104 protein-coding genes and 3 pseudogenes (1 of these 107 cut by a window edge) are annotated in these 114,761 nt (G+C 62.6%); 50 read left to right on the forward strand and 57 right to left on the reverse strand.

Annotated elements, in window-relative coordinates; translation table 11 throughout:
• Positions 1-424, reverse strand: the start of a protein-coding gene (locus tag PM2_RS04920) for a catalase family peroxidase (RefSeq protein ID WP_028698772.1). 629 nt of this gene lie to the left of the window's left edge; 424 of the gene's 1,053 nt are visible here — the first part of the coding sequence; its start codon is at positions 422-424; its stop codon lies beyond the left edge, outside the window.
• Positions 425-548: 124 nt separating this feature from the next.
• Between PM2_RS04920 and PM2_RS04925 the strand changes: the two genes are divergently transcribed.
• Together PM2_RS04925 and PM2_RS04930 are read left to right on the forward strand one after the other, a co-directional pair.
• Positions 549-1,070, forward strand: a complete 522-nt coding sequence (locus tag PM2_RS04925) for a sigma-70 family RNA polymerase sigma factor (protein ID WP_016714120.1) — start codon at positions 549-551, stop codon at positions 1,068-1,070.
• Complete coding sequence (locus tag PM2_RS04930) at positions 1,067-1,819, forward strand: anti-sigma factor family protein (RefSeq protein ID WP_028698773.1); 753 nt, start codon at positions 1,067-1,069, stop codon at positions 1,817-1,819. The genes PM2_RS04925 and PM2_RS04930 overlap by 4 nt, the downstream gene beginning before the upstream one ends.
• A gap of 109 nt (positions 1,820-1,928) precedes the next feature.
• Here the strand turns inward: PM2_RS04930 and xthA are convergent, their stop codons facing one another.
• A complete protein-coding gene (gene xthA / locus PM2_RS04935; RefSeq protein ID WP_028698774.1) occupies positions 1,929-2,741 on the reverse strand; it encodes an exodeoxyribonuclease III in 813 nt (270 codons plus the stop codon).
• Positions 2,742-2,903: 162 nt separating this feature from the next.
• Here xthA and PM2_RS04940 point away from each other — a divergent pair, with 162 nt between their 5' ends.
• The 3 genes from PM2_RS04940 to PM2_RS04950 are packed head-to-tail and all read left to right on the forward strand — an operon-like array spanning position 2,904 to position 9,020.
• Positions 2,904-3,554 (forward strand): GNAT family N-acetyltransferase, encoded by a 651-nt coding sequence (locus tag PM2_RS04940; protein ID WP_016714117.1) that lies wholly within the window; start codon positions 2,904-2,906, stop codon positions 3,552-3,554.
• 52 nt (positions 3,555-3,606) lie between these two features.
• Positions 3,607-5,349: an autotransporter assembly complex protein TamA gene (locus PM2_RS04945; protein ID WP_016714116.1), complete on the forward strand. Its 1,743-nt coding sequence runs from the start codon at positions 3,607-3,609 to the stop codon at positions 5,347-5,349.
• On the forward strand, positions 5,346-9,020 hold the full coding sequence (locus PM2_RS04950) for a translocation/assembly module TamB domain-containing protein (protein ID WP_028698775.1): 3,675 nt from the start codon (positions 5,346-5,348) through the stop codon (positions 9,018-9,020). The genes PM2_RS04945 and PM2_RS04950 overlap by 4 nt, the downstream gene beginning before the upstream one ends.
• 19 nt (positions 9,021-9,039) lie before the next feature.
• On the opposite strand, the gene PM2_RS04955 is transcribed toward PM2_RS04950, so the two are convergent.
• The 4 genes from PM2_RS04955 to PM2_RS04970 form a co-directional block, all read right to left on the reverse strand.
• Complete coding sequence (locus PM2_RS04955; protein WP_016714114.1) at positions 9,040-9,594, reverse strand: DUF2589 domain-containing protein; 555 nt, start codon at positions 9,592-9,594, stop codon at positions 9,040-9,042.
• Positions 9,595-9,668: 74 nt separating this feature from the next.
• Positions 9,669-10,313, reverse strand: coding sequence for a DUF2589 domain-containing protein (locus PM2_RS04960; protein ID WP_028698776.1), 645 nt, complete (start codon positions 10,311-10,313; stop codon positions 9,669-9,671).
• 61 nt (positions 10,314-10,374) lie between these two features.
• A complete protein-coding gene (locus PM2_RS04965) occupies positions 10,375-10,755 on the reverse strand; it encodes a Mor transcription activator family protein (RefSeq protein WP_016714112.1) in 381 nt (126 codons plus the stop codon).
• 251 nt (positions 10,756-11,006) lie between these two features.
• Positions 11,007-11,465, reverse strand: a complete 459-nt coding sequence (locus PM2_RS04970; protein WP_016714111.1) for a hypothetical protein — start codon at positions 11,463-11,465, stop codon at positions 11,007-11,009.
• A 151-nt stretch (positions 11,466-11,616) separates the two neighbouring features.
• On the opposite strand from PM2_RS04970, the gene PM2_RS04975 reads away from it, so the two are divergent.
• Positions 11,617-11,805, forward strand: a complete 189-nt coding sequence (locus PM2_RS04975; RefSeq protein ID WP_003248064.1) for a hypothetical protein — start codon at positions 11,617-11,619, stop codon at positions 11,803-11,805.
• A gap of 36 nt (positions 11,806-11,841) precedes the next feature.
• On the opposite strand, the gene PM2_RS04980 is transcribed toward PM2_RS04975, so the two are convergent.
• Positions 11,842-12,216: a fe2+ zn2+ uptake regulation protein gene (locus tag PM2_RS04980; protein WP_016714110.1), complete on the reverse strand. Its 375-nt coding sequence runs from the start codon at positions 12,214-12,216 to the stop codon at positions 11,842-11,844.
• A 196-nt stretch (positions 12,217-12,412) separates the two neighbouring features.
• Here PM2_RS04980 and pvdQ point away from each other — a divergent pair, with 196 nt between their 5' ends.
• Entirely contained in the window at positions 12,413-14,719 is a 2,307-nt protein-coding gene (gene pvdQ / locus PM2_RS04985; RefSeq protein WP_028698777.1) for a bifunctional acylase PvdQ, read from the forward strand.
• 61 nt (positions 14,720-14,780) lie between these two features.
• On the opposite strand, the gene PM2_RS04990 is transcribed toward pvdQ, so the two are convergent.
• On the reverse strand, positions 14,781-15,503 hold the full coding sequence (locus tag PM2_RS04990; RefSeq protein WP_028698778.1) for a UDP-2,3-diacylglucosamine diphosphatase: 723 nt from the start codon (positions 15,501-15,503) through the stop codon (positions 14,781-14,783).
• Positions 15,500-16,000: a peptidylprolyl isomerase gene (locus PM2_RS04995; RefSeq protein ID WP_016714107.1), complete on the reverse strand. Its 501-nt coding sequence runs from the start codon at positions 15,998-16,000 to the stop codon at positions 15,500-15,502. The genes PM2_RS04990 and PM2_RS04995 overlap by 4 nt, the downstream gene beginning before the upstream one ends.
• 248 nt (positions 16,001-16,248) lie before the next feature.
• On the opposite strand from PM2_RS04995, the gene PM2_RS05000 reads away from it, so the two are divergent.
• A complete protein-coding gene (locus PM2_RS05000; RefSeq protein WP_028698779.1) occupies positions 16,249-17,952 on the forward strand; it encodes a glutamine--tRNA ligase/YqeY domain fusion protein in 1,704 nt (567 codons plus the stop codon).
• 9 nt (positions 17,953-17,961) lie between these two features.
• Entirely contained in the window at positions 17,962-19,344 is a 1,383-nt protein-coding gene (cysS, locus tag PM2_RS05005) for a cysteine--tRNA ligase (RefSeq protein ID WP_016714105.1), read from the forward strand.
• A gap of 38 nt (positions 19,345-19,382) precedes the next feature.
• On the opposite strand, the gene PM2_RS05010 is transcribed toward cysS, so the two are convergent.
• The 3 genes from PM2_RS05010 to csiR form a co-directional block, all read right to left on the reverse strand.
• The gene (locus PM2_RS05010; RefSeq protein WP_028698780.1) at positions 19,383-20,774 is read right to left on the reverse strand and encodes a sensor histidine kinase; all 1,392 of its coding nucleotides are present in this window, start codon (positions 20,772-20,774) and stop codon (positions 19,383-19,385) included.
• A complete protein-coding gene (locus PM2_RS05015; RefSeq protein WP_016714103.1) occupies positions 20,752-21,432 on the reverse strand; it encodes a response regulator transcription factor in 681 nt (226 codons plus the stop codon). The genes PM2_RS05010 and PM2_RS05015 overlap by 23 nt, the downstream gene beginning before the upstream one ends.
• Positions 21,433-21,506: 74 nt before the next feature.
• Positions 21,507-22,202, reverse strand: coding sequence for a DNA-binding transcriptional regulator CsiR (csiR, locus tag PM2_RS05020; RefSeq protein WP_012272506.1), 696 nt, complete (start codon positions 22,200-22,202; stop codon positions 21,507-21,509).
• Positions 22,203-22,396: 194 nt separating this feature from the next.
• Between csiR and glaH the strand changes: the two genes are divergently transcribed.
• From glaH to proP, 6 genes are all read left to right on the forward strand, one after another.
• The gene (glaH, locus tag PM2_RS05025) at positions 22,397-23,374 is read left to right on the forward strand and encodes a glutarate dioxygenase GlaH (RefSeq protein ID WP_016714102.1); all 978 of its coding nucleotides are present in this window, start codon (positions 22,397-22,399) and stop codon (positions 23,372-23,374) included.
• Positions 23,375-23,488: 114 nt separating this feature from the next.
• Complete coding sequence (lhgD, locus tag PM2_RS05030; protein WP_016714101.1) at positions 23,489-24,739, forward strand: L-2-hydroxyglutarate dehydrogenase; 1,251 nt, start codon at positions 23,489-23,491, stop codon at positions 24,737-24,739.
• 152 nt (positions 24,740-24,891) lie between these two features.
• Positions 24,892-26,283, forward strand: a complete 1,392-nt coding sequence (gene gabP / locus PM2_RS05035; protein WP_016714100.1) for a GABA permease — start codon at positions 24,892-24,894, stop codon at positions 26,281-26,283.
• Positions 26,284-26,370: 87 nt separating this feature from the next.
• Positions 26,371-27,264, forward strand: coding sequence for a PA4780 family RIO1-like protein kinase (locus PM2_RS05040; RefSeq protein ID WP_028698781.1), 894 nt, complete (start codon positions 26,371-26,373; stop codon positions 27,262-27,264).
• Between the two features lie 174 nt (positions 27,265-27,438).
• Positions 27,439-28,413 carry a porphobilinogen synthase gene (hemB, locus tag PM2_RS05045; RefSeq protein ID WP_013972900.1) on the forward strand — a complete coding sequence of 325 codons (975 nt, stop codon included), beginning with the start codon at positions 27,439-27,441 and terminating at the stop codon, positions 28,411-28,413.
• Between the two features lie 186 nt (positions 28,414-28,599).
• Positions 28,600-30,102: a glycine betaine/L-proline transporter ProP gene (gene proP, locus PM2_RS05050; protein ID WP_019097039.1), complete on the forward strand. Its 1,503-nt coding sequence runs from the start codon at positions 28,600-28,602 to the stop codon at positions 30,100-30,102.
• On the opposite strand, the gene PM2_RS05055 is transcribed toward proP, so the two are convergent.
• From PM2_RS05055 to PM2_RS05070, 4 genes are all read right to left on the reverse strand, one after another.
• Positions 30,103-30,804, reverse strand: coding sequence for a YoaK family protein (locus tag PM2_RS05055; RefSeq protein ID WP_016714097.1), 702 nt, complete (start codon positions 30,802-30,804; stop codon positions 30,103-30,105).
• 9 nt (positions 30,805-30,813) lie between these two features.
• Positions 30,814-31,443: a riboflavin synthase gene (locus PM2_RS05060; protein ID WP_016714096.1), complete on the reverse strand. Its 630-nt coding sequence runs from the start codon at positions 31,441-31,443 to the stop codon at positions 30,814-30,816.
• Positions 31,444-31,526: 83 nt separating this feature from the next.
• The gene (gene treS, locus PM2_RS05065; RefSeq protein WP_028698782.1) at positions 31,527-33,593 is read right to left on the reverse strand and encodes a maltose alpha-D-glucosyltransferase; all 2,067 of its coding nucleotides are present in this window, start codon (positions 33,591-33,593) and stop codon (positions 31,527-31,529) included.
• Between the two features lie 100 nt (positions 33,594-33,693).
• Positions 33,694-34,611, reverse strand: a complete 918-nt coding sequence (locus tag PM2_RS05070) for a LysR family transcriptional regulator (RefSeq protein ID WP_028698783.1) — start codon at positions 34,609-34,611, stop codon at positions 33,694-33,696.
• Between the two features lie 120 nt (positions 34,612-34,731).
• Between PM2_RS05070 and PM2_RS05075 the strand changes: the two genes are divergently transcribed.
• From PM2_RS05075 to PM2_RS05115, 9 genes and pseudogenes are all read left to right on the forward strand, one after another.
• Positions 34,732-35,490 carry a 5-oxoprolinase subunit PxpA gene (locus PM2_RS05075; RefSeq protein ID WP_016714093.1) on the forward strand — a complete coding sequence of 253 codons (759 nt, stop codon included), beginning with the start codon at positions 34,732-34,734 and terminating at the stop codon, positions 35,488-35,490.
• Positions 35,491-35,579: 89 nt separating this feature from the next.
• Entirely contained in the window at positions 35,580-36,467 is an 888-nt protein-coding gene (locus tag PM2_RS05080; protein ID WP_016714092.1) for a 5-oxoprolinase subunit B family protein, read from the forward strand.
• On the forward strand, positions 36,464-37,441 hold the full coding sequence (locus PM2_RS05085; protein ID WP_019097135.1) for a 5-oxoprolinase subunit C family protein: 978 nt from the start codon (positions 36,464-36,466) through the stop codon (positions 37,439-37,441). The genes PM2_RS05080 and PM2_RS05085 overlap by 4 nt, the downstream gene beginning before the upstream one ends.
• Before the next feature lie 113 nt (positions 37,442-37,554).
• Positions 37,555-37,831 (forward strand): annotated as a pseudogene (locus PM2_RS32000) (DotU family type IV/VI secretion system protein); the annotation flags it as partial.
• 2 nt (positions 37,832-37,833) lie between these two features.
• Positions 37,834-39,846, forward strand: a complete 2,013-nt coding sequence (locus tag PM2_RS05100) for a type VI secretion system Vgr family protein (protein WP_080693995.1) — start codon at positions 37,834-37,836, stop codon at positions 39,844-39,846.
• Positions 39,843-40,256, forward strand: coding sequence for a hypothetical protein (locus tag PM2_RS05105; protein WP_232866138.1), 414 nt, complete (start codon positions 39,843-39,845; stop codon positions 40,254-40,256). The genes PM2_RS05100 and PM2_RS05105 overlap by 4 nt, the downstream gene beginning before the upstream one ends.
• Positions 40,257-40,376: 120 nt before the next feature.
• Positions 40,377-40,814 (forward strand): hypothetical protein, encoded by a 438-nt coding sequence (locus PM2_RS30660; RefSeq protein ID WP_174442271.1) that lies wholly within the window; start codon positions 40,377-40,379, stop codon positions 40,812-40,814.
• Entirely contained in the window at positions 40,811-41,626 is an 816-nt protein-coding gene (locus PM2_RS31480) for a DUF6708 domain-containing protein (protein WP_230852990.1), read from the forward strand. Before PM2_RS30660 ends, PM2_RS31480 begins: the two co-directional genes overlap by 4 nt.
• Positions 41,623-41,877 carry a PAAR domain-containing protein gene (locus PM2_RS05115; protein WP_016715649.1) on the forward strand — a complete coding sequence of 85 codons (255 nt, stop codon included), beginning with the start codon at positions 41,623-41,625 and terminating at the stop codon, positions 41,875-41,877. Before PM2_RS31480 ends, PM2_RS05115 begins: the two co-directional genes overlap by 4 nt.
• On the opposite strand, the gene PM2_RS05120 is transcribed toward PM2_RS05115, so the two are convergent.
• Both PM2_RS05120 and PM2_RS05125 read right to left on the reverse strand, forming a co-directional pair.
• Complete coding sequence (locus PM2_RS05120) at positions 41,832-42,719, reverse strand: TIGR03915 family putative DNA repair protein (protein WP_016715648.1); 888 nt, start codon at positions 42,717-42,719, stop codon at positions 41,832-41,834. The genes PM2_RS05115 and PM2_RS05120 overlap by 46 nt on opposite strands.
• The gene (locus PM2_RS05125) at positions 42,710-43,930 is read right to left on the reverse strand and encodes a putative DNA modification/repair radical SAM protein (RefSeq protein ID WP_016715647.1); all 1,221 of its coding nucleotides are present in this window, start codon (positions 43,928-43,930) and stop codon (positions 42,710-42,712) included. Before PM2_RS05125 ends, PM2_RS05120 begins: the two co-directional genes overlap by 10 nt.
• Before the next feature lie 151 nt (positions 43,931-44,081).
• On the opposite strand from PM2_RS05125, the gene mqo reads away from it, so the two are divergent.
• Positions 44,082-45,659, forward strand: a complete 1,578-nt coding sequence (mqo, locus tag PM2_RS05130) for a malate dehydrogenase (quinone) (protein ID WP_016715646.1) — start codon at positions 44,082-44,084, stop codon at positions 45,657-45,659.
• Between the two features lie 39 nt (positions 45,660-45,698).
• On the opposite strand, the gene PM2_RS05135 is transcribed toward mqo, so the two are convergent.
• Entirely contained in the window at positions 45,699-47,036 is a 1,338-nt protein-coding gene (locus PM2_RS05135) for a UDP-glucose dehydrogenase family protein (RefSeq protein ID WP_028698787.1), read from the reverse strand.
• 48 nt (positions 47,037-47,084) lie between these two features.
• Entirely contained in the window at positions 47,085-48,020 is a 936-nt protein-coding gene (locus PM2_RS05140) for a LysR family transcriptional regulator (RefSeq protein WP_019096775.1), read from the reverse strand.
• A gap of 109 nt (positions 48,021-48,129) precedes the next feature.
• Between PM2_RS05140 and PM2_RS05145 the strand changes: the two genes are divergently transcribed.
• Together PM2_RS05145 and PM2_RS05150 are read left to right on the forward strand one after the other, a co-directional pair.
• Complete coding sequence (locus PM2_RS05145) at positions 48,130-48,993, forward strand: type 1 glutamine amidotransferase domain-containing protein (protein ID WP_028698788.1); 864 nt, start codon at positions 48,130-48,132, stop codon at positions 48,991-48,993.
• Positions 48,994-49,112: 119 nt separating this feature from the next.
• Complete coding sequence (locus tag PM2_RS05150) at positions 49,113-50,159, forward strand: class I SAM-dependent methyltransferase (RefSeq protein ID WP_028698789.1); 1,047 nt, start codon at positions 49,113-49,115, stop codon at positions 50,157-50,159.
• Between the two features lie 56 nt (positions 50,160-50,215).
• On the opposite strand, the gene PM2_RS05155 is transcribed toward PM2_RS05150, so the two are convergent.
• The 6 genes from PM2_RS05155 to yghU form a co-directional block, all read right to left on the reverse strand.
• Positions 50,216-51,460 (reverse strand): saccharopine dehydrogenase family protein, encoded by a 1,245-nt coding sequence (locus tag PM2_RS05155; protein ID WP_016394970.1) that lies wholly within the window; start codon positions 51,458-51,460, stop codon positions 50,216-50,218.
• A 33-nt stretch (positions 51,461-51,493) separates the two neighbouring features.
• Complete coding sequence (gene nspC / locus PM2_RS05160; RefSeq protein WP_016715639.1) at positions 51,494-52,591, reverse strand: carboxynorspermidine decarboxylase; 1,098 nt, start codon at positions 52,589-52,591, stop codon at positions 51,494-51,496.
• 187 nt (positions 52,592-52,778) lie between these two features.
• A complete protein-coding gene (locus PM2_RS05165; RefSeq protein WP_028698790.1) occupies positions 52,779-53,696 on the reverse strand; it encodes a pyridoxal-phosphate dependent enzyme in 918 nt (305 codons plus the stop codon).
• Positions 53,693-54,367: a helix-turn-helix transcriptional regulator gene (locus PM2_RS05170; RefSeq protein ID WP_016715637.1), complete on the reverse strand. Its 675-nt coding sequence runs from the start codon at positions 54,365-54,367 to the stop codon at positions 53,693-53,695. The genes PM2_RS05165 and PM2_RS05170 overlap by 4 nt, the downstream gene beginning before the upstream one ends.
• Positions 54,368-54,451: 84 nt before the next feature.
• Entirely contained in the window at positions 54,452-56,155 is a 1,704-nt protein-coding gene (locus tag PM2_RS05175) for an amidase (RefSeq protein ID WP_016715636.1), read from the reverse strand.
• 140 nt (positions 56,156-56,295) lie between these two features.
• Positions 56,296-57,135 carry a glutathione-dependent disulfide-bond oxidoreductase gene (yghU, locus tag PM2_RS05180; RefSeq protein WP_016715635.1) on the reverse strand — a complete coding sequence of 280 codons (840 nt, stop codon included), beginning with the start codon at positions 57,133-57,135 and terminating at the stop codon, positions 56,296-56,298.
• A gap of 201 nt (positions 57,136-57,336) precedes the next feature.
• Here yghU and PM2_RS05185 point away from each other — a divergent pair, with 201 nt between their 5' ends.
• Positions 57,337-58,383, forward strand: coding sequence for an alpha/beta hydrolase family protein (locus tag PM2_RS05185; RefSeq protein WP_028698791.1), 1,047 nt, complete (start codon positions 57,337-57,339; stop codon positions 58,381-58,383).
• Here the strand turns inward: PM2_RS05185 and PM2_RS05190 are convergent.
• The 3 genes and pseudogenes from PM2_RS05190 to PM2_RS31485 form a co-directional block, all read right to left on the reverse strand.
• Positions 58,345-59,538, reverse strand: a complete 1,194-nt coding sequence (locus PM2_RS05190; protein ID WP_016715633.1) for an MFS transporter — start codon at positions 59,536-59,538, stop codon at positions 58,345-58,347. The genes PM2_RS05185 and PM2_RS05190 overlap by 39 nt on opposite strands.
• Positions 59,539-59,782: 244 nt before the next feature.
• A complete protein-coding gene (locus PM2_RS05195; protein WP_016715632.1) occupies positions 59,783-61,369 on the reverse strand; it encodes an ABC-F family ATPase in 1,587 nt (528 codons plus the stop codon).
• Between the two features lie 20 nt (positions 61,370-61,389).
• Positions 61,390-61,795: pseudogene (locus tag PM2_RS31485) on the reverse strand (site-specific integrase); the annotation flags it as partial.
• 524 nt (positions 61,796-62,319) lie between these two features.
• On the opposite strand from PM2_RS31485, the gene PM2_RS31125 reads away from it, so the two are divergent.
• Positions 62,320-62,460 carry a hypothetical protein gene (locus PM2_RS31125; protein ID WP_162998267.1) on the forward strand — a complete coding sequence of 47 codons (141 nt, stop codon included), beginning with the start codon at positions 62,320-62,322 and terminating at the stop codon, positions 62,458-62,460.
• A 254-nt stretch (positions 62,461-62,714) separates the two neighbouring features.
• Positions 62,715-63,023, forward strand: a complete 309-nt coding sequence (locus PM2_RS05200; protein ID WP_016715630.1) for a hypothetical protein — start codon at positions 62,715-62,717, stop codon at positions 63,021-63,023.
• Between the two features lie 282 nt (positions 63,024-63,305).
• On the opposite strand, the gene PM2_RS05205 is transcribed toward PM2_RS05200, so the two are convergent.
• Together PM2_RS05205 and PM2_RS05210 are read right to left on the reverse strand one after the other, a co-directional pair.
• Positions 63,306-63,524, reverse strand: a complete 219-nt coding sequence (locus tag PM2_RS05205) for a hypothetical protein (protein ID WP_019097552.1) — start codon at positions 63,522-63,524, stop codon at positions 63,306-63,308.
• Positions 63,525-63,681: 157 nt separating this feature from the next.
• Complete coding sequence (locus tag PM2_RS05210; RefSeq protein ID WP_016715627.1) at positions 63,682-63,882, reverse strand: hypothetical protein; 201 nt, start codon at positions 63,880-63,882, stop codon at positions 63,682-63,684.
• Between the two features lie 169 nt (positions 63,883-64,051).
• Here PM2_RS05210 and PM2_RS05215 point away from each other — a divergent pair, with 169 nt between their 5' ends.
• Positions 64,052-64,411 carry a hypothetical protein gene (locus PM2_RS05215; protein ID WP_016715626.1) on the forward strand — a complete coding sequence of 120 codons (360 nt, stop codon included), beginning with the start codon at positions 64,052-64,054 and terminating at the stop codon, positions 64,409-64,411.
• A gap of 104 nt (positions 64,412-64,515) precedes the next feature.
• On the opposite strand, the gene PM2_RS05220 is transcribed toward PM2_RS05215, so the two are convergent.
• Complete coding sequence (locus PM2_RS05220; protein WP_020371287.1) at positions 64,516-64,722, reverse strand: hypothetical protein; 207 nt, start codon at positions 64,720-64,722, stop codon at positions 64,516-64,518.
• Positions 64,723-64,949: 227 nt separating this feature from the next.
• Here PM2_RS05220 and PM2_RS05225 point away from each other — a divergent pair, with 227 nt between their 5' ends.
• The 6 genes from PM2_RS05225 to PM2_RS05250 all read left to right on the forward strand — a co-directional run bounded on the left by PM2_RS05225 (position 64,950) and on the right by PM2_RS05250 (position 70,281).
• On the forward strand, positions 64,950-65,930 hold the full coding sequence (locus PM2_RS05225; protein ID WP_016715624.1) for a quinone oxidoreductase family protein: 981 nt from the start codon (positions 64,950-64,952) through the stop codon (positions 65,928-65,930).
• A gap of 13 nt (positions 65,931-65,943) precedes the next feature.
• Positions 65,944-66,792 (forward strand): TauD/TfdA dioxygenase family protein, encoded by an 849-nt coding sequence (locus PM2_RS05230; protein WP_016715623.1) that lies wholly within the window; start codon positions 65,944-65,946, stop codon positions 66,790-66,792.
• Positions 66,793-66,846: 54 nt separating this feature from the next.
• Positions 66,847-67,899 carry a beta-keto acid cleavage family enzyme gene (locus PM2_RS05235; protein WP_016715622.1) on the forward strand — a complete coding sequence of 351 codons (1,053 nt, stop codon included), beginning with the start codon at positions 66,847-66,849 and terminating at the stop codon, positions 67,897-67,899.
• A gap of 120 nt (positions 67,900-68,019) precedes the next feature.
• The gene (locus PM2_RS05240) at positions 68,020-69,300 is read left to right on the forward strand and encodes an MFS transporter (protein WP_028698793.1); all 1,281 of its coding nucleotides are present in this window, start codon (positions 68,020-68,022) and stop codon (positions 69,298-69,300) included.
• Positions 69,301-69,304: 4 nt separating this feature from the next.
• Entirely contained in the window at positions 69,305-69,958 is a 654-nt protein-coding gene (locus tag PM2_RS05245; protein ID WP_016715620.1) for a DsbA family oxidoreductase, read from the forward strand.
• Positions 69,955-70,281, forward strand: coding sequence for a Rieske (2Fe-2S) protein (locus PM2_RS05250; protein ID WP_026020371.1), 327 nt, complete (start codon positions 69,955-69,957; stop codon positions 70,279-70,281). Before PM2_RS05245 ends, PM2_RS05250 begins: the two co-directional genes overlap by 4 nt.
• Here the strand turns inward: PM2_RS05250 and PM2_RS05255 are convergent.
• Positions 70,278-71,288, reverse strand: coding sequence for an AraC family transcriptional regulator (locus tag PM2_RS05255; protein ID WP_016715618.1), 1,011 nt, complete (start codon positions 71,286-71,288; stop codon positions 70,278-70,280). The two genes, PM2_RS05250 and PM2_RS05255, sit on opposite strands and share 4 nt — an antisense overlap.
• Positions 71,289-71,482: 194 nt before the next feature.
• Between PM2_RS05255 and PM2_RS05260 the strand changes: the two genes are divergently transcribed.
• The 9 genes from PM2_RS05260 (at position 71,483) to PM2_RS05300 (ending at position 83,946) form a co-directional block, all read left to right on the forward strand.
• Entirely contained in the window at positions 71,483-72,061 is a 579-nt protein-coding gene (locus tag PM2_RS05260) for an RBBP9/YdeN family alpha/beta hydrolase (protein ID WP_016715617.1), read from the forward strand.
• A gap of 74 nt (positions 72,062-72,135) precedes the next feature.
• Positions 72,136-74,091 (forward strand): DUF1302 domain-containing protein, encoded by a 1,956-nt coding sequence (locus PM2_RS05265; RefSeq protein ID WP_025754179.1) that lies wholly within the window; start codon positions 72,136-72,138, stop codon positions 74,089-74,091.
• A gap of 38 nt (positions 74,092-74,129) precedes the next feature.
• Positions 74,130-75,488: a DUF1329 domain-containing protein gene (locus PM2_RS05270; protein WP_016715615.1), complete on the forward strand. Its 1,359-nt coding sequence runs from the start codon at positions 74,130-74,132 to the stop codon at positions 75,486-75,488.
• Between the two features lie 22 nt (positions 75,489-75,510).
• Positions 75,511-76,506: a WD40/YVTN/BNR-like repeat-containing protein gene (locus tag PM2_RS05275; RefSeq protein ID WP_028698794.1), complete on the forward strand. Its 996-nt coding sequence runs from the start codon at positions 75,511-75,513 to the stop codon at positions 76,504-76,506.
• 15 nt (positions 76,507-76,521) lie between these two features.
• Entirely contained in the window at positions 76,522-78,987 is a 2,466-nt protein-coding gene (locus tag PM2_RS05280; protein ID WP_016715613.1) for an efflux RND transporter permease subunit, read from the forward strand.
• A complete protein-coding gene (locus tag PM2_RS05285) occupies positions 78,980-80,758 on the forward strand; it encodes an acyl-CoA dehydrogenase C-terminal domain-containing protein (protein WP_016715612.1) in 1,779 nt (592 codons plus the stop codon). Before PM2_RS05280 ends, PM2_RS05285 begins: the two co-directional genes overlap by 8 nt.
• A gap of 11 nt (positions 80,759-80,769) precedes the next feature.
• The gene (locus PM2_RS05290; protein ID WP_028698795.1) at positions 80,770-82,410 is read left to right on the forward strand and encodes a fatty acid--CoA ligase; all 1,641 of its coding nucleotides are present in this window, start codon (positions 80,770-80,772) and stop codon (positions 82,408-82,410) included.
• Positions 82,411-82,572: 162 nt separating this feature from the next.
• Positions 82,573-83,373 carry a WaaZ-like lipopolysaccharide core biosynthesis protein gene (locus tag PM2_RS05295; RefSeq protein ID WP_016715611.1) on the forward strand — a complete coding sequence of 267 codons (801 nt, stop codon included), beginning with the start codon at positions 82,573-82,575 and terminating at the stop codon, positions 83,371-83,373.
• 72 nt (positions 83,374-83,445) lie between these two features.
• On the forward strand, positions 83,446-83,946 hold the full coding sequence (locus PM2_RS05300) for a methylated-DNA--[protein]-cysteine S-methyltransferase (protein ID WP_016715610.1): 501 nt from the start codon (positions 83,446-83,448) through the stop codon (positions 83,944-83,946).
• Between the two features lie 4 nt (positions 83,947-83,950).
• Here the strand turns inward: PM2_RS05300 and PM2_RS05305 are convergent, their stop codons facing one another.
• The 3 genes from PM2_RS05305 to PM2_RS05315 form a co-directional block, all read right to left on the reverse strand.
• A complete protein-coding gene (locus tag PM2_RS05305; RefSeq protein ID WP_019097539.1) occupies positions 83,951-84,193 on the reverse strand; it encodes a hypothetical protein in 243 nt (80 codons plus the stop codon).
• Positions 84,190-84,933, reverse strand: coding sequence for a carbon-nitrogen hydrolase family protein (locus PM2_RS05310; protein ID WP_028698796.1), 744 nt, complete (start codon positions 84,931-84,933; stop codon positions 84,190-84,192). Before PM2_RS05310 ends, PM2_RS05305 begins: the two co-directional genes overlap by 4 nt.
• Positions 84,934-85,008: 75 nt before the next feature.
• Positions 85,009-85,524 (reverse strand): DUF3016 domain-containing protein, encoded by a 516-nt coding sequence (locus tag PM2_RS05315; protein ID WP_028698797.1) that lies wholly within the window; start codon positions 85,522-85,524, stop codon positions 85,009-85,011.
• A 75-nt stretch (positions 85,525-85,599) separates the two neighbouring features.
• Between PM2_RS05315 and PM2_RS05320 the strand changes: the two genes are divergently transcribed.
• Positions 85,600-86,331: a metallophosphoesterase gene (locus tag PM2_RS05320; protein WP_016715606.1), complete on the forward strand. Its 732-nt coding sequence runs from the start codon at positions 85,600-85,602 to the stop codon at positions 86,329-86,331.
• Here PM2_RS05320 and PM2_RS05325 read toward each other — a convergent pair.
• Both PM2_RS05325 and PM2_RS05330 read right to left on the reverse strand, forming a co-directional pair.
• On the reverse strand, positions 86,279-86,893 hold the full coding sequence (locus PM2_RS05325; protein ID WP_016715605.1) for a LysE family translocator: 615 nt from the start codon (positions 86,891-86,893) through the stop codon (positions 86,279-86,281). The genes PM2_RS05320 and PM2_RS05325 overlap by 53 nt on opposite strands.
• Before the next feature lie 87 nt (positions 86,894-86,980).
• On the reverse strand, positions 86,981-87,790 hold the full coding sequence (locus PM2_RS05330; protein ID WP_028698798.1) for a helix-turn-helix transcriptional regulator: 810 nt from the start codon (positions 87,788-87,790) through the stop codon (positions 86,981-86,983).
• Positions 87,791-87,921: 131 nt separating this feature from the next.
• On the opposite strand from PM2_RS05330, the gene PM2_RS05335 reads away from it, so the two are divergent.
• The gene (locus PM2_RS05335) at positions 87,922-88,545 is read left to right on the forward strand and encodes a LysE family translocator (RefSeq protein WP_028698799.1); all 624 of its coding nucleotides are present in this window, start codon (positions 87,922-87,924) and stop codon (positions 88,543-88,545) included.
• On the opposite strand, the gene PM2_RS05340 is transcribed toward PM2_RS05335, so the two are convergent.
• From PM2_RS05340 to PM2_RS05425, 19 genes and pseudogenes are all read right to left on the reverse strand, one after another.
• Positions 88,542-90,941 carry an autotransporter family protein gene (locus PM2_RS05340; RefSeq protein ID WP_028698800.1) on the reverse strand — a complete coding sequence of 800 codons (2,400 nt, stop codon included), beginning with the start codon at positions 90,939-90,941 and terminating at the stop codon, positions 88,542-88,544. The genes PM2_RS05335 and PM2_RS05340 overlap by 4 nt on opposite strands.
• Before the next feature lie 121 nt (positions 90,942-91,062).
• On the reverse strand, positions 91,063-91,338 hold the full coding sequence (locus PM2_RS05345; protein ID WP_016715601.1) for a peptidylprolyl isomerase: 276 nt from the start codon (positions 91,336-91,338) through the stop codon (positions 91,063-91,065).
• A gap of 32 nt (positions 91,339-91,370) precedes the next feature.
• Positions 91,371-93,329 (reverse strand): acetoacetate--CoA ligase, encoded by a 1,959-nt coding sequence (locus tag PM2_RS05350; RefSeq protein ID WP_028698801.1) that lies wholly within the window; start codon positions 93,327-93,329, stop codon positions 91,371-91,373.
• Between the two features lie 103 nt (positions 93,330-93,432).
• On the reverse strand, positions 93,433-93,912 hold the full coding sequence (gene eco, locus PM2_RS05355) for a serine protease inhibitor ecotin (protein WP_028698802.1): 480 nt from the start codon (positions 93,910-93,912) through the stop codon (positions 93,433-93,435).
• 55 nt (positions 93,913-93,967) lie between these two features.
• Positions 93,968-94,738: a 3-hydroxybutyrate dehydrogenase gene (gene hbdH, locus PM2_RS05360; protein WP_028698803.1), complete on the reverse strand. Its 771-nt coding sequence runs from the start codon at positions 94,736-94,738 to the stop codon at positions 93,968-93,970.
• A 10-nt stretch (positions 94,739-94,748) separates the two neighbouring features.
• On the reverse strand, positions 94,749-96,140 hold the full coding sequence (locus PM2_RS05365; RefSeq protein ID WP_016715597.1) for a GntP family permease: 1,392 nt from the start codon (positions 96,138-96,140) through the stop codon (positions 94,749-94,751).
• Between the two features lie 211 nt (positions 96,141-96,351).
• Positions 96,352-97,734, reverse strand: coding sequence for a sigma-54 interaction domain-containing protein (locus PM2_RS05370; protein ID WP_028698804.1), 1,383 nt, complete (start codon positions 97,732-97,734; stop codon positions 96,352-96,354).
• A 41-nt stretch (positions 97,735-97,775) separates the two neighbouring features.
• Positions 97,776-98,792 (reverse strand): ABC transporter permease, encoded by a 1,017-nt coding sequence (locus tag PM2_RS05375; protein WP_016715595.1) that lies wholly within the window; start codon positions 98,790-98,792, stop codon positions 97,776-97,778.
• A complete protein-coding gene (locus tag PM2_RS05380) occupies positions 98,792-99,850 on the reverse strand; it encodes a microcin C ABC transporter permease YejB (protein WP_016715594.1) in 1,059 nt (352 codons plus the stop codon). The genes PM2_RS05375 and PM2_RS05380 overlap by 1 nt, the downstream gene beginning before the upstream one ends.
• Entirely contained in the window at positions 99,847-101,772 is a 1,926-nt protein-coding gene (locus PM2_RS05385) for an extracellular solute-binding protein (protein WP_016715593.1), read from the reverse strand. Before PM2_RS05385 ends, PM2_RS05380 begins: the two co-directional genes overlap by 4 nt.
• Positions 101,773-101,785: 13 nt before the next feature.
• On the reverse strand, positions 101,786-102,067 hold the full coding sequence (locus tag PM2_RS05390) for a peptidylprolyl isomerase (RefSeq protein WP_016715592.1): 282 nt from the start codon (positions 102,065-102,067) through the stop codon (positions 101,786-101,788).
• A 79-nt stretch (positions 102,068-102,146) separates the two neighbouring features.
• Entirely contained in the window at positions 102,147-103,208 is a 1,062-nt protein-coding gene (locus PM2_RS05395) for a 3-deoxy-7-phosphoheptulonate synthase (RefSeq protein WP_028698805.1), read from the reverse strand.
• 575 nt (positions 103,209-103,783) lie between these two features.
• On the reverse strand, positions 103,784-104,104 hold the full coding sequence (locus PM2_RS05400) for a hypothetical protein (protein WP_016715589.1): 321 nt from the start codon (positions 104,102-104,104) through the stop codon (positions 103,784-103,786).
• Positions 104,105-104,214: 110 nt separating this feature from the next.
• A complete protein-coding gene (locus PM2_RS05405) occupies positions 104,215-105,513 on the reverse strand; it encodes an MFS transporter (RefSeq protein WP_016715588.1) in 1,299 nt (432 codons plus the stop codon).
• 368 nt (positions 105,514-105,881) lie between these two features.
• Positions 105,882-106,475, reverse strand: coding sequence for an SEN1982 family lipoprotein (locus tag PM2_RS05410; protein ID WP_016715587.1), 594 nt, complete (start codon positions 106,473-106,475; stop codon positions 105,882-105,884).
• A 92-nt stretch (positions 106,476-106,567) separates the two neighbouring features.
• Positions 106,568-107,701, reverse strand: a complete 1,134-nt coding sequence (locus tag PM2_RS05415) for an HlyD family secretion protein (protein WP_028698806.1) — start codon at positions 107,699-107,701, stop codon at positions 106,568-106,570.
• A complete protein-coding gene (locus PM2_RS05420; protein ID WP_016715586.1) occupies positions 107,698-109,347 on the reverse strand; it encodes an MFS transporter in 1,650 nt (549 codons plus the stop codon). Before PM2_RS05420 ends, PM2_RS05415 begins: the two co-directional genes overlap by 4 nt.
• 71 nt (positions 109,348-109,418) lie before the next feature.
• Positions 109,419-109,686, reverse strand: a pseudogene (locus tag PM2_RS31490) (hypothetical protein); the annotation flags it as partial.
• 179 nt (positions 109,687-109,865) lie between these two features.
• Positions 109,866-112,382, reverse strand: a complete 2,517-nt coding sequence (locus PM2_RS05425) for an excinuclease ABC subunit UvrA (protein WP_016715585.1) — start codon at positions 112,380-112,382, stop codon at positions 109,866-109,868.
• A gap of 160 nt (positions 112,383-112,542) precedes the next feature.
• Here PM2_RS05425 and PM2_RS29780 point away from each other — a divergent pair, with 160 nt between their 5' ends.
• Both PM2_RS29780 and PM2_RS05440 read left to right on the forward strand, forming a co-directional pair.
• Positions 112,543-113,355: an RHS repeat-associated core domain-containing protein gene (locus PM2_RS29780; protein ID WP_016715584.1), complete on the forward strand. Its 813-nt coding sequence runs from the start codon at positions 112,543-112,545 to the stop codon at positions 113,353-113,355.
• A gap of 182 nt (positions 113,356-113,537) precedes the next feature.
• The gene (locus PM2_RS05440; protein ID WP_028698807.1) at positions 113,538-114,713 is read left to right on the forward strand and encodes a M20 aminoacylase family protein; all 1,176 of its coding nucleotides are present in this window, start codon (positions 113,538-113,540) and stop codon (positions 114,711-114,713) included.
• The last annotated feature ends 48 nt before the right edge of the window (positions 114,714-114,761 follow it).

The raw sequence follows: 114,761 nt of genomic DNA on the forward strand, positions 1-114,761 counted from the left end.
GCACTGGCGGGTTGTTCATGCCGGTGCGCCAGACTTGGCCGTCGTCGGTGCTCAGCTGAATCGCCAGGCTGCGTACCGGAATGCCGGTGTCCGGGGCAAACGGGTTGGCACCGCCGATGGCGAAACGGCCGATCACCGGCACCCGGGACTGGCTGAATGCTCGCGCCGTGGACAGCTTGGCGGCCTGCCCGCTGGCCTGGAAGTAGCCGCTGACGCACAGGCCTTTGGCGTGGTTCTTGCGGTAGCCCGGGTAATGCCCGGCCTGGGCTTCGAAGGTGTCGATGATGCGCTGCGGCGTCAGCCGGCTTTCGCCGAGCCAGCCGGCGGCATAGGCAAAGCCGGCGCCTGCGGCCAGCATCACGGCGCCGATGGCAGCCAGGCGCAACGCTTTGGCCGGGCCGTGCAAGGGTGAGTTCATGGTCATCGTCCGGTTGGGGGAATGTGCCGGTACGACGGCTCAGGGAAAAACTTATTCCATCGGCGGGAATAGAATTTGCTGCCAGGCGTCTGCCTTTTACACTGACAACTTCAAAGGCCGGGACTTTGCCATGCACGATCTGGACGACCACCAGTGGCGCGAGCTGCTGGCCCGCCTGCGCCGCTTTGCCGTGTGGCTGACCCGCGAGCCGGGCAGCGCCGACGACCTGGTGCAGGCCACGGTCGAGCGGGCCTTGAGCCGGCGTGACCAGCAACGCGATGCTGATGCGCTGCGCGCCTGGCTGTTCACCATTCTTTATCGGCAGTTTCTCGACGGTAAGCGCCGCGAGCGCCTGCATGCGCGCTGGTTGTCCTGGTTCGGCCGCGCCGAGCGCGACGACGAGCCGGTTGGCGACAACCTCGAAGCCATTGTCCTGGCCCAGGCCGACCTGCAGGCGTTTGCCCGGCTGTCGGCAGAGCAGCGCGCCCTGATGTTGCTGGTCAGCATCGAAGGTTTGAGTTACAAGGAGGCCGCCCAGGCCTTGGGTATCCCCATCGGCACTGTGATGTCGCGCCTGTCGCGCGCGCGCAATGCCTTGCGCGAACTGACCGAGGGCAACCCGCAGCCCCCGGCCTTGCGGAGACTGAAATGACGCGCCTGATCCCCAGCGAAGACGAATTGCACGCTTACGTCGATGAGCGCCTTGGGCCTGTGCGCCGGGCCGAGGTGCAGGCCTGGCTGGCGGCCAACCCACAGGCTGCGGAGCGGGTGGAAGGCTGGCGTGCCGATGCCCGCCGGTTGCGTACCGCGTTGGCCGGGTTTGGCGAAATGCCCGGGGCCGCGCAGTTGGACCTTGGGCAGTTGCGGCGGCAATTGCGCCAGCGTCGTCAGCGACGCTGGGCGACGGCGGCGGTGGTGATGCTGGCATTGGGTGTGGGAGGGCTGGGCGGCTGGCAAGTGCGCGATGCCACCCTGGCGCGGGTCGACCTGCCCATGGCCGATGCCGTCCAGGCACACCGCTTGTTTGCCGGCAGTCAGGCGCTGGATATCCAGGCCAGCGACCCGGGGCAGTTGCGCGACTGGCTGGGTCGGCACTTCAGCCGCGTGGGTCATTTGCCGGATTTGGCGGGCTATGGCTTCAAACCGGTAGGCGCTCGCTTGCTCAGCAACGAGCAAGGGCCGGCGGCACTGCTGGTGTTTGAAGATGGCAAAGGCCAGCGCATCAGCCTGTTCCTGCGTTCACCGGGCGAGCTTTATCGGCGCATGCCGGACGGGCAGCGGGTCGATGGCCAGCTGGAGGCAAGGTATTGGTCGCATGGGGCTTACAACTTTGCCTTGGTCAGCGCGGCGGACGATGTGCGCGGGGCGGGGGTGGGAGAGGCGTTGCGGTTGGGGTTGTGAGTGGTGAGAACTGGATCTTGTAGTGCTTGTGATATCGAGCGCCGCCCGCGCGGCGCTCGATATCGCAAGCACCGCAAACCTCAAGGCAAGCTCACAATTGTCCCGACGATCAGCCCAGCTCCAACCAGATCGGCGCATGGTCCGACGGCTTTTCCATCCCGCGCAGTTCATAGTCCACGCCCGCTGCCTTGATCCGTGGCACCAGCTGCTGCGAAGCCATGATCAGGTCGATGCGCAGCCCACGCTTGGGATCGTCCTCGAAACCACGGCTGCGGTAGTCGAACCAGCTGAAGCGGTCGGTGACATCCGGGTAAAGGTGACGGAAGCTGTCGACCAGCCCCCAGCCTTTCAACCGCTCCATCCACTCACGCTCTTCCGGCAGGAAGCTGCACTTGCCGGTCTTCAGCCAGCGCTTGGCGTTGTCCGGGCCGATGCCGATATCGCAGTCCTGCGGCGAAATGTTCATGTCGCCCATCACCAGCAGTGGCTGGTCGTTGCGGAACTGGCCCTCCAGCAGTGCCTGCAGGTCGCTGTAGAAGCGCTGTTTGGCCGGGAACTTGGTGGGGTGGTCGCGGCTTTCGCCCTGGGGGAAATAGCCATTCATGATGGTGATCGGGTTGCCATCGGCATCGCTGAAGGTGCCCCAGATAAAGCGGCGTTGGGCGTCTTCTTCATCGGTTGCAAAGCCTTTTTGCACGCTAAGCGGTGCCTGGCGCGACAGCAGGGCCACGCCGTAGTGGCCTTTCTGGCCATGGTAGTGCACGTGGTAACCCATTGCCTGCACGTCGGCCAGCGGGAACTGATCGTCGCTGACCTTGGTTTCCTGCAGGCCGATCACGTCCGGCTGGTGCTTTTCGATCAGCGCCGCCAGCTGGTGCGGGCGGGCCCGCAGGCCGTTGATGTTGAAACAGACGATCTTCATGGAAAGATAATCCCGGTAAAAGGCGCGATGCTAGCCGACATCGCCCGTCATCACCAGCGTGGCGGCCGGGCGAACCTGCTGCTAACGTGCTGTTGGGGGTGAACGAAGCGCGCAGGGGCACCTCCAAGGCACTGTATGCTCATTCCAGGAGGTCTGCCCGCAATGCCCGATACCAACGCCGCCCCGGCCCGTGTCTGCTTGCTCGATGATGGTTACAGCCGCGAGGCGCGTTCGCTGCTGTACAACGCCTACCGCCATGAACCCACCTTTGCCTATATTTTCGAGGCCCAGCGCCCAGGGTATGAGCGGCGTCTTCGGGTGATGGTGCGCGAATGGGTGCGCCAGCATTTCTACCTGCAACTGCCTGCCATCGGCCTGCTGGTGGAGGACCGCCTGATCGCCCTGGCACTGATCGTGCCGCCGCTGCGCCGGCTGGGCGTGGCCGACAGCTGGGCCTGGCGCCTGCGCATGATCCTGGGTACGGGCCCGCGCTGCACGCGGCGCTACATGGACTATCAGGCCGCGCTGGCTACCTGCCTGCCCACTGACCAGGTGCATGTACTGCCGTTGTTGGGCGTACACCCGCAGTTCCAGGGCAAGCACTACGGTGAGCAATTATTACAAGCTGTGCATGACTGGTGCGCGGACGACCCTAGCACCCAGGGTGTAGTGCTGGACACCGGCAACGAGCATTACCTGGCCTTTTACCAGCGTCAGGGTTATGAGGAAATTGGCGAGGTGGCTGTAGGACCCATCCGGGAAAGGGTGTTCTTCCATCCGAATCCTGTCTCTTCAAATTCCGCTTTTGCCTGAACAGGCTGCCAGGCGGCTCCCTTGAGCGCCTGGCTCTGGTAGCATTCGCCGCATGACGTATTCAGGAAGATTGACCTGGGGCCTGGTTTTCTGGGCCGCCAGTTTCGCAGCATGGGGCCAGAGCGAGTTGCTGGTGAAGGTAAAACCGGCCAACAAGGCGCTCAAGGCCAATGTCGAAGGCTATATAGGCACTTTGGGTGACCGCGATGAAGAAGCACTTTTACGCTTCAGTCGCGGGGCAGAGGAGCAGGCGCGCAAAGCGGCGCAGGCACTTGGCTACTATCAGGCGCAAATCGATACCGAGGTCAAGCCCGCCAGTGACGCTGACCATTCCCCACAACTGATCATCCGCATTAACCCCGGCGAGCCGATTCGCCTGCGTAACGTGACCGTGCGCATCGACGGCCCTGCCAGCGAAATGAAGGCCTTCCGCGTTCCCGACAGCAAGGCGTTGCGTGCCGGGGAACAACTCAACCATGGCCATTACGAGGATGCCAAGCGCCTGATCCAGAACCAGGCATCACGCTACGGCTTCTTCAGCGGCCGCTTTACCCGCCAGCGCCTGGCGGTCGACCCGCAGGCTGGCGTGGCCGATATCGAACTGGTCTACCAAAGTGGCCCGCGTTATCGTCTGGGTGCCGTCACCTTCGGTGGCGACACGCCACTGGACGACGACCTGCTGCACCGCATGGTGTCGTTCAAACCGGGGACTCCCTACGATTCTGAACTGATCGCCGAACTGAACAATGACTTGCAGTCGAGCGGCTATTTTGAAGGTGTGCGCGTGGATGCAGCGCCCACCGCCGCTGTGGGCGAAGAAGTCCCTGTGGATGTGCGCCTGGAAACCCGCAAACCCCGCACCATGGGCCTGGGGTTGGGCTTCTCGACCGACGTCGGGCCACGCGGCAAGGCCAACTGGACTCGCCACTGGGTTAACCCACAGGGCCATAGCTACGGCTGGGAAACCGAGCTGTCGGCGCCGCGGCAGAACGTCGGCCTGTGGTACGACATTCCCCTCGACCCGCCGCTGACCGACAAGCTGCGCTTCGCGGGTGGCTACCAGAACGAGGAACTTGCCGGTACCGACACCCTCAGCAAACTGTTGACGGTCGGCCCCGAGTGGCACAGCAAGCTGCCCAGTGGCTGGCAGCGGGTGATATCGCTCAAGTACCAGCGCGAGGAGTATCGCCTGGGTGACGACTCCGGGCTGAGCAACTTGCTGATGCCGGGCGTCAGCTATTCCTTCCTGCGCAGTGACAACCGTATCGACCCGCATAACGGCTACCGCCTGCAGTTTGATGTACAGGCGGCCAAGGAAGGGCTGGTTTCCGATACCAACCTGTTGCACGGCAATGTGCTGCTCAAGGGCCTGACCACGCTCGGCCACAACCACCGCTTGCTCGGTCGCGTGCAGTTCGGTGGCAGTGCGACCAATGGCTTCAAGAACAACATCCCGCCGTCGTTGCGCTTCTTCGCCGGTGGTGACCAGAGCGTGCGTGGCTACGACTACCAGACCCTGTCGCCCAAGAACAGCGACGGTGACCGTATTGGCGGGCGCTACTTGGTGGCCGGCAGTGTCGAGTACCAGTATTCGCTGACCGAGAAGTGGCGGCTTGCAACGTTCGTTGACCAAGGCAACTCGTTCAACAACCTGGAGCTGCCCAGCCTCAAGACCGGTGTGGGCTTTGGTGTGCGCTGGGTGTCGCCGGTCGGGCCGCTGCGCCTGGACCTGGCCAAGGCGCTGGATGACGAAGGGGGCATTCGCTTGCACTTTTCCATGGGGCCTGAGCTTTGAAACGTGTGATCAAATACATTCTGCTGGGCCTGTTCGGGGTCGTCGCGAGCCTGGGCCTGGCACTGGCCCTGCTGGTGGGTACCGAGGCTGGCAGCCGCTGGGCACTGGGCAAGGTGCCCGGGCTTGAAGTGACCGATTTTCAGGGGCGCCTGGCGGGCAGTTGGCAGGCCAGCAGGCTGCGCTGGGCCGATGGTGGCAGCACAGTAGAGGTGCAGGCACCGCTGCTGGCCTGGTCGCCTGCGTGCCTGATGCGTTCCACCTTGTGCATTGACCAGTTGCAGGCGCAGCGTATCGACATGGCCTTTGCACCCAGTGCCGAGCCGGCCGACAGCGGCCCGCTGCAGCTGCCTGCGCTGCGCTTGCCGTTGGCCATCGAACTGGGTGAGGTCAAGGTCGGCCAACTGCGGCTGGACGGCAGTGACCTGCTGGGCGACTTGCAACTGGCGGCGCACTGGACCAGCACCGGCATGCGCATCGACAGCCTGCACCTGCAGCGCGATGACCTGAAACTGACCGTGCAGGGTGACCTGCAGCCCGAGGGTGACTGGCCGCTGCAACTGCAGGCTCAACTGCAATTACCGGCCGTAGAGGGCAAACCCTGGCAGCTGGCGCTGACCGCCACGGGTGATTTGCAGAAGACCCTGAAGCTGGCAGGCACCAGCAGCGGTTACCTCGACGCCACGTTGAACGGGCAGTTGCAGGCGTTGGCCGAGCACCTGCCAGCGACCTTGCAGATCCGTTCCGAGGCATTCAAACCAGCGGGCGCGTTGCCTGACACTTTGCAGTTGAACCAGCTCAAGCTTGATGCAAAAGGCGACTTGCTCAAGGGGTATCTGCTGTCGGGTACGGCCAGCCTGCCGGCTGAACAGTCACCGATCGCCTTGGCCTTGTCCGGCCTGGTCGACAGTAAAGGTGCCAGGCTCGATGCACTGGACCTGACCGCCAGCGACACCCAACGGCTCAAGCTGCAAGCCACGGCCGACTGGCAGCAAGGTTTGAGCGCCGATGCGCAACTGGACTGGCAGGACTTCCCGTGGTTGCGCCTGTATCCATTGGAGACGCCGCCCCAGGTTACCCTCAAAGCCTTCAATACCCAGGTGCATTATCGCGATGGCATCTATCAGGGTACCTTCAAGGGCGATCTTGACGGCCCAGCGGGTGCATTCAGCGTGGCCAGCCCGTTCGAGGGCGACCTGAGCCAGGTGAAGTTGCCGCAGCTGGCGCTGACCGCCGGGCAGGGCAAGGCTGCCGGGCGTGTTGCCGTGCGTTTTGCCGACACACTGGCCTGGGATGTCGACTTGCAGCTTTCGGCGCTCGACCCTGCTTATTGGCTGGCCGAACTGCCGGGCACGCTGGCAGGGCCGCTGCGCAGCAAAGGCGAGCTGAAAGGCGAGGCGCTCACCCTTGACGCGCAACTTGACCTGAAAGGCCGTCTGCGTGGCCAGCCAGCAGTGCTCAAGGCCGAGGCGCAGGGGGCAGGGCAGAGTTGGACGCTCGGTGTACTGGCTATCCAGCTGGGTGACAACCGCATCAATGGCAGTGGCAGCCTGCAGCAGCGCCTGGCCGGGCGAATTGACCTCGATTTGCCGCGCCTGGGCCAGTTGTGGCCAAGGCTGCAAGGCCAGGTCAAGGGCCGGCTGGACCTCGCCGGCACCTTGCAGGCCCCGCAAGGTACGCTGACCCTGCAGGGCCAACGGTTGGCCCAGGCCGAAAACCGCCTGCAACAGCTGGGCCTGGAGGCCCGGCTGGACAACGCCCAGCGCGGTGTAATCGAACTCAAGGCCACAGGCATCCAGCTTGGCGATACCGCCTTGGGCACGCTTCAGGCCAACGGCAAAGGTGACATTCGCCAGCAAGCCTTGACCCTGGCGCTGGACGGCCCGCAACTCAAGCTCGACCTTGGGCTGGATGGCCAGTTGAGCAAGGGTGACTGGCGAGGGCGCCTGGCCAGTGGGCGTATTCAGGCCGGTGGCCAGGACTGGCAGTTGCAGGCGCCGGCACGGCTTCAGCGCCTGGCCAGTGGGCAGCTGGATTTCGGTGCCCATTGCTGGCGCTCCGGCCAGGCCAGCCTGTGTGGTGATGACCAGCGCCTGGCCCCCGACCCGCGGCTGCGCTACCACCTCAAGCAGTTCCCGCTGGACAGCCTGGCCCAATGGCTGCCGAAGGACTTCGCCTGGCAAGGCCTGCTCAATGCTGATATCAACCTGGACATCCCGGCCAGTGGCCCCAAGGGTACGGTCGTGGTCGATGCCAGTGGCGGCACACTGCGTGTGAAGGATAAAGATCGCTGGATCGACTTCCCTTACCAGGCCCTGCGCCTGGACAGCACACTGGCACCGCGGCGCATCGATACGCGCCTGGCGTTTCGCGGCGAGCGCCTGGGTGAGTTGAACGTCACGGCCCGGCTCGACCCGCTGGGCAAGAACAAGCCGTTGTCGGGTGATTTCCGCCTGGCCGGGCTGGACCTGTCGGTAGCCCGTCCGTTCGTGCCGATGGTCGAGCGGCTGGCCGGGCAGCTCAATGGCAGTGGTCGGCTTTCCGGTACGTTGCTGGCGCCGCAGGTCAACGGCAACCTGATGCTCAGTGGTGGCGAAGTCAGCGGCGCTGAACTGCCGGCCAGCCTTCAGGACCTGTCATTGCAGGCGCTGATTGCCGGCGAGCGCGTGCAGCTTGACGGCAACTGGCGCAGTGGCGAGGCAGGGCGTGGCCAGTTGAGCGGCAACCTCACTTGGGGCCAGGCACTGGGCATGGACGTGCGCTTGCAAGGCCAGCAACTGCCGGTCACGGTCGAGCCTTATGCCACGCTGGAAGTTGCCCCAGACCTGACCCTGCGCCTGATCGACGACAAGCTGGCGGTTACCGGCAAGGTACAGGTGCCCAAGGGCAAGATCACTGTTCGCGAGTTACCCCCGTCTACCGTCAAAGTGTCGGATGACACAGTCATCGTCGGCCACCAGACAGAAGAGGGTAAACCGCCCATGGCGATGGCCATGGACATTGACGTCGAAGTGGGTCGCGACAAACTGTCGTTCAGCGGCTTTGGCCTCACCGCCAACCTGCTTGGCCATGTACACATCGGCGATAACCTCGACACCCGTGGTGAACTGAGCCTGGCAGACGGACGCTACCGTGCCTACGGCCAGCGCTTGACCATCCGCCGGGCGCGGCTGTTGTTCGCTGGCCCGATTGACCAGCCGTATCTGGATATCGAAGCCATCCGCAAGGTTGACGATGTCATTGCCGGTATCCGCCTGAGCGGCAGTGCCGAGCAGCCGACCACCAAAGTGTTCTCGGAACCGGCCATGAGCCAGGAGCAAGCGTTGTCGTACCTGGTGTTGGGGCGGCCGTTGGGCACGTCCGGCGAAGACAACAACATGCTCGCCGAAGCGGCCTTGGGCTTGGGCTTGGCCGGTAGCGCCGGCATTACCGGCAGCCTGGCTTCGAGCCTTGGGATTGACGATTTCCAGCTGGATACCGAGGGTTCTGGCAACACAACCAGCGTGGTTGCCAGCGGCAATCTGACCGAGAAGTTGAGCCTGCGTTACGGCGTGGGCGTGTTCGAGCCTGCCAACACCATTGCGTTGCGCTACAAACTGAGCAAAAAGGTGTACCTGGAAGCTGCCAGCGGGTTGGCCAGCTCTTTGGACATCTTCTACAAACGCGACTTCTGAAGGGGGGGCGGGGCGGCCGTCAACGGACGGTGGCTGCCTCGATGAACTCATTGGTGTCGGGCGAGGGCGGGGCAGCGGGAGCACGTACCGGGATAATCAGGCTGGTGTATTCCTCGATCAGCCGGTTCAGGGCTTCGGGTGGTTCGCTGGCCTGGAACTGCATGCGTATCTGCACTTCGTCAGGGTCACGGCTGTCGCCCTGACGGCCCTGGCCGCCGATGGTGACCTTGAAGCTGGCGGCCTTGTTCTCGCCTGCCGTCAGCAGGGCCTGCTGCGCTTCAGTACCTTTGACCCGCACCGACAAGTCGACCTGCATGCGCTCCAGGGCCAGGCCTTTGGGCGACACCAAAGCAAACAGGGGAACGCGCATGATGTGCTGGCCGTCCATTGCCACTTCGACCATCTTGGCCTTCATAGGGGCGCCCAACGCCTCGGTGTCGCACTCGAAAAATTGATCGAACAGGTTGATGTACTGTTGTGCAATCAAGCTGTTGGTGGCGCTGGCGGCTTCTTGCAGACCACGGGTGATTTCGCGCAGGTCGATGGAGGTCATGGGGGCGGGGGGCTTTTGCAACGATTCGACTCCTCAAGCCAGTTGGTGCCCCTCCCGTTGCGGGCAGGAGGGGTTGATGGGGGCACTCAAGCGTCTCACGGCGCCGGTGGGCCTTCGGGTTTTGGCCCTTTCAGGGTATCTGCCTGAGAAATCTCGTCCGGGCTTTCCAATGCGACGGTTCTGACAACGGTTGGCTTGGTCGCGGCGTCCGTCAGGAACTCGATCACCCTCATCATCGCTTCGGGCGGCTCCTGGCGCTTTAGGGTGGTGTTGAAGGCATAGCGGGCGCGTGTATCCGTCTTGCGGGTTTGCGTGGACTTGTGGCTGACGCTGCCTTTCACGTTCAGCTTGAACGGCCCCCAGCCCAGTGAGCCGGTCGCTTCTGCGTTCATGTCCTTGCTGGATGTATCCTCCGACATCTGGTTGATCACCAGTTCGAACTCTACGTTGCCCTCTTCAATCGAGATGTTCGGGTGCGTAATGGCAGCCAGCAGCGGCACTTTCATGGTCTTGCTGACCACGCCTTTGTATTCGCCCTGTTCATCGACGATGGTTTCGTCGTAGTCGAACTGGATGGCGACCGCCTTGCCATCCTGGACGCACACCTGCATCAGGAAGTCGGCGTACGATTTGCTGGCGGTTACCTGCGCCTGGACCATGGCCTGCAGGGGGCCGGCGATCATGCGGTCCATCGGCAGGGCGTTGATGACCGAGCCAATAAGGCTGTTGTCTATCGACATATCGGGATGCTCTTTCTAGTGGGGTAAGGAAGCCGCCAATGGCGGCCACGGGGCAGTGGCGTCAGCGAGGGCAAGGCTCCTGGCGCCGAATGTTGCCGATCTGGCGCAGGCTCAGGCCGTACTTGTTGGCCAACAGGCTGCGGGACAAGCCGTTGGCGCTTTCCTTCTGGATCTGCTGGTTGCGCAGCTGGCGCAGGAAGTGGTCAGCCTTGGGGATCTCCAGGGCGACCCCGGCAAAGCGCTTGATCAGCGCATCGAGCGCATCGGCCGGCAGCACGTCGGCAAGCTTGGTACGCTCGCGGTGCTTGGGGATGTACTTGGGCCTGCCACCAAAGGCGCAGGTCAGCTGGTAGGCGTTTTCGATGCCGATGCAGTCGATCAGGGCCTGTAGCGAGTGGGGCAGTTGGCTGATATCGATCTGGCTCAAGTCTGGCGTTTGCATATGGCGCTCCTTCGGGATGGGTGGGATGTGCGACCCGATCACCCGCGGCGGTATGTCGAAGGTGTGAGCAAATTCTGTGCGACTGCCAAGGCGCGTCGCTAGGCGGCATATGGGTTGGGAGTTGTAGCTTCGGTGAACAGGTTTTGCAGGCAGCGATATCCGGTGCTGTAGGAAATGGCATCGACATTTGGCGGGGACTGGCGATTTCTCATCTGATCATGCCAATGGTTGTGGGATGGGGCCGGTAACCTTCACTCGCACGGATAGCTGCTCAGCAAGCTGGCGCTACTCAGGTAGGCTTGAGGGGTGGCGCGCATGCCCTGGGGCAATGTGCGCCAGTCAACCAGCAGGCACAGCGCATGCAGGGGCTGGCCGTTGCGCTGGCCGATGACCTGGCCCGCAAAGTGGCGGCGGTACAGGGCCTGGGTCTGGCGCTGAGCCTGTACCTGATCGGCCTGGGCCAGGGTTTGCCGGGCCAGGTCGGGTAGCCGGGCCGCAGGCACGCTGAAATGGACCTGCGCCGCATTGGCCTGCAGGTACCCGGCCTGGCGCACGCGTTGCCACAGTTGTTGCCATTGGCTGCTGCCGGCATGGGCAGCCAGCTCGCGCCCCAGTTCGAGCAGGTGCTCGGCGGGTGTCTGCCGGGTGTCTAACGCATGAAGGGAAAAGGGGGTCAGAAACAGCGAAGTGAACAGCAGGGGTTTGTACATGGTGACTCCGGCTTGGGTGCTTGGGAGCCTCATGCTTTCAGGCTGACCCCGCCCCACCCAGCAGGAAATGCAGCGCCGGGGACGGTGGCCGTTGTATCATTGCCGCGGCTCGTTGCGAGCCTTTTGCCCCTGATGTTGCAAGGAACCTTCGATGACACACGTGCAGCGCCTGAAATATTCCCTTTTGATCATCCTGGTTGTACTGGGCCTGATGCTGGGCCTGTCCCACCTGCAGAAGCAGGGCACGATCAGTGAGCAGACCTTCCAGATGCTGGCCATTGCCATTGCGGTGGTGGTCGTGGTGATCAATGGCATCCTGCGGCGCAAGGTCAAGCCCTGACCTGTGCGGGCCGGCCAGGTCTGGCCGGCCATACGCTCAGCGCAGCGGTGTTTGCTCCAGCACGGCGCGGGCCTGAGGGTTCAGGCTGTAGCACTTGTCGCTGCCCAGCTGAATGACGCCTTCGGCGCACAGGCGTTTGAGCACTTCGCGCACGCTGAGAAACGACAGCGGGATATCCAGCTGTTCCAGTTGGGCATGCACTCCGCGCACGCCAATGCTGCGGCCGTTGCGGTCGGCGGCGTGCAAGGCGTCGATCACCTTGAGGCGAATCAGGCTGGTACGCAGGCCAAAGGTGCGCAGCAGTTCGCGGATCTGTTCGTTGCCGGTGCGTTCCTCAGCAAAAATGCCCTGTCCCTTGGGCGCTTTGCCTGGGACACGCCCAGCCTGGATCGAGGGTTGCGGGTTGTACATGTGAATGCTCCTTTTCGTGGACGAACCCGAAATGTGGTTGCCTCACTTACTAGGACGAATGAGAACGCAAAAACTGCAACCCACTCGTGAAAAAAATGCCGCTTTCTCATCAAGACGTTCCATCGCCTTGTAATACGTAAAATTTTCATCTGGCCATTCGTCTGATCGGGATGACCCCCGAACCCGAGGAGTGCCCGTGTTTCCACTTTCCCGCCCCATGACTTGCGCTGGCCTGGCCGCCGCGCTGGTGGCCTTCAGCGTTACCGTTCAGGCGCAGCCCGACCTTGATACCAGTGCGCAGATCCGACGTACCAGTTACGGGGTGCCGCATATCGTGGCCAAGGATGAGCGTGGTCTGGGCTATGGTGTCGGCTACGCCTACGCGCAGGACAACTTGTGCCTGCTGGCCAACGAGGTACTGACCGTAAGCGGCGAGCGGTCACGCCATTTCGGTGCCGAAGGCAAGACCCTGGAACAGCGTGACAACCTGGCCAGTGACCTGTTCTTCACCTGGCTCAACAGCCCGGCGGCGGTCCGCGCGTACTTGCAGGCGCAGCCCGCGCCGGTGAAAGCACTGCTGGAGGGCTATGCCACCGGCTACAACCGGGCGTTGGCTGAGCGCCGCAGGCAAGGCTTGCCTGCCGAGTGCGGCAATGGCGAGTGGGTGAGGCCCATCAGTAGCGAGGACCTGGTCAAGTTGACCCGCCGGCTGCTGGCCGAAGGCGGTGTCGGGCAGTTCGTCGAGGCGCTGGCGGGGGCGCAACCTCCAGCACAGACCAGCCAGCAGGCACCGGCTGGCTTCGGCGCCGCACTGGCGAGGCAAGAGCGCTTTGCCACGGAGCGCGGCAGCAACGCGGTGGCTGTAGGGGCGCAGCGTTCGGCCAATGGCCGTGGCTTGCTGTTGGCCAACCCGCACTTCCCTTGGATGGGCGGCATGCGCTTTTACCAGATGCAACTGACCATCCCCGGCCAGCTTGATGTCATGGGGGCCGCATTGCCTGGCCTGCCGGTAGTCAACATCGGGTTCAACCGGCACCTGGCCTGGACGCACACCGTCGATACGTCGAATCACTTCACCTTGTACCGTTTGCAGCTCGATCCCAAGGACCCGACCCGGTACCTGCTGGATGGCAAATCGCTGCCACTGGCGAGACAAACCATCAGCGTTGCGGTCAAGGCCGAGGATGGCAGCCTGAGCCAGGTAGAGCGGCAGGTCTACAGCTCGCAATTCGGCCCGGTGGTGCAGTGGCCTGGGCGCCTGGATTGGGATGCACAGGCGGCCTACAGCTTGCGTGATGCCAATCTGGACAACACCCGGGTGCTGCAGCAGTGGTACCAGATCAACCGTGCCGACAGCCTGGCCGCGTTGAAAGGCTCGGTCGAGCAACTGCAGGGCATCCCATGGGTCAATACCCTGGCGGTGGACCAAGGCGGCCGTGCGTTGTACCTGAACCAGTCGGTGGTGCCATACGTGGATCAGCCACTGCTGGACGCCTGCAGTAACCCGAAAGGGCAGGGACGCCTGGTGGTGCTGGATGGTTCGCGCAGCGCATGCCAGTGGAAGGTCGATGCGCAGGCCGCGCAACCGGGTATTTTCCCGGCGCGACTGCTGCCGAGCCTTGAGCGCGAGGACTTCGTGCAGAACTCCAACGACCCGGCCTGGATGGCCAACCCGGCCCAGCCGTTGACCGGTTATTCACCGTTGGTCAGCCGCAATGACCAGCCGTTGGGCATGCGCGGGCGCTTTGCCCTGCAACGCCTGCAGGGCACGGCAAAGCTGGGCGTGAATGACCTGCAGCGCATGGTGACCGACGACGAGGTTTACCTGGCCAGCCTGGTGCTGCCAGACCTGCTGCAGTGGTGCAAGGGCGCAGCCGTGGATGTGCAAGCCGTCTGCAGCAGCCTGGCGGCCTGGAATGGGAAGGCTGACCTGGACAGCGGCATTGGCCTGGTGCACTTCCAGAACCTGTTCAATGCCTTGGCCGAACACCCGGAAAGCTGGCGGGTGGCCTTCAACCCGGCCGATCCGCAGCACACCCCGCGAGGCTTGGCAGTAGAGCAAGCGGCCGTGAGCAGGCTGGTGCATGAGGCTGCGCTGGCTTCGCTCAAGGAGGTGAATGAAAGCGGCGTGGCGGCTGAGGCGCGTTGGGGGCAAGTACAGCAGGCGCTCGATGGCACGCCGGTGCCGGGTGGCCCGCAGGCGCTGGGCGTGTACAACGCGATGTACAGTGTGCCGCACGGGCAGGGCAAGCGGCTGGTGGTGAGTGGTACCAGCTACCTGCAACTGGTCAGCTTCACCGACAAAGGGCCAGAGGCCCGTGGGATATTGGCATTTTCGCAGTCGAGCGAAGCGGCTTCAGCGCATGCCAGCGACCAGACCAAGGCGTTTGCGGCCAAGCAGCTGGCAGTGATTCCGTTTACCGAAGAGCAGATCAAGGCTGACCCAGAGTATCGGGAAGTGGTGATCAGTGAGCGAGACAAGGGGGCAGTGGCTCAGCAGTAAGCCATTCCGGCCCTTTCGCGGGCAAGCCCGCGAAAGGGGCAGTGCGGGCAACCCTGCACTCTCAGGAAAACTCGAAAGGCGCCAGCTGAAACCCTTGCTCGTCCACCTGCAAGGCCCAGCCCCGGCGGTCCCAGTCCCCCAGCACGATACGCCGTGCCGGCTCCCCATCGACCACCAGCTTGTGTATCGCCGGCCGGTGGGTATGGCCATGCACCAGCGTGCGCACGCCATGTTCCGCCATCACCTTGGGCACTTCCTCCGGCGTGACGTCGACAATCTCGGTAGACTTCATCCGCGTTTGCGTGCGGCTTTCGCTGCGCAGCTTGCGCGCCAGCTTGTAGCGGGTCGACAGCGGCAGGTGACGCAAGATCCACAAACTCAGCGGATTGCGCAGTAACCGGCGCATCTTCATGTAGCCCAGGTCGCGGGTGCACAGGGTGTCGCCATGCATCAGCAGCACCTGTTCGCCGCCCAGTTCGATCACGCTGGGGTCACTCAACAGCGTGCAGCCAGCAGCGTCGCAAAAGGCCTGGCCAATCAGGAAGTCACGATTGCCGTGCATCAGGTAGATGGCCGTGCCGCTGTCGCTCAGCCGGCGCATGGCCTGGCAGATCGACTGCTGGAAGGGCGTCATGGCATCGTCGCCAATCCACGCTTCGAAAAAATCACCCAGGATGTACAGCGCCTTGGCGTGGCGGGCGCGGCCATCGAGCAGATCAAGAAACGCCCGGGAAATATCCGGGCGTTCTTCTTGCAAATGCAGATCGGAGATCAGCAGGATCACTCAATGATCTCGGCTTTCTCGATGATCACGTCGTCTTTCGGAACGTCCTGGTGGCCAGCTTTGGAGCCGGTGGCGACCTTTTCGATGGCGTCGACGATTTCACGGCCTTCGATCACTTCGCCGAACACGGCGTAGCCCCAGCCCTGCACGTTCTTGCCGCTGTGGTTGAGGAAGTCGTTGTCGGACGAGTTGATGAAGAACTGCGCCGAGGCGGAGTGCGGCTCCATGGTACGGGCCATGGCGATGCTGTACTTCTTGTTCTTCAGGCCGTTGTCGGCTTCGTTCTGGATGGTGGCGCGGGTTTTCTTCTGGCTCATGTTGGTGTCGAAGCCGCCACCCTGGATCATGAAGCCCTTGATCACGCGGTGGAACACGGTGCCATTGTAGTGGCCGTCCTTGACGTACTGAACGAAGTTTTCGGTGGTCTGCGGCGCTTTCTCGGCGTCCAGTTGCAGGACGATGTCGCCGTGGTTGGTGCTCAGTTTGACTTTGGACATGCTGAAACTCGCTTTTTCAAGGCAATCAGAAATTAGGGTGCGCAGGGCGCGGGTTATTACCTGACGCAGGATCAGGTGATCGCGACACATGGCGCGCACTGGCCATTTTGCCAGGCTGCGGCAAAAAGCCGTGATAAATCACGCCAGTTTGTCCGGGCCCGACTGTCAGCAGCTTGACTGCTTCGGCTATGATAGGCCCTTTGATTCAATCGGCCTACCCAGGCCGGACACGTGCATTCAAGGATCCTATGAGCAAGCCCACTGCCGACAACGCGCCCAACGCCGCTGCCAAAGGCGCCCCCGCTGTCCCTGCGAACTTCCTGCGGCCGATCATCCAGGCCGACCTGGACTCGGGCAAGCACAGCAGCATCGTCACCCGTTTCCCGCCGGAGCCTAACGGCTACCTGCACATCGGCCACGCCAAGTCGATTTGTGTCAACTTCGGCCTGGCCAAGGAATTCGGCGGTGTCTGTCACCTGCGCTTCGACGACACCAACCCGGCCAAGGAAGACCAGGAGTACATCGACGCCATCCAGAGCGATGTGAAGTGGCTGGGCTTCGATTGGGCGGGCGACGTGCGCTACGCCTCTGACTACTTCGACCAGTTGCACGACTGGGCAGTCGAGCTGATCAAGCAGGGCAAGGCTTACGTTTGCGACCTTACCCCCGAGCAAGCCAAGGAGTACCGTGGCAACCTCAAGGAGCCGGGCAAGAACAGCCCGTTCCGCGAGCGCAGCGTGGAAGACAACCTCGACCTGTTCGCCCGCATGAAGGCTGGCGAGTTCAAGGACGGTGAGCGCGTGTTGCGGGCCAAGATCGACATGGCCTCGCCAAACATGAACCTGCGCGACCCGATCCTGTACCGCATTCGCCATGCCCACCACCACCAGACCGGTGACAAGTGGTGCATCTACCCCAACTACGACTTTACCCACGGCCAGTCGGATGCCATCGAGGGCATTACCCACTCGATCTGCACCCTGGAGTTCGAAGGGCATCGTCCGCTGTACGACTGGTTCCTCGACAACCTGCCGGTGCCGGCGCACCCGCGTCAGTACGAATTCAGCCGCCTGAACCTGAACTACACCATCACGTCCAAGCGCAAGCTGAAGCAGCTGGTTGACGAGAAGCACGTCGACGCCTGGGACGACCCGCGCATGTCGACCCTGTCCGGCTTCCGTCGCCGTGGCTACACCCCGGCTTCGATCCGCAACTTCTGCGAAATGATCGGCACCAACCGTTCCGACGGCGTGGTCGACATGTCGATGCTCGAATTCAGCATCCGTGACGACCTCGACCGCACCGCGCCGCGCGCCATGTGCGTGCTGCGCCCACTGAAAGTGGTCATCACCAACTACCCGGAAGGCCAGGTGGAGCAGCTTGAACTGCCGCGCCACCCGAAAGAAGACATGGGCGTGCGCGTGCTGCCGTTCTCCCGTGAGCTGTACATCGACCGCGACGACTTCATGGAAGAGCCGCCGAAGGGCTACAAGCGCCTGGAACCGGCCGGCGAAGTGCGCCTGCGTGGCAGCTACGTGATCCGCGCCGACGAGGCCATCAAGGACGCCGACGGCAACATCGTCGAGCTGCGCTGCTCGTACGACCCCGACACCCTGGGCAAAAACCCAGAAGGCCGCAAGGTCAAGGGCGTGATCCACTGGGTACCGGCCGAAGGCAGCGTCGAGTGTGAAGTGCGCCTGTACGACCGTCTGTTCCGCTCGCCGAACCCGGAAAAGACCGAGGAGGGCGGCAGCTTCCTGGACAACATCAACCCGGATTCGCTGCAAGTGCTCAGCGGCTGCCGTGCCGAGCCTTCGCTGGCCCAGGCCCAGCCCGAGGACCGCTTCCAGTTCGAGCGCGAAGGCTACTTCTGTGCCGACCTGAAAGACAGCCAGCCGGGCCGCCCGGTGTTCAACCGCACTGTCACCCTGCGTGACTCCTGGGGCAGCTGAGGAAACGCCGTGCTTACCATCTACAACACCCTGAGCAAAGCGAAGGAAACCTTCAAGCCGCTGGATGGCAACAAGGTGCGCATGTACGTGTGCGGCATGACCGTGTACGACTACTGCCACCTGGGCCATGGCCGCAGCATGGTGGCCTTCGACCTGGTCACCCGCTGGCTGCGCAAGAGCGGCTACGACCTGACCTACGTGCGCAACATCACCGACATCGATGACAAGATCATCAACCGGGCCAACGAGAACGGTGAAACCTTCGACGCCTTGACCGCCCGCATGATCGATGCGATGCACGAAGACGAGCGCCGCCTGAACATCCTGCCGCCAGACCAGGAACCGCGTGCCACCGACCACATCGCCGGCATGCACGCGATGATCCAGACCCTGATCGACAAGGGTTACGCCTACGCCCCGGGCAATGGCGACGTGTACTACCGCGTCGGCAAGTTCGTCGGTTACGGCAAACTGTCGCGCAAGAAGATCGAAGACTTGCGCATCGGCGCGCGCATCGAGGTCGACGAAGCCAAGCAGGACCCGCTGGACTTCGTGCTGTGGAAGGGTGTGAAGCCGGGCGAGCCGAGCTGGGAGTCGCCATGGGGCCCGGGCCGTCCGGGCTGGCACATCGAGTGCTCGGTGATGTCCACCTGCTGCCTGGGCGAGAGCTTCGACATTCACGGCGGTGGCAGCGACCTGGAGTTTCCGCACCACGAGAACGAGATTGCCCAGAGCGAAGCGGCCACTGGCAAGCAGTACGCCAACGCCTGGATGCATTGCGGCATGATCCGTATCAATGGCGAGAAGATGTCCAAGTCGTTGAACAACTTCTTCACCATCCGTGACGTGCTGGAAAAGTACCACCCGGAAGTGGTGCGTTACCTGCTGGTGGCCAGCCACTACCGCAGCGCGATCAACTACTCCGAAGACAGCCTGCGTGACGCCAAGGGCGCGCTGGAGCGCTTCTACCACGCCCTGCGCGGCTTGCCACGCGTGGCAGCCAAGGGTGGCGAAGCGTTCGTCGAGCGCTTCAGCGTGGCGATGAACGACGACTTCGGTACCCCTGAAGCGTGCGCCGTGCTGTTCGACCTGGTGCGTGAGATCAACCGCCTGCGCGACAGCGACCCGCAGGCCGCTGCCGGCCTGGCGGGTCGCCTGCGCGAGCTGGGTGATGTGCTGGGTGTGCTGCAGCTGGAAGCCGATGACTTCCTGCGAGCGGGCGCCGAAGGCAAGGTCGATGCGGCCGAGGTTGAAAGCCTGATTCAGGCGCGCCTGCAGGCACGCGCGGACAAGAACTGGGCTGAGTCGGACCGGATTCGCGACCAGTTGACCGCCATGGGTGTGGTGCTGGAAGACAGCAAGGGTACCACTACCTGGCGTCTGGCTGACTGATCGGCTTGATGATTGGGGCCGCTCTGCGGCCCCAATGGTTACTTGGTTAGCCCCGCCAGCGGGCAATGCAGCACTAACTTCGCCCCACCCAACTCGCTCTCTCCAATCTCCAGCCCGAACCCATGCAGGTCGACGATCGCCGCAACGATCGATAACCCCAGCCCGAACCCGGCATGGCGATGGCCTTCATCGCTGCGATAGAACCGCTTCAACACCGCAGCACGCTCTTGCTCGGGAATACCCGGCCCGCTGTCCTCGATGGCCAGGTGCACGCCGTTATCGTCCTGTGTCGCGCAAATCCGCACTTGCCCACTCTCGGGCGTGAACTTGATAGCATTGCCCACCAGGTTGGCCAGTGCCTCGAACAGCAGTTCGCGGTCACCGTGCAGAGTCGACAGCTGCGCGGGCTGGTGCAATTCCAGATGAATACCACCATCTTCGGCCAACGGTAGATAAAAGTCGTGCAGTTCGACCAGCAAATCATGCGGGTCCAGCTGAACGAAGCCGGCGCGGCGCTGGCGGTCTTCCAGTTCGCTGATGCGTAACAACCCGCGAAAACGTGCCATCAGGGTGTCGGTTTCGCCAATGGCCTGGTCCAGCGCCTCGGCTTGAGCAGAGTCGACATCGCTCTGCTGGCGAATGCGGTACAGCTGGGCGCGCAGGCGAGTCAGAGGGGTGCGCAGGTCATGGGCAATGTTGTCGCACACACCCTTCACCTCATGCATCAACCGCTCGATACGGTCGAGCATGGCGTTGACGATGGCGGCCAGCATGTCCAGTTCGTCGCGCCTGGCCGACAAGGGCAGGCGGTGAGTCAGGTCACCCGCGACGATAAGCTCGGCCTGGGCCTGGATCGCGCGGATACGCTTTAGCGGCCGACGGCGCAACAAATACCAGCCTGCAAAGCCTGGAATCAGCGTCAAGGAGATACCCCAGAGCAGGGCATCGAGAATGATCCGGGTCACCACGAAGAGTGAGCCGTTATCGCGGAACAGTACCAGCCAGCGGCCATCTTGCACTTTGATCGCCACCGCATCGCAGCTGTCGCGGGGCAGGTGTGGGTCGTCGGCATCCAGGCAGCGTTTCAACTCATGGATCTTGCCGTCCAGCCTGAGCTCGGGGGGCAGGGTACGCACACTGCCGCCCATCGGGTTGAGCTGGGCGTCAAACAGGCCGTAGGCGTCGAAGCTGCGTTCTTCGAAGGCCTGGCTGGCGATCAGGGCGTCATCCAGCTGCTTGCCGCTCATGTGCGCGAACAGGTGTTGGCGTTGCAGCATGGAGTGGCGGGTGAGTTTGTTCAGGTAGCTGGACACCTCGAAATACAGCACCCCCATGAGGATGCTGCTCCAGGCCACGAACAAAAAGCTGTACAGCGCCAGCAGGCGGCTGGTCGAAGAGCTCCAGCCTTTAGACGGGTTCAGCAATGGCATAGCCGGAGCCCCGCACCGTACGGATCAGCGGCGACTGGCCGGGGGAGTCGATTTTCTTGCGCAGACGGCCGATGTGCACGTCGATCAGGTTAGTGCCCGGGTCGAAGTGGTAGCCCCAGACTTCCTCGAAAATCATCATCCGTGTGATTACCTGGCCGCTGTGGCGCATCAGGTACTCCAGCAGCTTGTACTCGGTGGGCAGCAGGTTGAGGGTGTTGTCTCCACGGCGCGCCTCGTGGCTGATCAGGTCCAGCTGCAGGTCGGCGACCTGCAGGCGGGTCTGGGTCATGGGCACGCTGTTGCGGCGCAGCAATACCTCGACCCGCGCAGCCATCTCGTCGGAGGCAAACGGCTTGGTCAGGTAGTCGTCACCGCCGGCACGCAGGCCGCGCACCCGCTCATCGACGTCGGAGAGGGCGCTGATCATCAGGATCGGCGTGGCGATCTTGAGGCTGCGCAGGGTGGTAACGATGGTCAGGCCGTCGACCTCGGGCAGCATGCGGTCGAGGGTGATCAGGTCATAGCCGCCGGCAATGGCTTTGGCCAGGCCTTCACGGCCATTGTCGGCCCAATCCACGTCCAGGCCGTGGCTGGTAAGTTCGGCGACGATTTCCTGGCCGGTGACGGCGTCGTCTTCGATGGTCAGTACGCGAGGCATGCTGGTTCCTGGGCATCTAATAGAGATTTGATTGTGCCAAAGAATAGACAACCGGCGATTTAAGAAAAATTCATCTAGCGTGCGCCGATACCCTCGGCATGCATGATCTGCGCAATGATCGGCACCGGAGTCATCAGGTGCGAGCGCATCATGGCGCTGGCGCGCTTGGCGTCGCGGGCGAGAATCACCTCCACCAGTGCCGCATGCTCCTGGCGCTTGAGCTCCAGCGCCTGTTCGGAAAACACCGTCTGCGTCAGCCACAGGTGGCGATAACGCTCGGCCTGGTCGAACAGGTAGGTGCGCGCCTGCAGCAGGTGCTTGGAACCGCAACCCGAGGCAATGGCAGTGTGAAACGCCTTGTGCCGTTCGTCCCACACATCCAGGCGCTGTTCGCGGGTTTTTACTTCCACGACCTTGGCCAGTGTATGCGAGTGGGCCAGCACTGACGCCTCCCAGGCGTCATCACCGCGCTCGATGGCCAAGGCAATGATCATCGCCTCCAGGTTGGCGCGGGCATCGTAGATGTCGTTCATCTCGTCCAGCGACATGGGCGCCACCCGGTAGCCTTTCTGGCTGATGGCGTTGACCAGGTGTTCGGCCACCAGTTGCGAAAGCGCTTCGCGCAGCGGGCCCACGCCCAGGTCGTAGCGTTCCTTCAGGGCGCTCATCAACAGTTTTTCACCGGGCTTGAATACACCACGGATGATGTCCTTCTTGAGCCTCTCATACCCGCTGAATGCTGAGTTTTGTCGGGGGGCGAGCGCTTCCAAGATCCTGTTCCTCAAAACGTTTTGGCGATCATACCGAAACCGTCTGCGGACGAAAAACAATGGACAATAACGACTAATAGCTATGAAAAATAAAAATATAGACATTTTGATTGAGTGGCGATATTTTTAGCTCGCCCGCACTGATCCAGGTCATCACTGGATAGCGCCAACCACCTTTTTGCCAGGACACTGCCATGAACGCCTTTACGCAGATCGACGAACTTGTGATGCCGCTGCCGCTCGAACCGCGTGGTTACACCATCGCTCCCTCGAAACAGTCGCCGCGCCTGCTGGAACTGACCTTTGCCCGAGAAACCGTCGAAGCGTTCGTCCAGGCCGTCGCCCAATGGCCGGTGCAGGCGCTGGAGTACAAGTCGTTCCTGCGCTTCCGGGTAGGTGAAATTCTTGATGAGCTGTGCCAGGGCACCTTGCGCCCCGTGCTGCTCAACACCATCCTCGACCGCACGACCGGCGGCATGCTGATTACCCCGATCGGCCTGGATGACGTGAGCCAGGCCGAGGACATGGTCAAGTTCACCACCGCCTGTGCACACCTGATCGGCCGTTCCAACTACGACGCCATGAGTGGGCAGTTCTATGCGCGCTTCGTGGTGGTCAACAGCGACAACTCTGACAGCTACCTGCGCCAGCCGCACCGGGTCATGGAGCTGCACAACGACGGCACCTTCGTGAACCAGATCACCGACTACGTGCTGATGCTGAAAATCGACGAAAAGAACATGGAAGGTGGCAACTCGCTGCTGCTGCACCTTGACGACTGGGAGCAGTGCGAGGAATTCTTCCGCCACCCCATGGCACGCCGCGAAATGCGCTGGACCGCGCCACCCAGCAAAAAGGTTGCCGAGGATGTGTTCCACTCGGTGTTCGACACCGATGGCGAAGGCCGCCCGACCATGCGCTACATTGACCAGTTCGTGCAGCCGGAAAACTACGAGGAAGGTATCTGGCTGAACGCCTTGTCCGACTCGCTGGAAGGCAGCGAGAAGAAGGTGTCGGTACCGGTAGGTGTAGGCAGCTTCCTGCTGATCAACAACCTGTTCTGGCTGCATGGCCGCGACCGCTTCACCCCGCACGAGGGCCTGCGCCGTGAACTGATGCGTCAGCGTGGTTACGTCGCCTTCCCAAAACCGCTGTACCAGCGCGGGCAATAATCAAGGGTGCCGGGCGGGCGCCCGCCCACGCGCTTTTGCAAAAAAACGATGCCACCAAGGCCCGTGCGGGCCTTGGTGAGCCAGCCAGGCAATGCCTGCGTGTGAGGTAAGGCTGTGTACGATTTCATCATTATTGGCGGTGGCATTGTGGGCATGTCCACGGCCATGCACCTGATCAAGGTCTACCCGGACGCGAAGATTCTCCTGCTGGAGAAGGAGTCCGGCCCGGCCCGCCATCAGACCGGCCACAACAGCGGTGTGATTCATGCCGGCGTGTATTACACCCCCGGCAGCCTCAAGGCGCGTTTCTGCCTGGAAGGCAACAAGGCCACCAAGGCCTTCTGCACCCAGCACGGCATCCGCTTCGATGAGTGTGGCAAATTGCTGGTGGCCACCAACGACCTGGAAATGCAGCGCATGAAGGCGCTGTGGGAGCGCACTGCGGCCAATGGCCTGGAGCGCTATTGGCTGTCGGCGGACGAACTGCGCGAGCGCGAGCCCAACATCGTTGGCATGGGTGGCATCTTCGTGCCGTCCAGTGGCATCGTCAATTACGCGCAAGTGACCGCTGCCATGGGGGCTGAGTTTCAGCGTGCCGGTGGTGAAATCCGCTATGGCGCCGAGGTGGTCGGCTTGCAGGAGCAGGCCAGCGAAGTGATCGTACGCACGCAGCGCGACGAGTTCCGCAGCCGTTTCCTGGTAACGTGCTCGGGCCTGATGGCCGACCGCGTGGTGAGCATGCTGGGCCTGCGCACCGAGTTTGTGATTTGCCCGTTCCGTGGCGAGTACTACTTGCTGCCCAAGCAGCATAACCAGATCGTCAACCACCTGATCTACCCGATTCCTGATCCGTCGATGCCGTTCCTGGGCGTGCACCTGACCCGCATGATCGACGGCACCGTCACCGTCGGCCCCAACGCCGTACTGGCGATGAAGCGAGAGGGCTACCGCAAGACCGACGTCAGCCCTGGTGACCTGTTCCAGACCCTGACGACCCCCGGCATTCTCAAGGTACTGGCGAAGAACTTCCGCCCGGGCCTGATCGAGATGAAAAACTCGCTGTTCAAGGGCGGCTACCTCAAGCAGGTGCAGAAGTACTGCCCGAGCATCACCAAAGCCGACCTCACGCCGTACCCGGCCGGCGTACGCGCCCAGGCGGTGTCGCGCGACGGCAAGCTGATCGACGACTTCCTGTTCGTCAACACCGCGCGCAGCGTCAACGTGTGCAATGCGCCGTCGCCGGCCGCCACCTCGGCCATTCCGATCGGCGCCTACATTGTCGAAAAGGTGTGCGAGCAGGTCAGCCTGCAAGGGGGGCACTTCCCCAAGGCTGATCGTGCAGCCAGCCAGCGGGCTGCCAGCTGACACACCCGTAATACGTTTTGCGGTCTCCTCTTACTCAACCCGAACTGCCCTACTCACCATTTGGGGCAGGGCGGGCTTTTTCGCGCCTGCGTCGGTGATCGTGCCAGCCGACGGCCCCTTCGCGGGCATGACAAAAACAACAAGGTAGCGCCATGCAAACCCACAAGAACAATTTGAGTCATGGATTGAAATCACGGCATGTCACCATGCTGTCCATTGCCGGCGTGATCGGTGCAGGCCTGTTTGTCGGCTCTGGCCGTGCCATTGCTGAAGCCGGGCCGGCCACCATCCTGGCCTATATTCTGGCCGGTGGCCTGGTAGTGCTGGTGATGCGCATGCTGGCCGAAATGGCGGTTGCCTCGCCGGATACCGGGTCGTTTTCCACCTATGCCGACCTCGCCATCGGCAAATGGGCCGGCTACACCATCGGTTGGCTGTATTGGTGGTTCTGGGTGCTGATCATTCCGATCGAAGCCAACATCGCCGCCACCATCATCAATTCCTGGGTCCCGCAAATGGAGATCTGGGTATTGTCGCTGGTCATCACGTTGCTGCTGACCGCTACCAACCTGTTCAGCGTGAAGAACTACGGTGAGTTCGAGTTCTGGCTGGCACTGGTCAAGGTGGTGGCTATCGTCAGCTTCATTGCGCTTGGCGTATGCGCTATTTTCGGTTTGTTGCCGGGTTCCGGCGTCAGCGGCGTCTCGCGCCTGTGGGACACCGGCGGTTTCATGCCAAATGGCTTCGGCGCAGTGCTCAGCGCCATGCTGATCACCATGTTCTCGTTCCTCGGCGCCGAGGTGGTGACGATTGCGGCAGCCGAGTCTGACGAGGCGGGCAAGCACATTTCCAAGGCCACCAATTCGGTGATCTGGCGGATCACGCTGTTCTACATCCTGTCGATCTTCATCGTGATTGCACTGGTACCGTGGACCGACCCGCGCCTGGCCACCGAAGGCTCATACGTTACGGTGCTGGATACCCTGGGTGTGCCAAATGCCAAGGCCATCATCGACTTCGTGGTACTGACATCGGTGACCAGCTGCCTTAACTCGTCGTTGTACACCGCCTCACGCATGGTCTATTCGCTGAGCCGTCGCGGTGATGCACCGGCTTGCGCCCAGGTGACCAGCCGCAGCGGCACACCGGTGGTAGCGGTGCTGCTGTCTACCGGCGCTGCGTTCCTGGCGGTGATTGCCAATTACCTGGTGCCGGCCAAGGTGTTCGGCTTCCTCATGGCAAGCTCTGGCGCCATTGCCCTGCTGGTGTACCTGGTGATCGCCGTTTCCCAGCTGCGCCTGCGCCAACGCTTGACTGCACAGGGCAAGACGTTGGGTTATCGCATGTGGCTGTTCCCGTGGCTGACCTGGGGCGTGATCCTGTTCATCAGCGGCGTATTGGTGCTGATGCTGTTCCGGCCGGATCACCGCCTTGAGGTGGTGTCGACCATGGTGCTGGCGGTGCTTGTGGTGTGTTCCGGCCTGCTGGTCACGCGGCGCCGGGCACGCGCTGTGCCGGCGAACAGCATAGGGCAGGGTGCCTGACACGTCTGGTCTGAAGACAGACGAGCAAGTCGCATCAGGCTGTGAGAGGATGTCCGCCATTGCAGCCAGGACCCCGAACACAGCCTGATGAAGACACCCAAAAGAATCGAACCCCTGATCGAAGACGGCTTGGTCGACGAAGTACTGCGGCCGTTGATGAGTGGCAAGGAGGCCGCCGTGTACGTGGTGCGCTGTGGCAGCCAGGTGCGTTGCGCCAAAGTCTATAAAGAAGCCAACAAGCGCAGCTTCCGCCAGGCCGCCGAGTACCAGGAAGGCCGCAAGGTGCGCAACAGCCGTCAGGCCCGGGCCATGGCCAAGGGCAGCAAGTACGGCCGCAAGGAAGCCGAAGACGCTTGGCAGAACGCCGAAGTGGCGGCGTTGTTCCGCCTTGCCAGCGCGGGCGTGAGGGTGCCCAAGCCCTACGACTTCCAGGACGGCGTGCTGTTGATGGAGTTGGTAACCGATGCCGATGGCGACGCCGCACCAAGGTTGAACGACGTGCACCTTGAAGCCGAGGATGCCCGCACGTTCCATGCCTTTGTCATTCGTCAGATCGTGTTGATGCTGTGTGCCGGGCTGGTGCATGGCGACCTGTCGGAGTTCAACGTGTTGCTGGGCCCGGACGGGCCGGTGATCATCGACTTGCCACAGGCGGTGGATGCGGCGGCCAACAACCATGCCTTCAACATGCTGCAGCGCGATGTTGACAATATGGCCCACTATTTCGGGCGTTTTGCGCCGGAGCTGAAAAACACCCGGTATGCGCAGGAAATGTGGGCGCTTTACGAGGCCGGTGACTTGCTTCCCGACAGCCCTTTGTCTGGGGTGTTCGAGGATGACGAACATGAAGCTGACGTGACGGGGGTCATGCGCGAGATCGATTCAGCCCGCATAGATGACGCCCGCCGCCGTGCCGCGCGCGCTGAGGCCGAGCATGGGCCGGCCAAGGCAGAAGAGCCGACGCCGCCCTGGCTTCAGTAATAGGTTGCCTGTACCGGCCTCTTCGCGGGCGTGCCCGCGAAGAGGCCGGTACAGGATAACCAGGGCGCAAAACAGTCATTGCCTTTGACGCAAGACAATATCTCGTCATTTGTCCTTTTCACTGGCGCGTCACAGGCATAAGGTATACGCCGTTCAAAATGCCCTGGAGCTGTCATGTCCAACCAATTCCCGTCCGTTCGTCCCCGCCGCCTGCGCCAGAACGAGTCCCTGCGCACGATCTTCCAGGAAACCGAATTCCGCCTGGAAGACCTGATCCTGCCGATCTTCGTCGAGGAGGGCATCGATGACTTCGTGCCGATCACCAGCATGCCCGGTGTCAATCGCATCCCCGAAAAGCTGCTGGCCCAGGAAATCGAGCGCTACGCCCGTGCCGGCATCAAGTCGGTGATGACCTTTGGCGTATCGCACAACCTGGACGCTGTTGGCAGCGACACCTGGAACGAAAACGGCCTGGTTGCGCGCATGTCGCGCATCTGCAAAGACACCGTGCCGGAAATGGTGGTGATGTCCGACACCTGCTTCTGCGAATACACCAGCCACGGCCACTGCGGCGTGCTGCATGACCACGGTGTGGACAACGACGCCACCCTGGCCAACCTGGGCAAGCAGGCGGTCATCGCTGCCGCTGCCGGTGCCGACTTCATCGCCCCGTCGGCGGCAATGGACGGCCAGGTACAGGCTATCCGCAGCGCGCTGGATGGCGCCGGTTTCCATGACACGGCGATCATGGCCTATTCGACCAAGTTCGCCTCGTCGCTGTATGGCCCGTTCCGCGAAGCCGGTGGTACCGCGCTGAAGGGCGACCGCAAGAGCTACCAGATGAACCCGATGAACCGCCGCGAAGCGGTGCGCGAGTCGCTGCTGGATGAGCAGGAAGGGGCAGACGTGCTGATGGTCAAGCCGGCTGGCGCCTACCTTGACGTGATCGCCGACATCCGCGCCGCGTCGCGCCTGCCACTGGCGGCCTATCAGGTGAGTGGCGAGTACGCGATGATCAAGTTCGGCGGCCTGGCCGGCGCCATCGATGAAGGCCGCGTAGTGCGTGAAAGCATTGGCGCAATCAAGCGTGCCGGTGCTGACCTGATCCTGACCTACTTCGCCATGGACCTGGCCCGCGAAGGTATCTGATTGATAGGGCGCCGCTTTGCGGCGCCTCTGTTCACCTGTGCCCTGAAGCCGTGTAATACCCCTGTGGGAGCGGCTTCAGCCGCGAAGAGACCAGCAAGCCGATTCACAAAAAATCGGTAAGCGCTGAATTATTTAGTGTCCCGTTGTATCTGAACCCTTAGAGCATTCATCGACAGGGATACGGGCATGAAACCTCGCAAGAAAAGCGTCCAGCCAATCGGCCTCAAGGACATCACCATCGTCGACGACGCCAAGATGAAAAAGGCGATCACCGCGGCGGCGCTGGGCAATGCCATGGAGTGGTTCGACTTCGGCGTTTATGGCTTCGTCGCCTACGCATTGGGCAAGGTGTTTTTCCCCAACGCCGACCCCGGTGTGCAGATGATCGCGGCGCTGGCCACCTTCTCGGTGCCGTTCCTGATCCGGCCACTGGGCGGGCTGTTCTTCGGCGCCTTGGGCGACCGCTTCGGCCGGCAGAAAATCCTCGCCGCGACCATCGTGATCATGTCGCTCAGCACCTTCGCTATCGGCCTGATACCGTCCTATGCCAGCATCGGCATCTGGGCGCCGATTCTATTGCTGCTGGCCAAGATGGCCCAAGGGTTCTCGGTGGGTGGCGAGTACACGGGGGCGTCGATCTTCGTCGCCGAATACGCCCCCGACCGCAAGCGGGGTTTTCTCGGTAGCTGGCTGGACTTCGGCTCCATTGCCGGTTTTGTGCTAGGTGCAGGCGTGGTGGTGCTGATTTCTACCGTTCTCGGCGAGGAAAAGTTCCTGGAGTGGGGCTGGCGCCTGCCGTTCTTCCTGGCCCTGCCGTTGGGTATCATCGGCCTGTACCTGCGCCATGCGCTGGAAGAAACACCCGCGTTCCAGCAGCATGTCGACAAGCTGGAGCAGGGCGACCGCGAAGGGCTGGCCTCTGGGCCCAAGGTGTCGTTCAAGGAGGTGGCCACCCAGCATTGGCGCAGCCTGGTGACTTGCATTGGTGTGGTGATTGCCACCAACGTCACCTACTACATGCTGCTCACCTACATGCCCAGCTACCTGTCGCACAACCTGCATTACAGCGAAGACCACGGCGTGCTGATCATCATCGCGATCATGGTCGGCATGCTGTTCGTGCAACCGATGATCGGCCTGCTCAGCGACAAGTTTGGCCGCCGGCCATTCATCATCGTCGGCAGCGTCGGCCTGTTCGCTTTGGCCATTCCGGCGTTCATGCTGATCAACAGCGGTGAGCTGGCGGTGATTTTCGCCGGGTTGCTGATCATCGCCGTCATGCTCAACTTCTTCATCGGCGTAATGGCCTCGACGCTGCCGGCGATGTTCCCCACGCACATCCGCTACAGCGCCCTGGCCAGTGCCTTCAACATATCGGTACTGATCGCCGGCCTTACCCCGACGCTCACTGCCTGGCTGGTAGAGAGCACCGGCAACCTGTACATGCCGGCTTATTACCTGATGGCGATTGCCGCCGTGGGCCTTGTCACTGGCCTGACCATGAAGGAAACCGCCAACAAGCCGCTGCGCGGTGCGGCACCGGCGGCATCGGACATCGAGGAAGCGCGTGAATTGCTGCAGGAGCACCACGACAACATCGAGCAGAAAATCGAAGACATCGACGCGCAGATCGCCGAGCTGGAAGCGAAACGCAAGGTGCTGGCTCAGCAGCACCCGCGGATCGACTGATCAGCGTGGCATGTAGCCGCGCTGCCAGGCGCGCGGGATGAACCGCGATACCAGGGCCAGCACACACGCCAGCGCGCAGCTGCCGGCCAGTGCCTGCAGGCCCAGGTGTTGTTGCAACCAGGCGCCGAGCGCGGCCCCCGACAGCATGCCGGCCCAAGGCACCAGTTGCACCCGCCAGCCGTTACGCCGCTCGCCCAGCAGCCAGCGCCCCAGGCCACGGCCGAAACGGGACAAGGCGCCAGTAACGTAGGTCAGGCCGATGGGCAGGCCGTTCACCTGTTCGACCACGGCATTGATCATGCCCATCGCCAGTGTGGCGGCCAGTAATGCCGGGAAGGTGGCTGCCAACGGCCACACGGCCGCGAACGCCAGCAGTGCGGCGACCACCAGCAACACGGGCCAGGCCCGGCGGTGAAAGCCGCGCGCCAGCAGTACGCCCAGCGCATTGCCGGCGACAAAGCCCAATACCGCGCCACTCAGGCGCAGCACCAGGGCCAGGTCGGCTTCACTGATGGCCACCGCCAGGCGCGTGGTGTTGCCGCTCATGAACGACACGAAGTCACCCAGCGCCAGCAGGCCAATGGCATCGGTCATGCCAGCCAGGACCGACAGGGCGGCGACCAGGCCGAGGCCGACACGACCACGCAGGGTTTGCAGCCGCAGCCGCCTGGCCGTGCGCGCGGGAAGGGTATTGGGCAGCATGCGCAGACCTCAGGGCAGCAGTTTTTCGCGGGCCAGGGTGCCTTTGATGGTGCGCTCCACCACGTCGACCAGCACCATGGTCTGGTGATCGACCTCGATATTGAGCAGCTCGCCGGCCTTGTAGCGGGCGAAGGTGGTCTGGCGCAGGGTTTCCGGGATCAGGTTGATGGTGATGACATTGTCGTCGACATCGGCAACGGTCAGGCTGCAGCCGTTGACCCCAATGAAGCCGCGCGGGAACACGTACTTGCCCCATTCCGGCGGCATGCGAAACGTGATGAATGCACCGGTTTCCTTGATGGACAGCTGGACGATTTCCGCAGTGGTGGCGATGTGGCCGGCCATCAGGTGGCCGCCGACTTCGGCGTTCATTTTTGCCGAGCGTTCGATGTTGACGCCTTGGCCGGCCTTGAAATTGCGCAGGTTGGTACGTTCCAGGGTGGCGTTCATGGCGTCGAACCTGACCTGCGTACCGTGAATTTCGGTGACCGACAGGCAAGTGCCCTCGACACTGACGCTGGCGCCGATCTTCAGTTCGTCGAGCAGTTCCGGGGTGAGGTCGATGGTGAACTGGTTGTGGCCCGGGTAGGTGGTCACATCAAGCAGAGGGCGGACGGCCTGGACGATGCCGGTGTACATGGAGTTGCTCCTGGGCACAAAAAGAAATCACCCGAACGCTATGCCTCTGGTGCTGCAAAATCAAGGTCGGCCTCTGCGCGGGTTTACAAATGCCCGCTGCTGTTGACGATCCGCAGGCACAGCGCCTCGTACGGGTCCAGGTTCACCATCAGGCGCCCATCCTCGGTCAGGTCGCCTTCAACCGTCTCGTTGATCATGTCCACCACCGGCCCCGGCGTGAACCCGGTCAGTTGCAGTTCCTCCGCAATCACGTCCTGGCCAAAGTTCAACGCGCTGATCTGGATACCCCGCCCGGCCGGCAGTTCGTGCACCATCACCAGCAACCCCGGGCTGCTGACTTCAGGCACCAGCACCTGGCGGCTGGTGGCGATCCCATAGGCCTGGCGTACCGCCAGCAGTTTCTTCACCTTGCAGGCAAACGAATTGCTGTTTTCCAGCTGGCTGTCCAGGCTTCCGTAAAGGGCGCGTGCACGGGGCATGCCGCGCACCGATTGCTCGGCCTGCGTGTCCAGCCCGGCCAGGTCGTAACCGCCCCGGTGAATCCAGCGGGTGTCGCCATCGAGCATGCGCTCGGCCACCGCGTCAGCAGGCAAGGGCAGGGCACCGACCAGGTCCCAGCCAGACAACGCGACCACCCCCGGCTGCATGGCGTTGTACATGACCAGCAGCAGGTGCACCTTCTGGATCTGTTCGATTTCTGCCGTGCCGATCTGCTCCAGGTCGCGCACGCCCAGTGCTGCGGCGATCAGGCTGGCCGTGGTGCAGGCGATGCCGTTGGTGACGAAGCGCAGGTTGTACGGCGCGTGCTCGCCCGATAGCCGTTCGTAAATCTCTTCACGGATGTGTTCGCGCAGGATGCTGCCGGGCAGCGTCTGGCCCTTGTACAGGTACATGTCATGGGCGTGCAGGGTCCAGAAATGCACCAGTTCCACGGTCAGCTCGTCATGGTTTTGCAGGGCATGGATCAGCGAAGCCGGGTCGATGCCGAAGGCGTGCATTTCCTTGAGCATCAGGCGCAGGAATGCAGTGTCGCCGGTCAGCAGTGCATGCTGGTAGGCCGGCCGGGTAATGAAATCGTAGGACAGGTCGGCGCCGCCCTTGGACATCTGTGCGATGTCGTCCAGGGTGAGGTTAAGCTCCTGGAAGCTGAAACCGCCGGCTTTGCGGATCATCCCGCCGATCAGCTGATTGCCGACAATCGACAGGGGGTGGCTTTCCGACCAGGCGGTGTCGCTGGCCCGTGTTTCCACGCCGAGAAAGCCGTTAGCGTCCAGGCGCAGGCCACGGGCGCCCAGGCAGTCCAGGGCGTGCAGGGCATCGCCAATGATCATTTGCTGGGCGGCGAAGGTTGGGTCCAGCCAGTTCAGAGACGGCTGGCCTTCCTTGAAATAGTGCAGGTATACCCAGCGCCGCGTCTTGCCGTCCACGCCGGTAACCGGTGGTGTAGCGCTCCAGTCGGTTTCCTTCACACCTGGCTCGAAGAAGATGACACGTTGCAGTTGGCCGACGATGTAATGGCGGGCCTTGAGCTCATCGCACTGGGCCGGCAGCAGGTTGACCGCGTCACGGCCGGCGGGCACTTGCGGCAACAGCGGCCAGTCTTCCTCGCGTATTTCGACCATGTGGTACAGCCCCGGGTACGGCCCATGTGCCAGTTCTGCCAGGCGGAAGTCAGCACCCTTGCCAGTGTGTGAGGGGATCAGGTCGTCGATGGTCACGGCGTTGTGCGCCGCGGCCATGCGGCTCATCTGGATCAGTTCCTGCTCACTGCCGTACAGAGGGTCGATGTCGAAGCTGATGCGGTCGAAGTTGCCGTCCACGCTGGGGGTGAGTTCGCGACCGCGAATACCGCCGGACAACTTGATCGGGCCGGTGTGCAGGCCCTGGATGCCGATATCCGACAAGCGCTTCCACAACGCTTCGTGGGCCAGGGCGCCGAGCACCGAGCAGCCTGGCGGGGCGATGATGGCGTCGGGGTATACCGTCAGCCACACCGAGGCGATTTCGGTGGCGCGGCGGGGCTGAGCTTCGGCGTACGGCTGCTGCCACAACCGGGACTGGCCTGAATACAGGCTGGCACGCGCTTGGGAGGCCTTGAGCATGGCGCGGTCTTCGAGCCATTTGACGTATGACGGGTCGGGCTGGGTCATTTCGCGTCCTCTTTGCGTGTCGGCACCGGCTCAGGTTATGACGGCATTGTTGCCTGATCGTTCGGCTGGGAGCTGTTTCAGGTGCCGCTGCAGCCGACGATCAACGCCGCGCCGACAACTGCTGCGGCGCCAGAAAAGCATCATGAAAGTAGTTACGCACGGCCTGCATCGCCGGGTTGAACGCTCGCTCCCGGTGCCAGGCCAACCCCACGCTCATCGGCGTAACCGGGTCGCTGATGGTCACTGTCTCGATGCGTTTGCCCTCCAGCGACCAGGGCCGGTGTACCAGGTCCGACAGGATCGCTACGCCACTGCCATTGGCAACCATGCTGCGCACGGCCTCCACCGAACTGGTCCGCACCCGCACGCTTGGCCGTTGCCCGGCGTGTTCCCAGTAGCGCATGGCGCTTTGCTCGGCTTCGTCCACGGTCAGCAGAATGAACGGCTCACAGGCCACGTCGGCCAGGCTCACCGACGAGCGCTCGCACAGCGGATGGTGGCCGGGCAGCCATAACCGGCGCTCGGAGTTGAACAGCGTCTCCGAGACGATATCGGGGTGGGTGAGGTTGGCGGTGAGCACTACCGCCATGTCGAAACGCCCCTCCAGCAAGCCTTGCTCGATGGCACTGCGCTCTTGCTCGTACAGCTCCAGGGTTACGTCCGGGTGCCAGTGTTCAAGGCGCTGCAGGTGGTGAGGCAGGAAGTAGCCAATCACGGTGTAGCTTGCCGCCAGGCGCAGCAGGCCGCTTGCACGCACGTTCGGCAGCGGGCTGTTCAACGCGTCATCGACACTGCGCAGAATCACATAGGCGCGGTTCAGAAAGTGCCGACCAGCCTCGGTCAGGTTCATGCCCTGAGCCGAGCGTTGGAACAGCAGCACGCCAAGCATGGCTTCCAGTTCTTTGATGGCCGTGGTTACCGCCGACTGGGAGATATTCAGGTGGATCGCTGCCTGGGAAATCTGGCCGATCTCGGCGGTTGCGACAAAATAGCGGACCTGGCGCAGGGTCAGTGACACGGTTGGCTCCTGTGGTATCTGATTTTCCGAAGACACCCTATCTGTTTATAGATCTTCCCAAGGGGGTGTGGAAAATCTAACGTGGCTTGCATGCAGTCACAAGCGCCAGGAGAAACAGTCATGCAGGTGGTGGATTTCAACTCGGACATGGGTGAGGGGTTTGGCCCGTGGACCATTGGCGATGGCGTCGACAACGAGCTGATGGGCCATATCAGCACGGCGAACATCGCCACGGGCTTCCATGCCGGCGACCCCGGTACCATGCGCCGCACCGTAGCGCGGGCCAAGGCGTTGGGCGTTGCGGTGGGCGCCCACCCGGGTTTCCGAGACCTGGTGGGCTTTGGCCGCCGGCATATCAACGCCCCGGCCCAGGAGCTGGTCGACGACATGCTTTACCAGCTGGGCGCCCTGCGAGAAATTGCCCGTGCACAAGGTGTGCGCCTGCAGCACATAAAGCCGCACGGTGCGCTGTACATGCACCTGGCGCGCGACGAAGAAGCCGCGCGCCTGCTGGTGGAAAACCTGCGGGTGATAGAGCCAGAGCTGTTGCTGTACTGCATGCCGGGCTCTGTGATTTGCCATATTGCCCAGGAACTTGGCCAACCGGTGGTCCGCGAGTTCTACGCCGACCGCGAGTACGACCTGAGCGGTTCTATCGTCTTTACCCGCAATGTGCGTGGCTACGACCCCACGGCTGTTGCAGAGCGGGTACTGCGTGCTTGCCAGCAAGGCGTGGTACGTACGGTCGAAGGCCAGGACCTGGCCATCGCGTTCGATTCCATCTGCCTGCACAGCGATACCCCCGGCGCGCTCGACCTGGTAGAAGCCACGCGTAAGGCGCTGGACGCGGCCGGTATCGTGGTGCGTGCGCCGCGCTGAGCCCATGAGGCATCCGGCAGGCACAAGCCGGAGCCCGTATAGGTTGTTTTCGCCTGCCTTTCTATAAAGATTCCAAAAAAGGAACAGTCATGGCCGAATCGCTTGCTACAACCCCGATCCGCTACAGCTTCGGCGCGGACGAGCACCTGTTTGCCGAAGTGAGCGACAGCATGTCGCTGGAAGCCTTCTTCAAGGGCATGGCCGTCACCCGCGCTGTAGAGCGGCTGGCCCTCGAGGGCGTGCTGGACGTGTGCCTGGCCAACGCCTCGTTCCAGATCCGCTTCGACCCGGACCGTATCGCCCCCGATGCACTGCTTGAAGCCGTGCGCGGTGCTGAGGCGCAGGCCGTGGCCGAGCGTTCGTTGCAGACGCGAATCATCGAGATCCCGGTGCTGTACAACGACCCCTGGACCCATGAAACCCTGATGCGCTTTCGTGACCGTCATCAAGACCCGACCAGCACCGACCTGGAGTACGCGGCACGTATCAATGGCCTGGCCGATGTCGAGGCATTCATCGCCGCGCACAGCGGCGCGCCGTGGTTCGTGTCGATGGTCGGCTTCGTTGCCGGCCTGCCCTTCATGTTCCAAATGGTTGAGCGCGAACGGCAGTTGCAGGTGCCCAAGTACCTGCGCCCGCGTACCGACACACCCAAGCTCACCCTGGGCCATGGCGGCTGTTTCGGCTGTATCTACTCGGTGCGCGGAGCAGGGGGCTACCAGATGTTCGGCGTTACCCCGGCACCGATCTACGACCCGCAGCAGACCTTGAACTACCTGAAAGCGCACATGGTGTTCTTCCGTCCGGGTGACATCGTGCAATTCAAACCCATCGACCGCCGTGCCTATGACCAGGCCGTGGCGGATGTTGAAGAAGGCCGCTTCGACCTGCGCATTCGCCCTGTGGCGTTTTCCCTGGACGCCTTCCTCGCCGACCCGGTCGGCTACCCCAAATCGCTGCAGGAGGTATTGGCATGATCAAGGTCCTCAAACCGGGCTTGGCGACGTCTGTGCAGGACTTGGGCCGCGAAGGCTACTACCACTTGGGTATCCCGCCGTCAGGCGCCCTCGACCAGTACGCCCTGAGTGCGGCCAACCACCTGGTGGGCAACCCGGCCGGCGCCGCAGGCCTGGAGTGCGCGCTGGTGGGGCCGGAACTGGCGTTCCAGCAGGACGCACTGGTGGCCGTGTGCGGTGCGCAAATGCCAGCGTTGCTCGATGGCCGCGAGCAGCGCCCTGACACGGCGTTTGCCGTACGTGCCGGGCAAGTGTTGCGTTTCGGCTTTCCCACCGCAGGCGCGCGGGCTTACCTGGCGGTGGCCGGTGGCATCGATGTGCCCGAGGTACTGGGTAGCCGTTCCACCTACGCGTTGGGAGCGTTGGGCGGCTTCCAGGGGCGCAAACTGATGGCGGGCGACCTGCTGCCGGTCGGCATGCCCAGCGGCAAGACCCGCGCGGGTGCAAGCCTGCCCATGGCCCTGCGCCAGGCCTTGGGCGGCGAAGTGGTGTTGCGTGTGGTGCCGGGGCTGTACTTTCACCGCCTTACCGAAGCAGCAGCGCAGAGCTTCTTCACTGAAGCCTGGACCGTCGGCTCCGAAGCGGACCGTATCGGCTATCGCTACAAAGGCGGCAGTGCCTTGAGCTTTCAGCCACGGGAACAACCGTTCGGTGCGGGGTCGGATCCGTCGAACATCGTCGACAGCTGCTACCCGATCGGCTCGATCCAGGTGCCGGCAGGGTTGGAACCGATCATCCTGCACCGCGATGCCGTGTCGGGTGGCGGCTACGCCATGATCGGTACAGTGATCAGCGCCGACCTGGACCTGATCGGCCAGATGCAGCCCAACCAGCAGGCACGGTTCTTGGCGGTGACCTTGGACCAGGCGCTGGAGGCGCGGCGTTCGTACAAGAAGAAGCTGGCTTGCCTGGCCAGGCTCTTCGGAAATGTTTAGAAACTAGACGAAGAGAGGATCCTACAACCGTTTAGGAAGCCCCAGACTCCTTGAAGAATTGATTCCCCGATAGTGTGCCTGTCTTCAGCCTGCTGGAAGACAAGGACCACTTCATGCCCGGCCCACTCGATATTCCTCCGGTACAACCTGAGGGCGCTGCCGATGCCCGTGATGTAACCGAAAACACCCTGCACGGGATGCTCGATGGCCCGCATACGCGGCGGCTTCAAGAACCTGATGCTCGATGCGGCAACCCCGCTGTTCGGCCTGGTCATTCGCCTGCGTACGCTGGATGACCTGCCCAACATCGCCTACGTGCACAAGGCCGTGCAAAACCAGGTCAGTAACATCCGCGAAGAAATCCGGCAGCACGGCTACCCCATTGCCCAACAGTGTCGTTCGAGCTGGACGAGGCCATCAGCACGCCGTTCCAGTTGCAGCTGGAACTGATCAGTTTCGAAGACGATGTCGACTTCGGCCAGCTGCTCGACAAGCCGGTGCTGTTCACGATCTGGCGTGGTGAGCGCCCGTTGCGCTATGTGCACGGGCTGGTCAGCACCTTCAGCCAGGGCGAAACGGGGTTCCACCGCACCCGTTACCGCGCTCTGGTCGAGCCCGTGCTGGCCCGCGCGGGGCTGCGTTCGAACTGGCGCATCTTCCAGCAGAAAACCGTGCCACAGATTCTGCAGATCATGCTCGAGCGCCAGGGCATCACCGGCTACACGCTGCAGAGCATCGACAAACACGAGGTGCGCGAGTTTTGCGTGCAGGCCGGTGAAACCGACCTCGACTTCATCGCCCGCCTGGCCGCCGAAGAGGGCTTCGTCTACCGCTTCGAACACACGCCAAAAGGCCACACGCTGATCATCACCGACCGGCTGCTGGCGCTGGGGCAGATCAGCCGAGGCGCCATTCAGGCCGACGATGATGACGAAGGTTTCTTCGAGCCGGACGACATCGACCCCGACCAGGTGCTGTACCACGCCACCAGCGGCGGCAATCAGGCCAGGCCTTGCCTGCGCCGCCTGCGCTACAGCGAACAGGTGCGAACCGCCCGCCAGGTGCAGCGCGACTACACCTTCATCCACCCGGCGTACCGCCTGGAGCAGCGTGCCCAGGGCAACGACCTGACACACCAGTCCACCGGCTACGAACGCTTCGACTACCCCGGTCGCTACAAGCGTGAGGCGGTCGACGTGCGCTTCACTGCCACCCGCATCACCGCCCTGCGCCATGACGCCCGCCTGGCCGAAGTGGAAGGCGACGATGTACGCCTGCAACCGGGCCTGAGTTTCACCCTGATCGAGCACCCGCGCGAAGACCTGAACCTGCATTGGCGGGTCAACCGCGTGCACCACGAAGGCGTCCAGTTCACCAGCTTGCAAGAGGAAGCCGCAGCTGCCCAGCAAGGCACACGGTACAAGCAGGAAGCCGTGCTGGTCCCCGGCAGAACCGAATGGCGGCCGGCCCCGTTGCCCAGGCCGCGCATCGACGGCCCGCACATGGCCACGGTGGTCGGGCCGAAGGGCGAAGAAATCTATTGCGACCAATGGGGCCGGGTGAAGGTGAGCTTCCCGTGGGACCGTGAAAGCCAGAACAACGAGTTCAGCTCTTGCTGGGTACGCGTGTCGCAGGGCTGGGCCGGTGGCAGTTGGGGCTCGATGGCCATTCCGCGCATTGGCCAGGATGTGATCATCCAGTACGTCAACGGCGACCCGGACCAGCCGATGATCACCGGGCGCACCTACTGCGGTGATCAGTTACCGCCCTACGACCTGCCCGAACACAAGACACGCATGACCATCAAGAGCCAGACCCATAAAGGTGATGGTTACAACGAACTGCGTTTCGAGGACGAACTGGGCAAAGAGGAAGTGTTCATCCATGCCCAGCGGGACAAGAACAATGTGGTCGGCAATGATGAGACCACGCGTGTGGGGCGCAATCGTGTCGAGCAGGTCGGTAATGATGAGCAACTGAGCATTGGCAACAACTTCCGTCAGGAAACGGCATACAACCATACCCAGGTCATAGGGCAAAACAGCCTGTTGGACATCAAGCGTGACCTGGTCGAAAACGTGGCCAACAACCGCACTGAGTCAACGGGTGGCAATCACCGCGTTGTCAATGGAAGCAACTGCGAGCTTGTGGTCAAAGGGGCTCAGTCGATCAGCGTCGGGCAGGGCGTGCAACAACGCACGACAGTATTCCAGTTGCTGGCCAGTGAGCGCGTCGAATTGAGAAGCCCAGGCGGCAGCATCGTGCTGGATGCGCAGGGCATTACCATCAATGGCCTGACACTCGACTTGAAAGGGCAGACCAAGGCCGTTGCGAAAGGGGATGGCGATAGCCCGTCTTTTGAGCTTACGCCTGACGCCAGTAGCAAGTGCGAGGTCAAGGCATGAATGTCGAGAGCCTGATCAGCCGCATCGAAGGGCATCATGCGGCGCACCTGCATTGCCATGTATTGGTCGACCCGCTCGCGATAGCTGGCCAGAGTGACCATGCCTTGCTTGCACACCTGCGCGAAGCGTTGGGCGAGGCGGCATTGATGCGCGTGCACAGGGCCGATCTGGCCCATGTGCCCCACCTGCATCCCGTGTTGGCTTGCCTGGCTTCACCCGGAACGTTGCCCTGCCGTGAGTTGCTGGCGCTGACTGCGCGTGCAGCGTATAGAGGGCTGCACCACCCTCGGCGCTACCTGAGTGGCTGGCTGTTCAGTGAAGCAGCTTCGGCCACGGTAGCCGCCCATCTCACGGCCATGTGCCGAATACCCGATGCCAAACGGGCGTTCAGCTTCTATCCGGTGTACTAGCCGGTTCGCCTGGAGCTGCTCGCGGCGACGTTCAAGCAGGTCGAGCATGGCCCATGGTGGCCGATCAACGACTGGTTGTTCCTGAGTAGCGGTGGCAGGTAAATAGGAGGGTTGGTCAGCTTGGAGTTGGAGCATAAACTCAAGTTTAAAGTCGTATTGCCTGGCTATAGTGATGAACGCTCGGCTCTTCGTGTGACCCTCATAGTGCATCGGAGTGGTGATGGTGAATTGCCCGATTTCATTGGCGGGGAGACTGTGTTTGTAGATGAATATCAAGCCCTCCCGATCGAGGCTCTCACTAAAGCGGTAAAATTCCCTGGTTTTTCTCAGCCAAAATTGCCCGACTATAGACGTAAAGTTTCAGTGGATAGAAAACGTAAGTCGCCAAGCTTAGAGGGGGCGACAATATCCTGGCTGGAAATAACTGGATCTGTAGAGTTGTTGGCGACTATCGGACCACACACAATTTGTGCTGCGACGCTGCTAGTAATGTACTGGCCCGATAGATCGCTGGTGAATGCTTATGCTGAAGCTTGTGTCAGGGAAGTTAACGAATGAAAGTCAGATCTGGACCTCTTTGGAGGCGAGCTTTATTTTGGAGTTATGACCTGCCAGGTGTCAGTTCTCAGGAAGTGTCACGTTTCAGTGTGGAGGATATAAAGCCAGCGCCAAATTATTTTAATGACGTGTATCTAGAGTTGCCTCGGTCTACGGTCAGTTTGCGTGGTGTGGCAGCGCTGGTAGGAGGGGCGACTTTGGTCCTGTCTTTTGGTGCGGCTATATATCTGTATTCGCTCTTACTGAATTTTAGCTGGTCGCGTGATTGGTTTATGGGTCTTGTTCTGTTGCTCCTGCCACCATTCGCTATGTGGGCTGTTGCGTGCCATGTAAAAATTGACCTAATGCTCCCAAGAGATGAGCCAATCCGTTTCAATCGCCAGCGACGAAAGATATATTTCTATCAATACAGATTCCATTACGTCTACCTGTTCAGCCGAAAACACTGGGGCGTCAAACCGGTCGCCTACAACTGGGACGACGTAACCGCGGAGGTCTACCGCGTCTACGCCCCCGGCCACGGCGGCCTGATTGAAAACGTCATGCTGTCAGTCCGTAGTCCCGAAACCGGCGAAGTCATTGATCGTGTCTTCTTCACGCATACCCTGCACCAAGGTGAAGCCTACTGGGCCATCGCCCGTCTGTTCATGCAACAAGGCCCCGAAGCCTTGCCAAAATTCGTGCACCCACCCCGCGACTGGAACGACGACGACGGCCTCAGCCACATGCATTGCTTGGCCCCAAAGGTTGTGTGGCCAGCAGACATTGACCGTGAATCCCGTACAGCACCGTCTGAAGGAGAAAACCAATGAACCCGGTTGTACTTGTAGGCCACCGACATGAATGCCCGCTGCATGGTGTCAATCAGGTAGAGAGCGGCAGTGCGAGCTATACCTTCAACGGCAGGGCAGTTGCGAGGGTAGGTGACCGCACCACGTGTGGTGCGGTTATTGAGAGTGGGGCAGAGCATTTCCTGATCGAAGGCGCGGCGGTGGCGCGCAAAGGCGACCGTACGGATCATGGGGGTGTGCTGGATGAGGGCGATGTCGGGTGGTTGCTGTAGGACTGTGTGGGTTTACTGATCTGTTTGCCGGCCCGGGAGGCCACTTCAAGGGCTTGGCCGTCCCGTTGCTTGCCTTGGCGAGCAAGGCCTTCAAGCTGCGGTATCAGCATGCCTTCCGGCAAATGCCGCCAGAAACGCCCGGGCATGTGCAGGCGCAAGGCATCCGGGTTGAGGCGGGCAGGGTTGAAGGTATGGCGGTAATAGGTGCGCCACAGTTCGGCGCCAGGGTCGTCGGCATTGCGTGCCCATTGCTGCCAATACTCAGGGCAATGGCGTTGGTAATCGAAATGCTGGCCGTCGAAGCGAATGCCATCCTGTGGGGTGGCGATCAACCAGCGTAAACGCCCCAGACGGTCGGCAAAATGGGGGCTGGCACTTTCCAGAACGTCATGCGCCGGTTCGTGATAGGCCACCAGATCTAGTTGCAGGCGATCGGCCAGCGCCTCTGGCAGCGGTACGAAGCGCACAAAGGCATGCAGGTGATGCGCCTCCCGGGTGACTTGCTTGATGCGCCGTTGCAACTCACTGCCCAATCGGTCACCTGCCAGCATCGCCGTGCGGTCGCCATGGGCAACACGCCAGAGCACTTCATACAGCAGGTTCCAGCGCTGTTCGCCACGATAACGGGCAGCCTGTTCCAATTGGCTCAGCAGCACCGCCGGGACTTTGGCACGAAAGGGGCCTGGGCCTTCCGGGGGCGCTGTCGGTACTGCCAGCAGGTCGGCCATCGGGCCTTGCGACCAGGTGACCTCGGCGGGGTCGATGCCATGCCCCAGCAACACCCGGGCCTGATCCCGCCAAGTGGCGAACTGGTCATCACAATCGAGCGCGATCATCCCCACAACCCCATCTGCACGGGCGCCTGCGGCTCACGCAAACGCGCCCTTAGCAGGCCGCTGCGCAGCTCGGCCTGAGCCGGGCGATAATCGCTGGTGACGATGAACGGCCGTGCCTTGTCCAGTACGCAGCGCAGCTGAATGAGGTCGTCATAGCGAATGCGTCGCTCTCGGCGCAGTGCGACCAGGCGCTGTACGCTACGCAGGCCAATGCCGGGAATACGCGCCAGCAGCGCGGGCTCGGCGCGGTTCACGTCCAGCGGGAATACCTCCCGGTTGGCCAGCGCCCAGGCCAGCTTTGGGTCGATGTCCAGCGCCAGGTTGCCGCTCTGGCCCAGCAGTTCACCCGCCTTGTAGCCGTAGCCACGCAGCAGGAAGTCGGCCTGGTACAGGCGGTGCTCGCGCAGTAGCGGCGGGGCAGCCAAGGGTACGCTGCCCGGGCTGTCTGGGATCGGGCTGAACGCAGAGTAATACACGCGTTTGAGGCCGTAGCCTTGATACAGCGACTCGGCATTGCGCAGCAGGGTGCTGTCGTCGGTGCTGTCGGCACCGACGATCACTTGAGTGCTTTGGCCGGCAGGGGTGAAGCGCGGGGCCTTGGGTTCGTTGGCCACGGCTTGTTGGCCCAGGTGAATCACGCCCATTGCCTGGCGGATGGTGTGCGCCTGTTTTTCCGGCGCCAGGCGCTTGAGGCTGGCGTCGGTGGGCAGCTCGATGTTGACGCTGAGTCGGTCGGCCAGGCGGCCGGCTTCTTCGATCAACAGGGGGTCGGCATCCGGGATGGTCTTGAGGTGAATGTAACCGCGGAAGTTGTGTACTTCGCGCAGTAACCGGGCTACGCGGATCAATTGCTCCATGGTGTAGTCCGCTGAGCGGATGATGCCGGAGCTAAGGAACAGGCCGCTGATGCAGTTTCGCCGGTAGAAGTCCAGCGTCAGGCGGACCACCTCTTCGGGGGTAAAGCGCGCCCGAGGTACGTTGCTGGAGCGGCGGTTGACGCAGTACTGGCAGTCGTACAGGCAGAAGTTGGTCAATAGCACCTTGAGCAGCGACACGCAGCGGCCGTCGGGGGTGTAGCTGTGGCAGATGCCCATGCCGTTGGTGGCGCCCAGGCCGTCACCGCCGCGTGAATTACGCTTGGGCGCGCCGCTGCTGGCGCAGGAGGCGTCGTACTTGGCGGCGTCGGCGAGGATACCGAGTTTGGCGATGAGCTGCATGTGACTGACTCGCAATACTGAATATTCATACAGTATTTTGAGAATTCATGAATTGCAAGGGGCACGTCGCTTCGCCTTGAACATACCCGAGTAAATCCATCAGCTAAGCTTGTGCCGGACTAACGGACAGCAACGAGGCACGGGAGAGGTTATGAAGATCACCATCAAGCCGGAACTGGCGCTGGCCGGGCTGGCGCTGGCATTGAGCATGCTCAATGCCCAGGCAGCGGAAACCAGAAAGGTGGACGTGATGCTGGTGGGCGGCGGCATCATGAGTTCTACGCTGGCTGTCTGGCTCAACGAGCTGGAGCCAGGCTGGTCGATGGAGATGGTCGAGCGCCTGGACAAGGTGGCCGAAGAAAGTTCCAACGGCTGGAACAACGCCGGCACCGGCCACTCGGCCCTGGCTGAACTCAACTACACGCCGGAAAAAGACGGAAAGATCGACATCAGCAAAGCCGTGGAGATCAACGAGTCGTTCCAGGTCACCCGCCAGTTCCTGGCCTGGCAGGTGAAGCAGGGCGTGTTGAAGAACCCGCATTCCTTCATCAATACCACGCCGCACATGAGCTTCGTGTGGGGGGACGACAACATCCGCTTCCTGAAAAAGCGCTATGAGGCGCTGCAGGCCAGCCCGTTGTTCAAGCCCATGCAGTACTCCGAAGACCACGAGCAGATCCGCAAGTGGGTGCCGTTGATGATGGAAGGGCGCGATCCCAACCAGAAACTGGCCGTGACCTGGACGCCAATCGGCACCGATGTGAATTTTGGCGAGATCACCCGGCAGTACGTGGGTTACCTGCAGACTCGGCCCAACTTCGACCTCAAACTGTCCACCGAGGTGCAGGACATTACCCGTAACGGTGATGGCTCCTGGCATGTCGAATACAAGAACCTGAAAGATGGCAGCAAGGCGGCCACTGACGCCAGGTTCCTGTTCATTGGTGCCGGTGGTGCGGCGTTACCGCTGCTGCAGAAGTCGGGCATCGACGAAGCCAAGGACTATGCCGGCTTCCCGGTCGGAGGCTCGTTCCTGGTTACCGACAACCCGGCCATCGCCCAGCGCCACATGGCCAAGGCTTACGGCATTGCCGCGACCGGCGCCCCGCCGATGTCGGTACCGCACCTGGACACCCGGGTGCTCGATGGCAAGCGGATGATTCTGTTCGGGCCGTTCGCTACGTTCTCGACCAAGTTCCTCAAACAGGGCTCGCTGCTCGACCTGCTTGCCAGTACCAGTGTGCACAACGCCTGGCCGATGGTGCGGGTGGGCGTACGCGAGTTTGACCTGGTGCAGTACCTGATCGGCCAGGTGCTGCAATCCGACAATGACCGCTTTGAAGCACTGCGCACCTACTTCCCCGAGGCGAAGAAGGAAGACTGGCGGCTGTGGCAGGCCGGCCAGCGGGTGCAGATCATCAAGAAAGACGAAGCATTGGGTGGTGTGCTCAAGCTCGGTACCGAGGTGGTGACATCCAAGGACGGCAGTATCGCCGGCTTGTTGGGGGCTTCGCCGGGTGCCTCGACCGCACCACCCATCATGCTCGATGTGCTGAACAAGGTGTTCAAGGACAAGGTGGCAACGCCGGAGTGGCAGGCGAAGATCAAGCAGATCATCCCGTCCTATGGCATTCGCCTGAATGACCACCCGGACCAGGTACAGAAGGAATGGGCATACACCAATGAGGTGCTGCAGCTCAATCCGCCTGACAGTAATGCTGCACCGTAAGTGGCTATGGCCGGCTGCTTGAAAGCGGCCGGCCAAGGTTCACTGCTGGCTGACTGGCGGCACTTGGCCACGTCCAATGCCGTAGTATGTCAGGCCTGCGGAGGCCATCTGTTCGGGCTCGTAAAGGTTGCGGCCATCGAATACCACTCGGTCTGCAAGCAATTGGGGCACCGTGTCCAGGTTGAGCACACGGTAGTCTTGCCATTCCGTCACGATCACCAAGGCATCAGCGCCTTGCAGGGCAGCTTCCTTGGAAGGCACAAGCTGCAGGTCGGCGCGTGGGCCGTAATGCCGCAGAATTTCTGGCATCGCCTGTGGATCGTGCGCCTGTACTCGTGCCCCGGCAGCCCACAGCGCCTCAAGTACCACCCGGCTGGAGGCTTCGCGAATGTCGTTGGTATTGGGCTTGAACGACAGTCCCCACAACGCAAAGACCTTGCCACGCAGTCCGCGTGAGTAGTGACGCTGGATCTTGTTGAACAGCCGGCCTTTTTGCTGTTCGTTGATCGACTCTACCGCGCGCAGCAGCTGCGGCTCGAAGCCTTCGGCTTCGGCGCTGCGGCGCAGGGCTTGCAGATCCTTGGGGAAGCACGAACCGCCGAAACCGCAGCCGGCGTAGATGAAGTCGTAGCCAATGCGCGAGTCTGAGCCGATCCCGCGACGTACCATTTCGATGTCGGCACCTAAATGCTCGGCCAGATTGGCGATTTCGTTCATGAAGGAGATCTTGGTGGCCAGCATGCAGTTGGCTGCGTATTTACTGAGCTCGGCGCTACGCGCATCCATGACCATGAATTTTTCCCGATTTCGGTTGAACGGCAGGTATAGCTCGCGCAGCAACTCTACCTCAGCTGGCGTGGCGCCACCGATAATGATGCGCTCCGGGCGCATGCAATCGTCCACGGCCGAGCCTTCCTTGAGGAATTCGGGATTACTGATTACCTGAAAGCGGTTGGTGTCGGCCACAGCCTGTGCAATACGCTCCTTTATACGGTGCACGGTGCCAACTGGCGCGGTAGATTTGTTGACGATTAACTTGGCACCTTCGGCATGTTTGAGAATGTTGTCGACCACGGTGAAAACCTGTTTCAGGTCAGCACTGCCGTCGGCCTGTGCAGGGGTTCCGACCGCGATAAACAGCACTGTGGCGAAATTGGTGGCTTCGTCGGTATCGGTGGTGAAGCGCAGGCGTCCGCAGGCCAGGTTTTTTTCCAGCATCGGTGCAAGGCCTGGCTCGAAGATAGGGCAATGGCCTCTATTGAGTGTGGCGACACGCTCGGCGTCGACGTCCATGCACAACACCGAATGCCCCACATGGGCCAGGCACGCTGCCTGGGTGAGGCCGACATAGCCAGTACCGAAAACCGTGACTTTCATCTGACAGCTCCTTGGCAAGAACGCTGACGAAAAATGTCACAGTGGTATTTAGATTTTGTTACCTGACCGGGCTGCTACTTCCTGCGCGACTGCCCATAGTTGCTGGCGGAACCACTGGCGCAAGGGATCGGCATGGGTGCGTTCGTGCCAGATCTGCATTACCTCGATTGCAGGCAGTACCAGCGGAAGTGGGTACATGAGCAGGTCGTCATCACGTTTGACTGCTTCAATAGCCAGCGAGCGCAGGCAGGTAAGCAGAAGGTCTGTGCCTTGTATCATGCGCATGGGGGCTATGAAACTCGACAGGCCTGCCACTACCCGCCTGTGCTTTCCTTGGGCGCGCAAGGCGCGGTCGACCAAACCATCAAGGTCGCCGGTGAGGGTGGTGAGCAGGTGGTCGCATGCCAGGAAGGTGTTGAGGTCCAGGCCATTTCCAAGGCGAGGATGACTGCGAGAGGCCAGTACTACGAAGTCATCGCTGAGCAGGCGCTGCTGGTGGAAGCTATCCGCCAGGTCAGTGAAGAATCCGGCGACGGCAAGGTCGCAAGTACCTTTCTCCAAGGCTTCCCGCGGGAGCTGGCCACGGGTGTTATGGGTGACCAGTGTCAAGTTTGGCGCCTGGTTACGCAGGATCGGGAGCAGCCCAGGTAGTAGCGTCTGCTCTACATAATCAGTGCTGTACAGGTGCAGGCGGGCAGGGCGTAAAAGAAAATCCTGCCCTTCGCAGCGTTCGTAGAAACTTTCCAGGCCCATGATCAGGCGCTCGACTTCGGCAGCCAATTCGTGAGCGCGTGGCGTGGGCGTCAAGCCCCTCGGGGCGCGTACGAACAATGGATCACCGAACTGATGGCGCAGCTTGTTGAGCTTGTGACTGAGTGCAGGCTGGCTCAGGGCCATGCGCTGCGCGGCGAGGGTGAGGTTGCGCTCTTGATAAAGCACATGAAACAGATGCAGCAGATTGAGATCCTTGCGGGTGATATTCATTTTATGGATCACAGGTATGCGAGCATTCGAATTATCGAATTCTAGCTTGGTCGTTAGGATGTGCCCACCCCGCCAATGTAAGACGGCGCTTAGATCAGGAGATTGATGCATGACCAGGTTGTCCTCGCTTGCCCTCACTATTGCCACCGCCTTACTGACCAGTGGCGCCCATGCCTCGTCCAAGGGTGAAGTTCTTGTGCTGCTCTCCAGCGAGAACCAACTGGCGCTACAGGACGGCAAGCACTATGCCACCGGCTATTACCTCAATGAGTTCGGCGTGCCTGCCGACCAGTTGCTCCAGGCCGGTTACACGGTGGTGCTGGTGACACCCAAGGGTAACGCCCCGAGCGTTGACCCACTTTCGATCGATCCTCAGTACTTTGCGGGTGATGCGAGCGAAATGCGGAGGATCGAGAAGGTGGTCCAAGGCTTGGCGGACATTGGCGATACCTTGTCGGTGAAAGAGGTGCTCGCCAGTGACATGGGGCGGTACGCCGGTTTGTTCATTCCCGGCGGCCACGCCCCCTTGATCGACCTGGCCAACAACCCGGACGTCGGTGCCTTGCTGCGGCATTTTCATGAGGCTGGCAAGCCTACGGCCGCTATTTGTCATGGCCCCATCGCCTTGCTCTCGGCGCAGCGGGACCCGGGAAGCTATCAACGGATGTTGGCTCGTGGTGAAACACCGGCCGCCACCGACTGGTTGTACAAGGGGTACAGGATGACTATTTTCTCCGACCCGGAAGAGCAAGTGTTCGAAGGTTCGCTCAAGGGCCAGCGGCTGTTGTTCTACCCGGCCAAGGCCATGGCGACGGCCGGTGGCGATATGGCTTACGCCAAGGCCTGGCAGCCCAATGTGGTAGTGGACCGCGAACTGATCACGGGGCAAAACCCATTTTCGGACAAGCTGCTGGCCAAAGCGCTACTGGAAAAGCTTACTGAGCAGGCCCAAGGCGCTGAGCAAGCCAACTAGACTTACACAGGGTCTGTTTTGCGAGCGTTATGGCAGGCCCATCCAATAACCCCGACCACCGCCTCCCCGGAGCGGATGTCCCTCGCTGGCGATGGCCTTCTTGCAGAGGAGGGCAGGTCATGGACGAGGCAAGGCTTCATGATTTCATGGGCAAGCTGGTGGGCGACATGGGCGCCGCAGCGACGCTGGCAAATGTCATCCTGGGTGACGAGCTGGGCCTGTACCGGGCGATGGCCGACAGCCAGCCGACCACGCCCGAGGCGCTGGCCGCCAAAACCGGCTGCCACCCTCGGTTGGTGCGCGAATGGTTGAACGCCCAGGCGGCATCGGGCTACATGACGCACGACAAGGGCCTTTTTGTGTTGCCCGAAGAACAGGCCATGGCCTTGGCGCTGGAGGACTCCCCAGCTTACATGGCGGGTGGTGCTGCAGTGATCGCGGCATTGTTCCATGACAAGGACAAGCTGGTCGCGGCCATGCGCGGCGATGGCGGGCTGGCCTGGGGCGACCACCACCCGTGCATGTTCAGCGGTACCGAACGGTTTTTCCGGCCGGGTTATCGGACGTTCCTGGTGGCTGAGTGGCTGCCGGCGCTGGAGGGTGTGGTGGCCAAACTGCAGGCGGGCGCCAAGGTGGCGGATGTGGGGTGTGGACACGGCGCCTCCACGCTGGTCATGGCCCAGGCATTTCCGGCGTCGACTTTTGTGGGTTATGACTACCACGGCCCCTCTATCACTACCGCCAACGAACGGGCGCGCGAAGCGGGGTTGTCGCAGCGGGTGAGTTTCCAGCAGGCAAGTGCCAAGGATTACCCGGGAGATGACCATGACCTGGTGTGCTTTTTCGATTGCCTGCACGACATGGGCGACCCGGTGGGTGCGGCTAGGCACGCCTACCGTGCATTGAAGCCTGACGGTACGGTGATGCTGGTAGAGCCATATGCCGAGGATTCGCTGGACGGCAACCTGAACCCGGTCGGGCGGTTGTTTTATGCCGCGTCGACGTTCATCTGCACGCCGAATTCGTTGTCGCAGGAAGTGGGCTTGGGGCTGGGCGCGCAGGCCGGGGAGGTGCGGTTGCGGGCGGTGTTCGAAGAGGCTGGGTTCAGCCGGTTCCGGCGGGCGACGCAAACGCCGTTCAACCTGATTCTGGAGGCCCGGAAGTAGAGGCCTGGCCTGGAAAAGCAGAAGGGGCGCCATGTGGCACCCCTTCGGTTTGCTGCTTAGGCTTCAGCGTCCCAAGGACGATCGCCTTTTTCATCTTTCACGCGGGTCGGCAGGCCCATCACGTCCAGCGCCTTGAGGAACGGCTCGGCTGGCAGCTCCTCGACGTTGACCATGCGCTTGGCATCCCACTCGCCACGAGCTACCAGCAGGGCTGCAGCCACTGGCGGTACGCCGGCAGTGTAGGAAATACCCTGGCTGTCGGTTTCGGCGTAGGCCTCTTCGTGGTCAGCCACGTTGTAGATGAACACTTCGCGCGGCTGGCCATCCTTGGTGCCTTTGACCAGGTCACCGATGCAGGTCTTGCCGGTGTAGCCTGGGGCCAGCGAGGCTGGGTCCGGCAGCACGGCCTTGACCACTTTCAGCGGTACCACTTCCAGGCCTTCGGCGGTTTTCACCGGTTGCTCGCTGAGCAGGCCCAGGTTTTTCAGCACGGTGAACACGTTGATGTAGTGCTCGCCGAAGCTCATCCAGAAACGCACGTTCGGCACGTTGAGGTTCTTCGAGATCGAGTGAACTTCATCGTGACCGGTCAGGTACAGGTTTTGCGAACCTACCACCGGCAGGTCGTCAGTACGCTTGACCTCGAACATGGTGTTGCTGGTCCACTGGCTGTTCTGCCAGCTCCACACTTGCCCGGTAAACTCGCGGAAGTTGATTTCCGGGTCGAAGTTGGTGGCAAAGTACTTGCCATGCGAACCGGCATTGACGTCGAGAATGTCGATCGAATCAATGCTGTCGAAATACTGCTGCTGCGCCAGTTTGGCGTAGCTGTTCACCACACCCGGGTCGAAACCGACGCCGAGAATGGCAGTGATGTTCTTTTGTTGGCACTCTTCGAGGTGTTTCCACTCGTAGTTGCCGTACCACGGCGGGGTTTCGCAGATCTTGCCCGGCTCTTCGTGGATGGCGGTGTCCAGGTAGGCGACACCGGTATCGATGCAGGCGCGCAGCACCGACATGTTGAGGAAGGCGGACCCCACGTTAATCACGATCTGCGATTCGGTTTCGCGGATCAGTGCCTTGGTTGCCTCGACATCGAGGGCGTTGAGCGAGAAGGCCTGGATGTCGGCGGGTACCTTGAGGCTACCCTTGGCCTTGACGCTGTCGATGATGGCCTGGCATTTGGAGATGTTCCGTGACGCGATAGCGATACGACCCAGTTCGTCGTTATGCTGCGCGCACTTGTGGGCCACCACCTTGGCGACACCTCCTGCACCAATGATAAGAACGTTCTTCTTCAATTTACCCTTTGCTCCTTACTTGAGTAGCCAGTCTTACGACAGGCTGGAAACGTAGTCTTCGAAACCGAACTCGCGGACGACTTCGACGCTGCCGTCGAGTTGCTTGACCACGATGGAAGGCATTTTCAGACCGTTGAACCAGTTTTTCTTGACCATGGTGTAACCCGCCGTGTCGACGAACGACAGGCGATCACCAATGGCCAACGGACGATCGAATTGGTACTCGCCGAAAATGTCGCCGGCCAGGCACGACTTGCCGCAGACCATGTAGGTATGCTCGCCGTCATTCGGGGCCATCTTGGCGTTGAGGCGGTAGATCAGCAGGTCGAGCAGGTGCGCTTCGATGGAGCTGTCGACCACGGCCAGGTGCTTGCCGTTGTACAGGGTGTCGAGCACGGTCACTTCCAGCGAGGCGCTGTTGGTGATGGCCGCTTCGCCCGGCTCCAGGTACACCTGTACGCCGTATTTCTCCGAGAAGGCCTTGAGGCGCGCGCAGAAGGCGTCTACCGCATAGTCTTCACCGGTGAAGTGGATGCCGCCACCCAGGCTGACCCACTCGACCTTGTGCAGCAGGTGGCCGAAGCGTTCTTCGATGTGCGTGAGCATCTTGTCGAACAGGCCGAAGTCGCCGTTCTCGCAGTTGTTGTGGAACATGAAGCCGGAGATCTGCTCGATCACCTGTTCGATCTTGGCCGGGTCCCACTCGCCCAGGCGGCTGAACGGGCGGGCCGGGTCGGCCAGCAGGTAGTCGGAGCTGCTGACTTGTGGGTTGACGCGCAGGCCGCGTACCTTGCCTTCGGACTGTTCGGCAAAGCGCTGCAGTTGGCCGATCGAGTTGAAGATGATCTTGTCGCAGTTCTCCAGCATTTCCTCGACCTCATCGTCGGCCCAGGCCACGCTGTAGGCGTGGGTTTCGCCGGCGAACTTCTGGCGGCCGAGCTTGAGCTCGAAGAGGGAGGACGAGGTGGTGCCGTCCATGTACTGCTGCATCAGGTCGAACACCGACCAGGTGGCGAAGCACTTGAGGGCAAGCAGCGCCTTGGCTCCGGAGTGTTCACGCACGTAGGCGATCTTCTCCATGTTGCTGAGCAGCTTGGTTTTGTCGATGAGGTAATACGGCGTCTTGATCATTTAAAGGCCCCCGGCCAGGCCGGCCAAAAAAAGGACACGCATTGTGCCTTCACTTGCCGCAGACCGAAAGGGTGCGATACGCATTTCGTCAGGGGTGACGCCGTTGCGAGGGCATTTTTCCGGTTGCGGCGGGCTCAGTAGAACAGACGCATGTGACTATCGTAATCACCACCGACAGGTGGCAGCCTCAATCAGCTTGCTGCAACCACGCCTTAATCTGCTCCAGCGTTGCGGTAGCACCGCCACAAACCACCACCAGCACGCTCTGGTATTGCGCCAGTGCGCCCGGCGCATACGCCAATGCCAACGCGGCCCCGCACGCCGGTTCGACCAGCAGGCGATGGTCCAGCAGGAACCGCTCGCAGGCCTCCAGCGTTGCGCGATCGCTGACCAAGTGGCTGTGCACCGGGTGCTGCTGCGCGCAGATCAGCGCCTGATTTGCGACGCGCTTTGCCCCCAGCGACGTTGCCACGGAAGCAATACGCTCCAGTTCAACCGAATGCCCCGCCTGCATGGCCGCATGCAGTGAAGCTGCACCGTTGGTTTCCACTGCCAGCACCGGTACCTCGCCCCACCCGTTGCGCTGCAACCCTTCGACCACGCCGCTGAGCAAGCCGCCACCACCTACCGACAGCACCACCGCGTCGGGCTTCACGCCGGCTTCGGCCACTTCATCGATCAGGCTGGCATGCCCGGTCCACAATAGCGGGTCGTCAAACGGGTGGATAAAGGCGTCATCCGGGCCGATGAGGGTCTGTGCCAGGGCGTTGGCTTCTTGCCAGGAGCTGCCATGCACCACCACCTTGGCGTCTTCCAGGCGCAGCAATTGCTTGGCTCGGTCAGTGGTGGTTTCGGGGACTACCACGGTTACCGGTACGCCCAGCTTGCGCCCGGCGTATGCCACCGCCAGGCCGGCGTTGCCCCCCGAGGACGAGATGAACTGTTTGGCGCCGCGGGCCTGATGCACTTCGCAGGCATGGCCCACCCCGCGCAGCTTGAACGAGCCGCAAGGTTGCAGGGCATCGAGTTTGAGCCAGACATTGCAGCCGGCGGCCAACGACAGCGGTCGGGATTCGATCAGGGGTGTGTGGATATGCAAGGTCATTGGCTGGCTCCGCGCAATTGTTCAAGGTAGTTGTAAATGGTGTAACGGGTCACGCCGAGGGCACTGGCAGCCTTTTCCACGCCACCTTTGACGATGAACAAGCCACGCTCCTGCATGACTCGAACAGCCTCGACTTTGGCCTGTTTGTTCATTCGCCCCTGGCCGCTGCGCTGAAGCGAGGCCTGGATGATTTCACTCATCAGCAGTTCCATGTCGGCAGGCTCGCTTACCGCGGGTGTGGCACCCAACGGTTGCAACTGCTGGAGAAAGCTCATGGCTGCGTCCAGGCCGGTGATGTCGGTGTTGACACAGAGGCTGGCGAAGGGGTGGCCGGTGCTATCGCGAAAGATAGCGGTGGCGCTGCGCAGGGTGCGGCCCTTGAGCGTGGTGGGGTAGTCGGGGAGTACCACGGGCTCGCAGCCGCGCTGATCGGCCGAGGCCTGCATCAATGCTTTGAAGCCTTGGTCCTGTTCCGGGGCTGCAATAATCGGGCTGCCGACGCTACGGCCGGACAGGTGGCCGTTGACGATCGCCACCACGGAGTGCTCCGGGTGGTCGAGGTCGTGCAGGAGGATTTCCATGTTGCGTGCGGCAACGCTACCCAAGGCCTGGATGGCGGCCTTGAGCACAGAGAGGGTGAGGTGGCGTTCTTCGCTGGGGGAGATGGGCATGGCAGATCGCACAATTCAACTTTTTGTGTATTTTTACACATTAAGTTGAATTGTGCGATCTTCGCTGCAAAGCAGCCCCAATAATCAGCTCAGGGCTGGGGTGCGTGGCGGGATCATGCGGCGCGAGCCGGTCGCCTCGAAGGCTGCACCAAAGCTCAACAGCGCATTGTCGCTGTAAGCCCGCCCGGCAAAGGTCAGCCCCACCGGCATGCCGATGTCGGCCATCACGCCCATCGGCACGGTGACGGTTGGCACACCCAGGTGACGGATCGCCAGGTTGCCGTTGGCCACCCAGATACCGTTGCTCCAGGCGATGTCGGCCGAGGCCGGGTTGACATCGGCGTCGGCCGGGCCCACATCGGCAACGGTCGGGAACAGCACCGCGTCCAGGCCTAGGTTGTCCATCCAGTCTTCCAGGTCCAGCTTGCGGGTCTTTTCCAGGCCGCGCAGGCCGTCAGGCAGGGTCTCGATCTGGTCCCAGGTTTTCAGGCCACGCTTGGCCATGTTGACGTATTCGTCCATGCCGGCAGCCAGGTCGTCTTCACGGTTGGGCAGGGTACCCGGGTCGTGGGGGTAGATCTGTGGGCCATCGACATCGGCCAGGCGGTTGAGCTTGGGGTCGTCGTTGGCGCGCAGGAAGTCGTCGAAGGCCCAGCCCGAAAGCTCCCACAGTTCGTCGTGCAGGAATTCCTTGCTGACAATGCCACGGTTGTAAACAGTCGGTGCGCCCGGGCGGTCGCCCTCGCAGTTGGACACCAGCGGGAAGTCCACTTCCAGCACTTCGGCACCGGCCGCTTCCAGGGCCTGGCGCGCCTGCTGCCACAAGTCGATCACCGTGGCGCGGGTGTTGATGCGCTGGCCGGTCGGGCCGCCGATGCCCGGCTTTTCGGAGGTGCCAGCTTCGGCATCCGCATTGATGTACATGCGTGGCACACCAAAGCGCTTGCCTTTGAGGGCACCGGCATCCACGGCCAGATCCAGGTAAGACGCAGGGCGCACCGTCGACGCTGCCGGAATCGGCACCCAAGGCTGCAAGCGCCACAGGTCGCCGCGCTTGTCAGCGTCATCGGCTACCACCACATCGAGGATTTCCAGCAAGTCGGCCATGGTGCGGGCGTAAGGCACCACCACGTCCATGGTCGGGGTCAGCGGCCAGTTGCCACGCACCGAAATCACCCCGCGCGATGGGGTATAGGCGCACAAACCGTTGTTGGATGCCGGGCCACGGCCACTGGACCAGGTTTCTTCAGCCAGGCCGAAGGCGCTGAAGCTGGCGGCGGTGGCGGTGCCGGCACCATTGGACGAGCCCGAGGCGAACGGCGCGGTCAGGTAGTTGGCGTTGTACGGGCTTTCGGCGCGGCCATACACGCCGCGCTGCATACCACCGTTGGCCATGGGCGGCATGTTGGTCTTGCCCAGGCATACGGCACCGGCGGCGCGCAGGCGCTCGATGGTGAAGGCGTCGCGCTGGGCGACCAGGTCCTTGAAGGCAGGGCTGCCGGAAGCTGCGGTCAAGCCTTTGACCAGGTAGCTGTCCTTGGCGGTGTAGGGGATGCCGTCCAGCGGGCTCAGCACCTGGCCCTGTGCGCGGCGGGCGTCGGAGGCCTCGGCTTCTTTCAGCGCCTCCGGGTTGCGCACCACCACGGCGTTCAGGGCCGTGGCGGTGTCGGCGCCATCGTAGGCGTCGATACGCGCCAGGTAGGCCTTGACCAGCTCGACCGCCGTCGTGCGGCCCGACTCGAGCGCGTCGCGCAGCTCGGCAATGGAAACCTCGGTTACCTCGATCATGCGTTCACCAAAAAAATGTGCAGGTGGGGGCTAATGCGAGGAGTGTACAAGAAGGGCTTGACGGACGCAGGTTTGCGCGGTGGCAAATGGTTTTATGCAAGCGGGCATTGTTGGGGTCGCGTAGCGACCCCGGCTAGCCCTCAATCCAGGTCCGCCGCGCAATGCCGCTCGGGCACCTGGCTGTCTTCATCTCCCCAGGTCCGGTTCACCCGGGTACCGCGCTGCACCGCCGGGCGCTGGGCAACTTCATCGGCCCAGCGCTGCACGTTGGGGTATTCGTCAACCGCCAGGAACTCCGCCGCGCCATACAGGTTGCCGCGCACCAACTGGCCATACCATGGCCACACGGCGATATCGGCAATGCTGTACTCGTCGCCCCCCAGGTAGCGGCTTTCGGCCAGGCGGCGGTCGAGTACATCCAGCTGGCGCTTGGCTTCCATGGTGAAGCGGTTGATGGCGTACTCGTACTTCTCTGGTGCATAGACGTAGAAGTGGCCAAAGCCGCCACCCAGGTAAGGCGCTGCGCCCATCTGCCAGAACAACCAGTTCAGGCTTTCGGTGCGTGCAGCCGGCGATTTCGGCAGCAGGGCACCGAACTTGTCCGCCAGATACAGCAAGATCGACCCCGATTCGAACACCCGCACAGGCGGCTCGACGCTACGGTCGAGCAGGGCAGGGATCTTCGAGTTGGGGTTTACCTGGACGAAGCCACTGGAGAACTGGTCGCCCTCGCCGATGCGGATCAGCCAGGCATCGTACTCGGCACCGCTGTGGCCCAAAGCAAGCAGTTCTTCAAGGGCAACGGTGACCTTGACGCCATTGGGCGTGGCCAGGGAATACAGCTGCAGCGGGTGTTGGCCCTGCGGCAGGTCCTTGTCGTGCGTCGGGCCTGCAACCGGGCGGTTGATGCTGGCGAACTGGCCGCCGGATGCTGCGTCGTTGCGCCAGACCTTAGGTGGCACATAGGCGGGCTTGCTCATGCATGAATCTCCTTCAATGGCGCGAAACGGTCACGTAAAGACGTGGACCTGCATCTATGCCACGGGTTCGACGCCATGCGCAAATGCATAGGGCGCGCACGCCACATGCATGACGACGGTTTCATCCAGTTTTCATGCGGTTCCGGCCAGGCCGGCTCTATGCTGGGCTATCACTTCGCCCTGCAAAGGAACCGCCGGCCGATGACCCTTCCACGCTGCATGTTGGCACTGGCCCTGCTCAGCAGCCTGCTGGCCCACGCCGAGGCTGCGCCTTGGGTAGCCGGCCTGCACCACATGACGCTGGCCGACCCGGTCGATAACCGGCCAATGCAAGCACTGGCTTTTTACCCGGCGGCTGGGTCAACCCATCGCAGCCGTATAGACGGCTACCCAGTCGAGGTGGCTGAAGAGGCACCCGTTGCCATGGGCCAGTTCCCGTTACTGGTGTTGTCCCACGGCAACACCGGCAGCCCGTTGGCCTTGCATTACCTGGCCACGTCCCTGGCGCGCCAGGGGTTCGTGGTGGTAGCGGTCGTGCACCCGGGGGACAACGCCCGCGACCACACTCGCCTGGGTACCCTGAGCAATCTTTATGGCCGGCCACTGCAAGTCAGCGCTGCCATTGGTGCTGCCCGTGACGATGCATTGCTCGGGCCTTATCTGAATGAAGGCAAGGTCGGTGTGATCGGCTATTCGGCCGGCGGCGAAACCGCGTTGATACTGTCTGGCGCGCGCCCTGACCTGGACCGCCTGCGCCAGTACTGCCTGGAACGCCCGAACGACGCCGACGCCTGCAAAACCCACGGGATTCTGATTGCCGACCGCAGCGAGCTGGCGCCCCAGGCAGACCAGCGGGTGGGGGCGGTGATGCTGATGGCCCCGTTAAGCTTGCTGTTCGGGCGCCATGCCCTGGCCGGGGTGCAGGTACCCGCCCTGATCTATAGCGGAGACAGCGATCAATTGGTGGCCGTGGACCGCAACGCCGAAGCATTGGCCCGCAAACTGCCGGTTACACCGGATTACCGCCTGCTGGCCGGCGCTGGCCACTTTGTGTTCATGGCCCGTTGCGACGCCGAGCAATACACGCGAATGCCCGTACTGTGCAAAGATGCCGAGGGCGTGGATCGACGCCATATTCATCATTCGTTGGAGCGCGAAACGGCGGCGTTCTTCAGCCAGGCGCTGGATGCACCGCAACCGGGCGAGCGTTCAGCCGAGGCGGGCGCGCCGCGACAGCAACAGCGTTAGGCCCACCCCGGCCAAGGCCAGCAGGGCCGCCACGCAGAAGATCGAGGCATAGCCGAAGTGCACGGCCACTGCGCCCATTACCGGCCCGGCGATGGCCAGGGCCATGTCAAAGAACACCGCATAGGCGCCTAGCCCCGCGCCACGGCTGCTGCTGGGGACCTGCTTGATTGCCTCGACGCCCAGCGCCGGGTACACCAGCGACAGCCCGAAACCGGTAAGCCCTGCGCCGACCAGCGCCCAGGCCGGGGAAGGTGCCAGCCATAGCAAGCTAAGGCCAAGCACTTCGGTGGTCATGCAGGCGACCGCCACGTTGTAGCCACCAAAGCGGTTGACCGCATTGACGAACAGCAGCCGCGAAATGATGAAGCACACACCAAACGCACTCAGGCACCAGGCAGCGCCGGCCCAGCCGCGCTCCAGGTAGTACAGGGTGACAAAGGTGGTCAGGGTGCCATAGCCGATCGAGGCAAGCGTCAGGCCCAGGCCACACGGGGCGACACGGCCGAACGCGGACCAGAAGGGCAGGCGCTCGCCGCGCACCACCGCCACGTCAGGACGTTTGCGCAGTACCAGCAGGGCAGCCACGGCCAGCACCAGCAAGGCGGGCCCCAGTACGCTGAAGTCCAGCCCGTCCACGGCCAGTACGCCCAAGGGGGCGCCTATCGCGATAGCACCATACGAGGCAATCCCGTTCCACGAGATCACCCTGGCGGTGTGTTCGGGGCCGACCTGGCTGATGCCCCAGCTCAAGGTGGCTACACCAATCAACCCCTGGGCGATGCCCAGCAGCAAACGGCCTGCGAGCAGCAACCCGAGGCTCAGCAGCGGCAGCGTCAGGGTCCAGGCCGACAGCAGGGTCAATACCCCGCAGCTGGCGATCCCCAGCAGGCCGAAGCGGATGGCCTGCTTGCCCCCAAGCGTATCGGCAACGCGCCCGGCAAACGGGCGGCTGAGCAAGGTGGCCAGGTATTGCAGGCCTATGGTCACCCCGGCGATCACCGCGCCAAAGCCCAGCTGGTCGTGCACATAGCTGGGCAGTACCGCAATCGGCAGGCCGATGCAGAGGAAGGCAATGAAGGTGTAGAAAACGATCGACAGGATCTGCAGGGTGATGTGCAGGGTATTGCGGGTGGGGGAGGGTTGTTGCGCGGTCATGGGCTCTTTCGCGGGCGGGCGGTTGGGCGTGGTTCCATGATGGCTGTTACAGGAAGGAAATGAAAGCAGGCTAACGAATTATTCGCCGGGCAGCACCGGCCTGCGGGACTGGCGGTGGATGCTTCGCGGGTCAATCCGCTCCGTGAGGGGGCTGCACAGGCCTCAAAGGCTACGCGGTCCCTGTGGGAGCGGTTTTACCCGCGAAGAGGCTGGCCCGGCCAGTAAATGGTCGGGCCTTACTCAATCAGACCAGCACACCCTGGCTACGCAGGTAGTCGTCATAGGTACCGCTGAAGTCCACCACGCCATCGGCCGACAGCTCGATGATGCGCGTGGCCAGCGACGATACGAACTCGCGGTCGTGGCTGACGAACAGCAGGGTGCCCGGGTAGTTTTCCAGCGCCAGGTTCAGCGCTTCGATCGATTCCATGTCCAGGTGGTTGGTCGGCTCGTCCATCACCAGTACGTTCGGCTTCTGCAGGATCAGCTTGCCGAACAGCATGCGGCCTTGCTCACCACCGGAAATCACCTTCACCGACTTGAGAATCTCGTCGTTGGAGAACAGCATGCGCCCCAGGGTGCCGCGGATCACCTGCTCGCCAGAGGTCCATTGGCCCATCCAGTCGAACAGGGTCATGTCGTCTTCGAAGTCGTGGGCGTGATCCTGGGCGTAGTAGCCCACTTCGGCGCTGTCGGTCCACTTGACCGAACCTGCATCCGGGGTCATCTCGCCGACCAGGGTGCGCAGCAGCGTGGTCTTGCCAATACCGTTGGGGCCGATGATGGCAACGCGCTCGCCCGCTTCGACGGTGATGTCGAAGTTCTTGAACAACACCTTGTCGTCGAAGGCTTTGGCCATTTTTTCGACGACCACGGCCTGGCGGTGCAGTTTCTTGGTCTGTTCGAAACGAATGAACGGGCTGACACGGCTGGACGGCTTGACCTCGGCCAGCTGGATCTTGTCGATCTGCTTGGCGCGCGAAGTCGCCTGCTTGGCCTTCGAGGCGTTGGCCGAGAAGCGGCTGACGAAGGTCTGCAGCTCGGCGATCTGGGCTTTCTTCTTGGCGTTGTCCGACAGCAGTTGCTCACGCGACTGGGTGGCTGCGGTCATGTACTCGTCATAGTTGCCCGGGAACAGGCGCAGTTCGCCGTAATCCAGGTCAGCCATGTGGGTGCAGACGCTGTTGAGGAAGTGTCGGTCGTGGGAAATGATGATCATGGTGCTGTTACGCGCCGTGAGGATCGTTTCCAGCCAGCGGATGGTATTGATGTCCAGGTGGTTGGTCGGTTCGTCGAGCAGCAGCACGTCCGGGTCCGAGAACAGCGCCTGGGCCAATAGCACGCGCAGCTTCCAGCCCGGTGCCACTTCGCTCATCGGGCCGAAGTGTTGCTCCAGTGGGATACCCAGGCCCAGCAACAGTTCACCCGCACGGGATTCGGCGGTGTAGCCGTCCATTTCGGCGAATTCGGTTTCCAGCTCGGCGACGGCCATGCCGTCTTCCTCGGTCATTTCCGGCAGCGAGTAGATGCGGTCGCGCTCGGCCTTGACCTTCCACAGTTGACCGTGGCCCATGATCACCGTATCGATCACGGTGAATTCCTCGTAGGCGAACTGGTCCTGGCGCAGTTTGCCCAGGCGGGTGTTCGGCTCGAGCATGACCTGGCCACCGGATGGCTCCAGGTCACCGCCGAGGATCTTCATGAAGGTCGACTTGCCGCAACCATTGGCGCCGATCAGGCCGTAGCGGTTGCCGTTGTTGAATTTGACGGAAACGTTTTCGAACAGCGGCTTGGAGCCGAACTGCATGGTGATGTTAGCGGTGGAGATCAAAGGGCTTACCTATCAGTAACTTACGACGCTGGGCTTTCAGCTGATACCGATTTGATACCAATCTTGAGCTTTTCCAGCTCGCTCCAGTCGGAGCTTGAGTTAAGCCAACGGGCATACGTCGACAGCAGCATCTGAACGCTGTGACCCAGCTGTTGGGCGATAAATGCGGGGTTGAGGCCGGACATTGCGCGTATTGTCGCATAGGTGTGACGGCAGTTGTATGGGGGGGCGACGCTTGATCCCCAATTCATTCAGCCTCGGCCTCCACCGCTTGTGCAGGTCACAGGCCTGATTCACGTACTCGGCGCTCTTCGACGGCGGGAACAACAACGGGGTTTCGGTCACCGCTGCCTTGGCATTTCTGCGGTGAGCCGCGTACTGCCTGGCGAACTGGATTGTCCGCAAGGTCCAATCGCTCAGCAGCACAACCGGCCTTCAGGCACTTGGCTGGACTCTTGTGGTTCTGCGCCGCCCTCACTGGGGTGGCTTTATCGTCGAATAGGGGGGATATGCTTCGCCGCTTACCAAGCAGGGAGCGTAGTGATGGGTAGACGGCTGGAAGAATTTCGAGGGTGGTTGGGTAAAAGGCGATAGGCACTCGCGGGCCGCGCCGGAGGGATCGCGCCCCTGAGGGAAATCGACGCTGGAACAGGAATTGCTGAAGCCCTGAGACATTGATCATGCGGGGTACGCAGAAATGACTCAGGATGACCGCTATTACATGATTTTCAGCGTGGTGGCTGTGCTGGTACTGGACCTGGCGGCGACTTATGTGTTTCTCAATGCCATATCCTGACCCCGATTGTGGGGCACGCCATACGCGTAATCGGGCCAGCCGCTACATGAAACCTGGCGGGGAAGATGACCAGCGGCGTGCGCCAGCCTGAACATCCCAATTGAGTGCGGTCCAACGTAAGCAAGCCTTGGCTTCGCTTGTCGGAGGTGCGCACATGAAACGCAAGACTGCATGGGTTGTGGTGTTGTCCGGTTCGCTGCTGCTCAGTGGCTGCTGGCCATACGGGCCTGACGGGCGGCATCATCGCCATTATTACGACGGTGATCATGGCGGGCAGGAGTATCGTCGCTACTGATGGCGGGCGCGAGAAGGCGCCCCGAGGTCCATATAGCCAATAAGCCTGATACCGGGTTGCCTTCAAGCAGTAACATGGGCACACGAGGTTGCTGGACGCCGCACTGATGTGTTCCAAGGCATGAGGGTTAGCACTGGAAAACACAAAAAGCCCGCTGTTGAGAGCGGGCTTTTTGCATTTGCTGGCCACGGCCGCAATAATCCGCCTATTTAGAAGGAGAATCTCGGGTGCAAGCAAGAAGCGTTGTCGCCGAAATGTTCATTGGGATCCCGACGCATTTCTGGGTGTTGCCCGTTGCCGGCCTGGTTGCGTACTACGGCTTGAAGTGGTCTGCCAAATCCAGGAATCGCGCTACCTTACTGCAAACCTCGACTTACCTGTTGCTGCTGGCGCTGGCGGTGCTGCCCAACGGTTTTTATGCGCTGTTTCCCCCTGCGCCCGACCCGGATGTGTTGTTGAATAACGCGCCGTTGCCCAACTATGCAGGGCGCCTCTACCTGGATGTGTTCTACGTCTTCGGGGGGTGGGCGCTGAGCAAAGTGGTGAAGCTCAAGTTCAGCTGAGTCGCTGCCCGAATATCTGATGCGCCGACTGGAACGGATATTGCTCTTACCCTTTCAAACCGGCGCATTTGGGGGATACGGCAATGCTTCCTGAAGACCTGTATGTCATGTTTCTGTTTGTCGCCATCGTGCTGGCCCTCGATGTAGCGGCCATCGTGCTGTACCGGGGAGCCAAACCCTGACCCCCATTTGGGGGGGCTGGCACCCTGAACCGGGTATGTAGTCGCGGTCAGGAATGGATTAGCCAGGCAAACCAAGGCGATTTCCAGACCGTGAAGTCAGTCAACAAGCGCCTTCCATGTCGTCGATTCTTGCGGCGACAGAGCGTAACTCGTCCGCAACCACATCGATGGACTTGATGTGCGCGGCAACATCCACCTCGCTTTGCGAGCTACCGCGCGCCGCCATGAACCTGGCATGACCACTCATGGCCTGACTGAGCTGGTCCAGGTGATCGGCTGTTCTGACCAGGTCTGACTTGATGCTATGAAGCGTTTCCATGATGTTAAAGGCCTTCCTTGTCAGTTGCTTCAACGGGCCTGTGAGCATCGCCGCAGGGCAGGGTGAAACGCAACCGATTTGTAGAAGGCGCTTTCTCGCCCAAACCCGGAAGAGCCTACGCGATCATTGCTGGGGCGCCGGCGAGTGCCCAGGTTTTTCAGCGGTCTGTTTCCACCTGAAGTACCGAACCTTTATCGTCCGTTACCAACAATCCGATGGACTGGTTACCGTCTGATTGTTGCTCGGCAAGTGGCACGTCTGAGTGGCGAAAAATGCTACGGTTCTGTTCACCGGTTTTAAGGGTGGTGAGTTTGCCATTCTGATAGAAAAGAAGTGTTTTGTTGGCGTTATTTTGCATTGTGGAATTCCTTGCCGACTGGTGGGTTAACACCTTTACTGTCGCAGCCTCCACCTGCTCACGCTACTGGCAGAATTATCAGGTGCCACAGCGCCCATGGCCGTGTCAATTGCGCGAAAACTGCAGCCAGACCTTGGTTGATTAGTAACTCGGCGCAAGCCCCGTTAGAATGCAGCGTATCCCTAATGGCCAATTGCAAATGCCTACCTTTCGTATCTTTATCACCTCTGCGTTAGTTGCCAGCCTTGCCGGCTGCGCAACCCCTGGCAAACCCACGGCCAGTAAACTGACCAAAAAATCGCCGCAGCAGTACGCCGCATGTGTCCTGCCTAAGTGGCAGGCACTGGCGCCGCAGGCTACGCAGAAGTCGATAGCCCACGGTTATCGGCTGACGGCGCCCAGTGCCGTAGCGAGCGACGATGTGCTGGACGTGGTCGATTCTCGCGATGGCAGCCGCGCTACGTTCTACAAGGGCAGCTTCCTGTCGGGCGACAAATTGCGCCAGGCTGCCAGAGAGTGCCTGGACTGAGTCAGTAGCCCGAGCCGCTCGAACCGCCCATGCTGGGCAGGCGGGCCTTGTGCTCGCGAAGCAGGGTCACTGCCACGGAGATCGCTTAGGGCTTGGCATATTGATCAACCCACGTCCCCGCGCTTGTTCATCTGCTCGCACTGAACCTGCGCATCCGTCCTGCTCGGGTAGCTCGGTTTGAGCCGCTCCTTCACCTGGTTATCGTAAATGTCGAACCCTCCACAAACGGTAGCGGCGTAATAGCGGCTGCCCATGCGGAACGACTCCTTTTCGATCGGCACAGCGGGAACGATAACGAATCTTGGTTGCATGTTTCGTGCCTCCCCAGGCAGAGACTTAAGTATTAGTCTCGCCATGGATAAGCATCAAGCAGGCTCATCAATAAAACAGCGTTCATGCAGGGCAGGGTGCCGATCGCGCTGTCATCAAATGAAAACCCGCTGTCGTCCGATGCGAAGCATCCCGAAAGCCAAGGGCATACAGTCCAGTCATCCAGAACTGACGCCAGGCGTCCAGATCGATGAGTGGAGAGACAAGCATGTCCAAAGTCGTACGTTTCCATCAGACCGGTGGCCCCGAAGTGCTGCGCTACGAGGATGCCGAGGTGGGCGAGCCCGGCCCAGGCCAGGTGCGTTTGCGCCAGGTGGCGGTGGGCCTGAACTACGCCGACACCTACTTCCGCAATGGCACCTACCCGATTCCGTTGCCCAATGGCATCGGCGTGGAAGCTGCCGGGGTGGTAGAGGCCGTGGGCGAGGGCGTGACGCAGGTGAGGGTCGGTGACCGTGTCACCTATACCGGCTTCCTCAATACCCTGGGTGCTTATTGTACCGAGCGACTCATACCCGCCGCGGCACTGATAAAACTGCCGGAAACCATTGCCTTCGAGACCGCTGCCGCCATGACCATGCGCGGCCTGACCTCGGCCTACTTGCTACGCCGGCTCTATGACTTCAAGCCCGGTGACAGCGTGCTGCTGCATGCCGCTGCTGGCGGGGTGGGCCTGATTGTCGCGCAGTGGGCGAGGTTGTTGGGGCTGAACGTGATCGGCACCGTATCCACCGAGGCCAAGGCTGAAGTGGCCCGCGCCCATGGCTGTAACCACATCATCAACTACAGCGTCGAGGACGTGGCCAGCCGCGTGCGTGAGCTGACCGACGGGGTAGGGGTGAACGTGGTGTTTGACAGCGTTGGCAAGAACACCTTCATGGGCTCGCTCGATGCGCTCAAACGCCGTGGCCTGATGGTATGCGTTGGCACGGCTTCGGGCACCATCCCGCCATTCGACCCGCAATTGCTGGCGATCAAGGGTTCGCTGCAGCTCACCCGCCCGGCACTGGCCGACTTCATTGCCGACCCGGCAGAAAAGGCCGACCTGGCCGGTGAACTGTTCGACCACGTCAGCAGCGGGCGCATCCGGATCGAAATCAACCAGCACTACGCTTTGCAGGATGCCGCTCAGGCCCACCGTGACCTGGAAGCTCGCAAAACCACCGGCTCGTCGATCTTCGTCATCTGAAGAGGGCAACAGCATGCACATCGAACAACTGACCTGCGCGATCGGTGCTGAGGTAAGTGGCGTCAACCTGGCCGACGCGATTCACGATGATGACCTGTTCGCCCAACTGCGCCAGCAGCTGCTTCAACACCGTGTGCTGTTCATGCGCGACCAGCACTTCAGCCGTGCCGAGCATGTGGCCTTCGCCCGTCGCTTCGGCGAATTGGAAGATCACCCGGTGGCCGGTAGCGATCCTGAGCACCCAGGGCTGGTGCAGATCTACAAGCGCCCGGACCAGCCCAACGACCGTTATGAAAATGCCTGGCACACCGACGCCACCTGGCGCGAGGCGCCCCCCATGGGCTGCGTACTGCGCTGCGTCGAGTGCCCCCCGGTGGGCGGCGATACGATGTGGGCGAACATGGTGCTGGCTTATGAAAACCTGCCCAGCGACGTAAAAGCCAAGATCGAAGGCCTGCGCGCCCGCCACAGCATCGAGGCCAGTTTCGGCGCCGCCATGCCGCTGGACAAACGCCTGGCGCTGAAGGCGCAGTTCCCCGATGCCGAGCACCCGGTGGTGCGCACCCACCCGGAAACGGGCGAGCAGGTGTTGTTCGTCAACGCCTTCACCACCCATTTCAGCAACTACCACACCCCGCAGCGGGTGCGTTTCGGCCAGGACGCCAACCCAGGTGCCAGCGACCTGCTGCGTTACCTGATCAGCCAGGCGTACCTGCCCGAGTACCAGGTGCGCTGGCGCTGGAAGCCTAACAGCGTGGCGATCTGGGACAACCGCAGCACTCAGCATTACGCCGTCATGGACTACCCGCCGTGCCACCGCAAGATGGAGCGCGCCGGGATCAAGGGCAGCCGCACGTTCTAAGCCTGTCGCCGTCACTGGCGGCAACCGCACAATAACAATAGCGAGGACTACAGCATGCAATTCTTCGACGATTCGTTGCACCCGGAAAACATGGAAAAGGTGGTGATCACCGTGGCCCCCTATGGCCCGGAGTGGATGCCCGAAGACTTCCCTGAAGACATTCCACTGACCATGGACGAGCAGGTGCAGAAGGCCGTCGACTGTTACGAGGCAGGCGCCACCGTGCTGCACTTGCATGTGCGTGAACTGGACGGCAAAGGCTCCAAGCGCTTGTCCAAGTTCAACGAGCTGATCGCCGGTGTGCGTGAGGCGGTTCCGGACATGATCATCCAGGTGGGGGGGTCTATTTCCTTCGCGCCGGAGGGCGAAGGCGAGGCGGCCAAGTGGCTGTCGGACGATACCCGACACATGCTCGCCGAACTGACGCCGCGCCCCGACCAGGTCACCGTGGCGATCAACACCACGCAGATGAACATCATGGAGCTGTTGTACCCCGAGTACCTCGAAGGCACCTCGCTGGCCAGCCCCGCAATCCATGCAGCTTACAGCGAGATGACCGTGCCGGCTGGCCCGGCCTGGGTCCGCGAACACCTGCGCCGCCTGCAGGCCAGCAATATCCAGCCGCATTTCCAGCTGACTGGCATGCATGCCCTGGAAACCCTTGAGCGCATTGTGCGCCGGGGTGACTACATGGGCCCGCTGAACCTGACCTGGATCGGCATTGGCGGCGGTTTCGACGGCCCCAACCCGTTCAACTTCTTCAATTTCATCCACCGCGCACCGGACGGCTGCACGTTGACCGCCGAGTCGTTGCTGAAGAACGTGCTGCCGTTCAACACCATGGCCTTGGCCATGGGCCTGCACCCGCGCTGTGGCAACGAAGACACCATCATCGACCAGCACGGCAAACGCTTCACCTCGGTGCAGCAGGTCCGGCAGACCGTGCGCGTGGCGCATGAACTGGGTCGCGAGATTGCCACTGGCAAAGAGGCCCGCGCCATTTACCGCATCGGCCAGCAGTACGACAGCATCGAGCAGACCCTGAAGGCCAACGGCATGGCGCCAAACCGCCTGTCGGGTGTGAAGGGGGTGCCGCAGCGTACCTGAAAGGCAGGCCCGACCCTTTCGCGGGCTTGCCCGCGAAGCGGCCCGCAAGAGCAACATCAGTTCTGGCTGTTACCCATAACAACAAAAACAACACCCAAGCCCTACACCCAAGGAGGCAACATGGCCACCTACCTCGCCAGCGCCGAAGACTCCGGTAGCGAATCCGCCCACAGCGTGCCCCGGCGTTATGCCTGGGTGGTCTTTGCCCTGACCTTTGGTCTGTTGATCTCCGACTACATGTCGCGCCAGGTACTCAACGCGGTGTTCCCGCTGCTCAAGGGCGAATGGGCGCTCAGTGACAGCCAATTGGGCCTGCTCAGCGGGATCGTCGCGCTGATGGTCGGCTTGCTGACGTTCCCGCTGTCACTGTTGGCCGACCGTTTCGGCCGGGTACGCAGCCTGGTGTTGATGGCGGTACTGTGGAGCCTGGCGACGCTCGGCTGCGCCTTGGCAGAAAATTACCCGCAAATGTTCATTGCGCGTTTTCTGGTCGGGGTCGGAGAGGCCGCTTACGGCAGTGTCGGCATTGCCGTGGTGGTCGCCGTGTTCCCCCGCGACATGCGCTCGACCCTGGCCGGGGCGTTCATGGCCGGTGGCATGTTCGGCTCGGTGCTGGGCATGGCCCTGGGCGGCGTGTTGGCTCAGCACCTGGGGTGGCGCTGGGCATTCGCCGGTATGGCACTGTTCGGCCTGATGCTGGCGATGCTGTACCCCATGATCGTCAAGGAGGCACGCATTGCGCCCAAGTGCGCGCAGCAGGCGCTGGGCAAGGTCAGCCGCCCGCTGCGCAGCTTGTACAGCAGCCGCTCGGTCATCGCCGCCTATATCGGCAGCGGCCTGCAGCTGTTTGTTGGCGGCACCTTGATTGTGTGGATGCCTAGCTACCTGAACCGCTATTACGCCATGGGCACTGACCGCGCCGGTGCGGTCGCCGCTGTCATCGTGTTGTGCAGCGGCGTCGGCATGATCGTCTGCGCCATGCTCTGCGACCGCCTGGGCCGGCAGCGCCCGGACCGCAAGATCAGCCTGGCCATCGGTTACTGCCTGGGCAGCTGCGTGCTGCTGAGCATGGCCTTCGCGTTGCCCGCTGGCACCGCACAACTGGTGCTGATCTGCCTGGGCATGATGATTGCCGCCGGCACCAACGGCCCGTCCAGTGCCATGGTTGCCAACCTTACCCACGCCTCGGTACATGGCACCGCTTTCGCCACCCTGACCCTGGCCAACAACCTGCTGGGCCTGGCGACCGGGCCGCTGATTACTGGCCGGGTATCCGACCTGATCGGCCTGCAGGCCGCATTACAGCTGGTACCGCTGACAAGCATCGCGGCGGCGGCTGTGTTCTTTTTCGCTAAACGTCATTACCACCGCGACATGGACTGTCTGCGCTCCAGGAGTTGAAACCGTGAAACAGCTGTTGTCCGTCGAGGTGTTCTTCGATTTTGTCTGCCCTTGGTGCCTGATTGGGCAGCGGCACCTGCAGGCGGCCCTTTTGTGGTTGCAACGTGAGCAACCTCAGGTAGAGGTGCAGGTGCACTGGCAGGGCGTGCAGTTGTTGCCTGGGCTGCCTGCCAACGGGGTGTCGTTCAGTACGTTTTACCTGCAACGCCTGGGCAGTGAACAAGCCGTACGCGAGCGCCAGGCCCAGGTGCGCGCCGCTGCCAGCGTGGTGGGCGAGGATATCGATTTCTCGCGCATACGCCGCATGCCCAATACCGGCAATGCTCACCGGTTGATGCAACGGGCCGGCAGCCTGCTCGGTGCACCGCAACAGGAGGCGTTGCTGGCGCAGTTGTTCATTGCCTATTTCCATCAGGGCCGTGACCTGGGAGACAGCGGCACCTTGCTCGGTATTGCCCAGAGCTGCGGGCTGCAGGCCGCACAAGTGGTCGACTGCCTGCGTGACGACGGTAGCCCGTTTCTCGATGGGGCAGGGCGCGCAGGCAGTGCCGTGCCGCGCTACCGCTTCAATCAGGGGCCGTTGATTGCAGGCGTGCGGCCGGCCGAGGCGCTGTTTGCGGCCATGAACGACGCCTTGCAGGAGGTGGTGCAGGCATGAAACGACGTATGGCACTGGCCCCCGATCAAGTACCCGAACGCAACGGGCGGGTGCTGTTGGACCTTGAAGGCCACAGTGTGGCCTTGTTCAACATTGCCGATTCGTTCTATGCCGTCGATGACAGTTGCCCGCACCAGGGGGCATCGCTGTGCGGTGGTCGCCTGGAGGGTCGCGTCATCCAGTGCTGTGCCCACGGGTTGCGTTTCGACCTGGCCAGCGGTTATCTGCAGAACTCCACCGCGCTCAAGCTGAACACGTACCCTGTCGAGCACGAGAAGGGTGAGGTGTTTATCGTCATCGATGAGCCCGCAACGGGCGGTTAATGCAACTGCCCATTGTGCTGTGCGCGCCAGTTTGCCGGCGGCATGCCGTACTGGGCAATGAACCAGCGGGTGAATGAGCTGGGCATCGAATAACCGAGCATGTCGGCAATGCGCCCCAGCGAATAGCTGGGGTTTTCCAGGTAGCGCATCACCAGGTCACGGCGCACGCTGTTGATCAGGTCCTTGAAGGTCAGCGCGTTCTCTTCCAGCCGCCGCTGCAGGGTGCGCACGTTCATGCCTTGGGTCTGCGCCACTTGCTCGATGGTGGCACGGCCCATGGGTAGCAGCAGGTAGATGGTCTTGCGTAGCTCCAGTTCCAGCGACGGCACGCCGCTGGCCGGCAGCGTGTCCAGGTAGCGCCGCGCCAGCCGGGCCATGGCCTCGTTGGCCTGCGGGCTGGCGCTGTCGAGGTCGGCGGCGGGGCAGACGATGCCATTGAATTCGCTACCGAACACCAGTGTGCAACCGAAAATGCGCCGGTGAATGGCGGGGTCGGCAGGGGCCGCGTGGGTGAAGTTGGCACTGATCGGGTGCCAATGGGCACCCAGCAGTGCCGCGCACAGGCGCATCATCACGCCGATGGCCAACTCGGTGGCCTGGCGGCTGCACGGCGCTCGCTCGTTGATCACCTCCTCACGAATAACCACGGTCTTGCCGGCTTCCTCGATATGGATGGCCAGCGCGTCGTTGAGCAGGTGGCGGTACTGCACGATCACTTGCAGCGCATCGCGCAGGTTGCGTTGGTGGCTGAGCAGCAGGCTGATTTCGCCGAAGTCCGACAACTGACGCAATTCGGCCATGCGCAAACCGAAACTTTCGCACTTCGTGGCGCTGGCAGAGGCCTCCAGCAAGCTGATGACGCTGGCCACCGGGATACGCCGGTTGGGGTCGTCGAGCAGCGCGGCGCTCAGGCCAACCTGTGCCAGCAGTGCATGGGGATTGAGGCCCAGGTGGCGGGACACTTCCAGGTAGTTGGTCAAACTGGCGGCACGGACTAGAGCAGGCATTTTTTATTGTTGTCCCTGAAGTACGGGGGTTGCAGGTCCACTGGTTTTATAGCGTGCGTGTCATCAATTGAAAAGCAAAGCCCTGTTTTGACCGTTGTCATCAAATGAAAAGCGCCTGACGCCCAATGTAAAGCACCCGGGGGGAGGCCTGTTTACTGTGACCTTCAAGCGCTACATCGCACATGAGGTTCACCGTGGAAAAATTGCAAACCACAGCCACCGTGCTGATTGTCCCTGGCCTGCGTGACCACGTCGCCGAACATTGGCAAACCCTGCTGGCCGGCCGCCTGGCCAAGGTGCGCAGCGTACCGCCGTTGCAGGTTGACGGCCTGTGTTGCAACGCCCGGGTCGAGGCGATCCAGCGCGAGCTCGATAAGCTCGAAGGTGAGGTAATCCTGGTCGCGCACAGCGCTGGCGTACTGATGGTCGCCCATTGGGCGGCACGCTACCGGCGGCCGATCAAGGGGGCTTTGCTGGCGGCCCCGCCAGACCTCAATGCCCACTGGCCGGCGCATTACCCAAGCCCGGCCAGCCTGGCCGAGAAGGGTTGGTCACCGCTTCCGCCGACGTCGCTGCCATTCCCAAGCATTGTCGCGGCCAGCAGTAACGACCACCTCGCCAGCTACGCCGCCGCCGGTGAACTGGCCCGGCGTTGGGGCAGCGAACTGGTTGGCCTGGGCGCTGTTGGCCACCTTAACCCGGCTTCCGGTTTCGGCCCTTGGCCGCTAGCCGAGGCCCTGATCCGCCGACTGGACGGCGCAAACCTGCAGTAACGCATGGACGCCCCAGCCACGCCCGCAGCAGACGGGCGGCGTAAAAAACAATTACAATACGTGGAGCCATCGTAATGCCAGAACACCGCATTCACCGTGCTGTGAAGCCACAGCGCTGCCTGCTTGCCTGTGCCATCGGCCTGCTCACGCTGCCTGCCGCCCAAGCCTTCGAAGTCGATACCGGCAACGAAGACTGGGCCGTGCGCTTCGACAATACCGTCAAGTACAACTACGGCGTGCGCACTGAAAGTGCCGACAAGCGCTTGCTGGGCACGCCCAACAGCAACGACGGCGACTACAACTTCCGCAAGGCGGGCACCAACGTCACCAACCGGGTCGACCTGCTGACCGAGCTGGACGTGGTGTACCAGGGCAACACCGGTTTTCGCGTCAGCACTGCCAGCTGGTACGACAAGGCCTACGACAACACCGGCTCCAACAGCAACCCGTTCGTCAACGGCAACGGTGACCAGTCAGGCATCAACCCCAGCCTCAATGGCCTGCCGGGCACCGGCATACCGCTGGGCAGTCCGCACCTGAGTAACTACGCCCAGCGTTACTACAGCGGCCCCTCGGGCGAAGTGCTGGATGCCTTCGTGTTCATGAGCCGTGACGTGGGCGAAGCATCACAGGTCAGCGCCAAGCTGGGCCAGCACAACCTGTTCTGGGGTGAAACCCTGCTCAACCCGGTGCATTCGTTGAGCTACGGCCAGTCCGGCCTGGACCTGGCCAAGCTGGCGGCATCGCCGGGCACCGAGGCCAAGGAGCTGTTCGTGCCCCGTAACCAGCTGTCCACTTCGTTTCTGGTCAATTCCGAGCTCACCCTGGGCGCTCAGTACTTCTTCGACTGGGACGCGGCCCGACTGCCCGAGGCGGGTACCTACTATGGCGGCTCCGACGTGGTAGGCGAGGGCGCGCAGAGCTTACTGCTGGGCCATACCGGCACCCCGGGGCTGATCCCGGTGCGTGGTGCGCTGACCACCCTGCGCCGTGGTCATGACCTTACCCCTGGCAAAAGCGGCGACTGGGGCGTCATGGCCAAGTGGTCGCCGGAGTGGCTGGGCGGCACCCTGGGTTTCTACTACCGCAAGACCTCCGAAATCCTGCCCCAGGCCTGGCTCGATGCGCGTGGCATGACCGTGGCCAACGGTCCGTTCGGCAACCCGCCGGGCAGCCGCCAGGGCGCGGTCGGCAACCTCTACAACTCACTGCAAAGCACCACCTACCAGTTCGCCTATGCCGACAACATCGACATCTATGGGCTGAGCCTGTCCAAGGATGTGGCGGGCATCAGCGTCGGCAGCGACTTGAACATCCGCCACAACATGCCGCTGGCGAGCATCCCGGCAATCGTCAGTGCCCCCGGCCAGGCAGGCCTGGGGGGCGGCTTCGGCCTGCTGCCGGCGCGCCTGCCCAGCAGCGGGGTGATCTACGACGTGCCCAAGGATGGCGACAGCCTGAGCGCCACTGGTGACACCCTGCACTTCACCCTCAACGGCCTGATGACCATCGGTGATACGCCGCTGTTCGACTCGGCAACCCTGCTCGGCGAGCTGTTCTACAGCAACCTGCTCAAGCTCGATGGCCACAACGAGGCCTTGTACAAAGGCAAGAGCAGCTACCGCGGTATCGACAAGGCCACCCGCGATAACTGGGGCATCGCCGTCAACTTCACCCCCACCTGGTACCAGGTGGTGCCGGGCATGGACCTGAGCATGCCGCTGTCGGTCAACGTTGGCATCGACGGTGTGTCGCCGGTGCAGGGCGGCGGTGCCGAAAACACCGGCAACTATGCGCTTGGCGTAAGCGCGGCGATCTACAACCAGTACTTCGTCGACCTCAAGTACGTCGACAGCTTCGGTGAGACCAAGGCCTGCAAGGATGGCCAGACCGACGGCAGCACCCCCAATGCCCTGGACGGCGAACAGGATTACACCTGCTACGGCGGCGGCTACGCCTCCTTCTCCGGTGGTGGTGCCACCACCGAGGACCGTGGCGCCCTGTACCTGACCGTCAAGACGACCTTCTGACTCATGTTTCCTACCGCCTACACAGGAAGACAACCATCATGAATTTCGTACGTACCCTGCTGGCCTCGTGCCTGTCGCTGGCCGCGCTCAACGCCGCCCAAGCCGCTGTTTCCTCTGATCAGGCTGCCCGCCTGGGCACCAACCTGACCGCCATCGGTGCCGAAAAGGCCGGCAATGCCGACGGTTCGATCCCGGCTTACCAGGGTGGCCTGCAGACACCGCCTGCCAACTTCCAGAGCGGTGCCAGCATGCGCCCCGACCCGTTTGCCAGCGACAAGCCGCTGCTGGTCATCGATGGCAAGAACGCCGACCAGTACAAGGGCCAGCTGACTGCCACCACCCTGGAACTGCTCAAGCGCTATCCCAGTTACCGTGTCGACGTGTACCCGACTCATCGCAGCGTAGCGCTGCCGCAGGCGGTGCTAGACAACACCCGCAAAAACGCCACCGCTGCCAAAAGCCTGGAGGGTGGCACGGCGGTGGACAACGTGCTGCCCGGCATCCCGTTCCCCATTCCGCAAAACGGCGCCGAGGCCATGTGGAACTTCCTGCTGCGCTACCAGGGCGTGAGCATGACCGCCAAGTACGACTCATGGAACGTCGATGCCGCCGGCAAAGCGTCACTGTCGACCACCGGCCAGGCCAATATCAGCTACCCGATCTACGAGGACATGGCCAAGCCGATCGGTGCCAAGGACACCTATTACCAGATGAAGCTGGTGTACACCGGGCCCGCGCGCCGTGCCGGCGAAGCCATGATGCTGCGCGATGCCGCCAACCCGCTGGAGCAGCCGCGCAGCGCCTGGCAGTACCTGCCGGGGCAGCGCCGGGTCAAGCTGGCACCCAACCTGGCCTACGACACGCCCAACCCGGGCACGTCGGGCTCGGGCACCTACGATGACGTGTTCGTCTTCAATGGCGCCCTGGACCGCTACGACTGGACCTTGGTCGGCAAGCAGGAGATGTACGTGCCTTACAACACTTACCCGCTCACCTATAACACCGACGTCAAGCAACTGATCACCCCCAACCACCTGGCCCCGCAGTTCGTGCGCTGGGAAAAGCACCGCGTGTGGGTGGTGGAGGGCAAGCTCAAGGACGGCGCACGCCACATCTATCACAAGCGCCGCTTCTACCTTGACGAAGACAGCTGGATCGCCCTGGCCTCGGACCAGTACGACGCCCGTGGCCAGCTTTATCGCGGCTCGTTCGCCTTCCTCACCCAGAGCTACGACAAACAGACCCCGGACGCCACGCCTTTCATGATCTACGACCTGATCGGCGGCACCTACAACCTCAACGGCGTGGTGGGTGCCTACGGCGGTATCCGCTACATCGACCCATTGTCGAAAACCCAGTGGTCGCCCGAGTCGCTGGCCGGCAATGGCATTCGCTGAGCGCACGGAGCAGAGGTTGCCAATGTCTGTCTTCAAACGATGCAGCGTAGTGATGCTGGCCCTGGCGGCGCTGCAGGGCACGGCGCAGGCCGTGCCCTTCACCGACGTGCTGGAGGTGCCCGCCATGCCCAGTGCCCTGGCCAGCAGCAGCGCCCTGCGTGACGTGACCTTGGCCGGGCCGCGCCTGGTCGCGGTCGGCCCGCGCGGGCACATCCTGTATTCCGATGACCACGGCGCACACTGGCAGCAAGCCCAGGTGCCCGTCAGCGCCGACCTGAATGGGGTGAGCTTTGCTACGCCCGAACTGGGCTGGGCGGTCGGCCACGACGGTGTGGTGCTGCACAGCCGCGATGGTGGCGTGCACTGGCACAAACAGCTGGATGGCCGCGCGCTGGCCGAGCAGTTGCCTGCGGCGGCCACCGATAATGCCTTGCTCGACGTGTGGTTCAGCGATGCCCGCAACGGCTATGCGGTGGGGGTGTTCAACCTGTTGTTGCGCACCACCGACGGCGGCGAGCACTGGCAACCCTGGCTCGACCACAGCGACAACCCGCAAGGCCTGCACCTGACCAGCCTGGCGGCGGTGGGTGACGACCTGTACATCACCGGCGAGCAGGGCCTGCTGCTGAAGTGGAGCGGCGCACGCTTCAGCCGCGTCGACACGCCCTATGCCGGCACCCTGTTCGGCGCCGTCGGCAAACCCGGCGTGCTGCTGGTCTACGGCCTGCGCGGCCACGCCTACCGCAGCACCGATGGCGGCCAGCAGTGGCAGCCGGTGAATACGGGTATCAACACCAGCCTCACCGCCGCCGGCGTCGACCGTAACGGCCAGCTGTGGCTGGCCAGCCAGGCCGGCGACCTGCTGCTCAGTCGGGATGACGGTGCCAGCTTCAGCCAGGTGCCGCAAAGCGCCCGTGGCCCGGTGACCGCGCTCGTCAGCGACACCGGCAACGGCCTGGTGCTGGTGGGCGAGCGGGGCGTGCGCAACCAGGCCGGTAACCCCACGCAACACCCATAACAAGAGAAGACCCTGATGGCCGCTACCCGCCAAGATACCCTTCCGGTAATCCGCAACCTTGCCGACTTCGATCCACATTCGGGCAACGGCCTGGAACGCCTTGTGTTCAACCACCGCCTGCCATTTCTGCTGTGCATGCTGGTGGCGACGCTGGTGCTGGGCTTCATGGCGCTGACCCGCCTGGAACTGCGCCCCAGCTTCGACAAGATGCTGCCGCAGAGCCACCCCTACATTCAGCATTACCTGGAAAACCGCGCCTCGTTGCGCGGCCTGGGCAATGCGGTGCGGGTAGTGGTAGAGCACACTCAGGGCGACATTTTCGACCCGGGCTACCTGCAGACCCTGCGTCACATCAACGACGAGCTGTTCCTCAGCCAGGGGGTGGACCGGGCCTGGGTGAAGTCGCTGTGGAGCCCGGCGGTGCGCTGGACCGAGGTCACCGAGGAAGGCTTCCAGGGTGGTCCGGTCATGCCTGACGGCTATCAGGGCGCGGCCGGTGACATCGAACAGCTACGGCAGAACATCGAACGTGCCAACATCGTCGGCAGTCTGGTGGCGCGCGACTTCAAGTCGAGCATGCTGGTGGTGCCGCTGCTCGACCAGGATTCAGCCACCGGCAAAGGCCTGGACTACCATGCCTTTTCGCAAAAGCTCGAACAGCTGCGCAGCCAGTACCAGGCCAGCGGCCAGTACCGTATTCATGTGATTGGCTTCGCCAAGCTGATGGGCGACCTGATCGACGGCTTGATCGAGGTGATGGCGTTCTTTGCACTGGCGGTGTTGACCAGCCTGGTGATCATCTACTGCTATACCCGCTGTATACGCAGCACCTTGCTGGTGGTGCTGTGTTCGCTGACGGCGGTGGTATGGCAACTGGGTATCGTCGCCTGGCTGGGCTATGCCATCGACCCGTATTCGATCCTGGTGCCCTTCCTGATCTTTGCCATCGGCGTGTCGCATGCGGCGCAGAAGATGAACGGCATCCTTCAGGACATCGGTCGCGGTACCCATCGGCAGATCGCCGCTCGCTATACCTTCCGTCGCCTGTTCGTGGCCGGGGTGACCGCCTTGCTGGCCGATGCCGTGGGCTTTGCCGTGCTGATGATCATCGATATTCCGGTGATTCAGGACCTGGCGATTACCGCCAGCATTGGCGTGGCAGTGCTGATCTTTACCTCATTGCTGTTGATGCCGGTGGCCCTGTCCTATGTCGGGGTAGGCCGCAAGGCCGCCGACCGGGCGCTGCGTATCGATGCCCGCGCGGCTCGGCACCGTGGCTTCGGTCGGCTGTGGGACCTGCTCGACCGCTTCACTGAACGCAAATGGGCCAGCGCCGCTGTGCTGACAGCCCTTGCCTTGGCCGCCCTGGGCATCTGGGGCAGCTTGCATCTGAAAATCGGCGACCTCGACAGTGGCGCCCCCGAGCTTCGCGCTGATTCGCGCTACAACCTCGACAATGCCTACATCACCCAGCATTACGCACTGTCCAGCGACACCTTCGCGGTCATGGTCAAGACCGCTCCCGAAGGCTGCCTGAAGTACCCGACCTTGATTCTTGCCGACCGCCTCGCCTGGGAGCTGCAGCAACTGCCGGGTGTGCAGACCACTGTGTCGCTGGCCAACGCTGTGCGCCAGATCACCGCGGGTACCTACGAAGGCAACCCACGGCTCAACAGCCTGCAGCGCAACCAGGACGTGCTCAATTACGCCGCCCAGCAGGCTTCGGTCAACGCCCCGGAGCTGTTCAACAACGACTGCTCGCTGATGCCGGTGATCGCCTACCTCAAAGACCATCGCGCCGATACGCTGGCCGAGGTGGCTGCCGTGGCCGAACGCTTTGCCCAGGCCAACAGCAGTGCCGAGCACCAGTTCCTGCTGGCCGCCGGCAGCGCCGGTATCGAGGCCGCCACCAACGTGGTGGTACGCGAGGCCAACCACCGTATGCTGTTGCTGGTGTACCTGGCGGTCACGTTGTTCTGCCTGGTCACCTTCCGCAGCTGGCGCGCAACGCTGGTGGCGATCCTGCCGCTGATACTCACCTCGGTGCTGTGCGAGGCGCTGATGGTGGCCATGGGGATTGGCGTCAAGGTTGCCACTTTGCCGGTGATCGCCCTTGGCGTGGGCATTGGCGTGGACTATGCGCTGTACCTGCTTAGCGTGCAGCTGCACTACCAGCGCGCCGGGCTGAGCCTGGCTCAGGCCTACCAGAACGCCGTGGCGTTCACCGGCCGGGTGGTAGGGCTGGTCGGCATTACCCTGGCTGCCGGTGTGGTTGGCTGGGCCTGGTCGCCCATCAAGTTCCAGGCCGACATGGGCCTGCTGCTGACCTTCATGTTCCTGTGGAACATGCTCGGCGCGCTGGTGCTGATACCCGCGCTGTCGCACTTCCTCCTGCGTGGTCAGGGCACCCCGGCGGCTGCCGAAACCCGGGCCGTAGCACTTTCGCAAACCCAAGAAACCGAGTGTTCGCCTCATGTCTGATTACCTTCCGCCACTGCGCGACATGGATTTTCTGTTCAACGACGTGTTCGACATCCCCGCCTGGTGGGCGCAAACGCCCGCATTGGCCGACGTGGTCGATGGCGACACTGCCCGGGCCATATTCGAGCAGGCCGGCAAACTGATTGCCGAGCAGGTGGCGCCGCTCAACCGCAGTGGCGACGAGCAGGGATGCCGTTGGGAGGCTGGCCTGGTTCGGACGCCCGACGGTTTCGCCGATGCCTACCGGGCATTCGCCGCTGACGGCTGGGTCGGGGTGGCCGGTGCACCAGAATATGGCGGCATGGGCATGCCGAAAGTGATCGGCGCCCAGCTCGAAGAAATGCTCAATGCTGCCAACCTGTCATTCGGCCTGTACCCAATGTTGACGGCCGGCGCCTGCCTGGCACTGCTGAACCATGCCAGCGAGGCGTTGAAGGCGCTGTACCTGCCGCCGATGTACCAAGGGCGTTGGAGCGGATCGATGTGCCTGACCGAGCCCCACGCCGGTACCGACCTGGGCCTGATCCGCACCCGCGCCGAGCCCGTTGCTGATGGCGGCTACCGCATCAGCGGCACGAAGATTTTCATCACCGGCGGCGAGCAGGACCTGACCGAGAACATCATCCATCTGGTGCTGGCGAGGCTGCCGGATGCCCCTGCTGGCCCCAAAGGTATCTCGCTGTTCCTGGTACCCAAAGTGCTGGTTGGCGCCGACGGCACATTGGGCCAGGCCAATGCGGTGGGCTGCGGCTCGATCGAGCACAAGATGGGCATCAAGGCGTCGGCAACCTGCGTGATGAACTTTGACGGTGCCATCGGCTACCTGGTCGGTGAGCCGAACAAGGGGCTCAATGCGATGTTCACCATGATGAACTACGAGCGCCTCGGCGTGGGTATCCAAGGCCTGGCCTTGGGCGAGCGTTCGTATCAGGGGGCCATCGCCTATGCTCGCGATCGCCAGCAAGGCCGCGCACCGACGGGGGCTGAAGAGCCGGCGCAGCATGCCGACCCGATTATTGTCCACCCGGACGTACGCCGCATGCTGATGACCATGAAAGCGCTGAACGAAGGTGGTCGGGCATTTTCCACCTACGTGGCATTGCAGCTGGACCTGGCCAAATACAGCGGCGACCCGGTTGCGCGCGCGCAGGCCGATGCCAAGGTGGCGTTGCTCACGCCGGTGGCCAAGGCCTTCCTCACCGACATGGGGCTGGAGGCCACCGTTCACGGCCAGCAGGTGCTGGGTGGCCACGGCTATATCCGTGAATGGGGCCAGGAGCAGTTGATCCGCGACTGCCGCATTACCCAGATCTACGAAGGCACCAATGGCATTCAGGCCCTCGACCTGGTGGGGCGCAAACTGTTTGCCGATGGTGGCGAGGCGTACCTTGCTGTGTCCGCTGAACTCACCACCTTTGCCGAGGCGCTGCCGGCCGCATGTGCCGAGTTCAGCGCACCGTTGCTCGCTGCCGTGCGCAACCTTGACGAACTCAGTGCCTGGCTGCTCGACCGTGCCCAAGGCAACCCGCGCGAGCTTGGCGCGGCGGCGGTCGAGTACCTGCAGGTGTTTGGCTACACCTTCTACGCCTACCTGTGGGCACGCATGGCCGTGGTGTGCCAGCGCCAAGCGGCATCGGAGCCGTTCCACGTGAGCAAGCTCGGTACCGCGCGCTTCTACTTTGCACGCCTGCTGCCGCGCATCCATTCGCTCAGTGCCAGTGTCAGGGCCGGCAGCGACAGCCTGTACCTGCTCGAGGCCGGGCAACTGTGATGGCCGCGAACATGACCTCGACCCGCATCATGCCTGCGGCCGAGCAGGCGTATGCCTACCCGCTGCTGATCAAGCGCCTGCTGCTGTCGGGCGTGCGCTACCAGCCCAACCAGGAAATCGTGTACGCCGACCAGCTGCGCTACACCTACACGACGTTGCTGGCGCGCATTCAGCGACTGGCCAATGCGCTCACCGCCGCCGGGGTGAAACCCGGCGATACCGTGGCCTTGCTCGACTGGGACAGCCATCGCGCACTGGAGTGTTTCTTTGCCGTACCGATGCTGGGGGCGGTGCTGCATACGGTAAATGTGCGGCTGTCCACCGAGCAGGTGCGCTATACCATGAACCATGCCGAGGACCGGTGGGTGCTGGTGCATGACGACTTCCTGCCGCTGATGCAGCAGCTACAGGCCGACCTGCCGACAGTCGATGGCTTCATCCGCCTCAGCGATGGCGCCCCCGCCGCGCAGGTGGTACCTATGCTGGGCGAGTATGAAGCCATGCTGGCGGCTGCCGAGCCCCAGTTCGAATTCCCGGACTTCGACGAGAATTCCCTGGCCACGCTGTTCTATACCAGCGGTACCACCGGCAACCCCAAAGGCGTTTACTTCAGCCACCGGCAACTGGTGCTGCACACCTTGGTCGAGCAGGGCACCCTGGCCGCGTGCGGCGACGTACCGCTGCTGCGAACGGGCGATGTGTACATGCCGATCACGCCCATGTTCCACGTACATGCCTGGGGCGTGCCCTATGTGGCCACCGCGCTGGGTATCAAGCAGGTCTACCCCGGGCGCTACGAGCCCAATCGCCTGGTGCGCCTTTATCGCGACGAGGGTGTGACCTTCTCCCATTGTGTGCCCACGGTGCTGCAGATGATGCTCGACAGCGAGCAAGGGCGCTGCACCGACCTGGCTGGCTGGAAGATGCTGCTGGGCGGCAGCGCGTTGACCTTGGGTCTTGCCCAGCGGGCCAGCGAGCGGGGCATCAGCGTGCATTGTGGCTATGGCATGTCGGAAAGCTGCCCGCTGCTGAGCATCACCCACCTGAGCGCCGACCTGCTGGCACAACCCATGGCGCAACAACTGCCTCTGCGCATCGATGCCGGCGTGCCGATTGCTTTGGTGGACCTGCGTATCGTCGACAATGAGGGCAGGGCGGTGCCGCACGATGGCGAAAGCCTGGGCGAAGTGGTAGTGCGCGCGCCGTGGCTCACCCAGGGCTACCTGCACGAACCGGAGCAAGGCGCGGCGCTGTGGCTGGGGGGCTGGATGCACACCGGTGACCTGGCCTGCATCGACGCAGCCGGCGTGGTGCGCATCCGTGACCGGATCAAGGATGTGATCAAGACCGGTGGCGAGTGGGTGAGCTCGGTGGCGCTGGAAAACCTCATCAGCCAGCACCCGTCCGTCGCCTCGGTGGCGGTCATCGGTATTCCTGACCCACAGTGGGGGGAACAACCGTTGGCGCTGGTGGTCTGTTGTGACGGTGTGCAACTGGACCAGCCAGCATTGGCCAGGCACCTGCAGCCGTATGTCGACAGCGGGCACCTGAACAAATGGGCGATACCACGGCAGCTTCGTTGTGTGGACGAGATCCCCAGGACCAGTGTCGGCAAGATCGACAAGAAGCGCATTCGCCAGGCTGAAATCTAGGTTTGGCGTGCGACTTTCAGGGGCGCAAAGCGCCCCAAATCCCCGCCAGGCAAGGGAACGGCGGTTTGCTCATGTTTAGCCAGGTAAAGTTAGGTAAAAGCGGCCACGGCATATACACGGATCAGTATTGTGGTTTGTACTGTTCGGTCAAAGATGCCAAAGATGAACACACTTCCGTCGCAGCCAAGCGCTGAACGCGGGGCGTTCTCCAGTTTCGAGGCGTGTCGCAACACCCAGCAGGGCCCCGTGGTGATCCTTGCCTCCGGCGCTTCTGCCAGGCATTTTCCGTTGGGCGAGTTCGCACATTTGCCCATCATTGCCATGAACGGCTCGGTCGCCATGACCGCCGAACACGGTATCCACCCCTTCTTCTACGTGTGCACCGACAAAAGCTTTAGCCAGCAGCAGCCGGCCTTGTTTGCCACTGCCTTGCGCGACAGCGAACGCCTGGCACTCTGGCCTGAGCAATACGAAGGTGCCGATGTGCCGGCCAGTACCGAGTGTTATGCCCTGCACAAAGCCGACACACCGGGCCTGCTGGACGGTTTGCGCGGCCATGGTGACAGTTGCGTGTGCAACCGCGCGCTGTGGAGCAAGCGCAGCCGCTCGATTGCCTTCAGCAAAGACCTGACACATGGTTTTTTCGATGCCCGCACAGTGGCCTATGTGGCCTTGCAGCTGGCGTATCACCTGGGCTTCGAAGAAGTGCTGCTGGTCGGGGTGGATCTGGACCAGACCGTGGGGCGCTTCTATGAAAACGGGCAGGGCCAGTGTTCGCCGTGCGGGCTCGACCAGCACTGGGACAGCCGCATCCTGCCGTCGCTGACGCTGATGGCGCGGGAGGTGGTGAGCGCGCATTTTCACGTCTACAACCTGTCGGCCACCTCACGCATCCCCGCCGAGCTGATCCCCAAGGTCAACCTCAACGAAGCGCGGCGGATTGCCGGTTGTGCCATTACCTGAGCAAGAAAGCGGATGCGCACGGGGCTGTGGATGCGTACAGTACGCCCATCGCAAACAGGCAGGTTCACGCTTATGTCCAGCGCATTCACCCTCATGCAGTCGCCCGTCGGCACCTTGACCCTGGTGGCGCGCGGCGAATGCCTGGCAGCCGTATTGTGGGAAGAGGAGCGGGAAAACCGCGTTCGCCTCGGCGAGGTGTACCGTGACGACCAGTGCCCGGTGCTGCGGGAAACTGCACGACAGCTGGGTGAGTACTTTGCGGGTAAGCGGCAGCGCTTCGAATTGGCGCTGGATTTTGCCGGCACCGAGTTCCAGCGCCAGGTATGGGCCGCGTTACTGGCGATACCCTTCGGTGAAACCCGCAGCTACAGTGACATCGCCCGGCAGATCGGCAACCCCGACGCGGTGCGCGCAGTAGGCGCCGCCAACGGCCGCAACCCGATTTCGATCATCGCACCGTGCCACCGCGTGATCGGTGCTTCAGGCAGCCTTACCGGCTTTGCCGGCGGCCTGGCGGCCAAGCAGTACCTGCTGGCGCTGGAGGGCCGGCAAAGCCTGGCACTGGACCTGTAACGCGTCAGCTGAACCAGCTGGCGACCACGCAGGCCAGTATGGCCAACACCGACCCGGCCATCAGGGTGTAGTGCCGGTGGGCCCGCCGTGCATGGGGCTTGACCTCGCGCAGGTACTCGCCGGGTGTCGGCGCGTCCGGCCTATGGCGTAAGCCTTCGGCCACATCGGCAAGCTGGCCCTGGATCAGCAGGCCGACCAGGTAGTAGGTGCAGGCGTAGCTCAGCAGCGCCAGTAACAGGTAGATCATGCCGGGTGTAGGTCCAAGGGCAGGGCCACGGCGCTGGTGTTGCCGGTGTCCAGCAGGATCAGCCCTTCACTGTGGTCATCCAGGCTCGCCAGCAAGCATCCCTGGCTGTCCCACGCCGCCGAGCCGCCGGCGCCGATGAACGTGTCGGCCGGCCCCACGCAGTTGGCCATCAGCACCGGCATGCCCAGTTCACGCGCCACTGCCGGGTAATGCAGGTAGCCTTCGCGGATGCCCTTGGCGGTTTTCGCCACACTGACCAGATACAGGTCGGCGCCGTGCTCGCGGGCGGCAGCAGCGTGGGCCATGAACATCGACTCGTAGCAGATTGCCGGTGCCACTCGGTGCTCACCGACCTGCAGCAGCAATGCCTGATCGCCCGGGGTAAAGTAAGGCAGCTCGTCTTCATGAAGGCGCCGTTTGGCATAGGCCTGGCGCGCAGCCATGGGGCTAAGAATCGGCATGCCGATGCGGATACCTTCGGGTGTCGGCAACGGCAAGCCAGCCGCAATGGTGATGCCCAAGCGGTCACAGGCGGCTTGCAGCGGGTCCAGCCGTGCGGAGCTGACCGGCAGGGCGGCCTGGCGCGCCAGGGTGGGCTCGTAGCCCGTCAGCGAGAGTTCGGGGAAGACCACCAGCTCGGCACCCAGTGCCGCCGCCTGCTCGATGCAGGCCAGGTGACGTTGGACGTTGCCTGGTACATCGCCCTTGAGCGACGCCAGTTGTACGGCGCACAGTTTCATCTAAACCCTTCCCTGGTAAAGGTTGAAGGGCCGAGCATACTACCGGCACCAACACCTGTACCAGTGAAGGGTTTTTCAGGTTGCCGGGTGCGCGGCGAAGCGTTGGCGGAACCAGTCGTCGAGCATGGCCTTCTCCGCATACAGGCGGTCGTTGCTGCTGGCGACCCGGCCCGGGCGGCTGAGGTACATCTTGTCGCTGACCCGTTCCTCCGCTTGCCGGGCGGGTTTGCCTGGCTGTTTGAGGGTGTAGGTCAGGTCAATCGTCGGCCAGGTGATCTCGCGCATGAAGCGCACATCGTAGGCCTGGCTGTGCCAAGGCTCGAAGCGCCCGGCCAGGTCGATGTCGCGGATGTCGATGACCAGTTGCTGGCCCGGTTGCAGGTAGCGTTGGCCGAGCTTCTGCAAGTACTGGGTGAGGGTTTTCATCACATAGTCATCGGTGCCACGCTCATAACCGTGGCTGTCCAGGCTGGCATCGCGGAATTTTTCCGGGTGGTCGAAACGCACCTCGACCTGCGCGGGCGGGGCTCCTTGTGCCATGCTGTCCAGTGACAGCGCCATGAGCACGGCACACACGAGGGCGGTACGCATGATGCACCTTCGGGGTAGAGTGGGAGTGCTTCCATTTTACGCCTGCCATGGCGCCACCAGCAGAGGAAGATTGTAATGGGACGGTTTCGGCGGTTGCTCGCCAATATCCGGGGGCGGGACCTGGCAGTGGGTGATATCCATGGTCATTTCCAGCGGCTGGAGAAGTGCCTGGAAGCGGTAGGGTTCGACCCGGCCGTGGACCGCCTGTTCAGCGTAGGTGACCTGGTCGACCGTGGGCCGCACAGCGAGGCCGCTCTGGAATGGCTTGCGCAGCCATGGTTTCATGCGGTGCAAGGCAACCATGAGGCGCTCGCAATCACCCGCGTGCGAGGGGGGCGGCTTGACCTGGAGATGTACCGTGCAGCGGGTGGGAACTGGTTCCTCGACCTGCCCCGGGCCGAGCAACTTCGCTACGTGGAGCGCTTCGAGCAGTTGCCGATTGCGATAGAAGTGGAAAGCGCAGATGGCCTGGTAGGCCTGCTGCATGCCGACAGCCCGTTTGCCGACTGGGCAGCCTTGAGGCGTTGGCTGGAGCTGGAACTGGATGACGACCCCAAAGTGCGGGAAGTGTGCCAGTGGTCGCGGCGGCGGCTGAAGGAAGGCAATACCCAGCCGGTGCAAGGCCTGCGGGCCTTGTTGGTGGGGCACACGCCGGTGCTGGAGCCCAAGCTGCTGGGCAATGTCTGGCATCTGGACACCGGCGGTTGGGCCAGTGGCCACTTCAGCTTGATGGACATGCGGACGCTGAAACTGCTCAGCGCCGCGCCAGATGCAGCAGCAACGCCAACGCCAATGCCACCAGCATGACGCCTGAGGCTCGCTCCAGCCATGGCAGGCTACGGGCGAAACGCCGCAGTACCCGCTGGTTACCGATGGCCACGGCAACCAGCAAGTCCCAGAGCAGCACGATGCTGAACATCCACAAGGCATACGCCGTTTTCCAGCTGTCGCTGGCACTGGCGACCATGCTGGCCAGGCTGGCATAGAACAGCGCGTTCTTGGGGTTGAGGATGCCGGACAAGAAACCCATGCCCAAGCCCCGCCACCAACCCGGTACCGCCGACTCGCCCGCGACTGCGCCCAGGCGGGTTTGCCCGGCATGGCGTAAGAACAGCACGCCGATGTACAGCAGGTAGCTGGCCCCCGCCAGTTGCAGGGCGGTGAACAGCAGGCTGCCTTCCTGCAGCACCGACAGGCCAGTGAACGCCATGGCGATGAACGCGCCATTGGCCAGGGCGATGCCCAGGCAGGCACCGCTGGCGATGCGCCAGCCGCTGTTGATCGAGGTACGCGCCACCAGGAAGAAGTCCGGGCCAGGTGATAGCAATGCGAGGAAGTGGGCGAGGGCGATGATCAGAAACTGTTGCATGGGTGGGGCTGCTCTGCGGAAAACCGCAGTCTGCTGCAGGGCCTGTCAGGCGTATTGAACAATATTGCAAGCCCAGGCGGCGGGCCTTCAGCGCCCTCGGTACTGCCCCGGCGTCACCCCCACATGGGCCTTGAACACCCGCTGGAAGTGGCTCTGATCGGCAAACCCGAGCTGGTAGGCCACCTCCGCCAGCGCCGCCCCTTCACCCAACAGCTGCCGCCCGCGATTGACCCGGGCATTGAGCAGGTAGGCATGTGGTGTCAACCCGGTAGCCGCACGAAACGCACGGATCAGCTGATAGCGCCCGAGCCCGGCCTGATGGGCCAGTGCTTCCACGCTCAAGTGCGCCGGGTCCTGGCCTTCGATACGTGCGATCAACCCGCTCAATGCGCTTGCCTCCAGGGCTGGGGCTGCAGATAGCGGTGGCTGTGCCGAGTAGTCCAGGTCCCCCAGAAAGGCAATCAGCGCTGCATCCTTCTCACCGTTGCTGGCGCAGGAGAACAACAGGCTGTTCAACTCGCAGAATTGCCGATACACCTGTGGTGCCCGACAGATACGCGCCGGTTCGCCTGCGCCGGCACCACTCAGCCCCGATTCCAGGCGCAACTGCGTCAGCCAGTCGGCGTCCACATGCAGCATCTGGTAGCTCCAGGCTTGCCCGGGCGCGGGGTTGCAGGCATGTACGCGGTGGGCCGGGACAAACACCAGCGTGCCAGGCGTCAGGCGTTCCTGCCCGTCGGCAGCCCCGGTGAAATGGCTGTGGCCAGCATCCACCGCGCCGATGGAAAACGTGGGGTGGCTGTGGGCCTTGTAGCAAGCCCGGCTATGGCAGGCGCGGCGACTTTCCACATGCGCAAGTGCCGGGTCGCGCCATAGCGCGGTGTGGGGGCGGGGCATCACAAGGTCCTCGGTTTTGCCAGCAGGGTAACAGTTGCCGCGCACCCGTACAGTTTTTAACGCTGACTGTAACTTGACCGCAAGGCCCGGCAGCCGCCGAAATAGACGCCTGTTACCAAAGGAAAACAAGAATGGATCTTTCTAGCCTGCTGCTTTTCATACCTGCCTGCTTCGCCTTGAACATGGCACCCGGGCCAAACAACCTGCTGTCGCTTCATAACGCCAGCCGCTACGGCCTGCGCACCGCCTGCGTGGCGGGTGGCGGGCGTATCCTGGCCTTCAGCGGTATGATCGCCCTGGCGGCCATGGGCCTGGCGGTGGTGCTGCACACCAGCGAATACTTGTTCCTGGCCATCAAGGTGGTGGGCGCGGCCTACCTGTTCTACATCGCCTGGCAATTGTGGCGCGCACCGGTGGGCGAAGCCGTGGTGGCAACTGACCACCCCAGTGGCACGTGGCGCCTGGCGCGCCAGGAGTTCTGGGTGGCGGCCGGCAATCCCAAGGCGATCCTGATCTTTACCGCCTTCCTGCCACAGTTCGTCTCGGTCGGCAGCGCCACACCGGTGAGCGAGCAGTTCCTGTGGCTGGGTGTATTGTTCCTGCTGCTGGAGTGGGCGGCCATTGCCATTTACTCAGGCCTGGGCGCCTACATGCAGCGTTGGTTCAGCCAGCCTGGCCCGCGCCGCCTGTTCAACCGGGTCAGTGCCTCCCTGCTGGGCTGCGCCGGCCTCGGCTTGCTGGCGGCACGCCGCTAGAACTGCCAGCGCACGCCCAGGTTCACGCCGCTGGCTTCCTGCTGGCGGCTGTCCAGGTTGGCGGTGTACTGCACGCCGCCATGCAGGCTCAGCGCCCCACTGACCTGCGCCACCACGCCGCCTTCCAGTTGTGCCGAGGTGTAGCGGTAGTCGGTCTTGATCTTGTCGACATCATCGAAGGTCAACGTATCGCGGCCACCGTCGCCGTGCCACAGGTTGAGCTGTGCATAGGGCTGCAACAGGCGGCCGCTGCTGCCCGTAAACGCACCTTCAAGACGTACCCCCAATCGGCCGGTCAGTTCTACTTGTGCGTCATGGCTGATGCGCGAAACACTGTCGCTTGCGCTGTCGAGCGAGACCTTCTGTGCAATCAACTGCGCTTGTGGCTCCAGGGTCCAGCGCTCGGACAGCGCGATGGGGTAGCCGGACTCCAGCGAAGCCGTCCAGGCATGGCCGTCGATGTTCAGCTTGTCGCCACGGTCCGAACGGGCACGGCCATCGAGGCGGGTGTACTGCAACACGGTATCCAGATAAGCACCTTGTGGCCCGACCAGCGTCCAGTAGGTGCCGACGCTATCGCCATCAAGCCTCAGATCGCCGACGCTTCGGTTCTCCTCGGCCAAGGCGAAACCCTTGACGTCGGCCTCCAGGCGGCTGTGACTGACGTAGAGGCCAACATGCTGCCGATAACCGTTGTCGCCAACCTTGGCGTACAAGTCCTGCCCAACCTTGAAACCGTACAGATCGCCATCCAGGCTCGGGCTGACCGTACCGCTCCATTGCTGGCGCACCGTGCCGCCGTAGGCCTGGCCCCAACTGGCGGGTAGGGCGCTTTTGCCCTTGAGCAACTGTTGGTCACCCTGGCGTTGGTGGAAGGTGCCTAACGCTTGGCGGGCGATGATTGCGGCGCCTCGGGGGGCTGCGGCGTAAACCGGTACTTCTGGGCGATAAAGCGGCAAGCTCTCGCCTTGCACGGGGGCGGGCAAGTCGACCTGGCCCGGCGCCGGGGCAGCGACAGGTGGTGTTTCGGCAGGCGCTATCACGGGGGGCTCGCCGGGCGCTGGCGCCGGTGCAGGCGCGGGTGGTGCCTCCACGTTCGAGCGCAGGTACCAGCTGTTTTCGCTGCCAGCAGTAACGCCGCCTTTGAACAGGCGATAGTCGTAGGCGCCAACCGATAGCGTCTTCGTCTGCACAAAGGCTTTAGAAGTACTGGTGGCACCATCACGGGCTTCGACGACCTGGATACCATTCTGAGCAGTCGCTGCACCCGCACCATTGAGGTTGTTGATGGACAATTTGGTAGAGCCGCTGATGGCCCCTCGGCTGACCACCAGGCGGTCGGAGTCGGCACCGTCACCTGCCAGCACGCTGTTCAGGCGCAAAGTGCCGTTGTTGCCGGTGTAATCGCCCAGGATGGTCAAACGGCCCTTTGCGTCGCTGCCACTGCTCAGGTCGATGGTACCGGCGTTAACCACCGATGCCTTGCTGTCACTCTGGATACTGACGATGCTGCCCTGGCGGCTGATCAGCGAGCTGCTCGCATCAATTTGCAAGGTGCCGTTGCCCGTGGCAGGGATTACGCGTGGTTGGTCGGCGCCCAGATCTCCCAGGGTGAGGGTATCGTCGAGGGTCAGCTGGCTGCCTTGTTTGAGGTTGATGCTTTCCCAGTTGGCGTACAAGGCACCTTTGCCGACCTGACTCTGCTCGAACGAAAGCGTGTCCGTGCCGGTGCCGCCGTCCAGGATAACGGCCGAGTTGCCGAGGTCGAGGGTGCGGACAGTAGCCGTGTCATTCCCATTCTCCAGGATGACTCGTTTGCCGATCTGACCGCCAGTCCAGGTAAACACATCATCGTCATTGCCAGTGCGTATTTCGCCTTTGAGCGTGCCGCCACTGAGGGTGATCTTGTCTACGCCGCTACTGGTGCTGATATCACCGCCGATGGTGCCACCGGTCATGGTGATCGTGTCATTGCCAAGCCCACTGACGACATTGCCGACAACGAGGGTTTCAATCCCGAGATTTTGGGAAATATTGAGAGTGTTGTCAGCAAGCTTGAGATCTATCCGGCCAATGCTGCCGCCCTGGAAGTCGGCGATGTCACCATCTTCAAACGCGCCCGTAATAGTTCCGCCGGTCATGGTGAACGTGTCCATGTCACCGCCCTGGTTCAGCGAGCCCAACGTACCGCCAGACATGGTGTACGTGTCTTGGCCATTGCCTTGCTGCAATGACAGTACCGTGCCGCCGCCGATGGTGAACGTGTCAGCCGCATTTGTCTGCACCAGGGCACCCAGATTGTCACCGGGTGAAACGGTCAGGGATTCAGCGTGAGCCAGCAAAGGCAGGGTAAGCAGGGGGAATGCGGCAGGCAGCAGCAGGCGAGGGCAGCGCATAGGCAGGTCTCCGTGTCCATTGAAGGGGCCACTACCTGAAGCGTCGCTTCGGCCCTGCCTGTGTTTTATGTAATGCGCAGTGACGGGACAACTGGCAGAAATGTCAGGTGGCCCGCTGCCATCAATCGCGGTAGAAGGTTTGCACCAGGTGGTAGCCGAACTTGCTCTTGATCGGCCCGTGCACCACGCGCAGCGGCTTTTTGAAGATCACCTGGTCGATGGCACCGACCATCTGGCCCGGGCGGATTTCACCCAGGTCGCCACCGCGTTTGCCTGATGGGCAAATGGAGAACTTTTTAGCCAGTACGTCGAAAGCCTCGCCGTTGGCGATGCGCTGCTTGAGCTTTTCGGCTTCGTCAGCGGTCTTGACCAGGATGTGGCGGGCTTGGGCTTTCATGGGGTACCTGTGCTTCGGGGAAAAGGGCGGCATTATGCCTGCTCGCGCAACTCTACGCGATCTCGAAACTGCTCCAGCGCTTGCGGGTTAGCAAGCGCGTCGGTGTTCTTCACCGGTAACCCATGCACCACATTGCGAACCGCCAACTCCACAAGCTTGCCGCTGATGGTACGTGGTATGTCACTGACCTGGGCAATCACCGCCGGCACGTGGCGGGGGGTGGTGAATTGGCGTATCACCTGGCGAATGCGCTGACGCAGGGCTTCATCGAGCAGCAGGCCGTCTTGCAGGCGTACGAACAGCACCACGCGCACATCGCCTTTCCAGTCCTGGCCGATGGCCACGCTTTCCAGCACCTGTTCGACTTTCTCCACCTGGCGGTAGATCTCCGCCGTGCCAATGCGCACGCCGCCCGGGTTGAGCACGGCATCCGAGCGGCCGTGAATCACCAGGCCGCCATGGGTGCGCTGTTCGGCATAGTCGCCTTGGGCCCAAACCCCCGGGTACTGGCTGAAATAGGCGTCGTGATAGCGGCTGCCGTCCGGGTCGTGCCAAAACCCCAACGGCATGCTGGGAAAGTTGCGGGTACACACCAGCTCGCCTTTTTCGTCCTGCACCGGCTGGCCGTGCTCATTCCACACTTCCACCGCCATGCCCAGGCCCTTGCACTGGATTTCGCCACGGCGCACTGGCAAGGTCGGGTTGCCCAGCACGAAGCACGAGACAATGTCGGTACCGCCGGACATGGACGCCAGGCACAGATCAGCCTTGATCTTGCTGTACACGTAGTCATAACTGTGGGGTGACAGCGGCGAGCCGGTAGACAGCAGCAACCGCAGGCTGGCCAGGTTGTGGCTGGCTGCAGGCTCAAGGCCCGCCTGTTCCAGCGCTGCCAGGTACTTGGGGCTGGTCCCGAAGGCGTGGATGCCCTCGGCGTCGATCAGGTCCAGCAGCCGTTCGGGGCCGGGGTGAAACGGCGAGCCGTCGTACAGCACCAGCGTGGCGCCTATTGCCAGGCCGCTGGCCAGCCAGTTCCACATCATCCAGCCGCAGGTGGTGTAGTAGAACAACACGTCATCGGCTTTCAGGTCGTTGTGCAGGCCGTGTTCCTTGAGGTGCTGCAGCAACACGCCACCGGCGCGGTGGACGATGCACTTGGGCACGCCGGTGGTGCCGCTGGAGTAGAGGATGTACAGCGGGTGGTCAAACGGTAGCGGGGTGAAGCGCGGTTCGCCACCGGGCTGGTAGACGTCATCCCACAGGCTCACCCGGGCCGCGTGGAACTCGTCGGGGCGAGTGCCGCTGCGGGTATGAGGCACTACGATCAGCTGCTCCAGGCTCGGCAGCTGCTCGCACACCTGGTTGACCTTGGCCACCTGATCGATGTCTTTTCCAGCGTATTGATAGCCGGCACAGACGATCAGCAGTTTGGGCGCAATCTGGCCGAAACGGTCGATGATGCCATGCACGCCGAACTCGGGCGAAGAGGTCGACCAGATCGCGCCGAGGCTGGTGCAGGCAAGCATGGCCACCAGTGTTTGCCAGGTATTGGGCATCATGGCAGCCACACGGTCGCCTGCGACGATGCCTGCGGCCTTGAACGCCGTTTGCAACCCCGCTACGTGGGCAGCCAGCTGGGCGTGGGTGAACGCCTGGCGGTGGCCATCCTCGCGTATGGAAACGACGGCCGGGCGGTCATCGCGACGGCGCAGCAGGTGTTCGGCGAAGTTCAGGCTGGCGTTGGCGAACCACTGCGCTTCGGGCATTTGTGGCCCTTCACTCAGCACTTGGCTCGGCGGGGTGTGCCAGCGCACGTGGAAATAGTCGGCAAGGGTCTGCCAGAAGGCGGCCCGCTGTTCGATGCTCCAGCGGTGCAGCGCCTGGTAGTCGGTGAGTTGCAGGTTGTAGCGCAGGTTGACCCGTCGGCGGAAGGCATCCATCCGGCTGGCCTCAATCTGCGCCGTGGAGGGGCGCCAGAGCACATCGTTCATGCGGTTCCTCCCGTTACTGCCAACTGCGGGCTTGTTCTTTGTGGGACAGGTATCCGCTATCCCCTGTGGGAGCGCAAGCTTTCAGATGCCGAGCAAGGCGTGCTTACTCTACTTTAGCCTTTTGCACGTCCTGCGATGCCGACCACACGCGGTAGCGCACTTCGACATCCTTGGGCACATACACCACCACTGGCAATTTGCTGTTGTAGCGCAGCAGGAAGCCGTCACCGACCACCGGCACGAAGGCGTCGGTCTTTTTGCCATCCGGGCAGGCCATCAGCGTGCTGGCCGGGCCGCTGACCTTGTCCAGGCGGTAGTAGTTGTAGCCCCAGCCATCCAGGGTGCGTTCTTCCAGGTTGCCGCCCAGGCGTTGGCGATTGCAGTCCACCTGCAGCGTCTTGCCGGCGAGGATTTCCAGTTTATAGGCCGACTCATCGGCCTGTGCCGGCAGGTGGATCACCTGCCGGGTGAAGCCTTTTTCTGCCTCGGGGTAGGGGGCGACGTCCTTCAGGCTGGCAGCCATCACAGGGGCTGCGGCAGCCAGGGTCAGGGCCAGAATCGCGGTCATCGGGGTAGGGCGCATAAGGCCTCCTTGCAAATAATCGAATGCGAGATCACCGCCAGGCCCAGGCTGCCCGTCACTGGGCCAACCAGCCACCATCGACGTTCCAGGCGGCGCCGCGAACCTGGCTTGCGGCCTCGCTGCACAAGAATAGTACCAGCTCACCCAGGTGTTCGGGGGTGACGAACGCCAGCGATGGTTGTTTCTCGGCCAGCAGATCATGCTGTGCCTGCAGCGGATCGCCACCGGTGGCAGCACGGTCGTCGATCTGCTTCTGCACCAGCGGGGTCAGCACCCAGCCTGGGCAGATGGCATTGCAGGTGACATTGCTGGTGGCCGTTTCCAGCCCGACCACCTTGGTCAGGCCGACCACACCATGTTTGGCCGCCACATAGGCTGCCTTGCCAGTCGAACCGACCAGGCCATGTACCGAAGCGATGTTGATGATGCGCCCCCAGTTGCGCGCGCGCATGCCCGGCAGCGCCAGCCGCGTGCCATGGAACACGGCCGACAGGTTGAGGGCGATGATCTTGTCCCAGCTTTCCTGCGGGAACTGCTCCACCGGTGCTACATGCTGGATGCCGGCATTGTTGACCAGCATGTCGACACCACCGAATTCGCGTTCGGCCAGGGCGAACAACGCTTCGATCTGGGCCACGTCCGACAGGTCGGCCGGGTGGTGAACGGCCTTCACCCCGTGCCGGCTGATCTCGGCCAGCGCCGGTGCCGGGTCGCCAAAGCCGTTGAGCACGATATCGGCGCCCGCGCGGGCCAGCACCTGGGCGATGCCTAAGCCGATGCCGCTGGTGGAACCGGTGACGAGTGCAGTCTTGCCTTTGAGGGTCATGCATAGCTCCTTAGACGATGCCAGTGGCGTAGAACGTGGCGATGACAACGAACACCGCCAGGGTCTTGATCAGGGTAATACCGAAAATATCCTTGTAGGCCTCGCGGTGGGTCAGGCCGGTCACCGCCAGCAAGGTGATCACCGCGCCGTTGTGTGGCAGGGTGTCCATGCCACCGCTGGCCATGGCGGCCACCCGGTGCAGTACTTCGAGCGGGATGTTGGCGGCATGGGCGGCGGCGATGAACGTGTCGCCCATGGCCGCCAGGGCGATGCTCATGCCGCCCGAGGCGGAGCCTGTGATGCCGGCGAGCAAGGTCACGGTGATGGCTTCGTTGACCAGCGGGTTGGGGATGCCACGCAGGGCATCGGCCAGCACCAGAAAGCCTGGCAGCGAGGCGATCACTGCACCAAAGCCATATTCAGAAGCGGTATTCATGGCCGCCAGCAAGGCACCACCCACCGCGCTTTTGGTGCCTTCGGCAAGGCGCGTGCGGATGGCGCCAAAGGCACACACCAGCACCATGAGGATGCCCACCAGCAATGCCGCCTGCACTGCCCAGATGGCCGTGAGCTTGGCCACGTCGCTTTGCACTGGCGCGTTCATGCCGGGCAGTTGCAGGCTGTGGCTGGGGCCGTACCACTGCGGGATCCAGTGGGTGAACAGCAGGTTCATCACCCCCACCAGCAGCAGGGGCGCCAAGGCCAGCCAGGGGTTAGGCAGGGCCAGGTCGGCAGCGGTTTCCGGCTCATTGCGCAGGTCGGTGCCATAGCCTTCACCCGCACGCTGGGCTTTGTTGCGTTGGCGTTGCAAGTAGGCCATGCCGGTAAAGAACACGAACAACGTGCCGATCAGGCCCAGCCACGGCGCCGCCCAGGCGGTGGTGTTGAAGAAGGTGCTGGGGATGATGTTCTGGATTTGCGGGGTGCCCGGCAGGGCGTCCATGGTGAACGAGAACGCGCCCAAGGCGATGGTGGCCGGGATCAGGCGCTTGGGGATGTTGCTCTGGCGGAACATTTCGGCGGCGAACGGGTACACCGCGAACACCACCACGAACAGCGAGACACCGCCATAGGTGAGCAGGGCACAAACCAGCACGATTACCAGCATCGCCTGACGGGTGCCAAGCAGGCGGATGGCGGCGGCGACGATCGATCGGGAAAAGCCGGACAGTTCGATCAGCTTGCCAAACACTGCGCCCAGCAGGAACACCGGGAAGTAGAGCTTGATGAAGCCAACCATTTTCTCCATGAACACCCCGGTGAACGCGGGGGCCACGGCAGAGGGGTCGGTGAGCAGGACGGCGCCGAGGGCGGCAATGGGGGCAAAGAGGATTACGCTGTAACCGCGATAGGCAGCCAGCATCAGCAGGGCCAGAGCGGCGAGGGCGATGAGCACGGTCATCGGGGTGGGTCTCCTGGGTGAGTCTTGTTTTTATCGGTGTGCAGGAGATAGCGGGAATCGTGCCAAAATGTAAGTTATTGATTTGTAGGTGTTTTTTGTTTGTTCTGAAATATTTGTCTCTAATTCGAGATTTTTGTTTCGCTTTGCGTCCTGTCAAGGCACAAGGGCAAAGCCCTTGCCATAGTCTCAATATAGAAACTAGAGTCTCTAATCAGAGACCTAGTGCAACCATCTTCTTGTACAGGGTCGACCGTCCTAGCCCCAATGCCTGAGCAGCCTGCGGTACATTGCCCTCGCATTGTGCGAGCGCCTCGCCAATCAGCTTGCGCTCGAATGCCTCGCAGGCCTCCCGGTATGTCTGTTGCACCGGCCCGCTCGCTACCGGGCTCAACGGCCCCAGTGCCGCACGCAAGTCCGCCAGCCCCAACCGTGGCTGATCCGCCAGCAATGTCGCGCGCTCCAGCACATTGCGCAGCTCGCGAATGTTCCCCGGCCATGCATGCCGCGCCAGCAGTTGTTGCGCGTCGGCCTCCAGCTCGTACTGGCTGCCCAGTTCACCCAGTATGGTCTCGCACAGCGCTGGCAAATCCTCCAGTCGCTCCCGCAGCGGCGGCACGGCGATTGGTAGCACATTCAGCCGGTAATACAGGTCGGCGCGAAACGCCCCACGAGCCATGGCCGCCTGCAGGTCGATGGAGGTGGCGGCAATGATGCGCACGTCGCTGCGCAGCATCTGGTTCGAGCCAACCGGCTCGTATTCCTTTTCCTGCAGCACGCGCAGCAGCTTGCTCTGCAGGGCTAGCGGCATGTCGCCGATCTCGTCGAGGAACAGCGTGCCGCCTTCGGCCAGCTGCAGCTTGCCACTGCGGCCCTTGCGGTCGGCGCCGGTAAACGCACCCGGCGCGGTGCCGAAAAATTCGGCTTCGAGCAGCGTTTCAGGGATCGCTGCACTGTTGATGCTGACGAAGGCTTTGTGCGCCCGCGCCGACGCCGCGTGGATGGCATGGGCCAGTAGCTCTTTGCCCGTACCGGTTTCGCCCAGCAACAACACCGGCGAATCGCTACCAGCACCGCGCCGGGCGCGGCGCTTGGCTTCCAGGCTGGCAGCACTGCTGCCCACGAACTGGGCGAAGCTGTACTTGGCTTGGCGGGCGCGCAGTTGCGAGCGGGTCGAGGCCAGTTCCTGCTGCATGCTGGCGTAGCGTTTGAGCAGTGGCGACAGGCTGCGCAGTTCGTCGAACAGGGCAAAGCCGATGGCACCGATCAGTGCGCCCTGGTCGTCGTGGATCGGCAGGCGCATCACCACCAAGGGCTCGTTCGGGGTGTCGAGCATGTCCAGCAGGATTGGCCGGCCATTGCTCACCACCTCGCGCATCAGGCTGCCCGGGATCACCGCTTCGCACGGCTGGCCGATGGCACTGGCGGCATCGGCCAGGCCAAAGCGCCGGGCGTAGCGTTCGTTCATCCAGACGATACGTGCATTGCGGTCAACGATGACCGTGCCTTCGCTGGACTGCTCGATGATCTCGAACAGCGAGTGAATTGCCAGTTGCCGTACCTGGGGGTAGTTCTTGAGGCTGTCGTTGTCGTGCATGGGGCAAATTCCGAATCATGTGAAGGCCGGGCCTGTAAAACCTAACCTCTGGGGTCGAATGCTTCGCGCAAGGCGTCCCCGATAAACACCAGCAACGACAAGATCACCGCCAGCGCGAAAAACGCGGTAAAGCCCAGCCATGGCGCCTCCAGGTGTTGCTTGCCCTGGGTCACCAACTCACCCAGCGAAGCACTCCCGGCCGGCATGCCAAACCCGAGGAAATCCAGTGCGGTCAGGGTAGTGATCGCCCCGGTCAGCATGAATGGCACGTAGGTCAGCGTGGCGTTCATGGCGTTGGGCAAAATATGTCGCAGCATCACCTGGCTGTCCGGCAGGCCCAACGCCCGGGCTGCCTTTACATACTCCAGGTTTCGCCCCCGCAGAAACTCGGCGCGTACCACATCGACCAACGTCAGCCAAGAGAACAGCGCCATGATCCCCAGCAACCACCAGAAATCCGGTTCGACAAAGCCGCTGAGGATGATCAGCAGGTACAGCACCGGTAAGCCTGACCACACTTCCAGCAGCCGCTGGCCGAGCAGGTCGACCCAACCGCCGTGGTAGCCCTGCAACGCGCCGGCTATCACGCCAATGAGCACGCTTACGACGGTCAGGGCAAAAGCGAACAGCAGCGATACCCGCGTGCCGTACAGTACCCGCGCCAGCACATCGCGCCCTTGATCGTCGGTACCCAGCCAGTTGCTTGCACTTGGCGGGCTGGGGGTGGGTACTTGCAGGTCGTAGTTGGGGGTGTCGGCGCTGAACGGGATGGGCGCGAACAGCATCCAGCCGCCTTGTTCCGCGATCAGTTGGCGCACATACGCACTGCGGTAATCGGGCTGGAACGGCAACTGGCCACCAAACTGCTGCTCGGTGTAGCGTTTGAGTGCAGGCATGTACAGCTCGCCCTTGTAGCCCAGCAGCAGGGGTTTATCGTTGGCCACCAGCTCTGCACCCATGCTCAACAGCAACAGGCCGGCGAACAGCCACAGCGAGACCCAGCCCAGGCGGTTGCGGCGAAAGCGTTGCAGGCGACGGCGCGAGACGGGGGAAAGCATCAGTGCGCCCTCGTATCGAAGTCGATGCGAGGGTCGAGCAACGTGTACGACAGGTCGCCGATCAGGCGGATCAAAAGGCCCGCCAGGGTGAAGATGAACAGTGTGCCGAACACGACCGGGTAATCCCGCGACACTGCTGCGTCATAGCTCATGCGGCCCAGGCCATCGAGCGAAAAGATCACTTCGATCAGCAAGGAACCGGCGAAGAACACCGTTATCAGTGCCTGCGGCAAGCCCGCTACCACCAACAGCATGGCATTGCGCAGTACATGGCCATACAGCACCCGGCGTTCACTCAGGCCTTTGGCCCGGGCGGTGACCACGTATTGGCGGGAAATCTCGTCGAGGAAGGCGTTCTTGGTCAGCAACGTGAGGGTCGCGAAACCGCCAATCACCAAGGCGCCGACTGGCAGCACCAGGTGCCAGAAGTAGTCGGCAACCTTGCCCAGCAGGCTGAGTTCGTCGAAGTTGTCCGAAACCAGGCCACGCACCGGGAACCAGTTGAGCGAGGTCCCTCCGGCGAACAGCACGATCAGCAGCAAGGCGAACAGGAACGAGGGCAGGGCATAGCCGACCACAATCAGCGCGCTGCTCCAGGCATCGAACCGGCTGCCGTGGCGCACCGCTTTGCGTATGCCCAGCGGGATCGACACCAGGTAGGTGATCAGCGTGGCCCAGAAACCCAGCGACAGGGTGACCGGCAACTTGTCCAGGATCAGGTCCGTGACCTTGGCACCGCGGAAGAAACTGTTGCCGAAGTCCAGCCGGGCATACTGGCCCAGCATCAGCCACAAGCGCTCGGGGGCGGATTTGTCGAAACCGTACTGGCGCTTGATCTCCTCGATCAGTTTCGGGTCCAGGCCTCGTGTGGCGCGGGACTCACCATGCACCACTTCGGCCCGCGCGCCGGGTGCGCCGCCGCCAAGGCCTTGCAGGCGCGCCACGGCCTGTTCTACCGGGCCACCCGGCGCAGCCTGGACGATGGCGAAGTTGACCAGCAAGATCGCCAGCAGGGTCGGGATGATCAACAACAGACGGCGCAGGATGTAGGTGGTCATGGCAAGGCCTTCTGGCGTTCGGCCATTTGCGCGTTGGTCAGCGGGGTGGGGCTGATCTCCCACCAGGTGTCCAGGCCTTCGTCATAGGCCGCCTGGACCTTGGGCAGGCCAAAGCGGTTCCACCAGGCGGTGGAGCTACCTGGCGGGTAGTAGTTGGGGATCCAGTAGTAGTTCCATTGCAGCACCCGGTCCAGGGCGCGGGCGTGCTGCAGCATGTCGGCCTGGGTGTCGGCACGCACCAGGCCGTCGATCAGGCGGTCCACGGCCGGGTCTTGCAGCACCATCAGGTTGTTCGAGCCGGGGTCGTGGGCGGCTGCCGAGCCAAAGTAGTTGTACAACTCGGCACCCGGCGACAGGGTAACCGGGTAGCCGGTGACGATCATGTCGTAGTCGCGCGCCATCAGCCGGTTGACGTACTGGGCAGCGTCGACATTGCGGATGTTCAGGGTGACGCCGATCTGGGCCAGGTTGCGCTTCCACGGCAGCAGCAGGCGCTCCATGCCCGCCTGGCCGTTGAGGAAGGTGAATGCCAGCGGTGTGCCGTCGCTGTTCACCAGCCGGTCGCCTTCGGGGTGCCAACCGGCTTGTTCAAGCAGGGCCAGGGCCTGCAACTGTTGTTTGCGGATGATCCCGGACCCGTCGGTGACCGGGGCGCTGAACACCGTGGTGAAAACTTCGCCCGGTACGTTTCCGCGCAACGGTTCAAGCAGCTTCAGCTCGCCAGCATCCGGCAGCTTGCGGGCTGCCAGCGGCGTGTTGGAGAACACGCTTTGTTGGCGGATGTACATATTGCGCATCATCTGCCGGTTGCTCCACTCGTAGTCCCACAACATGCCCAGCGCCTGGCGCACCCGGCGGTCCTTGAACTGCGGCTGGTCGAGGTTGAACACGAAGCCTTGGGCCACTTGCGGTTTGGCCGGGCCAAGGTGGGCGCGTTGCAGGCGACCATCCTCCAGTTGCGCACCGTTGTAGCCCAGGGTGTAAGCGGTGGCGGAGAACTCACGGTTGTAGTCGTAACCCCCGCCTTTGAGCACCTGCCGGGCCACCTCGGTATCGCCGAAGTACTCGATGCGTAGCTTGTCGAAATTGTAGCGGCCACGGCTGGCGGGCAGGTCGCGCGCCCACCAGGTGGGGTCGCGTTCGAAGGTGATGCTGCGGCCGTTGTCGATGCGCCCGATGCGGTACGGGCCGCTGCCGACTGGCTTGTCAAAACCGGCACCGTTGGCGAAGTCGCGTTGCTGCCAGTCGTGTTCGGGCAGTACCGGCAGGCTGGCGAGGTCAAGGGCCAGGGTGCGGCCGTGCCCGGGCTTGAAGTCGAAGCGCACGCTGTGCGGGTTTTCCACGGTCACACCAGTGACGTCGGCGAACTGGGTGCGGTACTTGAGGCTGCCTTTGTTCATCAACAGCTCGAAGGTGAAACGTACGTCTTCGGCACGCACCGGTTTGCCATCGGCGAAGGTGGCACGCGGGTCGATATTGAAACGTAGCCAGGCATCGTCGGGGCCGCGCTCCATGCTGTGGGCGATCAGGCCATAGACGGTATAGGGTTCATCGAACGAGCGCACGGCCAGTGGCGCATACAACAGGCCATCGACTTCGCTGACGCCAATGCCTTTGTCGATGTACGGCAGGATATGGTCGAACTGGCCGATCTCGATGGCCGAGCGGCGCAGGATGCCGCCCTTGGGGGCGTTGGGGTTGACGTAGTCAAAGTGCTGGAAGCTGGCGTTGTAGCGGGGAGCTTCACCGTAGACGGTGAGTGCATGGGTGGGGGCGGCTTGGGTATTGAAAGCTAGACAAAGCAAGAACAGGCCCCACAAACCCTGTGGGAGCGGGCGTGCCCGCGAATGCGTCGGCCCAGGCAACGAGGTTGTCTGGTCTGGGCTATTCGCGGGCAAGCCCGCTCCCACACGGACTTTCATCGGCTGCGAGGACTTAATCCTGGCGGCTGGTCACTTCCAGCAGGTGGTAGCCGAACTGGGTTTTCACCGGGCCTTGCACGGTGTTGACCGGGGCGCTGAACACCACGGTGTCGAATTCCTTGACCATCTGGCCTGGGCCGAACGAGCCCAGGTCACCGCCCTGACGGCTGGACGGGCAGGTGGAGTTGGCTTTGGCGATTTCAGCGAAGTCGGCGCCTGCTTCGATCTGGGCTTTGAGTTCGTTGCATTTATCGATGCTGCTGACCAGGATGTGGCGGGCGGTTGCACGGGCCATGGGTACTGCTCCTTGGGGTAAAAAGGCAAGCCTAGCGCACTTGCTTGGGGTATGTCTCGCCAGGCTTGCAACCTTCGTCTTACAGTTTTTGTGCCGCTTCGCGCAACAGGGTTTCGGTCGAGTTCCAGCCCAGGCAGCCGTCGGTGATCGACACGCCGTACTTCAGTACACCCTTGCCCAGCGCCTGACAGCCATCGAACAAATGCCCCTCGATCATCACGCCAACGAGCGAGCGGTCGCCGGCCAGGCGTTGCGCCAGCACATCGTTGAACACCGCGGGCTGGCGAGCCGGGTCCTTGCCGCTGTTGGCGTGGCTGCAATCGACCATGATTCGCGCCTGCACGCCAACCTTGGCCAGTGCCTGGCGGGCCATGGCGATGCTGTTGGCATCGTAGTTGGGGCCTTTGTGGCCACCGCGCAGTACCAGGTGAGTGTCCGGGTTGCCCAGGGTTTCGATGATCGCCGGGTGGCCCTGCGCATCCATGCCGAAGTGGCGGTGCGGGTGGGCGGCGCTGCGCATGGCGTCGCTGGCGATGGCGATGCCGCCGTCGGTGCCGTTCTTGAAGCCGACTGGCAGCTCCAGGCCGCTGACCATTTCCCGGTGAATCTGCGATTCGGTGGTGCGCGCCCCAATCGCGGCCCAGGCCAGTAGGTCGTCGAAGTAGCCGGCGGCCATCGGTTGCAGCAGCTCGGTGGCGATCGGCAGGCCGCGTTCGATCATGCTCAGCATCAGCCCACGGGACAACGCGATGCCCGAGTGCATGTCGTCACTGCCATCGAGGTGCGGGTCGTAGGCGAGGCCTTTCCAGCCCACGGTAGTGCGCGGTTTTTCGACGTACGCGCGCATCACCAGCAGCAGCTTGTCGCTGACTTCACGGCTGAGAGCGGCCAGGCGGTCGGCGTATTCCAGGGCTGAGCGAGGGTCGTGGATCGAGCAGGGGCCGACGATCACCAACAGGCGCGGATCGCGGCCTTCGAGGATGTCCCGGATGGCCTGACGGTGTGCATGGACTTGCTGGGTGAGTTCGCTGGACAGCGGCATTTGCTGCTTGAGCAGGTGCGGGCTGGGCAGGCGCTTGCTGACGGTGGTGTTGGCCGCTTGCGGCTGGGTCAGGGGCAGGGCGAGGCTGGAAGCTTGCATGGCGTTTTTCCCTGGGCGGACGGCGGGTTCTGGCCCGCGTGGTCGGCCCTATCGAGGTGTTCGACAGATCGTTGAATTCGTATTGGCTGCTGCATTGCCACCTGTGGAAGACCGGACGGAGGCGGCAGGCTGGCCCGAACGGGATTGGCTAAATCGCCAGGCATAGGTGTTTGCGTAGTAATAAGTGGCGTAGTTCATGAATCTGTCCTCAATGTGAATCGGTGTTGTTCAAAGGCCTGAAAAGCAAAACCCCCGGTCGGGAAGCCGACCGGGGGTTTGAGTATTCTCATGTTCGGCGGCCCCTCGAAGGTGGGCGCCGTGTGGGTATCGGCGCCTAGTGGCTAAACCAATACCCAAAGTAATAGCTGGCAGGTGCCACGCAGCCGGCAACGGCCAGCACAGGGCGCAGGGTGCGACCGGTGTGGTTGGCGTGGTTGCGGGTGTGTTTCGGCATGTTGCTCTCCAGTGAATGAGCCCGAGCTTACTTCAGTTCGGCCGGGCCATTCAATGGATAAATGCTATAGGGTTGATCATTTGCTTTTGTACTGGTTGGTTCAATGACCGTAACGCCCGACCTAGTGGCTGTCTTGGTCCTCTGCAGTACCTCCGGTGTGCCCCGCACCGGAGCCGGTAGCCTCGCCGGTGCTGTTAGAGCCGCCGCTGGCGCCGTCGGCGGCATCGGTGTTGTTGCCGGTGTCGCTGCTGTCGTTGCTTTTACCACTGCCGGGGCTGTTGACGCTGCTGCCCTCACCAGCCGACTTGCCGCCAGACTGATCGGTCTGTGGGCGACTGTCGGTGTTGGTGTGTGTGTCGGTGTTGGTGGCAGCGAAGGCGGTGCCGGTGAGGCTGGTCAGGGCCAGCGCGAGGTACAGGGAAAGCGGACGAATGCGGATCATGGGAAGTCTCCTTTGCGGATGATCTGTCATTCGTTTGGCCAAGTGCGGGGAGCGGGGTGCGCTTTGGGCGACGAGCGGTAACTTCAGGGGCCGCAAAGCGGCCCCTGGGATCAATGAGATTCCGAGCGCTGTGCTGGCGCCGGGTTTTCTACCGGCTCCAGCGGCGGATGCTCCTGCGCGGCGTGCATCAGGTCTTCGGTCACGCGCAGCTCGGCGCCGGTTGGCGAGAAGGTGGTCGAAGCCGTAAACGGTGCCGGGTGCTCCGCCGCCGGGCGTTTGCCACGGCGCCACATGAAGAAGCACACCATGCCCAGGTTGACCACGGCAAAGGCCCAGAACAGGCCGGCCTCGCCAAACTCGGTCATCATCGGCGACATGGCGACCGGCGCCATGGCAGAGCCCAGCGAGTTGATCAACAGCAGGCCCTGAATCATCGGTACCAGCGCATCGGACGGCGCCCGGTCGGCGGCATGGCTGACCGCCACCGGGTACAGGGTGAACACGCCACCACCCAGCAGGAACAGCATGGCTGGCAGCAGGAACGAGTCCGACGGCAGGAACACCGTGACCAGCGACAGCACCACACACAGCGCAGCCAGGGCGATCAGCACATCTTGGCGGTCCTTGCGGTCGGACCAGCGCCCGACCGGGTATTGCAGCAGCATGGCGCCGAGGATCACCCAAGCCATCATGTTACCGACCTCGCCCACCTCCAGGCCGATGCGTTGCAGGTACAGCGGCAGCAGGGAATAGATCCCGGCAATGGCCACACCCGAACCGAAGCAGCCCACCAGGCCTGACGGTGCCACACCCAGCAGCTGGCGGGGTTTGAGCGGTTCGACCTGGTCCAGCAGGGGCGATACCCGCGGCAAGATCACGATAGGCAGCACCGACAGTGCTGCCAGCACGCCAGCCAGCATGAAGGGGGCGGTGTCACCCAGCTGGGTGATTTCGCCAAGGCCGGCCTGGGCGATTACCCCGGCGCCGTAGAAGGCAATCATGTACAGCGCAAGCAGGCGGCCGCGAATCTTGGCGTCGCCGGCCAGTAGCAGCCAGCTTTCGATCACCAGGAACACGCCGACCGCCGCCCAGCCGTTGATCAGGCGCAGCACAGACCACCAGGTGACGTCGTAGAACAACCCTTGCAGCAGGATGGTCGCGGCGATCAGCGAAGCGAAGCTGGTGTAGGCGCGGATATGGCCGATGCGCAAGATCAGCCGGTCGTTGAAGATTGCACCCAGGGTCAGGCCGATGAAGTAGGTCGACGAGACAATACCGATGGTGGTGGCTGACTCACCGGCAGCGCCCAGGCGCAGGGTGGTCAGGGAAGACATGAAGCCGTTGCCCAGGGCAATGATGAACAACCCGAGCAGGGGCGCCAGCGCCATGGCCAGCAAACGCGGAGACATACGTACCTCTAGTTGGATGAGCGGATGAGCGCCTTCTCGGACGCGCACACCGGCCCGACCCGGCAAGGGGCGAGTGGTTACACGGATGCGACCTGGGCAAGACTCAACCGCTGGGCCCTTTGGGAAATGGGCCGTGCGGGGAGGGTTGAGCCTATTTCACATGTGCGTTCATGTGTTCAGGCACGGACTCTGTCATTGCTGCCGGTTGCCACCGTTCAAGGCGACGGGCGAAAAGGAGGCGCGATTCTACGGGCTTGCGCGGTTTTGCCCAAGGGGCATTGGCGTGCGACGAGACGCCGCAGTCTGTGGGCGACATGAATGTGTCTGCGGTAGACAAGCCAGTGCTGCAGGGCAAACCCGGTAATCCACTACCTGTCCCGCAGTTGCCATCCTTGATGGGTCAGCACCATGGCCCGGGTATCTTTGAGCGGCGTATCATGACTGGCCACAGCCTTGCCCAGTTCGGCAATGCTGGCTTTGACCTGTTCATCACCGGCCCATGCCGGTAGCCCGGTAATCGTGTAGGCATAGGTCACATTCGATGTCTTTTGTCCCGTGGCTTCGCTTGGCGCGCTGAACTGTTCGATCGCTGTTACCTGCGCCTTGCCAAAGCACAGGCCGTGGCCCGCCTTGTAATACTTGCGGCCTTCATCGGTAAGCGCGTAGGCATAGTAGATGTCCGTTCGTGCCGGTTGCCACAGCCGGGCAGGCACCTCGGTGCGCGAGATTTCCTTCTCACTGACCACGCCCACCTTGGCCAAGGCATGCAGCGCCTTGTTGGTGCCGTGCAGGTCGAAGTCCTGTGTCTTGGTGGGGAATGAGCTGATGACGAAGCAGTGCGGATACTGGGTGTCGAGGTAGGCCTGGGCGGCTTTCTTGAAACTGGCCTCGGAGGTGTCGTTGCTGTCGGAGCAACCTGCCAGGGTTGCCAGCAGCGCCAGCGGCATGATCTTCCTGTACATGGTGAAACGTCCTTGAATGGCGAAGATAAAACCGATGGCTGAAGATTAGAACCCACGGGTTAGAGCGGCGCAATCGTGGCAAGACGGCATCGCTATGGCTCACCTCGGGTATCGATACTGACGACCACCGACATGCCTGGGCGCAGTTGCCTGGCTTCGTCCTGGCCGGCATCCACAGTAATGCGCACCGGAATCCGCTGGGCGATCTTGACGAAGTTGCCGGTGGCATTGTCCGCCTGCAGCAGGGCGAACTCCGAGCCGGTGGCTGGCGATATCTGCTGCACGTGTCCCTGCAACTTCAGGTGGTTCAGGGCATCCACGGTGAACGTCACCGGCTGGCCGATGCGTACATTGGCCATTTGGGTTTCCTTCATGTTGGCGATGACCCACAAGGTGTCGGGTACCAGCGCCATCAACTGCGCGCCAGAGTTCACATAAGCCCCCAGGCGTGTGCCGATTTGCCCCAGCTGGCCGTCGCGCGGGGCAGTGACGCGGGTATTGTCGAGGTCGATGCGCGCCAGTTCCACGGCCGCCTTGGCATTCTCCACCGATGCTTCCAGCGCTGCCCGGTTGACCACCACCGTTTCACGGTCCTGGCGGGCGATTTCCAGCGCTGCCTTGGCCTGGGCCAGGCTGGCGACCGCTGCCGCTTCGCTGGCACGGGCCAGGTCCAGGTCGCGCCGCGACACCGAGCCGTCGTTGACCAGCGCCTGGTTGCGGCTCAGGTCGGCTTTGGCCTTGATCGCCTGGGCCATCGCATCGCCGATGGCCGCCTGGCGCTGGGCGATGGTGGCTTCGGCACTGTTGCGCTGCTGCAGGTTGTTGGCCAGGGCTGCCTGTTGTTGCTGCAGTTGGGCGATGGCCTGGGCCAGGCGCTGTTTGTAGATGCGGTCGTCCAGTTGCACCAAGAGGTCACCGGCCTTGACGAACTGGAAGTCGTGCACCGGCACGTCGACAATGTAGCCACTCAGTTGTGGGCCGATGATAGTCACCTGGCCGCGTACCAGCGCATTCTCGGTACTTTCGATGGCGCTGCCGAACGGTGGCAGGCGCCAGGCATACAGCACCAGCAGGATGCCGGCCAGGGCCACGCAGGCGAAACTGATTGACGAGAGGATGCGTACCCGCCGCGAACGTACCGGGCTGGTCGGCTCGCTGGGCGGTGTGGCACCTTCCGGGGCTTCGGCGATGGCGGTGGTGGTCGTGGTGCGGGTGTCGTCGGTCATCGGTTGGGCGCGCCGGGGGTGGAGTCGGTGAGGGAGGCCTGGCGTTTTGCGTACCAGAGCCAGGTGCTACGGATGCAGATCCAGGCCATTGTCAGGATAGCGATACTGCCAATCAGCACGAACACGTCGTTGTAGGCCATGATGTTCGCCTCGCGGGTGGCGGCGCTGGCCAGCAGGCGCATGCCGGCTTCGCTACGCAGGGCCGGGTCGGCGATGATGCTGCCGTAACCGCTGCCGCCGCTCTGCACGCGCGCATTGACCAGGGGTTCGAGGTAGCTGAGGCGGTCCATCAGGTGGCTGGAATGGAATTTTTCCCGCCAGATCTGGAAGGTGCCCAGCAGCGCCGCGCCAATCAGGCCGCCGAGGTTGTTGCAGATGCCGAACAGTACCGAAAAGCTCACCAGGTTACGTGGGTTGGCGCGCACATGGCTGATGCCCAAGGCCATCGACGGGCCAAGAAAGAAGGTGCTGCCAAAAGCCAGCAGAAACTGGCTGAAGTACATTTGTGCCGGGCGCGTGAGGTTGCTGGAGCTGCTGTCCATGAAGGCGCCGGCAGCCATGGCCAGCAACGAGACGAACAGCGGAATCACCAAGTGGTTGGGGTTGATGGTGAGGGCGCTGCTGGCCAGGCCTGCCACGGCCCCCAGCAGCATGATCCAGTACAGCGTGCGCATTTGCTCGCTGCCCATGTTCAGCGCCTGCAAAAAGCCGACTGCGCCCGTGGACTGTTCGGACGTGACCATGCGGATCAACACCACGCACAGCGCCAGGCGAATGACTGCACCGCTGCCCAGCCAATGGGTCATCAACAACGGGTTCTGCCGGTTGTGCTCGATGGCCAGGCCGCTGAAGAGAAGGCCGATCGAGGCCGCCAGCGCCACGCCGATCCACGGCGCCTCCAGCCACCAGTCGATGCGCCCCAGCGACAGCACGGCGCAAAGCAGGGCTGTGCCACTGGCGATCAGGGTGAAGGTCAGGAAGTCCAGGGGCTCGAAGGTCTTGAAGCGGTCACCGGGTGGCAACTTGAGCATCAACACGCAACCCAGCGCGGCCAGCGCCAGGCCCAGCTCGAACAGGTACAGGCCACGCCATTCGGCAATTTGCAGCAGGTCTTCGGAAAAGATGCGTGCCAGCGGCAGTGCCAGCTGCGAGGCGCCCAGGCCCAGCACCATTGCCTTGAGCCGCCATTGCGCTGGGAACGCCTGGATCATGTAATACAGCCCCAGCGAGCTGAGCGCGGCGCCGACCATGCCGTGGGCCGCGCGTACAGCGATGGCCGAGTTGAGGTCGTTGACCAGCAGGTGGGCGAAGGTGACCAGGGCGTACAGCACCAGGAACACCTCGGTGAAGGCTCGCAGGCCGAATTGTTGGCGAAACTTCACCAGCAGCAGGTTGATGGACACGTTGGTCATGACGTAGGCGGCAGGCAGCCAGGCCATTTCTGCCGTGGTCGCGCCCAAGGCGCCTTGCAGGAACACCAGGTTGGCGGTGACCAACGCGTTGCCAAGGCCGCCGGTGATTGCGACCAGCAGGCCGACCACGCCATAGGCCAGGCGCTTGGCTGGCGAATGCAGGGGCGTGGAGGGGGACCCCGGCAGGCTGGGTTTTTCGTGGGGAAGCCACTGGCGTGGGGCGTACTTGTCCATGGGCAGACTGTACTTGAGCGGCGGTTGCTGCTGCTAGGTGCATGCCTTGGTTTTTGTGGTGGCATTGAGATCGTGTGCATGAACATCGCACCGGTCAGCAGCCGCAGGCCGTCCACCGGCTCACCGAACACATTCAGCTCCACCCCCTTGTTGAACTCTTCGCCGTCCATGTTGAAGGTGTCCTACTGCGAACGACACATGTTCCCAGGGCTTGATCACCAGGCCATACACCGGGGTAGTGATGGATTCGTCGTAAGGCGTGTTGCGCGCACCGGTGCCGGTCGCCCAGCTGTCGACGCTGATCGATTGCCGCCGCACGCCCACGGTCAGCGGTGCCCGACTGCAACTGCCCTAGCCAACCCTGCAGCCAGCCGTGGTGCTCGGTGTACAGCGTCTGGACCTGCAGGTTGAGGGTAGGGTCGGCGGGCGGCATGGCAGGCGCGAGGTTCCGGGAGAGGAGCGCAATTAAGAATTGATCGCAATCTAAGCCTCTGCCTGGAACCTGGCAATGCGCGCTTTTACAGGGCCTTGGCCAAAAATGCTGCTGTACGGCTTACCGCACACCCAGCCACCACCTGCGGCGTGCCACTGACCACCACCTTGCCCCCGGCATCGCCGGCACCCGGCCCGATATCGATCACCCAGTCGCTTTGCGCTACCACACGCATGTCATGTTCAACCACCACCACGCTGTGCCCGCCGTCGACCAGGCGGTTCAGTTGCACCAGCAACCGGTCGATGTCTTGCGGGTGCAAGCCGTTGGTGGGCTCGTCCAGCACATACAGCGTTGCCCCGCGGGCCGTGCGTTGCAGCTCGGTCGCCAGTTTGATCCGTTGCGCTTCACCACCGGACAGTTCGGTAGCCGGTTGGCCCAGGCGAAGGTAGCCCAGGCCGATGTCCTGCAACACTTGCAGGCAACGCCGCGCCGGTGGCTGTTCGGCAAAGACCTGCAGGGCTTGCTCGACAGTCAACTGCAGCACTTGCGCAATGTTCATGCCTTGCCAGCTCACCGCCAGGGTTTCAGGGTTGTAGCGGTCTCCATGGCAGGTGGGGCAGGGGGCGTAGACACTGGGCATGAACAGCAGCTCAACGCTGACGAAGCCTTCGCCTTCGCAATTGGCGCAGCGGCCCTTGGCAACGTTGAAGGAAAAGCGCCCCGCGTCGAAGCCCTGTGCCTTGGCCTGCTCAGTGGCCGCGAACAGCTTGCGCACGTGGTCGAACAGGCCGGTGTAGGTGGCCAGGTTGGAGCGAGGCGTGCGACCGATCGGCTTCTGGTCGACCTGTACCAGGCGCTTGATGCTATCCAGGCCAGCGCTGACATGCCCACTGCCGGTCTGCTCAGGCGCGTCCTCCAGGCTTGGTTCTTCGGGCTCGCTGCGTTGCTCGGCATGGCCCAGGTGCGCACCGACCAGCTCCAGCAGGGCCTGGCTGACCAGGCTGGACTTGCCCGAGCCGGAAATGCCCGTAACGGCGGTAAAGCAGCCCAGCGGGAATGCGGCGCTGAGGTTGTTGAGGTTGTTACGGGTAATGCCTTCAAGCGTGAGCCAGTTTCGGGCCTGGCGTGGCGCACGTGTGGCCCGGGACTGTGCATTGAACAGATAGGTGCGGGTGCAAGATGGCTCGACCTCGGCCAGGCCTGCGGGCGGCCCGCTGTAGAGTATGGTGCCACCATGCTCGCCGGCAGCCGGCCCTACATCCACCAGCCAGTCGGCGCGGCGCATGGTGTCCAGGTCGTGCTCCACCACATACACCGAGTTGCCCGCGTGCTTCAGGCGTTGCAGGGCTTCCAACAACGCCTCGCTGTCGGCCGGGTGTAAGCCGGCCGAGGGCTCGTCAAGCACGTAGATCACACCGAACAGCTGTGAGTTGAGCTGGGTGGCCAGGCGCAAGCGTTGCAGCTCACCCGAAGACAAGGTGGGGGTGCTGCGCTCCAGGGCCAGGTAACCGAGGCCAAGGTCGAGCAGCGTGTCGATGCGCTCCAGCAATTCCTTGGCGATGCGTTGTGCCGCCAGGCGCTTTTCCAGGGTCAGGTCGTCTTGCGGGTGCGCCAGATAGTCAGCTGCCGACACTTTGCGGAACACCTCGGCCAGCGCCTGCAGCGACAAGTGCGACAGTTCGGCGATATCCATGCCGGCGAAGGTCACGCCCAGCGACTCGCGCTTCAAGCGCTTGCCTTGGCACAGCGGGCAGGGGATGGGGCGCATGTACTGGGCCACGCGTTTACGCATCTGTGCGCTCTGCGAGTGCATGAAGGTATGCAGCACGTAACGCCGGGCACCCATGAACGTGCCTTGATAGCTAGGCTCCTGCTTGCGCTTGAGTGCGGCGCGGGTCTGCGCGGGCGTCAGGCCGGCATACACCGGCGCGGTGGGCGTTTCTTCGGTGAACAGGATCCAGTCGCGTTGCGCCTGGGGCAAGTCGCGCCAAGGGATATCGACGTCATAGCCCAGCGTTACCAGAATGTCGCGCTGGTTCTGGCCCTGCCAGGCCATCGGCCACGCTGCCACCGCGCGTTCGCGAATGGTCAGTGACGGGTCGGGGACCATGGTCGCTTCGGTCACCTCGAAGACCCGGCCCATGCCATGGCACTCCGGGCACGCGCCCTGGGGCGTGTTTGGCGAAAAGTCTTCGGCATATAGCATCGCTTGCCCGGCCGGGTAGTGGCCGGCGCGTGAGTAGAGCATGCGGATCGAGTTGGACAAGGTGGTCACGCTGCCCACCGAGGAACGCGCACTGGGTGTGCCACGTTGCTGCTGCAGGGCCACGGCTGGAGGCAGGCCTTCGATCGCATCTACGTCTGGCACGCCAACCTGGTCGATCAGGCGCCGGGCATAGGGTGCCACTGATTCGAAATAGCGGCGCTGGGCTTCGGCATACAACGTGGAGAAGGCCAGTGACGATTTGCCTGAGCCGGATACGCCGGTAAACACCACCAGCGCATCGCGGGGGATATCGACATCGATGTTCTTCAGGTTGTGCTCGCGGGCACCCCGCACACGGACGAAGCCGTTTGGGGTGATTGGGCGTGGAGGCATGACGCAGTCCTTGGCTGTTTCGGAACAGTGCGCCCAAGGTAACAGTAATTGCAGCCATCGTGTGTGGGTAATGTTTCCGCTCAGCAAATCTGCGAGTTATTGATTAAGGGTGATGGGGTTAGTGTGAAGGGGCAAGTAACACTAACAGGAACTGCAAAACATGCGAACTTCATATTTATTGGCCATTGACCAACAGGCCTCCGTGCACGCCAGTAATAACTTCCCGTTACAGCCCTATACACCCTATGGCTATCAGGGGGGCAAGGGCTGCCCGCTGTTGGCCTTTGCCGGAGAGGCCGGCGCGCTTCTGCCGCAGGGTTATCTACTTGGCAACGGCAAGCGTGCCTATCACACCGGGACAATGCGCTTTCACAGCCCGGACGTATTCAGCCCGTTTGGTCGTGGAGGGCTTAATGCCTATGCCTACTGCATGGGGGACCCGATTAACAAGGTCGACCGTGATGGTCATTCGCCCACACGGGTAGTCGGGCAAGCAACAGGACTTGTTTGGGGAACGGTAGGCATGTTGTCTTCACTGAACAAGGCATCCAAAGCAATCGTCAAACGTTCAATTGCCAAGGCTAACGGAACGCCAATACCCAAGGAGTTCAACAATTCAAGCCGTACCAATAATGCAATGATATTTATGGGCGGCCTGGCGGGTACCATCGTCAAGGCACCCAGTGCGGTGTTCGCTTTTTCAGCGCCCTTTGAGTCAGTGGGGGCTGAACTGGTGACCGGGGCCGGAATAGCCGCAGGCTCTCTCGCCGGAGTGGGCAAGCTGAGGCAACTGTTCAACGATGTAAAATCGACTTATCAGGAAGCCACAGCGAATAGATTGCCACTTGGCAAGTTGGTAATAGAGTCCATCAAGGAAGCCACCGGCTGGAACCAATTACGCGGCCGGGAATCGGCCATTCTCGAACCCTTGCCAGAACAAATATTATTGGTTCGCCTCCCCGCCATGAAGTAGTGCTTGCCGTTGCAAGCAATGGCAGCCCTGATCGGCGCTTTCGGTTCCACGCTGTGAAACCAGATTCGATTGTGCTTCATCGCTCCTCGCGCTTATCTGTTTGCAAGAACGACCTGCCTCAGCCGTCGTGACCTCAAGGCGAACAACAAGAACGGGAAACCACCCGCGCGAGGAGACTCCACATGTCCCGACATCAGCACATCCTGGCCTGGCTTGACGATGTGGCCAGCGAGCTGCACGCGATCCGTCACGATATCCACGCTCACCCGGAACTGGGTTTTGAAGAAAACCGCACGTCTGCACTGGTCGCCCAGTTGCTTGAGGCGTGGGGCTATGAGGTGCACACCGGCATCGGCAAGACTGGCGTGGTCGGCGTGTTACGCAATGGCAGCAGCTCACGCCGTCTGGGCCTGCGCGCCGACATGGACGCGCTGCCCATCCACGAGGCCACGGGCGCGACGTACAGCAGCCAGCACCAGGGTTGCATGCACGCCTGCGGCCATGACGGTCACACCACCATGCTGCTCGGCGCCGCGCGGTACCTGGCGGCGACCCGGCAGTTCGACGGCACGCTGACGCTGATCTTCCAGCCGGCCGAGGAGGGCCAGGGCGGCGCCGAGGCGATGCTGGCCGACGGCCTGCTGGAGCGCTTCCCTTGCGATGCCCTGTTCGGCATGCACAACATGCCGGGCCTGCCAGCCGGGCACCTGGGTTTTCGCGAGGGCCCGATGATGGCCTCGCAAGACTTGCTGACGGTGACACTCGACGGGGTTGGCGGCCATGGTTCGATGCCGCACCTGACCATCGACCCGCTGGTGGCGGCGGCCAGTGTGGTGATGGCACTGCAAACCGTGGTGGCGCGTAATATCGATGCGCAGGAGGCGGCTGTTGTCACGGTGGGTGCGCTGCAGGCCGGTGAAGCGGCCAACGTGATCCCGCAGCAGGCGTTGCTGCGCCTTAGCTTGCGCGCTCTGAACGCCGAGGTGCGGGCAAAGACCCTGGAACGGGTGCGGGCGATCATCGTCAGCCAGGCCGAAAGCTTTGGCTGCAGTGCCAGCATCGAACACCGTCCGGCTTACCCGGTGCTGGTCAACCATGGCGCAGAGAACGCCTTCGCCACGCAGGTCGGGGTGGAACTGCTGGGTGCCGAGGCGGTGGATGCCAACACCCGCAAGCTGATGGGCAGCGAAGACTTCGCCTGGATGCTGCAACGTTGCCCGGGTGCCTACCTGTTCATCGGCAATGGGGTATCGCGGCCGATGGTGCACAACCCGGCCTACGACTTCAACGACGACATCCTGCTGACCGGCGCCGCCTACTGGGGCGCGCTGGCAGAGCGCTGGCTCGCACCCGCCTGACCTTCCCATTTACGACTGCCGCTGGAACCCGGGTGCGACCGTGCCCGG

It is taken from the genome of Pseudomonas monteilii NBRC 103158 = DSM 14164, from assembly GCF_000730605.1.
Taxonomy (GTDB): Bacteria; Pseudomonadota; Gammaproteobacteria; order Pseudomonadales; family Pseudomonadaceae; genus Aquipseudomonas; species Aquipseudomonas monteilii.

Bases quoted from the DNA above. Each gene is read 5' to 3' on its own strand.
- PM2_RS04925 (WP_016714120.1), top strand. From the start codon at position 549: ATGCACGATCTGGACGACCACCAGTGGCGCGAGCTGCTGGCCCGCCTG.
- PM2_RS04930 (WP_028698773.1), top strand. From the start codon at position 1,067: ATGACGCGCCTGATCCCCAGCGAAGACGAATTGCACGCTTACGTCGAT.
- xthA (WP_028698774.1), bottom strand. From the start codon at position 2,741: ATGAAGATCGTCTGTTTCAACATCAACGGCCTGCGGGCCCGCCCGCAC.
- PM2_RS04940 (WP_016714117.1), top strand. From the start codon at position 2,904: ATGCCCGATACCAACGCCGCCCCGGCCCGTGTCTGCTTGCTCGATGAT.
- PM2_RS04945 (WP_016714116.1), top strand. From the start codon at position 3,607: ATGACGTATTCAGGAAGATTGACCTGGGGCCTGGTTTTCTGGGCCGCC.
- PM2_RS04960 (WP_028698776.1), bottom strand. From the start codon at position 10,313: ATGTCGATAGACAACAGCCTTATTGGCTCGGTCATCAACGCCCTGCCG.
- PM2_RS04965 (WP_016714112.1), bottom strand. From the start codon at position 10,755: ATGCAAACGCCAGACTTGAGCCAGATCGATATCAGCCAACTGCCCCAC.
- PM2_RS04970 (WP_016714111.1), bottom strand. From the start codon at position 11,465: ATGTACAAACCCCTGCTGTTCACTTCGCTGTTTCTGACCCCCTTTTCC.
- PM2_RS04975 (WP_003248064.1), top strand. From the start codon at position 11,617: ATGACACACGTGCAGCGCCTGAAATATTCCCTTTTGATCATCCTGGTT.
- PM2_RS04980 (WP_016714110.1), bottom strand. From the start codon at position 12,216: ATGTACAACCCGCAACCCTCGATCCAGGCTGGGCGTGTCCCAGGCAAA.
- PM2_RS04995 (WP_016714107.1), bottom strand. From the start codon at position 16,000: ATGTCCAAAGTCAAACTGAGCACCAACCACGGCGACATCGTCCTGCAA.
- PM2_RS05000 (WP_028698779.1), top strand. From the start codon at position 16,249: ATGAGCAAGCCCACTGCCGACAACGCGCCCAACGCCGCTGCCAAAGGC.
- PM2_RS05010 (WP_028698780.1), bottom strand. From the start codon at position 20,774: ATGCCATTGCTGAACCCGTCTAAAGGCTGGAGCTCTTCGACCAGCCGC.
- PM2_RS05015 (WP_016714103.1), bottom strand. From the start codon at position 21,432: ATGCCTCGCGTACTGACCATCGAAGACGACGCCGTCACCGGCCAGGAA.
- glaH (WP_016714102.1), top strand. From the start codon at position 22,397: ATGAACGCCTTTACGCAGATCGACGAACTTGTGATGCCGCTGCCGCTC.
- gabP (WP_016714100.1), top strand. From the start codon at position 24,892: ATGCAAACCCACAAGAACAATTTGAGTCATGGATTGAAATCACGGCAT.
- PM2_RS05040 (WP_028698781.1), top strand. From the start codon at position 26,371: ATGAAGACACCCAAAAGAATCGAACCCCTGATCGAAGACGGCTTGGTC.
- hemB (WP_013972900.1), top strand. From the start codon at position 27,439: ATGTCCAACCAATTCCCGTCCGTTCGTCCCCGCCGCCTGCGCCAGAAC.
- proP (WP_019097039.1), top strand. From the start codon at position 28,600: ATGAAACCTCGCAAGAAAAGCGTCCAGCCAATCGGCCTCAAGGACATC.
- PM2_RS05055 (WP_016714097.1), bottom strand. From the start codon at position 30,804: ATGCTGCCCAATACCCTTCCCGCGCGCACGGCCAGGCGGCTGCGGCTG.
- PM2_RS05060 (WP_016714096.1), bottom strand. From the start codon at position 31,443: ATGTACACCGGCATCGTCCAGGCCGTCCGCCCTCTGCTTGATGTGACC.
- treS (WP_028698782.1), bottom strand. From the start codon at position 33,593: ATGACCCAGCCCGACCCGTCATACGTCAAATGGCTCGAAGACCGCGCC.
- PM2_RS05075 (WP_016714093.1), top strand. From the start codon at position 34,732: ATGCAGGTGGTGGATTTCAACTCGGACATGGGTGAGGGGTTTGGCCCG.
- PM2_RS05080 (WP_016714092.1), top strand. From the start codon at position 35,580: ATGGCCGAATCGCTTGCTACAACCCCGATCCGCTACAGCTTCGGCGCG.
- PM2_RS05085 (WP_019097135.1), top strand. From the start codon at position 36,464: ATGATCAAGGTCCTCAAACCGGGCTTGGCGACGTCTGTGCAGGACTTG.
- PM2_RS05105 (WP_232866138.1), top strand. From the start codon at position 39,843: ATGAATGTCGAGAGCCTGATCAGCCGCATCGAAGGGCATCATGCGGCG.
- PM2_RS31480 (WP_230852990.1), top strand. From the start codon at position 40,811: ATGAAAGTCAGATCTGGACCTCTTTGGAGGCGAGCTTTATTTTGGAGT.
- PM2_RS05115 (WP_016715649.1), top strand. From the start codon at position 41,623: ATGAACCCGGTTGTACTTGTAGGCCACCGACATGAATGCCCGCTGCAT.
- PM2_RS05125 (WP_016715647.1), bottom strand. From the start codon at position 43,930: ATGCAGCTCATCGCCAAACTCGGTATCCTCGCCGACGCCGCCAAGTAC.
- mqo (WP_016715646.1), top strand. From the start codon at position 44,082: ATGAAGATCACCATCAAGCCGGAACTGGCGCTGGCCGGGCTGGCGCTG.
- PM2_RS05135 (WP_028698787.1), bottom strand. From the start codon at position 47,036: ATGAAAGTCACGGTTTTCGGTACTGGCTATGTCGGCCTCACCCAGGCA.
- PM2_RS05140 (WP_019096775.1), bottom strand. From the start codon at position 48,020: ATGAATATCACCCGCAAGGATCTCAATCTGCTGCATCTGTTTCATGTG.
- PM2_RS05145 (WP_028698788.1), top strand. From the start codon at position 48,130: ATGACCAGGTTGTCCTCGCTTGCCCTCACTATTGCCACCGCCTTACTG.
- PM2_RS05150 (WP_028698789.1), top strand. From the start codon at position 49,113: ATGGACGAGGCAAGGCTTCATGATTTCATGGGCAAGCTGGTGGGCGAC.
- nspC (WP_016715639.1), bottom strand. From the start codon at position 52,591: ATGATCAAGACGCCGTATTACCTCATCGACAAAACCAAGCTGCTCAGC.
- PM2_RS05165 (WP_028698790.1), bottom strand. From the start codon at position 53,696: ATGACCTTGCATATCCACACACCCCTGATCGAATCCCGACCGCTGTCG.
- PM2_RS05170 (WP_016715637.1), bottom strand. From the start codon at position 54,367: ATGCCCATCTCCCCCAGCGAAGAACGCCACCTCACCCTCTCTGTGCTC.
- PM2_RS05175 (WP_016715636.1), bottom strand. From the start codon at position 56,155: ATGATCGAGGTAACCGAGGTTTCCATTGCCGAGCTGCGCGACGCGCTC.
- yghU (WP_016715635.1), bottom strand. From the start codon at position 57,135: ATGAGCAAGCCCGCCTATGTGCCACCTAAGGTCTGGCGCAACGACGCA.
- PM2_RS05185 (WP_028698791.1), top strand. From the start codon at position 57,337: ATGACCCTTCCACGCTGCATGTTGGCACTGGCCCTGCTCAGCAGCCTG.
- PM2_RS05190 (WP_016715633.1), bottom strand. From the start codon at position 59,538: ATGACCGCGCAACAACCCTCCCCCACCCGCAATACCCTGCACATCACC.
- PM2_RS31125 (WP_162998267.1), top strand. From the start codon at position 62,320: ATGAAACGCAAGACTGCATGGGTTGTGGTGTTGTCCGGTTCGCTGCTG.
- PM2_RS05200 (WP_016715630.1), top strand. From the start codon at position 62,715: ATGTTCATTGGGATCCCGACGCATTTCTGGGTGTTGCCCGTTGCCGGC.
- PM2_RS05205 (WP_019097552.1), bottom strand. From the start codon at position 63,524: ATGGAAACGCTTCATAGCATCAAGTCAGACCTGGTCAGAACAGCCGAT.
- PM2_RS05210 (WP_016715627.1), bottom strand. From the start codon at position 63,882: ATGCAAAATAACGCCAACAAAACACTTCTTTTCTATCAGAATGGCAAA.
- PM2_RS05215 (WP_016715626.1), top strand. From the start codon at position 64,052: ATGCAGCGTATCCCTAATGGCCAATTGCAAATGCCTACCTTTCGTATC.
- PM2_RS05220 (WP_020371287.1), bottom strand. From the start codon at position 64,722: ATGCAACCAAGATTCGTTATCGTTCCCGCTGTGCCGATCGAAAAGGAG.
- PM2_RS05225 (WP_016715624.1), top strand. From the start codon at position 64,950: ATGTCCAAAGTCGTACGTTTCCATCAGACCGGTGGCCCCGAAGTGCTG.
- PM2_RS05230 (WP_016715623.1), top strand. From the start codon at position 65,944: ATGCACATCGAACAACTGACCTGCGCGATCGGTGCTGAGGTAAGTGGC.
- PM2_RS05235 (WP_016715622.1), top strand. From the start codon at position 66,847: ATGCAATTCTTCGACGATTCGTTGCACCCGGAAAACATGGAAAAGGTG.
- PM2_RS05240 (WP_028698793.1), top strand. From the start codon at position 68,020: ATGGCCACCTACCTCGCCAGCGCCGAAGACTCCGGTAGCGAATCCGCC.
- PM2_RS05250 (WP_026020371.1), top strand. From the start codon at position 69,955: ATGAAACGACGTATGGCACTGGCCCCCGATCAAGTACCCGAACGCAAC.
- PM2_RS05255 (WP_016715618.1), bottom strand. From the start codon at position 71,288: ATGCCTGCTCTAGTCCGTGCCGCCAGTTTGACCAACTACCTGGAAGTG.
- PM2_RS05265 (WP_025754179.1), top strand. From the start codon at position 72,136: ATGCCAGAACACCGCATTCACCGTGCTGTGAAGCCACAGCGCTGCCTG.
- PM2_RS05270 (WP_016715615.1), top strand. From the start codon at position 74,130: ATGAATTTCGTACGTACCCTGCTGGCCTCGTGCCTGTCGCTGGCCGCG.
- PM2_RS05275 (WP_028698794.1), top strand. From the start codon at position 75,511: ATGTCTGTCTTCAAACGATGCAGCGTAGTGATGCTGGCCCTGGCGGCG.
- PM2_RS05280 (WP_016715613.1), top strand. From the start codon at position 76,522: ATGGCCGCTACCCGCCAAGATACCCTTCCGGTAATCCGCAACCTTGCC.
- PM2_RS05285 (WP_016715612.1), top strand. From the start codon at position 78,980: ATGTCTGATTACCTTCCGCCACTGCGCGACATGGATTTTCTGTTCAAC.
- PM2_RS05290 (WP_028698795.1), top strand. From the start codon at position 80,770: ATGACCTCGACCCGCATCATGCCTGCGGCCGAGCAGGCGTATGCCTAC.
- PM2_RS05295 (WP_016715611.1), top strand. From the start codon at position 82,573: ATGAACACACTTCCGTCGCAGCCAAGCGCTGAACGCGGGGCGTTCTCC.
- PM2_RS05300 (WP_016715610.1), top strand. From the start codon at position 83,446: ATGTCCAGCGCATTCACCCTCATGCAGTCGCCCGTCGGCACCTTGACC.
- PM2_RS05305 (WP_019097539.1), bottom strand. From the start codon at position 84,193: ATGATCTACCTGTTACTGGCGCTGCTGAGCTACGCCTGCACCTACTAC.
- PM2_RS05310 (WP_028698796.1), bottom strand. From the start codon at position 84,933: ATGAAACTGTGCGCCGTACAACTGGCGTCGCTCAAGGGCGATGTACCA.
- PM2_RS05315 (WP_028698797.1), bottom strand. From the start codon at position 85,524: ATGCGTACCGCCCTCGTGTGTGCCGTGCTCATGGCGCTGTCACTGGAC.
- PM2_RS05320 (WP_016715606.1), top strand. From the start codon at position 85,600: ATGGGACGGTTTCGGCGGTTGCTCGCCAATATCCGGGGGCGGGACCTG.
- PM2_RS05325 (WP_016715605.1), bottom strand. From the start codon at position 86,893: ATGCAACAGTTTCTGATCATCGCCCTCGCCCACTTCCTCGCATTGCTA.
- PM2_RS05330 (WP_028698798.1), bottom strand. From the start codon at position 87,790: ATGCCCCGCCCCCACACCGCGCTATGGCGCGACCCGGCACTTGCGCAT.
- PM2_RS05335 (WP_028698799.1), top strand. From the start codon at position 87,922: ATGGATCTTTCTAGCCTGCTGCTTTTCATACCTGCCTGCTTCGCCTTG.
- PM2_RS05340 (WP_028698800.1), bottom strand. From the start codon at position 90,941: ATGCGCTGCCCTCGCCTGCTGCTGCCTGCCGCATTCCCCCTGCTTACC.
- PM2_RS05345 (WP_016715601.1), bottom strand. From the start codon at position 91,338: ATGAAAGCCCAAGCCCGCCACATCCTGGTCAAGACCGCTGACGAAGCC.
- PM2_RS05350 (WP_028698801.1), bottom strand. From the start codon at position 93,329: ATGAACGATGTGCTCTGGCGCCCCTCCACGGCGCAGATTGAGGCCAGC.
- eco (WP_028698802.1), bottom strand. From the start codon at position 93,912: ATGCGCCCTACCCCGATGACCGCGATTCTGGCCCTGACCCTGGCTGCC.
- hbdH (WP_028698803.1), bottom strand. From the start codon at position 94,738: ATGACCCTCAAAGGCAAGACTGCACTCGTCACCGGTTCCACCAGCGGC.
- PM2_RS05365 (WP_016715597.1), bottom strand. From the start codon at position 96,140: ATGACCGTGCTCATCGCCCTCGCCGCTCTGGCCCTGCTGATGCTGGCT.
- PM2_RS05370 (WP_028698804.1), bottom strand. From the start codon at position 97,734: ATGCACGACAACGACAGCCTCAAGAACTACCCCCAGGTACGGCAACTG.
- PM2_RS05375 (WP_016715595.1), bottom strand. From the start codon at position 98,792: ATGCTTTCCCCCGTCTCGCGCCGTCGCCTGCAACGCTTTCGCCGCAAC.
- PM2_RS05380 (WP_016715594.1), bottom strand. From the start codon at position 99,850: ATGACCACCTACATCCTGCGCCGTCTGTTGTTGATCATCCCGACCCTG.
- PM2_RS05385 (WP_016715593.1), bottom strand. From the start codon at position 101,772: ATGAAAGTCCGTGTGGGAGCGGGCTTGCCCGCGAATAGCCCAGACCAG.
- PM2_RS05390 (WP_016715592.1), bottom strand. From the start codon at position 102,067: ATGGCCCGTGCAACCGCCCGCCACATCCTGGTCAGCAGCATCGATAAA.
- PM2_RS05395 (WP_028698805.1), bottom strand. From the start codon at position 103,208: ATGCAAGCTTCCAGCCTCGCCCTGCCCCTGACCCAGCCGCAAGCGGCC.
- PM2_RS05400 (WP_016715589.1), bottom strand. From the start codon at position 104,104: ATGATCCGCATTCGTCCGCTTTCCCTGTACCTCGCGCTGGCCCTGACC.
- PM2_RS05405 (WP_016715588.1), bottom strand. From the start codon at position 105,513: ATGTCTCCGCGTTTGCTGGCCATGGCGCTGGCGCCCCTGCTCGGGTTG.
- PM2_RS05410 (WP_016715587.1), bottom strand. From the start codon at position 106,475: ATGTACAGGAAGATCATGCCGCTGGCGCTGCTGGCAACCCTGGCAGGT.
- PM2_RS05415 (WP_028698806.1), bottom strand. From the start codon at position 107,701: ATGACCGACGACACCCGCACCACGACCACCACCGCCATCGCCGAAGCC.
- PM2_RS05420 (WP_016715586.1), bottom strand. From the start codon at position 109,347: ATGGACAAGTACGCCCCACGCCAGTGGCTTCCCCACGAAAAACCCAGC.
- PM2_RS05425 (WP_016715585.1), bottom strand. From the start codon at position 112,382: ATGCCTCCACGCCCAATCACCCCAAACGGCTTCGTCCGTGTGCGGGGT.
- PM2_RS29780 (WP_016715584.1), top strand. From the start codon at position 112,543: ATGCGAACTTCATATTTATTGGCCATTGACCAACAGGCCTCCGTGCAC.
- PM2_RS05440 (WP_028698807.1), top strand. From the start codon at position 113,538: ATGTCCCGACATCAGCACATCCTGGCCTGGCTTGACGATGTGGCCAGC.